This window comes from Brevibacillus laterosporus, from assembly GCA_007833815.1.
Taxonomy (GTDB): domain Bacteria; phylum Bacillota; class Bacilli; order Brevibacillales; family Brevibacillaceae; genus Brevibacillus_B; species Brevibacillus_B laterosporus_D.
The window spans coordinates 838,529-953,871 of sequence record CP033464.1 but is presented as its reverse complement, the minus strand read 5'-3'; the positions used below and the strand labels follow the sequence as shown (position 1 = coordinate 953,871).

General features: G+C 38.6%; 106 protein-coding genes and 9 pseudogenes (1 of these 115 cut by a window edge). 71 read left to right on the top strand and 44 right to left on the bottom strand.

The window, feature by feature from the left end:
* The 4 genes and pseudogenes from EEL30_05725 to fabF form a co-directional block, all read right to left on the bottom strand.
* Nucleotides 1-591 carry the 5' portion of an ABC transporter ATP-binding protein gene (locus tag EEL30_05725; protein QDX91907.1) on the bottom strand. Its footprint begins 177 nt before the window's first position, so the window shows 591 of its 768 coding nt (coding positions 1-591); it begins with the start codon at nucleotides 589-591; its stop codon lies beyond the left edge, outside the window.
* A 23-nt stretch (nucleotides 592-614) separates the two neighbouring features.
* Nucleotides 615-884 (bottom strand): annotated as a pseudogene (locus EEL30_05720) (hypothetical protein).
* Between the two features lie 314 nt (nucleotides 885-1,198).
* On the bottom strand, nucleotides 1,199-2,188 hold the full coding sequence (trpS, locus tag EEL30_05715; GenBank protein QDX91906.1) for a tryptophan--tRNA ligase: 990 nt from the start codon (nucleotides 2,186-2,188) through the stop codon (nucleotides 1,199-1,201).
* A gap of 139 nt (nucleotides 2,189-2,327) precedes the next feature.
* Nucleotides 2,328-3,575, bottom strand: coding sequence for a beta-ketoacyl-[acyl-carrier-protein] synthase II (gene fabF, locus EEL30_05710; GenBank protein QDX91905.1), 1,248 nt, complete (start codon nucleotides 3,573-3,575; stop codon nucleotides 2,328-2,330).
* Between the two features lie 146 nt (nucleotides 3,576-3,721).
* On the opposite strand from fabF, the gene EEL30_05705 reads away from it, so the two are divergent.
* Complete coding sequence (locus tag EEL30_05705) at nucleotides 3,722-4,564, top strand: XRE family transcriptional regulator (GenBank protein ID QDX91904.1); 843 nt, start codon at nucleotides 3,722-3,724, stop codon at nucleotides 4,562-4,564.
* A 124-nt stretch (nucleotides 4,565-4,688) separates the two neighbouring features.
* Here EEL30_05705 and gyrB read toward each other — a convergent pair whose 3' ends face one another.
* The 6 genes from gyrB to dnaA form a co-directional block, all read right to left on the bottom strand.
* Nucleotides 4,689-6,611: a DNA topoisomerase (ATP-hydrolyzing) subunit B gene (gyrB, locus tag EEL30_05700; GenBank protein ID QDX91903.1), complete on the bottom strand. Its 1,923-nt coding sequence runs from the start codon at nucleotides 6,609-6,611 to the stop codon at nucleotides 4,689-4,691.
* Entirely contained in the window at nucleotides 6,611-6,904 is a 294-nt protein-coding gene (locus tag EEL30_05695; GenBank protein QDX91902.1) for a DUF370 domain-containing protein, read from the bottom strand. Before EEL30_05695 ends, gyrB begins: the two co-directional genes overlap by 1 nt.
* Nucleotides 6,905-6,914: 10 nt before the next feature.
* Nucleotides 6,915-8,033, bottom strand: coding sequence for a DNA replication/repair protein RecF (gene recF / locus EEL30_05690; GenBank protein ID QDX91901.1), 1,119 nt, complete (start codon nucleotides 8,031-8,033; stop codon nucleotides 6,915-6,917).
* Between the two features lie 14 nt (nucleotides 8,034-8,047).
* A complete protein-coding gene (gene yaaA / locus EEL30_05685) occupies nucleotides 8,048-8,266 on the bottom strand; it encodes a S4 domain-containing protein YaaA (protein QDX91900.1) in 219 nt (72 codons plus the stop codon).
* Nucleotides 8,267-8,297: 31 nt separating this feature from the next.
* Complete coding sequence (gene dnaN, locus EEL30_05680; GenBank protein QDX91899.1) at nucleotides 8,298-9,437, bottom strand: DNA polymerase III subunit beta; 1,140 nt, start codon at nucleotides 9,435-9,437, stop codon at nucleotides 8,298-8,300.
* Between the two features lie 236 nt (nucleotides 9,438-9,673).
* On the bottom strand, nucleotides 9,674-11,035 hold the full coding sequence (dnaA, locus tag EEL30_05675) for a chromosomal replication initiator protein DnaA (GenBank protein QDX91898.1): 1,362 nt from the start codon (nucleotides 11,033-11,035) through the stop codon (nucleotides 9,674-9,676).
* A 586-nt stretch (nucleotides 11,036-11,621) separates the two neighbouring features.
* On the opposite strand from dnaA, the gene EEL30_05670 reads away from it, so the two are divergent.
* From EEL30_05670 to EEL30_05610, 13 genes are all read left to right on the top strand, one after another.
* On the top strand, nucleotides 11,622-11,756 hold the full coding sequence (locus tag EEL30_05670; GenBank protein ID QDX91897.1) for a 50S ribosomal protein L34: 135 nt from the start codon (nucleotides 11,622-11,624) through the stop codon (nucleotides 11,754-11,756).
* Nucleotides 11,757-11,942: 186 nt separating this feature from the next.
* Nucleotides 11,943-12,311 carry a ribonuclease P protein component gene (gene rnpA / locus EEL30_05665; GenBank protein QDX91896.1) on the top strand — a complete coding sequence of 123 codons (369 nt, stop codon included), beginning with the start codon at nucleotides 11,943-11,945 and terminating at the stop codon, nucleotides 12,309-12,311.
* 6 nt (nucleotides 12,312-12,317) lie between these two features.
* Complete coding sequence (yidD, locus tag EEL30_05660; protein QDX95681.1) at nucleotides 12,318-12,539, top strand: membrane protein insertion efficiency factor YidD; 222 nt, start codon at nucleotides 12,318-12,320, stop codon at nucleotides 12,537-12,539.
* A gap of 34 nt (nucleotides 12,540-12,573) precedes the next feature.
* Complete coding sequence (yidC, locus tag EEL30_05655) at nucleotides 12,574-13,341, top strand: membrane protein insertase YidC (protein ID QDX91895.1); 768 nt, start codon at nucleotides 12,574-12,576, stop codon at nucleotides 13,339-13,341.
* A complete protein-coding gene (locus EEL30_05650) occupies nucleotides 13,338-13,979 on the top strand; it encodes a protein jag (protein ID QDX91894.1) in 642 nt (213 codons plus the stop codon). The genes yidC and EEL30_05650 overlap by 4 nt, the downstream gene beginning before the upstream one ends.
* Before the next feature lie 157 nt (nucleotides 13,980-14,136).
* The gene (mnmE, locus tag EEL30_05645) at nucleotides 14,137-15,507 is read left to right on the top strand and encodes a tRNA uridine-5-carboxymethylaminomethyl(34) synthesis GTPase MnmE (protein QDX91893.1); all 1,371 of its coding nucleotides are present in this window, start codon (nucleotides 14,137-14,139) and stop codon (nucleotides 15,505-15,507) included.
* A gap of 11 nt (nucleotides 15,508-15,518) precedes the next feature.
* Nucleotides 15,519-17,420 carry a tRNA uridine-5-carboxymethylaminomethyl(34) synthesis enzyme MnmG gene (mnmG, locus tag EEL30_05640; protein ID QDX91892.1) on the top strand — a complete coding sequence of 634 codons (1,902 nt, stop codon included), beginning with the start codon at nucleotides 15,519-15,521 and terminating at the stop codon, nucleotides 17,418-17,420.
* 11 nt (nucleotides 17,421-17,431) lie between these two features.
* Nucleotides 17,432-18,148, top strand: a complete 717-nt coding sequence (gene rsmG / locus EEL30_05635) for a 16S rRNA (guanine(527)-N(7))-methyltransferase RsmG (GenBank protein QDX91891.1) — start codon at nucleotides 17,432-17,434, stop codon at nucleotides 18,146-18,148.
* 236 nt (nucleotides 18,149-18,384) lie between these two features.
* On the top strand, nucleotides 18,385-18,954 hold the full coding sequence (locus EEL30_05630; GenBank protein QDX95680.1) for an MgtC/SapB family protein: 570 nt from the start codon (nucleotides 18,385-18,387) through the stop codon (nucleotides 18,952-18,954).
* A gap of 310 nt (nucleotides 18,955-19,264) precedes the next feature.
* On the top strand, nucleotides 19,265-20,119 hold the full coding sequence (gene noc / locus EEL30_05625) for a nucleoid occlusion protein (protein QDX91890.1): 855 nt from the start codon (nucleotides 19,265-19,267) through the stop codon (nucleotides 20,117-20,119).
* Between the two features lie 178 nt (nucleotides 20,120-20,297).
* Nucleotides 20,298-21,056, top strand: a complete 759-nt coding sequence (locus EEL30_05620; GenBank protein ID QDX91889.1) for a ParA family protein — start codon at nucleotides 20,298-20,300, stop codon at nucleotides 21,054-21,056.
* Nucleotides 21,053-21,898 (top strand): ParB/RepB/Spo0J family partition protein, encoded by an 846-nt coding sequence (locus EEL30_05615; protein QDX91888.1) that lies wholly within the window; start codon nucleotides 21,053-21,055, stop codon nucleotides 21,896-21,898. Before EEL30_05620 ends, EEL30_05615 begins: the two co-directional genes overlap by 4 nt.
* Nucleotides 21,899-21,911: 13 nt before the next feature.
* Nucleotides 21,912-23,072, top strand: coding sequence for an aminotransferase class V-fold PLP-dependent enzyme (locus tag EEL30_05610; GenBank protein ID QDX91887.1), 1,161 nt, complete (start codon nucleotides 21,912-21,914; stop codon nucleotides 23,070-23,072).
* A gap of 55 nt (nucleotides 23,073-23,127) precedes the next feature.
* Here EEL30_05610 and yyaC read toward each other — a convergent pair whose 3' ends face one another.
* Entirely contained in the window at nucleotides 23,128-23,754 is a 627-nt protein-coding gene (gene yyaC, locus EEL30_05605) for a spore protease YyaC (protein ID QDX91886.1), read from the bottom strand.
* 210 nt (nucleotides 23,755-23,964) lie between these two features.
* On the opposite strand from yyaC, the gene EEL30_05600 reads away from it, so the two are divergent.
* The 3 genes from EEL30_05600 to EEL30_05590 are packed head-to-tail and all read left to right on the top strand — an operon-like array spanning nucleotide 23,965 to nucleotide 25,368.
* Nucleotides 23,965-24,216, top strand: coding sequence for a DUF3343 domain-containing protein (locus EEL30_05600; GenBank protein ID QDX91885.1), 252 nt, complete (start codon nucleotides 23,965-23,967; stop codon nucleotides 24,214-24,216).
* 20 nt (nucleotides 24,217-24,236) lie between these two features.
* Entirely contained in the window at nucleotides 24,237-25,151 is a 915-nt protein-coding gene (locus tag EEL30_05595) for a mechanosensitive ion channel family protein (protein ID QDX91884.1), read from the top strand.
* A 4-nt stretch (nucleotides 25,152-25,155) separates the two neighbouring features.
* Nucleotides 25,156-25,368, top strand: a complete 213-nt coding sequence (locus EEL30_05590) for a DUF951 domain-containing protein (GenBank protein ID QDX91883.1) — start codon at nucleotides 25,156-25,158, stop codon at nucleotides 25,366-25,368.
* Between the two features lie 168 nt (nucleotides 25,369-25,536).
* Here the strand turns inward: EEL30_05590 and EEL30_05585 are convergent, their stop codons facing one another.
* Nucleotides 25,537-26,988, bottom strand: a complete 1,452-nt coding sequence (locus EEL30_05585) for an IS1182 family transposase (protein ID QDX91882.1) — start codon at nucleotides 26,986-26,988, stop codon at nucleotides 25,537-25,539.
* 427 nt (nucleotides 26,989-27,415) lie between these two features.
* On the opposite strand from EEL30_05585, the gene pepF reads away from it, so the two are divergent.
* The gene (gene pepF, locus EEL30_05580) at nucleotides 27,416-29,347 is read left to right on the top strand and encodes an oligoendopeptidase F (GenBank protein QDX91881.1); all 1,932 of its coding nucleotides are present in this window, start codon (nucleotides 27,416-27,418) and stop codon (nucleotides 29,345-29,347) included.
* 341 nt (nucleotides 29,348-29,688) lie between these two features.
* Here the strand turns inward: pepF and EEL30_05575 are convergent, their stop codons facing one another.
* Nucleotides 29,689-29,823, bottom strand: a complete 135-nt coding sequence (locus EEL30_05575; protein ID QDX91880.1) for a recombinase family protein — start codon at nucleotides 29,821-29,823, stop codon at nucleotides 29,689-29,691.
* 211 nt (nucleotides 29,824-30,034) lie between these two features.
* Entirely contained in the window at nucleotides 30,035-30,253 is a 219-nt protein-coding gene (locus EEL30_05570; GenBank protein QDX91879.1) for a hypothetical protein, read from the bottom strand.
* A gap of 122 nt (nucleotides 30,254-30,375) precedes the next feature.
* On the opposite strand from EEL30_05570, the gene EEL30_05565 reads away from it, so the two are divergent.
* Nucleotides 30,376-31,083, top strand: coding sequence for a hypothetical protein (locus tag EEL30_05565; GenBank protein ID QDX95679.1), 708 nt, complete (start codon nucleotides 30,376-30,378; stop codon nucleotides 31,081-31,083).
* Between the two features lie 31 nt (nucleotides 31,084-31,114).
* Here the strand turns inward: EEL30_05565 and EEL30_05560 are convergent, their stop codons facing one another.
* From EEL30_05560 to EEL30_05545, 4 genes are all read right to left on the bottom strand, one after another.
* Entirely contained in the window at nucleotides 31,115-31,594 is a 480-nt protein-coding gene (locus EEL30_05560) for a hypothetical protein (protein QDX91878.1), read from the bottom strand.
* 344 nt (nucleotides 31,595-31,938) lie between these two features.
* Nucleotides 31,939-33,450: a HAMP domain-containing protein gene (locus EEL30_05555; GenBank protein QDX95678.1), complete on the bottom strand. Its 1,512-nt coding sequence runs from the start codon at nucleotides 33,448-33,450 to the stop codon at nucleotides 31,939-31,941.
* 13 nt (nucleotides 33,451-33,463) lie between these two features.
* A complete protein-coding gene (locus EEL30_05550; protein QDX91877.1) occupies nucleotides 33,464-34,126 on the bottom strand; it encodes a DNA-binding response regulator in 663 nt (220 codons plus the stop codon).
* Nucleotides 34,127-34,612: 486 nt separating this feature from the next.
* A complete protein-coding gene (locus tag EEL30_05545; GenBank protein ID QDX91876.1) occupies nucleotides 34,613-34,780 on the bottom strand; it encodes a transposase in 168 nt (55 codons plus the stop codon).
* Between the two features lie 185 nt (nucleotides 34,781-34,965).
* Between EEL30_05545 and EEL30_05540 the strand changes: the two genes are divergently transcribed.
* The 12 genes and pseudogenes from EEL30_05540 to EEL30_05485 all read left to right on the top strand — a co-directional run bounded on the left by EEL30_05540 (nucleotide 34,966) and on the right by EEL30_05485 (nucleotide 45,563).
* On the top strand, nucleotides 34,966-35,652 hold the full coding sequence (locus EEL30_05540) for a DNA-binding response regulator (protein QDX91875.1): 687 nt from the start codon (nucleotides 34,966-34,968) through the stop codon (nucleotides 35,650-35,652).
* Nucleotides 35,642-35,980, top strand: a pseudogene (locus EEL30_05535) (two-component sensor histidine kinase). The gene EEL30_05540 and the pseudogene EEL30_05535 overlap by 11 nt, the downstream one beginning before the upstream one ends.
* A gap of 458 nt (nucleotides 35,981-36,438) precedes the next feature.
* Nucleotides 36,439-37,539, top strand: a complete 1,101-nt coding sequence (gene ychF / locus EEL30_05530; GenBank protein QDX91874.1) for a redox-regulated ATPase YchF — start codon at nucleotides 36,439-36,441, stop codon at nucleotides 37,537-37,539.
* 140 nt (nucleotides 37,540-37,679) lie between these two features.
* Entirely contained in the window at nucleotides 37,680-37,967 is a 288-nt protein-coding gene (locus EEL30_05525) for a 30S ribosomal protein S6 (protein QDX91873.1), read from the top strand.
* 25 nt (nucleotides 37,968-37,992) lie between these two features.
* Entirely contained in the window at nucleotides 37,993-38,463 is a 471-nt protein-coding gene (gene ssb / locus EEL30_05520) for a single-stranded DNA-binding protein (GenBank protein ID QDX91872.1), read from the top strand.
* 50 nt (nucleotides 38,464-38,513) lie between these two features.
* Complete coding sequence (gene rpsR / locus EEL30_05515; protein QDX91871.1) at nucleotides 38,514-38,744, top strand: 30S ribosomal protein S18; 231 nt, start codon at nucleotides 38,514-38,516, stop codon at nucleotides 38,742-38,744.
* A gap of 76 nt (nucleotides 38,745-38,820) precedes the next feature.
* Nucleotides 38,821-39,801 (top strand): DUF2232 domain-containing protein, encoded by a 981-nt coding sequence (locus EEL30_05510; protein ID QDX91870.1) that lies wholly within the window; start codon nucleotides 38,821-38,823, stop codon nucleotides 39,799-39,801.
* A gap of 15 nt (nucleotides 39,802-39,816) precedes the next feature.
* Nucleotides 39,817-41,754, top strand: coding sequence for a hypothetical protein (locus EEL30_05505; protein ID QDX91869.1), 1,938 nt, complete (start codon nucleotides 39,817-39,819; stop codon nucleotides 41,752-41,754).
* 15 nt (nucleotides 41,755-41,769) lie between these two features.
* On the top strand, nucleotides 41,770-42,213 hold the full coding sequence (locus EEL30_05500; protein ID QDX91868.1) for a 50S ribosomal protein L9: 444 nt from the start codon (nucleotides 41,770-41,772) through the stop codon (nucleotides 42,211-42,213).
* Between the two features lie 28 nt (nucleotides 42,214-42,241).
* A complete protein-coding gene (dnaB, locus tag EEL30_05495; protein ID QDX91867.1) occupies nucleotides 42,242-43,588 on the top strand; it encodes a replicative DNA helicase in 1,347 nt (448 codons plus the stop codon).
* 296 nt (nucleotides 43,589-43,884) lie between these two features.
* On the top strand, nucleotides 43,885-45,171 hold the full coding sequence (locus EEL30_05490; protein ID QDX91866.1) for an adenylosuccinate synthase: 1,287 nt from the start codon (nucleotides 43,885-43,887) through the stop codon (nucleotides 45,169-45,171).
* Between the two features lie 179 nt (nucleotides 45,172-45,350).
* The gene (locus tag EEL30_05485) at nucleotides 45,351-45,563 is read left to right on the top strand and encodes a hypothetical protein (protein ID QDX91865.1); all 213 of its coding nucleotides are present in this window, start codon (nucleotides 45,351-45,353) and stop codon (nucleotides 45,561-45,563) included.
* 203 nt (nucleotides 45,564-45,766) lie between these two features.
* Here EEL30_05485 and EEL30_05480 read toward each other — a convergent pair whose 3' ends face one another.
* Nucleotides 45,767-46,138 carry a hypothetical protein gene (locus EEL30_05480; protein QDX91864.1) on the bottom strand — a complete coding sequence of 124 codons (372 nt, stop codon included), beginning with the start codon at nucleotides 46,136-46,138 and terminating at the stop codon, nucleotides 45,767-45,769.
* 368 nt (nucleotides 46,139-46,506) lie between these two features.
* Here EEL30_05480 and EEL30_05475 point away from each other — a divergent pair, with 368 nt between their 5' ends.
* The 6 genes from EEL30_05475 (at nucleotide 46,507) to EEL30_05450 (ending at nucleotide 53,664) form a co-directional block, all read left to right on the top strand.
* Complete coding sequence (locus EEL30_05475; GenBank protein QDX91863.1) at nucleotides 46,507-48,000, top strand: LysM peptidoglycan-binding domain-containing protein; 1,494 nt, start codon at nucleotides 46,507-46,509, stop codon at nucleotides 47,998-48,000.
* 170 nt (nucleotides 48,001-48,170) lie between these two features.
* The gene (locus EEL30_05470) at nucleotides 48,171-48,881 is read left to right on the top strand and encodes a DNA-binding response regulator (protein QDX91862.1); all 711 of its coding nucleotides are present in this window, start codon (nucleotides 48,171-48,173) and stop codon (nucleotides 48,879-48,881) included.
* Nucleotides 48,874-50,706, top strand: coding sequence for a cell wall metabolism sensor histidine kinase WalK (gene walK / locus EEL30_05465; protein QDX91861.1), 1,833 nt, complete (start codon nucleotides 48,874-48,876; stop codon nucleotides 50,704-50,706). The genes EEL30_05470 and walK overlap by 8 nt, the downstream gene beginning before the upstream one ends.
* Nucleotides 50,703-52,091, top strand: a complete 1,389-nt coding sequence (locus tag EEL30_05460; protein QDX91860.1) for a transcriptional regulator — start codon at nucleotides 50,703-50,705, stop codon at nucleotides 52,089-52,091. Before walK ends, EEL30_05460 begins: the two co-directional genes overlap by 4 nt.
* On the top strand, nucleotides 52,078-52,857 hold the full coding sequence (locus EEL30_05455; GenBank protein QDX91859.1) for a hypothetical protein: 780 nt from the start codon (nucleotides 52,078-52,080) through the stop codon (nucleotides 52,855-52,857). Before EEL30_05460 ends, EEL30_05455 begins: the two co-directional genes overlap by 14 nt.
* 18 nt (nucleotides 52,858-52,875) lie before the next feature.
* Nucleotides 52,876-53,664 carry an MBL fold metallo-hydrolase gene (locus tag EEL30_05450; protein QDX91858.1) on the top strand — a complete coding sequence of 263 codons (789 nt, stop codon included), beginning with the start codon at nucleotides 52,876-52,878 and terminating at the stop codon, nucleotides 53,662-53,664.
* 26 nt (nucleotides 53,665-53,690) lie between these two features.
* Here the strand turns inward: EEL30_05450 and EEL30_05445 are convergent, their stop codons facing one another.
* Entirely contained in the window at nucleotides 53,691-54,005 is a 315-nt protein-coding gene (locus tag EEL30_05445) for a hypothetical protein (GenBank protein ID QDX91857.1), read from the bottom strand.
* Nucleotides 54,006-54,252: 247 nt separating this feature from the next.
* Between EEL30_05445 and EEL30_05440 the strand changes: the two genes are divergently transcribed.
* Nucleotides 54,253-55,527: a PDZ domain-containing protein gene (locus EEL30_05440; GenBank protein QDX91856.1), complete on the top strand. Its 1,275-nt coding sequence runs from the start codon at nucleotides 54,253-54,255 to the stop codon at nucleotides 55,525-55,527.
* A 109-nt stretch (nucleotides 55,528-55,636) separates the two neighbouring features.
* Here EEL30_05440 and EEL30_05435 read toward each other — a convergent pair whose 3' ends face one another.
* The 7 genes and pseudogenes from EEL30_05435 to EEL30_05405 form a co-directional block, all read right to left on the bottom strand.
* Nucleotides 55,637-55,843, bottom strand: a complete 207-nt coding sequence (locus tag EEL30_05435; GenBank protein ID QDX91855.1) for a hypothetical protein — start codon at nucleotides 55,841-55,843, stop codon at nucleotides 55,637-55,639.
* Nucleotides 55,844-55,873: 30 nt separating this feature from the next.
* Nucleotides 55,874-56,026 (bottom strand): hypothetical protein, encoded by a 153-nt coding sequence (locus EEL30_05430; GenBank protein QDX91854.1) that lies wholly within the window; start codon nucleotides 56,024-56,026, stop codon nucleotides 55,874-55,876.
* 215 nt (nucleotides 56,027-56,241) lie between these two features.
* Nucleotides 56,242-57,924 carry a M56 family metallopeptidase gene (locus tag EEL30_05425; GenBank protein ID QDX95677.1) on the bottom strand — a complete coding sequence of 561 codons (1,683 nt, stop codon included), beginning with the start codon at nucleotides 57,922-57,924 and terminating at the stop codon, nucleotides 56,242-56,244.
* Nucleotides 57,925-58,013: 89 nt separating this feature from the next.
* A complete protein-coding gene (locus tag EEL30_05420; GenBank protein ID QDX91853.1) occupies nucleotides 58,014-58,397 on the bottom strand; it encodes a BlaI/MecI/CopY family transcriptional regulator in 384 nt (127 codons plus the stop codon).
* Nucleotides 58,398-59,244: 847 nt separating this feature from the next.
* Nucleotides 59,245-59,478: pseudogene (locus tag EEL30_05415) on the bottom strand (hypothetical protein).
* A gap of 117 nt (nucleotides 59,479-59,595) precedes the next feature.
* Nucleotides 59,596-59,778 (bottom strand): hypothetical protein, encoded by a 183-nt coding sequence (locus EEL30_05410; GenBank protein QDX91852.1) that lies wholly within the window; start codon nucleotides 59,776-59,778, stop codon nucleotides 59,596-59,598.
* Entirely contained in the window at nucleotides 59,775-59,978 is a 204-nt protein-coding gene (locus EEL30_05405; GenBank protein QDX91851.1) for a hypothetical protein, read from the bottom strand. The genes EEL30_05410 and EEL30_05405 overlap by 4 nt, the downstream gene beginning before the upstream one ends.
* 118 nt (nucleotides 59,979-60,096) lie before the next feature.
* Between EEL30_05405 and EEL30_05400 the strand changes: the two genes are divergently transcribed.
* Complete coding sequence (locus EEL30_05400; protein QDX95676.1) at nucleotides 60,097-60,222, top strand: hypothetical protein; 126 nt, start codon at nucleotides 60,097-60,099, stop codon at nucleotides 60,220-60,222.
* Nucleotides 60,223-60,537: 315 nt separating this feature from the next.
* Here the strand turns inward: EEL30_05400 and EEL30_05395 are convergent.
* Nucleotides 60,538-61,362: pseudogene (locus EEL30_05395) on the bottom strand (hypothetical protein).
* A 757-nt stretch (nucleotides 61,363-62,119) separates the two neighbouring features.
* Here EEL30_05395 and EEL30_05390 point away from each other — a divergent pair.
* From EEL30_05390 to rlmH, 4 genes are all read left to right on the top strand, one after another.
* Nucleotides 62,120-62,602, top strand: a complete 483-nt coding sequence (locus tag EEL30_05390) for a hypothetical protein (protein QDX91850.1) — start codon at nucleotides 62,120-62,122, stop codon at nucleotides 62,600-62,602.
* Between the two features lie 90 nt (nucleotides 62,603-62,692).
* Entirely contained in the window at nucleotides 62,693-63,112 is a 420-nt protein-coding gene (locus EEL30_05385; GenBank protein QDX91849.1) for a DUF4288 domain-containing protein, read from the top strand.
* A 349-nt stretch (nucleotides 63,113-63,461) separates the two neighbouring features.
* Complete coding sequence (locus tag EEL30_05380) at nucleotides 63,462-63,695, top strand: CxxH/CxxC protein (GenBank protein ID QDX91848.1); 234 nt, start codon at nucleotides 63,462-63,464, stop codon at nucleotides 63,693-63,695.
* A 5-nt stretch (nucleotides 63,696-63,700) separates the two neighbouring features.
* Nucleotides 63,701-64,180, top strand: a complete 480-nt coding sequence (rlmH, locus tag EEL30_05375) for a 23S rRNA (pseudouridine(1915)-N(3))-methyltransferase RlmH (protein ID QDX91847.1) — start codon at nucleotides 63,701-63,703, stop codon at nucleotides 64,178-64,180.
* On the opposite strand, the gene EEL30_05370 is transcribed toward rlmH, so the two are convergent.
* Complete coding sequence (locus tag EEL30_05370) at nucleotides 64,152-64,511, bottom strand: hypothetical protein (protein QDX91846.1); 360 nt, start codon at nucleotides 64,509-64,511, stop codon at nucleotides 64,152-64,154. The two genes, rlmH and EEL30_05370, sit on opposite strands and share 29 nt — an antisense overlap.
* 504 nt (nucleotides 64,512-65,015) lie before the next feature.
* Between EEL30_05370 and EEL30_05365 the strand changes: the two genes are divergently transcribed.
* The 4 genes from EEL30_05365 (at nucleotide 65,016) to EEL30_05350 (ending at nucleotide 68,114) form a co-directional block, all read left to right on the top strand.
* Nucleotides 65,016-65,465 carry a hypothetical protein gene (locus EEL30_05365; protein QDX91845.1) on the top strand — a complete coding sequence of 150 codons (450 nt, stop codon included), beginning with the start codon at nucleotides 65,016-65,018 and terminating at the stop codon, nucleotides 65,463-65,465.
* 487 nt (nucleotides 65,466-65,952) lie between these two features.
* Complete coding sequence (locus EEL30_05360) at nucleotides 65,953-67,242, top strand: XRE family transcriptional regulator (GenBank protein ID QDX91844.1); 1,290 nt, start codon at nucleotides 65,953-65,955, stop codon at nucleotides 67,240-67,242.
* A 469-nt stretch (nucleotides 67,243-67,711) separates the two neighbouring features.
* A complete protein-coding gene (locus tag EEL30_05355; GenBank protein ID QDX95675.1) occupies nucleotides 67,712-67,843 on the top strand; it encodes an aspartyl-phosphate phosphatase Spo0E family protein in 132 nt (43 codons plus the stop codon).
* Nucleotides 67,815-68,114 (top strand): hypothetical protein, encoded by a 300-nt coding sequence (locus EEL30_05350; GenBank protein ID QDX91843.1) that lies wholly within the window; start codon nucleotides 67,815-67,817, stop codon nucleotides 68,112-68,114. The genes EEL30_05355 and EEL30_05350 overlap by 29 nt, the downstream gene beginning before the upstream one ends.
* Before the next feature lie 60 nt (nucleotides 68,115-68,174).
* Here EEL30_05350 and EEL30_05345 read toward each other — a convergent pair whose 3' ends face one another.
* Nucleotides 68,175-68,360: a hypothetical protein gene (locus EEL30_05345; GenBank protein ID QDX91842.1), complete on the bottom strand. Its 186-nt coding sequence runs from the start codon at nucleotides 68,358-68,360 to the stop codon at nucleotides 68,175-68,177.
* Nucleotides 68,361-68,447: 87 nt separating this feature from the next.
* Between EEL30_05345 and EEL30_05340 the strand changes: the two genes are divergently transcribed.
* From EEL30_05340 to EEL30_05315, 6 genes and pseudogenes are all read left to right on the top strand, one after another.
* The gene (locus tag EEL30_05340) at nucleotides 68,448-69,158 is read left to right on the top strand and encodes a hypothetical protein (protein QDX91841.1); all 711 of its coding nucleotides are present in this window, start codon (nucleotides 68,448-68,450) and stop codon (nucleotides 69,156-69,158) included.
* Between the two features lie 529 nt (nucleotides 69,159-69,687).
* Nucleotides 69,688-71,031, top strand: a complete 1,344-nt coding sequence (locus tag EEL30_05335; protein QDX91840.1) for a transposase — start codon at nucleotides 69,688-69,690, stop codon at nucleotides 71,029-71,031.
* 400 nt (nucleotides 71,032-71,431) lie between these two features.
* Entirely contained in the window at nucleotides 71,432-72,775 is a 1,344-nt protein-coding gene (locus EEL30_05330; protein ID QDX91839.1) for a transposase, read from the top strand.
* 211 nt (nucleotides 72,776-72,986) lie between these two features.
* Nucleotides 72,987-74,492 carry a hypothetical protein gene (locus tag EEL30_05325; protein QDX91838.1) on the top strand — a complete coding sequence of 502 codons (1,506 nt, stop codon included), beginning with the start codon at nucleotides 72,987-72,989 and terminating at the stop codon, nucleotides 74,490-74,492.
* Between the two features lie 151 nt (nucleotides 74,493-74,643).
* Nucleotides 74,644-75,004 (top strand): annotated as a pseudogene (locus tag EEL30_05320) (hypothetical protein).
* Nucleotides 75,005-75,322: 318 nt separating this feature from the next.
* Entirely contained in the window at nucleotides 75,323-76,051 is a 729-nt protein-coding gene (locus tag EEL30_05315) for a hypothetical protein (protein QDX91837.1), read from the top strand.
* A 725-nt stretch (nucleotides 76,052-76,776) separates the two neighbouring features.
* Here EEL30_05315 and EEL30_05310 read toward each other — a convergent pair.
* The 5 genes from EEL30_05310 to EEL30_05290 all read right to left on the bottom strand — a co-directional run bounded on the left by EEL30_05310 (nucleotide 76,777) and on the right by EEL30_05290 (nucleotide 80,451).
* Nucleotides 76,777-77,751 carry a hypothetical protein gene (locus EEL30_05310; protein QDX91836.1) on the bottom strand — a complete coding sequence of 325 codons (975 nt, stop codon included), beginning with the start codon at nucleotides 77,749-77,751 and terminating at the stop codon, nucleotides 76,777-76,779.
* Nucleotides 77,752-77,785: 34 nt separating this feature from the next.
* Nucleotides 77,786-78,364 carry a flavodoxin family protein gene (locus EEL30_05305; GenBank protein QDX91835.1) on the bottom strand — a complete coding sequence of 193 codons (579 nt, stop codon included), beginning with the start codon at nucleotides 78,362-78,364 and terminating at the stop codon, nucleotides 77,786-77,788.
* Nucleotides 78,365-78,476: 112 nt separating this feature from the next.
* Nucleotides 78,477-79,049: a TetR/AcrR family transcriptional regulator gene (locus EEL30_05300; protein ID QDX95674.1), complete on the bottom strand. Its 573-nt coding sequence runs from the start codon at nucleotides 79,047-79,049 to the stop codon at nucleotides 78,477-78,479.
* Nucleotides 79,050-79,239: 190 nt separating this feature from the next.
* Nucleotides 79,240-79,638, bottom strand: a complete 399-nt coding sequence (locus EEL30_05295; GenBank protein ID QDX91834.1) for a hypothetical protein — start codon at nucleotides 79,636-79,638, stop codon at nucleotides 79,240-79,242.
* A 123-nt stretch (nucleotides 79,639-79,761) separates the two neighbouring features.
* A complete protein-coding gene (locus tag EEL30_05290; GenBank protein ID QDX91833.1) occupies nucleotides 79,762-80,451 on the bottom strand; it encodes a hypothetical protein in 690 nt (229 codons plus the stop codon).
* A gap of 101 nt (nucleotides 80,452-80,552) precedes the next feature.
* Between EEL30_05290 and EEL30_05285 the strand changes: the two are divergent.
* Nucleotides 80,553-80,723 (top strand): annotated as a pseudogene (locus EEL30_05285) (AAA family ATPase).
* 87 nt (nucleotides 80,724-80,810) lie between these two features.
* On the opposite strand, the pseudogene EEL30_05280 reads toward EEL30_05285, so the two are convergent.
* A pseudogene (locus EEL30_05280) lies at nucleotides 80,811-81,455 on the bottom strand (DUF229 domain-containing protein).
* Nucleotides 81,456-81,633: 178 nt separating this feature from the next.
* On the opposite strand from EEL30_05280, the gene EEL30_05275 reads away from it, so the two are divergent.
* Nucleotides 81,634-82,848, top strand: a complete 1,215-nt coding sequence (locus tag EEL30_05275; protein ID QDX91832.1) for an NO-inducible flavohemoprotein — start codon at nucleotides 81,634-81,636, stop codon at nucleotides 82,846-82,848.
* A 42-nt stretch (nucleotides 82,849-82,890) separates the two neighbouring features.
* On the opposite strand, the gene EEL30_05270 is transcribed toward EEL30_05275, so the two are convergent.
* Nucleotides 82,891-83,406, bottom strand: coding sequence for a Crp/Fnr family transcriptional regulator (locus EEL30_05270; protein QDX91831.1), 516 nt, complete (start codon nucleotides 83,404-83,406; stop codon nucleotides 82,891-82,893).
* 416 nt (nucleotides 83,407-83,822) lie between these two features.
* Between EEL30_05270 and EEL30_05265 the strand changes: the two genes are divergently transcribed.
* Both EEL30_05265 and EEL30_05260 read left to right on the top strand, forming a co-directional pair.
* Complete coding sequence (locus EEL30_05265; protein QDX91830.1) at nucleotides 83,823-85,115, top strand: XRE family transcriptional regulator; 1,293 nt, start codon at nucleotides 83,823-83,825, stop codon at nucleotides 85,113-85,115.
* Between the two features lie 327 nt (nucleotides 85,116-85,442).
* Nucleotides 85,443-86,267 carry an HAD family phosphatase gene (locus tag EEL30_05260; GenBank protein QDX91829.1) on the top strand — a complete coding sequence of 275 codons (825 nt, stop codon included), beginning with the start codon at nucleotides 85,443-85,445 and terminating at the stop codon, nucleotides 86,265-86,267.
* Nucleotides 86,268-86,385: 118 nt separating this feature from the next.
* Here EEL30_05260 and EEL30_05255 read toward each other — a convergent pair whose 3' ends face one another.
* Nucleotides 86,386-88,368: a penicillin-binding protein gene (locus tag EEL30_05255; protein ID QDX91828.1), complete on the bottom strand. Its 1,983-nt coding sequence runs from the start codon at nucleotides 88,366-88,368 to the stop codon at nucleotides 86,386-86,388.
* 287 nt (nucleotides 88,369-88,655) lie between these two features.
* On the opposite strand from EEL30_05255, the gene EEL30_05250 reads away from it, so the two are divergent.
* Both EEL30_05250 and EEL30_05245 read left to right on the top strand, forming a co-directional pair.
* The gene (locus EEL30_05250; GenBank protein ID QDX91827.1) at nucleotides 88,656-89,225 is read left to right on the top strand and encodes an RNA polymerase sigma factor; all 570 of its coding nucleotides are present in this window, start codon (nucleotides 88,656-88,658) and stop codon (nucleotides 89,223-89,225) included.
* Nucleotides 89,218-90,717 (top strand): DUF4179 domain-containing protein, encoded by a 1,500-nt coding sequence (locus EEL30_05245; protein ID QDX91826.1) that lies wholly within the window; start codon nucleotides 89,218-89,220, stop codon nucleotides 90,715-90,717. The genes EEL30_05250 and EEL30_05245 overlap by 8 nt, the downstream gene beginning before the upstream one ends.
* A gap of 189 nt (nucleotides 90,718-90,906) precedes the next feature.
* Here the strand turns inward: EEL30_05245 and EEL30_05240 are convergent.
* From EEL30_05240 to EEL30_05230, 3 genes and pseudogenes are all read right to left on the bottom strand, one after another.
* Nucleotides 90,907-91,062 (bottom strand): annotated as a pseudogene (locus EEL30_05240) (dehydrogenase).
* Between the two features lie 52 nt (nucleotides 91,063-91,114).
* Nucleotides 91,115-91,204, bottom strand: a pseudogene (locus tag EEL30_05235) (polyketide synthase regulator).
* Between the two features lie 395 nt (nucleotides 91,205-91,599).
* Nucleotides 91,600-92,199: a TetR/AcrR family transcriptional regulator gene (locus EEL30_05230; protein QDX91825.1), complete on the bottom strand. Its 600-nt coding sequence runs from the start codon at nucleotides 92,197-92,199 to the stop codon at nucleotides 91,600-91,602.
* A gap of 116 nt (nucleotides 92,200-92,315) precedes the next feature.
* Between EEL30_05230 and EEL30_05225 the strand changes: the two genes are divergently transcribed.
* From EEL30_05225 to EEL30_05210, 4 genes are all read left to right on the top strand, one after another.
* Nucleotides 92,316-93,035, top strand: coding sequence for a distant relative of cell wall-associated hydrolase-like protein (locus EEL30_05225; protein QDX91824.1), 720 nt, complete (start codon nucleotides 92,316-92,318; stop codon nucleotides 93,033-93,035).
* 130 nt (nucleotides 93,036-93,165) lie between these two features.
* A complete protein-coding gene (locus EEL30_05220; GenBank protein ID QDX91823.1) occupies nucleotides 93,166-94,179 on the top strand; it encodes a hypothetical protein in 1,014 nt (337 codons plus the stop codon).
* 98 nt (nucleotides 94,180-94,277) lie between these two features.
* The gene (locus tag EEL30_05215; GenBank protein ID QDX91822.1) at nucleotides 94,278-94,586 is read left to right on the top strand and encodes a hypothetical protein; all 309 of its coding nucleotides are present in this window, start codon (nucleotides 94,278-94,280) and stop codon (nucleotides 94,584-94,586) included.
* 416 nt (nucleotides 94,587-95,002) lie between these two features.
* The gene (locus tag EEL30_05210) at nucleotides 95,003-96,724 is read left to right on the top strand and encodes a methyl-accepting chemotaxis protein (protein ID QDX91821.1); all 1,722 of its coding nucleotides are present in this window, start codon (nucleotides 95,003-95,005) and stop codon (nucleotides 96,722-96,724) included.
* 82 nt (nucleotides 96,725-96,806) lie between these two features.
* On the opposite strand, the gene EEL30_05205 is transcribed toward EEL30_05210, so the two are convergent.
* Both EEL30_05205 and EEL30_05200 read right to left on the bottom strand, forming a co-directional pair.
* Nucleotides 96,807-98,633: an SH3 domain-containing protein gene (locus tag EEL30_05205; protein ID QDX91820.1), complete on the bottom strand. Its 1,827-nt coding sequence runs from the start codon at nucleotides 98,631-98,633 to the stop codon at nucleotides 96,807-96,809.
* Nucleotides 98,630-99,571 (bottom strand): hypothetical protein, encoded by a 942-nt coding sequence (locus EEL30_05200; protein ID QDX91819.1) that lies wholly within the window; start codon nucleotides 99,569-99,571, stop codon nucleotides 98,630-98,632. The genes EEL30_05205 and EEL30_05200 overlap by 4 nt, the downstream gene beginning before the upstream one ends.
* Before the next feature lie 348 nt (nucleotides 99,572-99,919).
* Here EEL30_05200 and EEL30_05195 point away from each other — a divergent pair, with 348 nt between their 5' ends.
* The 8 genes from EEL30_05195 to EEL30_05160 all read left to right on the top strand — a co-directional run bounded on the left by EEL30_05195 (nucleotide 99,920) and on the right by EEL30_05160 (nucleotide 114,750).
* The gene (locus EEL30_05195; protein QDX91818.1) at nucleotides 99,920-101,701 is read left to right on the top strand and encodes a VWA domain-containing protein; all 1,782 of its coding nucleotides are present in this window, start codon (nucleotides 99,920-99,922) and stop codon (nucleotides 101,699-101,701) included.
* A 15-nt stretch (nucleotides 101,702-101,716) separates the two neighbouring features.
* A complete protein-coding gene (locus EEL30_05190; protein ID QDX91817.1) occupies nucleotides 101,717-105,106 on the top strand; it encodes a hypothetical protein in 3,390 nt (1,129 codons plus the stop codon).
* Nucleotides 105,107-105,126: 20 nt separating this feature from the next.
* Nucleotides 105,127-107,475, top strand: a complete 2,349-nt coding sequence (locus tag EEL30_05185) for a hypothetical protein (protein QDX91816.1) — start codon at nucleotides 105,127-105,129, stop codon at nucleotides 107,473-107,475.
* Nucleotides 107,472-108,758, top strand: coding sequence for a VWA domain-containing protein (locus tag EEL30_05180; protein QDX91815.1), 1,287 nt, complete (start codon nucleotides 107,472-107,474; stop codon nucleotides 108,756-108,758). Before EEL30_05185 ends, EEL30_05180 begins: the two co-directional genes overlap by 4 nt.
* Before the next feature lie 19 nt (nucleotides 108,759-108,777).
* Nucleotides 108,778-109,413 carry a beta-mannanase gene (locus tag EEL30_05175; GenBank protein QDX91814.1) on the top strand — a complete coding sequence of 212 codons (636 nt, stop codon included), beginning with the start codon at nucleotides 108,778-108,780 and terminating at the stop codon, nucleotides 109,411-109,413.
* 12 nt (nucleotides 109,414-109,425) lie between these two features.
* Nucleotides 109,426-110,691, top strand: coding sequence for a hypothetical protein (locus EEL30_05170; GenBank protein ID QDX91813.1), 1,266 nt, complete (start codon nucleotides 109,426-109,428; stop codon nucleotides 110,689-110,691).
* Entirely contained in the window at nucleotides 110,691-113,189 is a 2,499-nt protein-coding gene (locus EEL30_05165) for a hypothetical protein (GenBank protein QDX91812.1), read from the top strand. The genes EEL30_05170 and EEL30_05165 overlap by 1 nt, the downstream gene beginning before the upstream one ends.
* Before the next feature lie 520 nt (nucleotides 113,190-113,709).
* Entirely contained in the window at nucleotides 113,710-114,750 is a 1,041-nt protein-coding gene (locus EEL30_05160; protein QDX91811.1) for a fatty acid desaturase, read from the top strand.
* Between the two features lie 99 nt (nucleotides 114,751-114,849).
* On the opposite strand, the gene EEL30_05155 is transcribed toward EEL30_05160, so the two are convergent.
* Nucleotides 114,850-115,317: a zinc chelation protein SecC gene (locus EEL30_05155; GenBank protein ID QDX91810.1), complete on the bottom strand. Its 468-nt coding sequence runs from the start codon at nucleotides 115,315-115,317 to the stop codon at nucleotides 114,850-114,852.
* Between the last annotated feature and the right edge of the window lie 26 nt (nucleotides 115,318-115,343).

Below are 115,343 nucleotides of genomic sequence, written 5' to 3'. Positions count from 1 at the left end.
AGTTGCTTGTTCCTCCTGATTCAATGCTTGCAGGCATTGTAACAAGTCCGCTGATGATTTAGAGTCAAGTGCTCCAGTAGGTTCGTCACCGAAAATCAGGCTTGGATTAGTGACAATCGCGCGAGATGCCGCACAACGTTGTTTCTGACCCCCTGAAATTTGGTATGGATACTGCTCTAAAATTTGCTCGATACCAAATCTTTTGGCAATATCAGTTACACGTTTATCAATTTCTTTTGCCTTTACTTTTGTCAGAGCTAAAGGTAGTGCAATATTCTCACGTACTGTTAACGAATCCAGCAAGTTGTAGTCTTGAAAAATAAAGCCAAGCTTCGTCCGTCGGAACATCGCTAACTTGTCTTCCTTCATTTTGACAACGTCACTTCCATCAATCAAAACCTCGCCTGATGTTGGAGAGTCAATAGTAGAAATGATATTAAGTAACGTAGTCTTACCTGCACCTGATGGTCCCATAATCCCAACAAATTCGCCTTGTTGCACATCGAAACTAACATGATCTAATGCCGTATAGGTATTCGTCTTTCCTCCGTATACTTTCGAAGCATTCTTTACTTGCAATACTGTTTGCATGCCATATCGTCCCTTTCTGATGTTTATTTGAATTGTCGTTGGTATTGGTCATATTTCTTCTGAATAGCTTCATATGCTGTTTGAAATGTTTTATCTTGTTTGAACTGGACATCTTTATTCCGTAATAAAAAAGCACGAATAATCTCTTTCTGTGTTTTACCTGACTTATCCCAATGGCTTATCATAAAAGCGCCCATGTGAATGGCATGGTCTGGATTAGCCAGCATACTGGGAGTAAACTCTTTCCAGTCCATGATTTCAGCAAATACTTGTGCTGTCGTATCTTTTAAAATGCGAAATCTTTCTTCGCGATCATATGCTTATTTTATAAATCACTTGCTTTTATTCCCATCGGTTTAGCTTTCATCAAGCTTACATTTTTGTAAGGGACCATATTAAATAAGTAGAATCGAAAAGTTAATTAGTATATGTCGTCGAAAGCTGGTATAAATTGCGTTTTATGTTGATTTTGTTTAGATTTATTAAATTGTTTCACGTGAAACTTACTTTATGGCGCTGGATATCTATCTATTTACCATACTTCGACAAATATGAAAAGAGCCACTCCCCGTTATGAGGAATGGCTCTACTACATACGTTTTTATATTTAAATTCGTAATAATCCCATAGCATCTTTTACACGATTGCAGGTTTGTTCTGCAATCGCACTTGCCTTTTCAGCACTTTCCCGCAGAATTTTGTCCAACTCTGCTACATCGTTATATTCATTAAAACGTTGCTGAATCGTGCCAAGCTGTTCGGTTACGACTTCTACCAGGTCTTTTTTCAACGTACCATATCCTTGACCTTGATAACGTTCTACTAGTGACTCAATAGATTCATCAGCAAACATACTATAGATCGTCAACAAATTAGAGATACCAGGCTTATTTGTTTCGTCATAGGAAATGGAGTTCTCCGTATCGGTTACTGCTCGCATAATTTTTTTCTTAAATACCTCTGGAGTTTCCAAAATTCCAATGCGACTAGCTTCACTCTCAGCTGACTTTGACATTTTTTTCGTTGGTTCATCTAGTGCCATGATACGTGCCCCAAATTCTTGAATGCTTGGCTCTGGAATTACAAAGGTCTCACCATATTTATTGTTAAACCGTTCAGCAATATCGCGAGTCAACTCAATATGTTGCTTTTGATCATTCCCTACAGGTACATGTGTCGCATCATACAACAAGATGTCAGCAGCCATTAGAACTGGATACGTAAACAAACCAACATTTACGTTTGCCTTGCCTTCTGCCTTATCTTTAAATTGCGTCATACGATTTAGTTCACCCATGTAAGTAGCACATTGTAACAACCAGCCAAGTTCAGCATGTTCCTTTACATGTGATTGAATAAATACAGTGGCTTTCTTTGGATCAACGCCGCATGCCAGATAGATTTGAGCGATTTCACGTGTACGTCTGCGTAGTTCTTCTGGATCTTGAGCAACTGTAATTGCATGCATATCTACTACACAATAAAAAGCCTCTGCATTTGGCTCATGTTGTAATTCCACAAACTGCTTAATTGCACCAAGATAGTTACCTATAGTCAGGTTACCTGATGGTTGTACCCCTGAAAAAAAACGTTTCAATGTATCCACCCCTCTACTTTTAACAGAAATAAATCTTATCCTGATTTTATTTTCGTTTTTTCTTGTATAAATTATAGCATGAGAGAGGGTTTTCTTCCGATAGTTACCTTTTAGTTTATCAGAATTAGCATAATTTCAATCAAAAAAGCTTCGAATCCCAAGATTGAAGGACAATCACTGCATTATGACCACCAAACCCAAAGGAATTAGACATCCCTATTTTAACGTCGGCCTTACGAGCTTGATTGGGAACATAGTCTAAGTCACAAACAGGGTCTTGTTTCTCTTGGTTGATAGTAGGTGGAATAATTCCTTCTTGTAGACTTTTTACTAAAGCGATAGCTTCCACTGCACTTGCTGCCCCTAGCATATGCCCGGTCATTGATTTATTTGCTGTCACAGGAATTTGATAAGCCTTTTCTCCAAAAAGACGCTTAATTGCCGCTGTTTCCGAGCGATCGCCAACCTCCGTACTGGTAGCATGAGCGCTAATCACATCCACTTGCTCCGGTTGAATTTCAGCTTCTTTTAAGGCTAGCTTCATGGCTTGGTAGGCACCCTTTCCATCTGGATGAGTAGCTACAATATGATACGCATCAGAACTAGCTCCATAACCCAAAACCTCAGCATAAATACGAGCATTTCTTTTTTTCGCATGTGATAAGGATTCTAGAATCAAGATACCCGCGCCCTCAGCCATGACAAACCCGTCGCGATCAGCATCAAATGGCCTACTTGCTTGTTCTGGCTGTTCATTACGAGTAGACAATGCAGTGGCATTCCCAAAACTAGCAACAGCTAATTCCGTAATAGCTGATTCCGTACCTCCTGCAAAAACCACGTCAGCTCCCCCAAATTTGATCAGACGCAGTGCTTCCCCAATGGCTGTATTTCCGATAGAACAGGCTGTTACAGGAGACATACTTGGACCCATCGCCCCATATTTGATGCTAATCATCGAAGCTGCCATATTGGCGATCATCATTGGAACTAGCAACGGACTCACACGATCTGGTCCTCTTTCCTTTAACACGTGATCTTGATCCAGCATGATTTGAATGCCCCCAATGCCTGAACCAACATAAACGCCCAAACGCTCTCGGTCAATTTGGTCAAGTACAAGACCCGAGTCTTCCAAGGCTTGCCCAGCAGCTACCAAAGCTAACTGACTGAATCGATCAATACGTCGTGCCTCTTTACGACCAAATATGGTTTCTGCATCAAAATCTTTAACCAACCCAGCAAACTTTGTTTTATGCTTGCTAGTATCAAACGTATCTATATATGAAATTCCGGATGTACCTTGAACTAAATTGCTCCAAAAGCTCTCTACGTCATTTCCAATCGGTGTTACAACACCCATTCCAGTAATCACTACTCTTTCCATAGGCACACTCCTTTAATTAACATTTAGAAATACTTCAACTTCTTTCTACTATCTATCTTGGCAAAGCCTTTATCCTATTACAAGTTACTGTTTATCATAGTATAATTAGTACCAGTATAAGAATACAGATAAGGATGGAGGAAGAAATGAACCAAAATGCAAGACTTCAAGCACTATCTACCTTTTTAAAAGGTCAAAGAGCGAAGATTTCTCCTGAATCTGTTGGTCTAGTTGCAGGTGTACGTAGAAGAACGCCAGGGTTACGTAGAGAAGAAGTGGCACAGTTAGCAGGTGTCAGCACCACCTGGTACACCTGGCTGGAACAGGGACGTGACATCACCGTATCAAAATCGGTAGTAGATGCCATTGCTACTGCCTTACAACTAACAGTAGATGAGCAGAAATATCTACATTCGTTAGCACTTGGAGCTGGGCCAGTTATAACAAAAAGGAACGAAGAAATAACAGAAATCACTCCTCCCTTACAAAAAATTTTGAAAGAACTTCGCTTTTGCCCCACAATCATCTCGGATAGTCGGAGCCATATTGTTGGCTGGAATGAAGCAGCCTCACATGTATTTCTAGATTTTAATGAGATTCCTTATGAAGAACGTAATTTAGTAGGCCTGGTGTTTACTAGAAAAGAATTGCAGCGGTTAGCCGTTAATTGGGAGCATTTCGTGAGTGGTTTTCTCGCTATCTTTCGGGCCTCTTATGGGCAATATGTAGAGGATGATTGGTATAATCAATTCGTGGGTAAAATGAAAGCCGCGCATCCTGATTTTCAGCGATTATGGGAACAGAGCGAGGTTAGCTCAGCTCCAGAGGTTTACATTGAATTTCGACATGCTAAGGCAGGAAAGATGTTGTTTCATCTCACCTCTTTGCAGGTACATGGTAGTGCCGATTTACGTTGTAGTATTTATACTCCTGTGCCACAATCTACGACAGAAGCTAAGTTGAAGAAGTTAATGGGGAACGTTTTATAAAACATGTATAGTGAAAATGTCTATTACACAACAAAAAGCTTGCCCAATAAAGGACAAGCTTTTCCAATTTACTATGAACAAATTCGAATCCTTGTGACCACCCAATTAGTGGGTATGGGTTACATTAAATATCCAAATTACGTACGTTACGAGAGTAGCTTTCAATAAAGTCACGGCGCGGCTCTACTTCATCGCCCATCAAAGTTTGGAAGACCATATCAGAATCAATGGCATCCTCTAAACTTACTTGTAGCAACGTACGAACAGTAGGGTCCATCGTTGTTTCCCACAATTGCTCCGCGTTCATTTCACCTAATCCCTTGTAACGTTGGATGTTTGGTTTAGGAATCTCTTTTAGTTGGCTCAGGATTTGGTCGCGCTGGCGATCATTAAAGGCATAGTGCATGGTTTTCCCTTGCTTAATACTAAAGAGTGGTGGTTGCGCAATATACACATAACCAGCTTCAATTAACTGACGCATATAGCGATAGAAGAAGGTTAACAATAGTGTACGAATGTGAGCACCATCGACATCGGCATCGGTCATGATTACAATTTTATGATAACGCGCTTTACTGATATCAAAATCTTCACCAATACCCGTTCCTAGTGCCGTGATGATCATTCGAATCTCATTGTTACCTAGAATTTTATCTAGACGTGATTTCTCTACGTTCAATACTTTACCACGCAATGGCAGGATCGCCTGGAAATGACGATCGCGTCCCATTTTGGCAGAGCCACCCGCAGAGTCACCCTCTACAATAAATAATTCGCTCTCCGCTGCATCTTTGGAAGAACAGTCAGCCAGCTTACCCGGAAGAGCACTTACTTCCAAGGCATTTTTACGGCGAGTCAGTTCACGTGCCTTTCGAGCAGCTTCACGCGCTCTAGCAGCCATCAGGGACTTCTCTACAACCTTTTTGGCTACAGCAGGGTTCTGCTCCATAAATTCTTGGAATCGCTCTACAAAGACCGATTCTGTGATGCTACGAGCCTCTGAGTTACCTAGCTTGGTTTTTGTCTGTCCTTCAAACTGTGGTTCAGAAATTTTAACAGAGATAATTGCTGTAATTCCCTCACGAACATCATCGCCAGACAGATTTGTATCTTTTTCTTTTAAAAAGTTAAATTTACGGCTGTAATCATTAATTACGCGGGTTAAGCCTGCTTTAAAACCAGCCTCATGTGTTCCACCTTCGTGCGTATTAATGTTATTTGCAAAGGAATAGATGTTGCTTACATAGCTATCGTTGTATTGAATCGCTACCTCTACCTGCAATCCTTCCTTTTCGCCTTCACAGTAGATCACTTCTTCATGCAGGCTCTCACGGTTTTTATTCAAGTACTCTACGTAAGACTTAATTCCGCCCTCATAGTAGAACTCTTCACGACGTTCTTGGCCTTCTCGCTGATCCTCCAGCGTAATGCATAAGCCTTTATTTAAGAAGGCTAATTCGCGAATACGCTTTTGTAACAGCTCATATTCAAATTCAGTCGTTTCCGTAAAGATAGTTGGATCTGGCTTAAATGTAATCGTTGTCCCTGTTATTTCTGTTTCGCCGGTTATTTTAAGGTCTTCTTCCGGTGCACCAACATTAAAGCGCATAGAATAAATGTTTCCATTTTGTTTAACAGTAACATTCATCCATTCAGAAAGAGCATTAACAACAGAGCTACCTACCCCGTGCAATCCACCTGAAACCTTATATCCGCCACCGCCAAATTTACCACCAGCATGTAGGACTGTTAGAACGGTTTCTACTGTTGATTTACCTGTTTTATCATGAATACCTGTAGGAATACCACGCCCATTATCAATAACGGTGATAGTATTATCTTTATGAATAAATACGTTAATTTCCGTACAGTAACCCGCAAGTGATTCGTCGATAGAGTTGTCTACAATCTCCCATACTAAGTGATGCAGACCTCGACTGCTAGTAGAACCAATATACATCCCTGGACGTTTACGTACTGCTTCTAAACCTTCCAGTACCTGTATCTGACTAGCATCATAGTTTTGATCTTTAGTTGTTACATCCACTACTCTGTCAACTCCTTACTATCAGTTTGTACAGGGGGAAACAGCTCACTGTGCTGTAAAAACTGCGCACGTTTTTTCAAGGTAAGCGAAGAAATGGGTGAACAGTAAATGGCACGATCCGTAATAACGTAGGATTTAATATCTTCCGACTGCTGATCAATCAGGCGTTTCTCTTTCTTCTGATCTCCCATAAAAGTTAGGGATATCTTTGAGCTTTTGACCGTTTGATGATCGATGATTGAGATAACCTCTTTCATACTAACAACCGTGTCTCCTCCCACGTGCAGAAACATACACTTCACCTTACCCTTCTTTGGAAATGGTCCCCTCTTGCACATTAAAGCGAGTTGCTTGCTGTAAGACCTGATGCTTTAATCCTTCCACACCTGTAGTCGTTACAAACGTTTGAATTTTATCTTGTATCGTTTCAAGTAATAATGTTTGTCTATGTTCATCCAGTTCAGACAAGACATCGTCAAGCAAAAGAATCGGATATTCCCCTACTTCTTGCTTAATCAGCTCAATTTCCGCTAATTTCAAAGATAGAGCTGTTGTTCGTTGCTGTCCTTGTGATCCAAATGATTGTACATCCATCTCGTTTACCAAAAGGGAGAAATCATCACGATGAGGTCCAATTAGCGTACTACCTCTCATTTTTTCCCGTTCAAAAATCTCTTCATAAGCAGCTAGTAACGTTTGCAGAGCTTCTTCCTCTTTCATCCCCTTGGTAACTGGCGAGCTATTTACATAGTGCAAGCTCAGCTTCTCTTTACCATTCGTGATTCCAGCATGAATTTCTTGGGCCCACTGCTCCAATTTGGTGATAAACTCAAAACGCTTCTTTAGTAATTTTACCGTTAAATCAGCCAATTGTGTATTCCAAATTGCCATAAGATCGACCTGGCTACTTTTTTTCATGGCTAGATCTTTTAATAGCTGGTTTCTCTGCGCTAACACTTTATTATAATTGCTTAAGTGATAGATATAAGTTGGAGAAACCTGACCAATTTCCATGTCTAAAAAACGCCGTCGTTGAGCTGGAGCTCCCTTTACAATTGCTAAATCTTCTGGCGCAAATAGAACAACATTTAAAGAACCGATATAGTTGCTCAATTTTTTCTGCTCTAAACCATTAATTTTAGCCTTTTTACCTTTATTGGTCAACTGCATCTCTAAACGAACAGATCCGTAGCGTCGATTGACTTCACTACGGATGGTCGCATAATCTGCATTCCAATTAATTAATTCTTTATCTTTGGAAGTTCGATGGGATTTGGCTAGAGCAAGTACATAGATGGATTCTAATGCATTGGTCTTGCCCTGTGCATTATTCCCAACAAACAAATTAATCGGTCCTGTAAAATCCAGTGAAAGCTCTCTGTAATTTCGATAGTGAGCCAAAAACAGATTACGTAAGAACAAAGGGCTTACTCCTCTCAGCGTACAGCCACTTGATAAGAACCGTACCCTTCAATAACAACTACATCCTCTGGATATAGCTTACGACCTCGGCGGTTTTCTTTCTCTCCGTTTACTGTAATCGGTACTTCAGCCAGAAACGGCTTGGCCATTCCACCTGTATCAATCACTGAACTTAGTTTTAAAAACTGTCCAAGCGTAATATATTCTGTAGAAATATGAACTTTATCTACCATGTTGGAAAACTCCTTTAGGGGTGGCTACCTCTTAGTACGTACGAACTGGCAAGATTAGATGTAAACTCCAATCATGATCAGTTGGGCGAATAATAAATGGGCTCATCGCTCCAGTAAAGTTAGTTACGATCTCAGAACTGTCAATAGAACGAAGCGCGTCAATCATAAATTTTGCATTAAAAGAGATTTTTAGTTCCTCTCCGTTGCACTGTTTTGGCTGAATGGTTTCTGTTACCTTACCAATTTCTGGTGCATTTGATGAAATCTCTACATTTCCATCCGGTAGTGTTATCAATTTTACCACATTGGTTTTACCTTCGCGGCTTAATAGAGAAGCACGTTCAATGGATTGCAAAAATTCTTTTGTAGATAAAACAATCTCCGTCTTACAGCCTTGTGGAATGATGCGATTGGTATCTGGATACGTTCCCTCTAAAAGACGGGAGTAGAACAAGATATGGTTTGATTTTACTAAAATCTGATTATCGGCCACAACGATATCAACCAAATTTTGATCATCATCTATAATCTTTACCAATTCATTGCAACTTTTACCTGGTACAACAATATTATAGAATCGCAGGGATTCAGAGCATTCTACTTTCGCATTACGAGAAGCAAAACGATGGCTATCTGTTGCTACAAATTTAAGTAATCCCTCTTCTAACGTCCACATAATCCCTGTTAAAATAGGACGCATTTCAGAAGTAGCAACTGCAAAAGATGTTTGACGAATCATTGTTTTTAATAAATCACTTGGGATACTGAAAACCTTATCCTCTTCTAGCTGAGGTAATTGCGGATATTCATTGGCATTCAAACCATTAATCGTAAACTCGGCTTGGCCTGAACGAATTAACGTAAGTAATCGATCATCTACGCTAATTTCAATTTCATTAGCAGGTAATTTTCGTACAATCTCACTAAAAATACGTGATGGTAGCACTATACTACCTGATTCATGTACAGTAACTCCCCAATTTTCTCCCTCTTCCAATGGAACATGTACCTCAATGGAAATATCTGAATCGCTACCGGTTAATGTTAAACCTTCATGATCTGCTTTTAACTTAATACCTGTCAAAATTGGAATGGTCGTTCTGGTTGATACAGCTTTAGCAACATGTGAAACAGCAGTTGATAGTTTCTCGCGTTGAACTGTGATTTTCATGATACCCTACCCCCGTATACAAGGATTTTTTATAGAAATGATCATGCATAATTCCGCATGCTTTATGCATATACTAGTAAGTATTATTTTATATTAAAAAATAGTAATAGTAGTAATAGGCGCTGTGGATTTGTGGATATCCTCGAAATGTGCTGATAAGTAAAGCCTATACACATGTGGATAAGTTGTGTATAGGCTTTTTAGGTTATTCACAAATGTACACAGAAAAAAATAGTTTAATGACCAGCCTTCAATTTTTCAATAAGAGTTTGAACGGTAACCTGCAATTGAGGGTCAGCTGCTAATGATTTTGAAATTTTTTCATGGGCATGGATAACCGTTGTATGATCGCGACCCCCAAATTCGTCTCCAATCTTAGGGAGGGAGGCATCGGTCAGCTCACGAGATAGATACATGGCTATTTGCCTTGGGAAAGCAACGGATTTTGTTCGTTTTTTGGCCTTAAAATCTTCTAATTTTAAAGTATAAGCTTCACCAACTGCACGTTGAATATCAATAATCGTAATGATTTTTGGTTTGGAGGAAGGAATGATATCCTTTAGTGCCTCAGCTGCCAATTGCGTATCAATATCGCGATTAATCAGAGAAGAATAAGCAACAACGCGAATTAAAGCACCTTCTAACTCACGAATGTTGCTATCAATCTGGTTAGCAATATAGATCATAACCTCATTGGGAATATCTAAATTCTCCGCTTTAGCCTTTTTGCGCAGGATTGCAATTCGAGTTTCTAGATCAGGTGGTGAAATATCCGTTATCAAGCCCCATTCAAAACGGGAACGAAGTCGATCCTCCAAAGTAGGAATTTCTTTTGGGGGTCGATCGGATGAAATGATTATTTGTTTGCTTTCTTCATGCAACGCGTTAAAGGTATGGAAAAATTCTTCTTGCGTTGATTCTTTTCCAGCCAAGAACTGAATATCATCTATAAGCAGAACATCTACGCTACGATATTTATTGCGGAATTCAACAGCTTTATTATCACGAATGGAGTTAATAAACTCATTCGTAAATTTTTCAGATGATAAATAGACCACTTTCGCAGATGGATTATGCTGAATCACATAATGACCAATCGCATGCATTAAATGTGTTTTACCAAGACCTACGCCCCCGTAAATAAATAGCGGATTGTAAGCTTTAGCGGGTGCTTCTGCTACAGCGAGTGAAGCTGCATGAGCAAAACGATTCCCCGAACCAATTACAAATGTGTCAAATGTATATTTCGGATTTAAGATGCTAGGCGGTTGATCGTCGCCAGCTAGAGGTTGAGATACTAATTTTGCTTTCGCCATAGGTAACTCATCAGTAAGACCGAAATCGGGATTTTGGGGAACGACAAACCTCACTTTCATATGGATGCCTGTCGTTTCATATAGCGTTTCTATGATAAGTGGTGAGTAGCGAGATTCTAGCCAATCACGAGCAAATTCATTAGGAGCGACTACAATCAAAGAATCTTCTTCTAACGCAGTTGCCTTTGTTGCCTTCAACCAGGTGTCGAAGCTAGGCTTGCTTAATGTTTTCTCGATTTTAGCTAAAACTTTTCGCCATAATTCAATAATCGTTGCGTCCACCTAGTAAATCCCTCCTTTCGCACTACACAGGCATTGTGGATAAATAAAAACGCTAAATCATATGTCATCACGGACTCCCGTACCTTTTGAGAAAAAAATAAGACAATTATCCGCATAGATGTGAGTATCTTATTCACAATGCAGAATATCTGTCCACAACTTTATCCACATGCTGTGGAAAAGTAAAAATCCCATTTCATTTATCAACGGATCAAAACAAAAACATGATATCAAATAAAAGCCATGATATCAATGGTTTTTTAATAGTTATCCACAAACACAACAAATAGTATCCCTAATCTATCAACACCCCTATATTTTGTGTGCAAGCTGTAGATAAATTTGTCGAAAACTTTTCTGTGGATAAAAAAGATATACACAGGCACGGGAAATAATCTTTTGTGGATAGTTATTTATAGTAGAAAATAGACGAAAAAAAGAAAAATAGTAGAAACACGATAACGAAGGAGAAGGTTATAGAGGGATTAATTTGGCAAATGGGAACACATCACCAGTAACTTGACTTTTTGATTATTTCTTTATATAATTCCAAAGAATGCTTGGAGGACGGAGGTGTAACTTCAATATGAGACCTACATTTAATCCTAACAACCGTAAACGCAAGAAAGATCACGGGTTCCGCAAACGTATGAGCACGAAAAATGGCCGTAAGGTTTTAGCTGCCCGTCGTCGTAAAGGTAGAAAGGTGCTTTCCGCTTAGGCCACATTTTAAAGTGGCCTTTTTCTATAGATGTAAAAGATCATTTTCTTCTATAGAAAAAGGTGAGAGAATATATGTGAGGAGCCAGCCCCTGGCTGGCTTCTTCCTTTGTTTCTTGGTAATACTAGAAGCAGTGGAATGCGCCCTTTTTTTCCACTATAATGTTGATGGTAGGGGTGTCCACCAATGCATCGCTCGCATCGATTGCGAAAAAACGAAGAGTTTCAGACGGTGTTTCAAAAAGGAAAATCAGCAGCTAACAAACAGTTTGTTATTTATACATTAGAAAATCAGGGACAAGCCACTTTTCGAATCGGGATCTCTGCCAGTAAAAAAATTGGCAACGCTGTCACACGTAATAAGGTAAAGCGTCTTTTAAAAGAAGCGATTGCTGCGATTGAGGATCGAATTAGCCCTCATTTGGATATTATTGTAATTGTGAGACCAGGAGTAGAAGAGATGCCGCTTGCCTCCATGCAAGGCTCTTTAATGCATGCCCTAAAAAGAGCAAAAGCAGTAAAGGCGGTTGACATACATAACGAAAAAAGAGGTTAGATGACAATGAAGAAATTTTTGATTGGGTTTATCCGCTTTTATCAGAAATTTATTTCACCATTAAAACCTCCAACCTGTCGATTTGCGCCTACGTGTTCCTTTTATGCGATTGAATCCATACGCCGTTTTGGTGTATGGAAGGGTGGGTGGCTTGCCGTTGTGCGAATTGCCAAATGTCATCCCTTTCATCCAGGAGGAATTGACCCAGTACCAGAGAAACATAAATAATATAACTTTCCTTAACTAAAGGAGGAACATGTCTTTGAGTAGTCGTATTCGTTATGTCCTTCTGCTTGGGTTACTAATGGTAATTCTGGCAGGATGTGGGACTGATATTGCACATCCTCCGCCAATTGGTCCTGAATCAACTGGAATCTGGGATAAATTCTTTGTTTATCCACTATCTTGGCTGATCAAGGAATCTGCTCTACTACTTGGCGGCAGCTTCGGACTTGGAATTTTGGTTGCAACGATCTTAATTCGTACTTTGACATTGCCACTTAACGTGAAGCAAATTAAATCTTCTAAAGCAATGCAAGTTATTCAACCGGAACTTCAAAAAATCCGAGATAAGTACAAGAATGATCCACAAAAAGTACAGCAAGAAACTATGTTATTGTTCCAGAAAAATAACATTAATCCGCTGGCAGGCTGTCTACCATTATTGGTTCAAATGCCTATTCTTATTGCCTTTTATAATGCGATTATTCGTACGACCGAAATCCGTGAACAATCGTTTCTATGGATGCAGCTAGGGGAAAAGGATCCGTTCTTTATCTTGCCTGTTTTAGCTGCTCTGACAACATTCTTGCAACAAAAAATGATGGGTTCTGCTATGCAAAACAACCCTCAAATGCAAATGATGTTGTATATGATGCCTATAATGATTTTGGTAATTTCTATGACGTTACCTTCTGCCCTTGCTTTGTATTGGGTATACGGTAACATCTATATGATTATCCAAACGTATTTCTTATACAAAGATAACCGTGCTACTCAGAAAAGTCCCAAGGGGGGAGCTTCCAAGTGAAAAAAGCGCTAGCTTCAGCCAAAACGATTGATGAAGCTGTTGAAAAGGCACTGCGAGAACTTGGAGTAACAAGAGACAGAGTAAATGTTCGCGTACTGGAAGAGCCGAGTAAAGGATTTCTTGGTTTAATTGGCACCAGAGATGCAAAAGTAGAAGTGGAAGTACAGTATGAGCCGATTGAAGAGGGACGCACTTTTTTAGCTGATGTGTTAAAGCAAATGAACCTTCAGGTAAAAATAGATTCTCAAAAACAATCAGAGGGTACGGTTTTCCACATGATTGGTGAAGATTTAGGCATGGTGATCGGACGACGTGGCCAGACATTGGATTCCTTGCAATATCTGGTTAACGTTGTAGCCAATAAACATTCGGAAAAACACGTTCGAATTATTTTAGATGCAGAAAATTATCGGGCAAAGCGCAAAGAGGCCTTAGAGAAATTGGCTTATCGTCTTGCTCAAAAAGCGATTCATACTAGACGAAACGTACGTTTGGAACCGATGACAGCAGCAGAACGCAAAGTAATTCATGCCTTTTTGCAAACACGCTCCGATGTAATTACGTTTAGTGAAGGTGAAGAACCGCATCGTTATATTGTGGTTGCACCGAAACCGAAGGAAAAAGAAGCCTCACGCTAGGCTTCTTTTTTTTGTGCGTTTTTCCTGTTCTGATTTTGCCAATACTGTGGATAAGTATCATCAGCAGGCGCTCTATTCTTTGGGGGAAAAATGTGATATGCTAAGGCGTTAGAAATAGAATGCCTACTTCATAGTTTTGAGGTGAAATATAGTGAATATGGATACGATTGCAGGTGTCGCTACGCCCATGGGTGAAGGTGGAATTGCAGTAATTCGTGTGAGTGGCGATGATGCACTTACGATTGTGGATAAAATTTATCGCGGTAAAAATCAGTTATCCACTGTGGATAGTCATACGATACATTACGGTGCACTGATTGATCCAAGCGTCAATGAGCAAGTAGAAGAGGTCCTTGTTTCTGTCATGAGAGCACCACGTACTTTTACACGAGAGGACGTAGTAGAAATCAATTGCCATGGAGGTCTGATTTCTGTAGAAAAGGTACTAGATTTGGTGCTTGAGCATGGAGCAAGGTTGGCAGAGCCAGGAGAATTTACGAAAAGAGCCTTTTTAAACGGTCGTATTGATTTATCGCAAGCAGAAGCAGTGATTGATTTAATTCGGGCTAAAACGGATAAAGCCTTAAAAGTGGCTTTATCGCAAGTAGAAGGAAAGCTGTCTAAGCTCATTAAGGGCTTACGCCAGGAGTTAATAGAAGCAATGGCTCATATCGAGGTGACTCTTGATTATCCAGAGCATGATGTAGAAGAGTTTACACAGAATTTCCTGTTAGGTAAGTGCGAGGATGTAAAACAACAAGTTGCTCGTTTGCTACAAACGGCTAAACAAGGGAAAATCCTGCGTGAAGGATTATCTACAGCGATCATCGGAAAGCCTAACGTGGGTAAATCCTCATTGCTAAATAGTTTTGTGCAGGAGGATAAAGCGATCGTAACAGAAATTGCTGGGACGACACGTGATGTTATCGAGGAATATGTAAATGTAAGAGGAGTTCCACTTCGCCTGATTGATACAGCAGGTATTCGTGAGACAGATGACATTGTTGAAAAGATCGGTGTAGAAAAGTCCCGCCAACTTCTTCAACAAGTCGATTTGGTTCTGCTTATGGTAAACTATAATGAGTTTTTGCATGATGATGATCTAGCTATTTTTGAAGCAGCAAAAGGCTTACAAGTCATCATTATTATTAATAAAACCGATTTACCACAAAAGCTAGAATTAGATAAGGTAAAAGAAGCTTTTCCTGATGCACCCCTGATTCTAACTTCCGTAAAGGAAGAGAAGGGGATTGATCAGTTAGAGCAAGCCATTGCCCATCTATTCTTTACAGGTCGTGTACAACAGGAAGATATGACGTATGTGAGTAACGCACGTCATATTAATTTGCTACGTCAAGCGGAACAGGCGATGGAGGATGCTATAGATGGCATTCATCAGCAAATGCCGGTTGATATGGTGCAGATTGATATAAAAAAGGCGTGGGAGTTATTAGGAGAAGTAATCGGGGAGAGTGTTGGTGAGGACTTAATTGATCAGATTTTCTCCCAATTCTGTCTCGGTAAATAGGAGGTAGAAACATGAGCACAACATACAATGGCGGAGAGTTTGACGTAATTGTTATCGGGGCAGGTCATGCAGGTTGTGAGTCTGCACTGGCAGCTGCTCGTATGGGGTGTCAAACCCTGCTTGTCACCATAAATCTAGATGCCGTAGCATATATGCCTTGTAATCCATCGGTAGGTGGTCCTGCGAAAGGACACGTAGTTCGTGAAATCGATGCACTAGGCGGCGAAATGGGCAAAAATACAGACAAAACATATATCCAAATGCGTATGCTTAATACAGGGAAAGGTCCAGCTGTTCATGCGTTACGTGCACAGGCGGATAAGTTTGCCTATCAGCATGAAATGAAGAAAACCATCGAAAATACGCCAAATCTAATTTTGCGTCAAGCAATGGTAGAGGAACTAATAGTAAATAATGGCGTGTGTGAAGGTATTATTACGAACACAGGGGCACGGTATAAAGCGAAGGCAGTCATCGTTACAACAGGTACGTATCTACGTGGGAAGATCATTATTGGTGATCTTCAGTATGAAAGCGGACCAAATAACATGCGTCCATCAGTGCGATTGGCTGAGCATTTAAAAGAATTGGGCTTTGATCTTGTTCGTTTTAAAACGGGGACACCGCCACGTGTGCATAAAAGTAGCGTTGACTTCTCTCAAATGGAAATTCAACCAGGTGATGAGGAGCCACGTGCGTTTTCATATGAAACAACGGCTTCAATTCCAAATCAATTACCATGTTGGTTAACATATACGAATCTCGAAACTCATGAAGTAATTCAGGATAATCTACACCGTGCTCCGATGTATTCTGGTGCGATTGAAGGAACTGGACCACGCTATTGCCCGTCTATTGAAGATAAGGTAGTACGTTTCAACGACAAACCACGTCACCAAATCTTCTTGGAACCAGAAGGTCGTCATACAGAAGAAATGTATGTACAAGGTCTGTCAACCAGTCTGCCTGAAGATGTTCAGTTGAGCATGCTTCGTTCTATGGCTGGTATGGAAGAGGTTAAGATGATGCGTCCTGGTTATGCCATTGAGTATGATTCTATCGTACCTACACAATTGTGGCCGTCCTTGGAAACAAAATTGGTAGATGGTCTGTTTACGGCAGGCCAGATTAATGGTACGTCAGGCTATGAAGAAGCTGCAGGACAAGGTCTAATGGCAGGTATTAATGCAGCACGTAAGGTGCAGGGGAAACCGCCTGTTATCTTAGGACGTGAGGAAGCTTATATGGGCGTTCTCATTGATGATCTAGTTACGAAAGGTACCAATGAACCTTATCGTTTGTTAACTTCTCGTGCAGAATACCGTCTATTGCTTCGTCATGATAATGCAGATATGCGGTTAACTGACATTGGATACGATATTGGCTTAATCAGTGAAGAACGCTATCGTCATTTTCAACAAAAACGCGAGCTAGTGGCAAAGGAAAAGGAACGATTGCATCAGACGCGTATCCGTCCGGAAAATGAATTGGCACAGGAAGTAATTCGTGAGACAGGTACACCTGAGCTTACAGAGGTCATTGATCTAGCCCAATTATTACGTCGTCCAGAAGTAACGTATGAGCAGATCCACCGCATTTCTCCTGCTCCAGAAGAGTTAAGCGTGGATGTGCGTGAGCAAGTAGAAATTCAAGTCAAATATGACGGATATATTCGTAAATCATTAGCTCAAGTAGAAAAGATGAAAAAAGTGGAAGAGAAGCTTATTCCGCAAAGCATCGACTACACAGTTATTTCCGGTATGTCGAAAGAATCACGTGAAAAGCTACAAAAAATTCGTCCACTAAACATTGGTCAAGCATCACGTATTTCCGGTGTAACACCAGCCGATATCTCTGTTTTAATGATTTATATGGAGCAATTTCATCGCATGCTAAACCAAGTAGCTGAATAGAGGAGACTGGAATGAGCAAAAAGGATTTTTCTGCACGCCTACAAGAAAAAGGGATTGTGCTTACTTCCGAACAATTGGACCAGTTCGATCAATATTATCGTTTATTGGTCGAATGGAACGAGAAGATGAATTTAACAGGCATTACAGAAGAAGATGAAGTATACAATAAGCACTTTTATGACTCCATTTCTTTAGCGTTCTATGTTCCGTTACATGATATCAAAAGGATGGCAGATGTAGGAGGAGGAGCTGGATTTCCAAGCATTCCGCTTAAAATTTGCTTTCCACATCTACAGATGACCATCATTGATTCGTTGCAAAAACGTATGAATTTTCTAAGTCATGTTGGTGAAGAACTAGGCTTAACTGATTTGTATCCCGTACATGGAAGAGCGGAAGAAATTGGCCAGGATAAACAGTATCGTGAGAAGTTTGATATCGTGTCAGCGAGAGCGGTGGCACGATTGAACTTGTTAGCAGAGTTTTGTCTGCCTTTGGTTAAGCAAAATGGTTTGTTTGCTTCAATGAAGGGGCAAGATGTTACGCTTGAGCTGAATGAGGCTAAGCGTGCTATCAAGCTACTTGGTGGTAAAACACGTAAGGTGGAGAGTTTTGAGCTGCCTGACGAAGCGGGGGAAAGAAATATTATTCTTATCAACAAAATAGAGACAACACCAAAAACGTATCCTCGTCGTCCAGGCGTTCCTGCGAAAAAACCATTACTGTAGTTACTAAATGTTTGTATATAGGAGAGGAGTTAGTTCCTAATTGGAACTAACTTCTTTTTTTGAATTTATGAACATATGAAGGACAGAAAATTTATTCTTCTTACATAAAAATAGAAGAAAACATGAAAAGTTTAGCTCAATTAACCGTTATACAAAGAGAGATATCATACATCCAGATTTTGTTACTTCATGAACATGAATCAGTTCTTGTATCTGCAGGAGAGGGCGGAGAAGTAATGGGTGATTTTATTCAAGAAGTGTTCCCACCAGAGCTACCAATTATATTATTGCGATTAATTTTGGCATTTTGTGCGGGAGCTATCATGGGAATTGAGCGTGAACGATATGCCAAAAAATCGCAACGGCAAAAGGTAGCTGGTTTTCGTACCTATAGCTTGGTTTGCTTTGGATCATGTTTGTTTGGTCTGGCTTCTATTTATGGATTTCAATCTGGAGGAGCTAATGAAGATCCTGGTCGGGTGGCAGCGCAGGTTGTGACAGGCATGGGCTTTTTAGGAGCAGGTGCGATCATGAAATTTAATGGTCGTGTAGAAGGGCTAACAACGGCTGCCGGAATGTGGGTAGCTTCTGCTATTGGGTTATTATTTAGCGCAGGTATGTATGTTACGGCTATTGTTGCTTCTTTTTTTGCCTATCTCGCTTTAGATTTTCATCGATTGTTTCCAGGGTTGTTTCAATACTTCAGAAGTGAACAATATGAAGACGATGAAGTAGAAAAAGAAGAAAAAATATTTGTATCAAAAGTGAAACGGATAAAAAGAAAAAGGCGTATGGAAGAGGAATAGTATATCTTGCTGTTTCACGTGAAACATAAAGATTATCTATTTAGTCGGCAGGATTTAGGCTTATTATGAAGAATACTTTCATGCATAGAGGTGCGGGTTCTAACCGTCATCGTCCTGTGCGAAATGTATAGTAACAGAGCCTTAAGTCAGAGAAGAGATATTTACGTTCTTCTCTCTTTGCTTGTAAAGCGATAAATCCTGGATAAGTAAGTGTACGTAAGGTTCTATCATCGCTAAATTTTGGCCATCACCAAAGACTTGGCCACCATGAGTTTTTCTAACTGTGTGTAAAGAAGTGGGGGATTTCAGAATGACAGTAAAAAATCAATTTTCACGTTTGTTTGGTCTCTCGGATAAAGCGGAAAACGAGGAGATTAAGCAAATTCCAGTTGATGAGATTGTCCCCAATCCTTATCAGCCTAGAACTGTATTTGACGAAGAAAAAATTGAAGAACTATGCCAAACAATCAAGACACATGGTATTATTCAACCAATCGTAGTTCGTGTTCGTAACAACCAGTTTGAGATCATTGCGGGAGAGCGAAGATGGCGTGCATCGAAAAGGATCGGTATGGAGCGGATACCCGCTATTGTAAAAGATTTTAATGATACACAAACAGCCTCTATCGCTTTAATTGAGAATTTACAACGTGAAGGTCTGACTTCTATTGAAGAGGCATATGCCTATCAAAAACTCATTGACCTTCATAATCTAACGCAGGAGAGTTTAGCTCAACGTCTGGGTAAAGGACAATCAACTATCGCCAATAAATTACGTCTTTTACATCTTCCACAACTGATTCAAGAAGCATTGATGGCTAGACGGATTACGGAGCGACATGCTCGTGCTTTGATACCGCTTAAGGATGCAGAGCTACAAATTAAGGTGTTAGAAGAAATTTCTTTGCGAGAGCTTAACGTTAAGCAAACGGAAATTAGAGTGAAACAACTGCTTGAAATCATTGAAAATCCTAAACCTGAAAAGGAAAAGCGGGGGCGTTTTAAGGCCTTTTCACGTGATTCGCGCATTGCTATTAATACGGTGCGTCAATCAATTGATATGGTTATTCAAACAGGTTTACCTGTGGAAACAAATGAAGAGGATTACGATGAATATTATCAATTTACGATTCGTATCCCTAAAAATCAAAAACCTCAGTCATAAAGCGGCATGAGCCGCCTTTCTTTTTCTGTATTATTATGTATATATTGAATACGGGCAACATCTAAATTGTGTACTTTATCAACAAAATCGTTCTTAAAAACAGCTAATTTTGCGCGAACAGCGTCAGGAATACGACAAGCTGCTCTCACAAGTAACATGTACAAATGAGGTGGAGATTTTGGGGAAAGTAATTGCAGTAGCCAATCAGAAAGGCGGCGTTGGTAAGACGACAACTGCTGTGAATCTAAGCGCTTGCCTGGCTAGTATAGGCAAAAAGGTTTTGTTAGTGGATATTGACCCACAAGGAAATGCTACGAGTGGTGTTGGCATTAATAAAGCTGATGTGCGCTATTGCGTATACGATGTATTAATTAATGATATCAGTCCGATTGAAACAACTCTGCCCACTGAGATTGAAGGGCTATCCATTATCCCTGCTACGATACAATTAGCAGGAGCAGAAATAGAGCTAGTACCAACCATTTCACGAGAAATCCGCTTAAAGAAGGCACTGGAAGTCGTTAAAGATAACTATGATTTTGTTATTATTGATTGCCCTCCATCTCTGGGGATTCTTACAGTCAATTCGCTAACTGCCTCTGACTCAGTGCTTATTCCTATTCAATGTGAATATTATGCGCTAGAAGGGCTTAGTCAGCTATTAAATACGATTCGATTGGTTCAAAAGCACTTAAATGCAAATCTAGCTATCGAGGGTGTATTGTTAACTATGCTAGATGCGCGAACGAATTTAGGTATTCAGGTAATTGATGAGGTAAAGAAATATTTCCAAGATAAAGTGTATCAAACAATTATTCCACGCAATGTGCGACTAAGCGAAGCACCATCGCATGGACAAGCAATTATCAGCTATGATCCACGTTCGAGAGGGGCCGAAGTTTATACTGAATTGGCTAAGGAAGTGGTCGGTATATGAGTAAACGTTTGGGAAAAGGGTTAGGCGCCTTAATTACCTCTAATTTGATTGAAGAGAGCGAGCAAGTTACAGACGTCGATGTCAGTGAGATCCGTCCCAATCCGTACCAGCCTCGTAAAGAGTTTGAACCAACAGCTCTACAAGAACTAGGGGAATCCATCAAGATTCATGGTATTATTCAGCCTTTAATTGTACGGAAAAGTATTAAAGGATATGAGCTAGTGGCGGGGGAACGTCGTCTGCGTGCTGCTAAATTGGCAGATTTGCAAAAGGTACCTGTTGTTGTCAAAAGTTATACTGATCAACAGATTATGGAGCTTGCTCTCATCGAAAATCTTCAACGGGAAAATTTAAACCCGATGGAAGAAGCAGAAGCTTATTTTAAATTAATGGAGCATTGCTCTTATACCCAAGAGGAATTAGCACAAAAAGTAGGGAAAAGTCGTCCACACGTAACAAACATTATGAGGTTGTTACAGTTGCCCGATAAAATAAAAAAACTAGTAGCAACATCTTCCTTATCAATGGGACATGCTAGAGCATTAATTCCCGTAGAGAATACTGAGTTACAATGGAAACTGGCCTGCGAAGTTATTAAGTATGAATGGACAGTACGCCAATTGGAAGAAACGGTGAAACAGCTTCATGTTTCACGTGAAACCAAAAAGAAAAAGCCTGTTACTAAGGAAAAAGTATATGTACAATGGGAACAACGCTTACAGAATCGCTTTGGAACAGGTGTCCAAATCAATAAAAGTAATAAAAAGGGAAAGATAGAAATAGAATTTTACTCCGATGACGATCTGCAACGTATTCTTGATATTTTGCAAATAGAAGAGTAAAGGGGATTTTCCTATGTCAGTGACTTATCTGGATAATGCCGCATCTTCTTGGCCAAAGCCACCTCAGGTAAAAGAAGTCATGATAGAAGTAATTGACGAGTACGCAGCCAATCCTGGTCGAGGAGGACATACTCTGGCTATGAAGGCCAGTAAGGCATTGTTTCGGACGCGTGTACAACTTGCTAGGTTGTTTGGGATTGAGAACCCGAATGACCTCTTTTTTTATCAAAATGCGACGCAGGCCCTTAATCAAGCCATAAAAGGTTTCTTACAGCCAGGGGATCATGTGGTAACATCATCGATTGAGCATAATTCTGTACGCAGACCACTTGAATATTTACGCGCAAAGCTTGGAATTGAAATTACCTATGTCACGCCACGTGAAGATCAGTTGTTTTATGCTGAGGATTTTGCACAAGCGTTTCGAACGGAGACAAAACTGCTTGTGGTCAGCCATGCATCCAATCTAACAGGTGTTATTTTACCAATTCAGGAGCTGGGCGAGCTGAGTGGACGTCATAAGCTTACTTTCTTGGTGGATGCTTCTCAAACAGCAGGAATTTTACCTATAGATGTTAACAAGATGAAGATTGATATGTTGGCGTTTCCTGGACATAAGGGTTTATATGGCCCACAAGGAACAGGTTGCTTATTTGTGAGGGATGAGATAAATCTGGAACCATTGATTCATGGTGGGACCGGAAGTCAATCTGAGGCTATTGAACAGCCAACGACCAGACCAGATCGTTACGAAAGTGGAACAGCTAATACAGTGGGTATTGCGGGGCTTGGTGCTGGTGTATCGTTTGTATTAGAAACAGGGATTGAGCAGATTCATCATCAAGAATGGTCGTTAACAAAAATGACCATCGAAGAATTGATAAAGATAGATGGAGTGGAGGTATACGGACCTGACTTGTCTATTGAACGGGTTGGGCTCGTTGCCTTTAATGTACAAGGCGCAGATGCCTCTGAGATTGCATTTATTTTAGATCAACAATATCAAATCGCTGTTAGAGCTGGTTATCATTGTACGCCGCTTGGACATGAGACGGCAGGTACTGAAAAAAGAGGCGCTGTGAGGGCCAGCTTTGGGGTATATAACGACGAAACCGACGTGAGGCGACTGATTTCGGCAATTAATGAAATTTCCGAGGCTTTTTATGTCGGATAAAAGAGGATGAAAATGAAAAGGAGACCTTACCGTGAGTGAGGTCTCCTTTTTAGTATCAACTACCGTCTCGTACATACGGCATATCCTGCCATGTGTAATCAAGCTGAGGAGAGAATAATTGAGTTGTTGCTTTGGAAATAGCTGAGGCAATAATATCTGCCATGCTGACTACAATATGTAATCGCGTGTTTTGTAAGACGAAGTACTCCATAAACCCACCGACATTCACAATTCCGGTTATATGAAAGTGTCCGACTGCGGGTAATTCTTTCTTGACTCCAGCTCCAGGTTTCACTGGACCATCAGCGACGTTAATACATCCTACGTGTTGATATTGTCCCAAGCAAGCGTCAATAGCTACGATGAGAGCATTAGGGTGTCTTTCTGTAATCATAGTGATTTGATCTTCGAGGTTAACAGCATGAACAGGAGATTCAAGTGTCCCGTATACCGAGATGTGGTCAAGATAATACGTTTGTAATCGAGAGCCAACCAAAGGACCTAAGGCATCACCTGTAGAGCGATCTGTTCCAATGCAAAGGATTACCAGATCTTGATCAACTGACTTTTGAAGGAAACGTTCATATAGATGAGCAGACAATTTTCTCGTGGCTGACTCATGTGTGTGATCAACTTTAAAAGGAGGATAAGAAACATCCGGATTCTCTTCAAATCGTTTCATAGATACCCCCAAGAAAATAAAAGTATTCCTAGTATATGGAGATTCATGGTGTTTTATACCTGAACAAGGAGTTTTGAGATTAGAAATTGATGAAAAACTGTAAGAGAAAGTAGAAGAGAGTCTCATCTCCGGGTAAAATAGATAAAGCTTTACTAATAAGTAGATAAGTAAGTGTGATAGAGGTTAGAAGGAAAAGGAGAGGGCACAAAGATGGAAGGTACCGTCTTGATCGCTTTTGATTCAACACAGCAAGCGTTACGGGCAGAAATGTTATTGGAATATGACGATATTGAAATTGATACCCGACCGACGCCTAAAGAAATTACGGCTGGATGTGCACTATCTATTGAATTTCCACGAGAGTCATTTGAACAGGCTCTGGCTATCATTACTTCGCAACACGTAGTTATACGTGGATTTTTTCGCTATGAAAATGGAACCTACGTGGAGATATCTATGTAAAAAAGAAAGGGATGAGAGACTTGGAGGAAATACAACAAGACTTGACTGCCAACTTAACAGCATTTCAAAAGATGTGGACTCAGGTGTATGGAATAATATCAAACCCCGATTTTTGGGTGGATAAAGGTTTTGGATTGATGGGGATTGTCCTCATTATTGTGATGGCGCGTATTTTAGTAACCATTATTGGAAAATCGGTAGATCGCATTTTTATTAATCGTGAAAAAAGCATGATTCAATTTGATAGACGTCGTGTAGATACTATGCGCATACTGGTTAAAAATGTGTCTAGATATACGATCTATTTCATTACACTATTGGTTGTACTAAGGCAAATAGGACTAGATTTGCAACCAGTATTAGTTAGTGCTGGGGTACTGAGTCTAGCAGTGGGATTCGGAGCGCAAAGCTTAGTAAAAGACGTTATTACAGGATTTTTTATTATTTTTGAAGATCAATTTGCTGTGGGAGACATGGTGACGATCAATGGAATTACGGGAACCGTTTTGGTTATTGGTTTACGTATCACAAAAATTAAAAGCTGGACGGGAGAAGTAAATATCTTTCCAAATGGTACGATTAATCAAGTGACTAATTTCTCGGTTCAGAATTCCGTCGCCTTTGTCGATGTTTCTATCGCTTATGAGGAGGATTTGACGCATGTAGAACAGATATTAAAGGAAATCGTAGATAAAATGGATAAAGAAGAAGAGGATATTGTAACTCCGCCGCAGGTGTTGGGCGTACAAGCGTTAGGACCATCTGAAGTCATTATTCGTGTGACAGCAGAGTGTAAGCCTAATACGCATTTTGGAATTATGCGTAAGATGAGAGCGCGAATTAAACAAGAATTTATTCATAGAGGTATTGAAATTCCATACCCTAAAACTGTTATGATGAGTAAAGATAAAAAAGTGATAAATCCGGGTGGGTGAATTCATGGAAAGAAAGCATTTTGATCTGGGAGATATCGTCCAGATGAAAAAACAGCATCCGTGCGGCACGAATGCATGGAAGATTATTCGTATGGGGATGGATATTCGAATTAAATGCACGGGATGTGATCACAGTGTGATGATTCCGCGATTAGAATTTGAAAAGAAGATGAAAAAGGTATTGGTGTCAGCGCCAAAAGAGTCCTCAGAGGAATAACCATAATATGCTAGATAAGAAAAGATGCCTCCTTATAAGGAGGGCACTGAAAATCTTACGATTTTCCGAAGGAATTATATAGCTTCATCAAAAAAAAGACGGCTCAAATTCATTTCTTGAATGCAAGAGTCGTCTTTTTACCATTTTCATCGGTTTATTATTTTGTTTTTAATCCATTAATTTCAATATTCTTTTTAAGTTTACAGTGAATATAGCCATTGCCCCTTGTAACTCCATGCCAATAAGACCCGAAGATGATGCCACATCATACCCGTGTCTGTGTTTTAGCTCACTGTTTTTCGCTTCAATTTTATATCTTTCCTTTGATTTTTCTTTAAAGTACTCACTCTCTTGGAATTTTGCCTGTTCAGTATGTTCACTGGATTTAATACTCACTGAGTAACTTTTGCTTTTTGCTCCGTCTTTATAACAATCCTCTTTCAATGGACATTGCTTGCATTTCTCAATATCAAAGTAATACGTATCCGTTTGATTTTTCCCTACACCTTTTTTCCCTTGTCGAGCTTTACGGACTGCCATATGTCCTGCTTTACACACATACATCCCGGCATCCTTATTAAATTCAAATTCATCTTCCTTTTTACGATTCCCTTGCGTAACGAGAGGGTTTAATTTAGAAACTAGTTTGATTTCATTCTTTTTACTGTAAATAATATTATCTTTTTCCGAATAAGCTGTATCACCGATAACTGTTTCAATCTCCATGCCAGCTTCTATACTTTTCTCAATCAACGTTTGTAATTGCTTTCCATCACTTTTTTCTCCAGAAGTAATTGTTGCGGCTGTGATTATCCTTTCTTCACTCATTGCCAAGTGTGTTTTGTAGCCAAAAAACGAGGAATCTGCACTTTTATGACCAAGTTTTGCATCAGGATCTTCTGAGATTTGCAACTGTTCGAGGTCATCAGTGACAGTTTCTTTCAGTAGATTTAACTGTTCTTTTACTTTTGGATACTCGGAGATATTGCCTTCTTTTTCGATTACGTCAATGAGCTTTTGACAGTAGTCTATTTCATCCTCTAATACATTGGATGTTGTTTTAGCAGGGAACTTCTGCTTCATATTTTCATCTATTGTGTAGACGGCTCTTCTTAATTTCTTTGATCGATCCGTGAGGATCTCCTTCGGAGATTTTTGATTATAGCGAGCTTTCGTATGAGTAGCATCAACAATAATAGCTTTACTTTTGATAATCCCCTTTTCAATAGCGATTTGAACTGTTTTATTAATAAGCATATCTAGAAGGTTAATGTCTTTTAAACGTAGCTTTCGAAATTTGGTTAAAGAACTCGCTTCTATCACTTTCTCCTCTGGTACCATATGGAGAAAATACTTAAATGACATGTCATATTTCGAACGTTCAACCAAATCTACATCAGACAAATCATAAATAGACTTCAACAATAAATATTTAAACATACGAATAGGATCAATAGCTTTACGACCATTATCTAGGCAGTATTTATCCTTAAGCTCGTCATACACAAAAGAGAAGTCCATAAGTTCGTTGATTTTTCGTAACAAATTATCCTTCGGAACGACTACATCATATATAGCTATAAATGGACTGAAGATCATTGATTGTTGTTTTTGAATCATCGTACCCACCCACATAAATTGATACTTTTATTATACAGAAAAAAGGTACAATCACCTCGAAAAATGAGGGATTATACCTTTTTTTTGTTAAGTGGACTTTTTCAGTGCCCTCCTTATAAGGGGGCATTTTTTTGTATGGAAAAAAAACTACCCACAAAATCATACAAAAAAATGTGGATAACCCAAAAAGTGAAAACCTATACGTAGCAAGGCTTTCACTTGTGTATAACTTTTTTTAAGAAAACTATCCACAGAGATATCCACAGGTTTATTCAAAAATGAACTGAATAATTTTCTCACAATTTCTCACAATAATAGAGGTGACTGTTACCAGGAATATTTCTGAATAAAATTCATGCCGAACTAGAGTATGTATATCATAAATAAAATTTAGAAGTGTTACTGTATTAGAAAGGAGTCAGCTACTATGCTTTCTACAAAAAGAAAGAGCATTGTATGCGCTTTTGCGGCATGCACGTTTTTTATCCACAGTAGTTTTATGTCTGTTTCCTTTGCCTATCCACAAGGGGATAAAAAAGAGACACAACGAATATCATATCAAAATCGCAAAGAAATTCCAACCATTTTTACATGGAATCTAGCAAATACTTATCCAAATCTTACTTCGTGGGAAAAAGATAAGCAGGAAGTAAAGCGCCTAGCCGATGATTTTGCGAAGCACCAAGGGAAATGGGGCCAATCAGCAAAGGCACTTGTTCAAGGAATGGAAGCGTATAGTCAGTTGATGCGTCTACTCGATAAAGTGAACGTGTATGCTACGCTGAATTTTGATATACAGACGGCAGATCCAAGTGCTCAGGCGATTTTGAACCAGGCGGAAAAGATACGTGTGTATGTTAAGGAAAAAACAGCTTGGGTAGGGCCAGAGCTTATTTTGATACCCGATCAAAAGATGAAAAAGTTTTTGCAGGCAAAAGAACTAGCCCCTTATAAACCGTTTATTGAAGAAAAGCTTCGTACGAAACAGCACATGCTTCCGAAAGAACAGGAACAATTGTTAGCTTCATTTACTTCGTTGGGAGAAAACCCAGAAAACACTTATAAGATGCTCTCCAAAGACATCCCGTTACCCCTTATAAAAGTTGAATCCGGTAAAATGGTGCCATTAACCCGAACGAATTATGCTACTTATTTGGAAAGCAAGGATCAGAGGGTAAGAAAAGCAGCATACCAGGCTATGTATCAGACACTAGAGAAATATCAGGATACGCTGGCCCAGACTATTGCAGGGCAAATCAAAGCAAATAACCTATATGCATCAAATAGAAAGTACAAGAATGCTTTGGAAGCTAGCCTTACACCAAATCATGTACCTGTAGAGGTATATGATCAATTGATTTCCACCGTAAACAAGAATTTACCGTTATTAGAGCGTTATCTAAAGCTACGTAAAGAGATTCTTTCATTACCAGAGCTTCATATGTATGACTTATATGTACCTTTATTTGATCGCAAAACGGAATATATCCCATATGAGCAAGCAAGAGAGATGGTTGTAAAAGGGATTATGCCTCTTGGTGAGGAGTATGTATCTCACATTAAAAGGGCATTTGATAACAGATGGATAGATGTATATTCCACACCCGATAAAAGAACAGGTGCTTACCAATGGGGTGCTTATGATACACACCCATATGTATTGCTAAATTATCAAGGCTTAAAGGGAGATGTCTCAACTATTGCCCATGAATTGGGACATGCTATGCAATCTTACTACACAAACAAGGCACAACCCTATATAACATCAGGTTATCCGATTTTCACTGCTGAGGTTGCCTCCACCATGAATGAAAATCTCTTGTTTACTAGTCAATATAAAAGTGCTCAGACAAACAAAGAGAAAATGGCTTTGCTCGTGCAAAACTTAGAGAATTTCCGTACAACGTTATTCCGTCAGACTCAATTTGCTGAATTTGAGAAGGCGATGCATGAAGCTGAACAACGCGGTGAAGCATTGCAGGCCGACTCCCTTAAGAAAATGTATTTGGATATTAACAAAAAATATTATGGTAAACAGGTAGTTATGGATCAAGAGATTGCTATGGAGTGGGCTCGCGTTCCGCATTTTTATTACAACTATTATGTCTATCAGTATGCTACTAGCTTTGCGGCATCCGTGGCTCTGGCCAAACAAGTAGAAGCGGGTGGAAAACCAGAATCAGAGCGCTATATTCAGACTTTACTTTCGTTAGGGAGCTCTAAACCGCCTCTTATCGTTTTGAAGGAAGCAGGAGTAGATATGACGACAGCTAAGCCGATAGAGGACGCGATGCAGGTATTTAAGGAAAGGCTTGATGAATTGGAAAGATTGATGAAGGAAACAAATGGTGCGTTTTAAAATCGCTGCTATACGACGGCAGATTCCACTGAATTGACAACATACTCTTTATCATAATGTCAAAACCATAGCATGAACGTGCTATGGTTTTACCTTTGCGCTGATCCATAAACTTAGCCATATGAATCATATTATCTTTAACACGTTCCGCATTGCGTTCGCGTTCGAATTCCGCGAAAACGCCTAGTATTACAAAATCATTCCGCCAACTGGTGTAGTAGTATCAAATGACTCGTCAGACGGTCTATTTTCGTCGTCACAACGATTTCTATCTTTTTAGACTATAATCCCTCATCATCTTTTGGAACTCAGGACGGGCCGTTGTTTTAGCGCTATAGCAATCATCTATGTAGGGTATATTCTTTCCAGCCGTTAGCTTTGCAATAAGCTACAAGGCGTTCCTGTTGTTCTTCAAGTGAGACGCTTTCCTTGGCCTGTTCATCTGTTGAAAAACAAATGTATATCGCTACTTTCATGACTGCTTAGCACCTCCTGACGTATTCGTTAAATAGTTTACAAGATATAGACTATTATTCCAATTTGATATATTACGTTGCTATTGTTGGTCCTTTTCTAAAAAAGAAGACCGCCAACGATATTTTGGCGATCTTACTTAGAAACACATGCGTAGAACTTGTAGTTCTAGGGTGTTTTTCCCCTTTTAGCAATATACATGTGTGGATATTTTTACTTTGGTTCCTTCTTAATAAAGAAGGAGAGTAAAATTATTGCGGCGCTTATGGCCAATTCCCAATAGAAAAGAGAATAGAAAGAACTATTTAGGTCATAAGCTGATTTCGATCCAATGATTTTAAACATTTCTAGCGACATGTATTCTGCATAAACCAAAGTTAGAAACAAATGGGTGAAAGCTCCAAAAAGAAACGCAATACCTATTTTAAACATGAATTTAGAACCTCCTAAATACGGAATATATTAAAAATACTACAAACAGAATGGAATATCCAATAATTGTATGTTATTATTCGGTTTGTATGTATTTTACATAAAAGGGAGTAATGACCATGATTAAGAAATTAGTTGGAATGTCATTGGTTGCAGCATTGTCTATTGGAGTCACAATTCCTTGGACAATTACCAATGTTCAAGCAAATGATTTACCTGCTTCATTGAGCGACAGTAGCATTACACCAGATAAGATTGAATACATCATAAGTGAAAAAGGACAGACTGTACCCGTTATTTATATCGACGATCCTGAAAAGGCTCAAGAATTCATGGAACAGAATGGATTTATAAAAGAATCTGTTGTCAAGGAACAAAATACTAACAATGACGAAAAAGGTAAAGGTATACAACCAACGGCTTGGCTGGACTATCAACTTATGGATTATGTTGGTACGACAAAATACGATTATAGAGTCGACTATACAGAAAACAGAACGAAAGAAAATTTCAAATGGGTGCGTGAGGTTTCAAGAGAGGCAACATCTGAAACATCAATCACAGTAGATGGGGGATTTCAAGATGCCTTCAAAGCTGAAGTAGGACAAAAATGGAAGGAAGTTGAAACCTTTAAAGATACATTTACTGTGAATATTCCAGCAGGAAAACAAGGAGAAATTTGGACTTGGAATAATGCGAAGGTGTACAAATTTAAAAAAGCAGGTTTTGTGTTCGATGATATTTTTACCGCCACTTTAGCAACTAAAGATTTCGGTAATAGCATTGTCGTTACAAAATTTAGAAATCCACATGGTGAGATTCCTAGATAGTTATTGAGACGCATCCAAAAGGGTGCGTTTTTTAATTTTGCAGTAGGCTTTCTTTGTGAGACTCTTTAGAATTAAACAAGATTTCTATAAGAGAAAACCAGCCTTTAACAAATACGAATCCTATCACAACACCTATCACATTAAGTATGATATCATCGATTTCAAAGAAACCAGCCTGAGCTACTATTTTAACTGAATTCATTAAAAAGCTAAGGGTTAGGGTAAACACAAAAGTTATTAACATGTTGTTTATTGAGCTAAATAACAGAGGTATAAGAATCCCAATAGGAATGTAAAGTAGGATCCTCCCTAGTAATTCATAGCGATTAAACGTTTCAAAATGGGTAAAGAAATCTATGATTTTTTCAAACGGAATCAATCTTATTTTAAAGTAATGTCTATGAAAACGCTCTGTATTTAGGAAAATATACAGTAAATAAAGGGGCAGAAGAAAGAAAATCATGTTATACAAGATGGCATTCTTTTTAATCTTCGTAATAGAACGCCTCATTAACGTAGTTAATAAAAAAACAATTCTTACATATCAGGCAAAGTATACCAAAAAATAAGCGAAAATTCCAATTAGAGGAAATAGTTATATTAAGCAGTATATCATTTCTCTTAGAAGCTTTAATTTTGCATCAAAATACTGTAAGGAATAAGGTGAAAAAAGGCGTTTTGTAGTTTTTTGGTTTCAATACTACTTGTTCGTAGTACGCTTACATCAAACATACAAGCAAAAAACATAAAAATGGGACATATTTCCAATCCCTCTTGAGGATCGCAACATGCCCTAGGATTGTCGAATCTGGGTGTCTATGAGGGCGGTTATCAAGACTCAATAAGACAGCAATACTAATTAATTTGAGCACTAAATAGAACACCCTCTTTTGTATTTCTCATCGAATAATCAATAGATAAGGCTTCACACACTGTTTTAACAATATATAATCCTAAACCACTGCCTCCCGTATTCCTATTTCTAGATTTTTCCACTCGATAGAATGGTTCAAATATTTGTTTGATATGTTCTTCCTGTATATATGCTCCAGTATTTAAAACTTCAAATTTCAACGTTCCATTACCATTATCTTTTAAGTGAATGTGAACCTGTTCGAAATGATTGGAATATACAATGGCATTGTGAATAACATTCCCTATTACTTTTTCTAATAGTTGTTTATCTGTGTTGATAAAAAGTTCTTCCTGTACTTCGTTAATCACTTGAATATTTTTTTCAGTAGCGAAAAAACCAAGATTATTTATCGTAGTACAAACCAAAGTAGATATATTGACCCTTTCATATTTGGAAGTAAAACCAAGTTGTTCAAGTTTTGATATTTGAAGAATTTGACGAACGAGTGATTCCATCGTTTCCATGATTTGATAAGACCGTTTTAAGTACTTTTCCCGTTCTTTGTATACACCTATATTATGAAGCATCCCTTCTAATTGCCCTTTTACAGCTGTAATAGGTGATTTCAACTCATGTGAAATTGTTGCAAATAACTCTCTGCGTTTTGCTTCTGCTTCCTGTTTTTTCTCCATGTCACTTTTCAATGCTTCATTGGCTGTTTGTAGCTCTTGCATCGTTCTTTGTAAGTTTGCTGACATTTCATTTAAACTTCTGGACAGCTGACCTATCTCATCTGTTGAATCAAGATTTATTTTAGCTGTAAAGTCCAAATTAGCCATTTTCTTAGCTACATGATTAATAGTAATTAATGGTTTAGAAAAAATCTTAGAATAAATATAGGCTCCACTAATCGAAATAATAAAAATCACTACTCCAATATAAGGAATAAGCAATAATAATACTTGAGAAGCCTCGTCAATTGGCTGCAACGTTGCATGTATGTTTAGAGTTAATGTTTCATCTTTAAACACAATTGGTACAGAAATCTTATAGGTCTTTGGCAAGTTATTCATAGTAATAATTCCAGCTTGAGAAGTTGAAGCAACTCCAACTTGAGCAGTTAAAGCAACTCCAACTTGAGCAGTTGATTCTTCTATAGTTAAAATTTCAGGTTCATTATCTAAATCTAAATTTTCATCTAACCTTTGAGCTTTTGATAAAATGCGATAATTGATTAAAGGAAAAACGATTTTGCCTGTATTGTCAGTTAGTGATGGATAAGCATTGAAATTTTGTTCAAATTTATCGAAAAGTATTGTAGCATCATCCAAATAAAGATTTTTTGCTTTCTCTACTAATCTATTACTCTCTACTTCTAAGCTGTTTGTTTTGTATTTTTCATAAAAAATAGGGAGATAGAAGTAGAGGGTTAGATAAATAGTACTGGCGGAAACTAATAGAAGAATCAGGGTTACAAGAAAAATTTTAAAAGATATACTTTTTCTGTTTATGATCTGAAGAAGTTTATGTGCCAATTTTATAACCAATCCCCTTTACTGTTTTAAGATAGGGTAGATTAAGCTTTTTTCTTATGTTTTTCATATGAGTATCTAATATTCTAGAATCTCCGTAGTAGTCATATCCCCAAAGTTTATCCAACATGGCTTCTCTCGAAATGACTTTGCCTTTAGCTTCTAATAATGTTTGAATAATTTCAAATTCTTTAGTAGTTAGGATTACTTCCTCTTCATTTACAAAGGCTCTATACGTATCACAATCAATTTTTAACTCTTGAAATGTATAAATATGATTATGCTCTTTGTTTCTGCTTCTTCTTAGTATCGCTTCTACTCTTTTAATTAAAATATCAAATGAAAATGGCTTCGTAATATAATCATCAATTCCTGATTCAAAGCCTTTAACTTGGTCTAGTTCTTCTTCTAAAGCAGTTAACATAATAATAGGTACGTTCGATGTACTTCTTATTATTTTAGAAGTTTGATAGCCATCTAAATTTGGCATCATAATATCTAATACAACGAGATCAAACTCTTGTTTGTTAAAGAGTGCCACTCCTTCTAACCCATCTGAAGCAGTTTCAACCAAAAAACCATGTGCTAATAAAAATTCTTTTATTACTTCCTGAATATCTATGTCATCTTCAATGACCAGGATTCGATAAGACATTTTTCATCACCTAAAAGAATTATATCAGAACAATCTGGAGTTTATCTGTATAGAAAAAATTGGGATTTGGATGAGTTAGCTAAACAATGAGGTATCAGATAGTAAAGAAATGGTCGTTTCAATCAATTAAGGAGAAAACTAGGAAATATTTATTCACTTTTATTTATATCGTTATGGGGAAAATCCTGAATACCGCCAGCATTTTGGAAAAAACCACGTTAAGCAGATTTCGACAAAAAAGAGCCGAGGTTTACCCCGTTAAGAGTAAACCGGCTCTTTTGTATTAAAACTTAGTTGTGTACAATATAATAATAAAATGTTTCTTTAACTCCTTTTCTTCAGAAGTGATTTTTAGCACTCATCTTTTAGATGTTTAGTTAAGACTAATTCCCATTTAACAATCTGGAATTATAAGTTTTTCAAACAAAGCCAGTAGTAAATCCTGATCAAGATACACCTCACGTCGTCCACGTTGATTCAAGCAAGCTAAATTCCCCCCGCTTTTCTCATCCAAACTTTAACACGATCTTTATCGTTAATTCCCAAGTGTTCAGCTATCTGTTTGTGAGTCCACTTTTCATTTAGATGCAATCGTACTGCTTCCAATTTAAGTGATTCTGGATAACTTCTAAACTTCTGTCCTTTGATTGCCATAAAAATACACCCCCTAAAGTTCATCGGATAACCTCGAGGGTTTTTCCAATGTCTACTTTAAGGGGTGCTGGGGGAACAATTGAAAAATGGTACATTAACTCAGGAACAATTCGAAATGCGGATGGAAGAGAAAGGCATTTACACTAATCCTTCAAACGTTATACAGTTGGAAGGGAGCATATGATATGCAAACAATAGTAATCGTAGAAGACGAAGGGTCGATTTCTCGGGTTTTACAAGTCTATTTGGAAAAAGCGGGATATCAGGTGGAGCTTGCCTTTGACGGTGAAGAAGCCATTACTATATTCGATCGTGTGACACCTTCTCTGGTCTTATTGGACGTCATGCTACCAGGGCAGAGCGGTTGGAAGGTACTAGAGTATATACGTAGCAAAAGTAGTTGTCCCGTCATCATGTTAACAGCGTTAGGACAACTGGACCAGAAGATAACTGGGTTAAATCAGGGTGCTGATGATTACATTACCAAGCCTTTCATTGGTGAGGAAGTTGTGGCACGTGTCAATGCTGTCATGCGACGCACTTTGCTGGTCATGGGTGACTATCAGGCACGGATTTTTGGTAGTTTAAAAGTAGATTACCAGGCTCATTCTGTTATGTTACACGGCATTGAACTTACTTTCACACCACGTATTCTGTCCCTTTTTTTATTTCTCGCACAGCATCCCAATCAGACCTTTACAAGGGAGCAGTTAATCGAACACGTTTGGGGTATGGATTATGAGGGCAGTGATCGTGCTGTTGATCTAGCGGTGAAACGGATCAGGAGAACCTTACAAAACTGGCCAACCGATGAAGGAGAGATTCGTACACTACGGGGATTGGGGTATCAGTTCTGTGTCAATGAAAAATAAAGAGCGGAAGACGCTATTAACCTATTGGACAACTCGTTATGTACTCACTATATGTGTTGGTCTTGTCGTTATTGGTCTTTTCTCTATCATGTGGATACGCTACAATGAAACGCAAAAACGGCTCGACGTCATGAAATACATGGCAATGACAATTTCTGAGCAAATTATTACAACGGATGGGATGGTTGTGATATTCCCTTTCTTACCACGTATATTAGATAATCACCAACGCTCCATAGAAGGATTTAAGCCCATGGTGCAAATTTATGATAAACAAAAGCGTCTCATCCTTCATACATCCTTAAATCGTTTTATTGACGATACACTTATTCAGTCGTTCAAAGATATGGCGGATCGGCTACGTCAGGACAATCATGGTATAGGCACAGGTTCTTTAGGGCCAGAAGAAGGAAATTAATAACTGCTAAGTTTGTAAGGCTCCCTGTAAGGGGAGCTTTTTTCGTCAAAACCTCCATTTCCTCGTCAAAGGATTCGACATTCATAGAAAAGAAGTGTTGTTATGAGGTGAAGTTAGTGGCGATCAAATGTAAAATTGGTCAGATGATCGAAGAGCGGTACCATTACTTGATGTACAATTTTTGAAGGAACTCGATTTAAAAAAGACGACTTTTTATAAGATATTAAAGGAATACGAAGAAGCAATTTGAGGTCCTTATTGTGGGAACTCTTTCTATTAAAAGTTGGAAACTACGTGATTGTATTATAATCATTAACTCTTTATACTAGAGAGCATGTTCTATTTCGGAAATTAAGGAGTGTATATATATGGGAATGTCTTGTGGGATTGTAGGTCTTCCGAATGTTGGTAAATCTACCTTGTTTAATGCGATTACACAAGCGGGAGCAGAATCCGCTAACTATCCTTTCTGTACGATTGATCCTAACGTTGGTATCGTTGAAGTACCCGATCCACGTCTAAACAAATTAACAGAGATCGTTGTTCCAAATAAAGTCGTACCTACTGCTTTTGAGTTCGTAGACATTGCTGGTTTGGTTAAAGGAGCGAGCAAAGGGGAAGGATTGGGAAACCAATTTTTAGCCCACATTCGTGAAGTAGATGCGATTGCACAGGTGGTACGTTGTTTTGAAGATGAGAACATCGTACACGTAGCAGGTAAAGTAGATCCAGTGAGCGATATCGAAACCATTAACTTGGAATTGGTATTTGCTGATTTAGATTCCGTTACTCGTCGCATTGATCGTATGGGACGTAAAGCAAAATCAGGTGATAAAGAGGCAAAAGTAGAGCTTGATGTATTGGAAAAATTAAAAGCCGCTTTTGAAGAAGGTCAAGCAGCACGTGGTGTTGAGCTAACGGAAGATGAGCTAAAAATTATTCGTGACCTGCACCTTTTGACAATTAAACCGATGCTTTATGTTTGTAATGTAGCTGAAAATGGTATTCATACTGCTGATGAAAATCCACATGTACAAGCAGTTCGCAAGCATGCGGAAACGGAAGGCGCTGAAGTAGTTATTATCAGTGCGAAAGTAGAATCTGAGATTGCTGAATTGGAAGGCGAAGATAAGGAAATGTTCCTAGAAGAACTAGGTTTGCAAGAATCAGGTCTTGACCGTTTGATTCGTGCTGCGTATTCCTTGCTTGGTCTGATTACGTATTTTACAGCTGGGGTTCAAGAGGTACGTGCATGGACGATTCGTCAAGAAACCAAGGCTCCTCAAGCTGCTGGCGTTATTCATACAGATTTTGAGCGTGGATTTATTCGTGCTGAAGTAGTAGCTTATAATGATCTAGTCGAAGCAGGAAGCGTGAATGCTTCTCGTGAAAAAGGACAGTACCGTTTGGAAGGTAAAGAATACGTGGTAAAAGATGGCGACGTTATTCACTTCCGTTTTAACGTGTAATCTCTTGATTTGTCTCTAATGGTTTGTTATAATGCAAAAATGCGAGTATGGAAAATGGGTGCCTCTAGCAGGTTTCATTAGCACTCGCTCCTTGTCCTTTTTTTAAAAGGGCCGCTAGTCCAAAAGGAGGTGAAAAAGGTATGCGTCAATATGAAGTAATGTATGTATTGCGTCCAGACCTTGAAGAAGAGAAAGTGAAAGCGAACGTAGCTCGTTATAGCGAAGTCGTGACTAACAATGGTGGAGAAGTCACCAAACTTCAAGAAATGGGTAAGCGTCGTCTTGCTTATGAAATCCAAAAGTTCAAGGATGGTTTCTACGTTTTGATGAACTTTAAAGCTAACGCTGAAGTTGTTACTGAAACTGAGCGTTTGATGAAAATTAACGACGACGTTATTCGTTTCCTTTTCGTAAGAGAAGACCAGTAATAGTTGTCGCGGGGAGGGGAGTCTTATGCTAAATCGTGTTATTCTAATTGGAAACTTAACAAAGGACCCTGAGTTGCGTTATACGCCCAATGGTGTTGCGGTAACGACTTTTACCTTGGCGATAAATCGTCCTTATTCTGGAGCCGGTGGCGAAAAGGAAACGGACTTTATCAATATTGTGGCATGGCGTCAATTGGCTGATCTGTGTGCCAACTATCTTCGCAAAGGTAGAAAAGCAGCAGTAGAAGGTCGTTTGCAGACCAGAAGCTATGATAATAAAGAAGGTAAAAGAGTTTACGTGACAGAAGTTGTTGCAGATAACGTGCAATTCCTGAGCTCACGTGAAGCGGGTGAAGGAAACACCGGCTATGACCCTGGTCCAAGCTATGGTGGTGGTACGCGTCCGGCTTCCAAAGGTAATAACGATTCATTTAATGACCCCTTCGCCGATTCTGGAAAGCCGATTAACATCTCAGATGATGATCTGCCTTTCTAGTAAGTTCTAGATCGTATTAAACTATCATAACTTGAAAAGGAGGGACTCTCATGGCACGTAAAGGACGTCCTAATAAACGCCGTAAAGTTTGCTACTTTACTGTTAACAAGATTAAAAAGATCGATTATAAAGACATTGATCTTCTGAAGAAGTTCATCAGCGAGCGTGGTAAAATTTTACCTCGTCGTGTAACTGGTACTTCTGCTAAATACCAACGTAGATTGACAATCGCTATTAAGCGCTCTCGTCAAGTAGCGTTGCTGCCATATTCGGCTGAATAGAATTAATAAAGTCAAAGGGGGGCACAGAGACGTGGCCCCTCTTTTTCCATATTTATAAGAGGGGAGTCGCTCCTTTTTGCCTAATCGAACCAAACAACTAGCAGAAAGTGCTTTGTTACTAGGAATTGCAGGTGTATTTCTCTTTTTAAGCCTGGCAACTTTTCTATCCGGCGTATTCTCTATCTTGTTACCTATTCCGTTCATTATTTTAGCAATGAGACGAACAGGTAAACAAATGGTTATGATATCAGTAGCATTTGCTGTGCTTGGACTGATCATTAGCTCGATTGTAGGTATTATTTTTGCACTATCTTCCGTAATGTTGGGCTGGGCGATGGGCTATACCTACAGGAAGACAGATCGGGCATTTCCAGGTATTTTTGCAGGTTCCATTGTTAAAGCGCTATCTTATGTGTTTTTGGTTTATGTATCATCAAAGCTTTTGGGTATTGATATTGTTCAACAGTTTAATCAAGGTAAAGAATTAGTATTAAATAGTCAGCAACTTTTAGATGTAAGACCTCCAGAACTTACCGTAGAAGAATGGAAAAAAATGATACAGGATATGTTTCAGATGGTGACCGTCCTGTTGCCGTTTCTCATTATGTTTGGTAGCTTTGTATCTACCACGATTATTCATTGGATTGCACGACTGATCTGTAAAAGATTGTCCATCAAAATTCCAGCTATGCCACCTATACGAGAATGGCAATTACCGAGATCACTTCTGTTTTTTTATGTGGTAACGTTGCTGTTCATGCTTTTCAATAGAAATACAATGGGTCAAACAACGAGTGGTTCTTTGTTATTTAACTTATTTTATGCTCTACAATTCCTCTTTTTTATTCAGGGAGTAGGGTTTGTAGCATTCGTTGTTGATAAATATAAGAGCAAATGGCGTTTTCCATATGTCTTTGCTGGAGTATTTATTTTTCTCCTCCTAGCTACTATACTTACTATAGGCGGGGTAGTATTATTGTTGGCTACCGTATTAGGATTCGTGGGATTGCTTGATTTGGGCATACGATTACGTACTAGACTTGAGAGTAGAAAGTGAAGAGGAGCTGAGTAAATGCCCAAGTTCCTGTTTAAACGTTGGTATGGCTTACATATGGTTTTAGCTTTAAGTTTTAGCTTAGTGCTTGTCGCCATCTTGACGTTATATCACTGGATATATGGCGCAATAGGGATAGTTTCTATTATCGGTCTCATATTAGCCACGCTTCAGATTGAAAAGAAATTTCAGCAAGACTTAAAAATGTATATTGCCACTATTAATCATCGAGTTAAGAAGGCAAGTGAGGGCGTATTACAGGAAATGCCCATTGGGATATTGTTGTTTAATGAGGATCGGGAAGTTGAGTGGACAAATCCTTATATGCAACAAATGACCAATATGGATAATTTGATCGGAAAAGAGTTAGCTGAAGTATTTCCTGCACTTGAATGGAAAGCAGAACAGAAGAAACTTGATTTTATCTTTGGTGAGCGAATTTATGAGGTATTAATCCGTCCCGAAGAACGTTTGCTGTATTTTACCGATGTAACTGAATACAAAGAACTAGCTATTCGGTACCAGCAAGAAAAAACCATTGTGGGTATCATTCATTTAGATAATCTTGATGAGCTAAGCCAGGTAATGGATGACCAAAGCCGTACGTTACTTACGACTAGTGTCTCTGGCGTGATACTCGAATGGGCACAAAAGCATGGAATTTTACTTCGTCGCATGAGTTCTGATAAGTTTTTAGCGGTTATGGATCGCGCTACCTTAGATCGGTTAGAAGAAACACGTTTTGATATCTTGGATGTCGTGCGCGAAATGACAGCTGACAACAAGATTCCGATTACGTTGTCCATTGGGGTAGGTGCAGCAATGCCAAGCCTAGTGGAAGTGGGCAAGAATGCTCAATCCAGTCTAGATATTGCTCTTGGACGCGGTGGTGACCAGGCAGCAGTGAAAGTCGGAAATAAATTAACCTTCTATGGTGGTAAGTCCAATGCCGTTGAAAAACGGACACGTGTTCGTGCAAGGGTTATTGCCCATGCGCTACGTGATTTAATCCACGAAGCTGAGCAAGTTATTGTCATGGGACATAAAAATGCCGATATGGATTCTATCGGGGCTTGTCTTGGTGTGATAAAAACCGTACAAATACACAATAAACCAGGTTTTATCGTATTGGACGAGGTTAATCCAGCGATTGAGCGACTCATGAAGGAAGTGAATCAATCTCCACTAGCGGAAGCATTCATTTCACCTGATCAAGCTCTACAGATTGTCTCTTCACGGACCTTATTGGTAATTGTAGATACACATCGTCCGTCACTGGTGATTGAATCCCGTCTATTGCAAGAAACCAGTCGAATTGTGGTTATTGATCACCATCGACGTTCGGAAGAGTTTATTAATGATCCCGTCCTGTTGTATTTGGAGCCATATGCCTCTTCAACAGCTGAGCTAGTGACTGAGCTTCTACAGTACCAGAATGATCGTGTTAGTCTTGATAGCGTGACCGCTACAGGGTTGTTAGCAGGGATTGTAGTTGATACCAAAAGCTTTGCGTTCCGTACAGGCTCACGTACCTTTGAGGCAGCCTCCTTCTTGCGGAGGAATGGCGCCGATACAGCTATGGTACAGCGTTTCTTAAAAGAGGATATCCAACAGTTTGTCAAGCGTGCACGTGTAGTTATGAATACAGAGGTGTATCGTGACAAGATGGCGATTGCTGTGGGAGACCCTCAGGAAACCTACTCTCAGGTGCAGGTAGCACAAGCCGCTGAGGCTCTATTAACACTTGAGGGAATTCAGGCCTCGTTTGTCATTGCCATGCGTGCTGATGAAGCAGTTTTAATTAGTGCGCGTTCATTAGGTGATATAAATGTACAGTCAATTATGGAGAAAATGGGTGGAGGCGGTCATTTAAATGGAGCTGCTACCCAGATGAAAGATATTGCCATTCCTGACGCTGTACGATTGTTAAAAGATGTAATAGATACAGAATTGTAAAGGAGGACGTTTCAAATGAAAGTAATCTTTTTGAAAGACGTAAAAGGACAAGGTAAAAAAGGTGAAATCAAGGAATTGTCTGAGGGCTATGTTCGCAATTTCTTACTTCCGAGAGGCTTAGCAAAAGAAGCAACAGATGGAAATGTTAAGAATTTAGAGGCACAAAAAAAGAGCGAAGATAAAAGAAAAGAGCAAGAAAAGCTTGAAGCCCAACAATTGGCTGAGAAAATGAACGAAATGACCGTTAAAATAAAAGGGAAAGCCGGTGAGGGCGGACGTCTTTTTGGTGCGATTTCCAGCAAGCAAGTTGTAGAAGCGTTGGAAGAGCAATTTAACGTAAAAGTGGACAAACGTAAATTAGATATGGAGCCTATTCGTTCTTTAGGCGTTACACAAGTAAAAACAAAGTTATACCACGACATTGTGGCTACTTTAAAAGTGCATGTAGTAGAAGAGTAAAATATGAACAGAAGTTGAGGGGTGTGAAGTGAGCGATTTATATTTGGACCGTGTGCCGCCGCAAAATATAGAGGCGGAAGAATCGGTGTTGGGTGCGATTTTCTTATCCAAAGAAGCGCTTATTACTGCGATGGAACTCCTTCGCCCAGAAGACTTCTACAAAACTTCTCACCAGCGTATCTTCAATACCATGCTCGTCCTTTATGAAAGAGGAGAGCCTGTTGACCTTGTAACCGTAACAGCAGATTTACAGGATCAAAAGGTCTTGGAAGAAACGGGTGGTGTGGTCTATTTAACATCTCTTGCTAGCTCTGTTCCTACAGCAGCTAATATTGAGTATTATGCCAAGATCGTGGAAGAGAAATCATTACTTCGTCGATTAATTCGAACGGCTACTAAAATTGCTAATGATGGCTACTCACGTGAAGATGAAGTAGGCGAAATCATTGCAGATGCGGAAAAATACATCCTAGAGATTGCGCAAAATCGCAATAGCGGAGGTTTTATTCCTATTCGCGATGCTTTGATGGAAACCTATGAACGTATTGAGTTTTTGAGCCAAAGAAAAGGCGATGTAACAGGTATTCCATCTGGGTATCCTGATTTAGATAAAATGACTGCTGGTTTCCAACGTTCTGACCTGATTATTCTAGCAGCCCGTCCTTCTGTAGGGAAGACAGCATTTGCTTTGAATGTGGCCCAGAACGTAGCTGCAAGAGCTAACGAAACAGTAGCTATCTTTTCTCTAGAGATGTCCGCATCACAGCTCGTTCAACGTATGATTTGTGCGGAGGGTAATTTAGATGCCTCCCGTATGCGTTCTGGTGGGTTGGAAGAAGATGATTGGCAAAAGCTAACGATGGCTATTGGGACTTTAGCTAAGGCACCTGTCTACATTGATGATACGCCAGGTATAACCGTACAAGATATTCGTGCTAAATGCAGACGTCTTCAAACTGAAAAGGGACTTGGGCTCATTCTGATTGACTATTTGCAGTTAATTCAGGGGCGAGGAAAGGGTGACAACCGTCAGCAGGAGGTATCAGAGATCTCTCGTACATTAAAAGGGATTGCTCGTGAACTTAATGTACCTATCATTGCTCTGTCACAGTTAAGTCGTTCTGTTGAGCAACGGCAAGACAAGCGCCCAATGATGTCCGATATTCGTGAATCGGGATCTATCGAGCAGGATGCTGATATTGTTGCTTTCCTGTATCGTGATGACTACTACGATAAGGAAACGGAAGCTAAAAATATTATTGAAATTATCATAGCCAAACAACGTAATGGTCCTACGGGAACCGTTGAGCTTGTTTTCTTAAAAGAATTTAATAAATTCGTTAGCCTAGATCAACGATATCGAGATGTAGGTTAATGAAAAGCAGAGCCATCTTCCTTGTAGAGAAGATGGCTTTTTGGTGCCGGATGAAAAATAATAATTTTTCTAGGTACAACAAAGGCTCGAATTCGCCGCTTTTTCTTTTTTTGGCATATACTAAGAAAAATAGGTATAAGGACAGGGAAACTTGCGCCTTTTTAGCATAGAATGATGATGTATTTACGAACATATAATAATAATGATTATATAATGTTCGTGATTTAGTTGACATCTGGTCTTTGGTTTAGTAAAATTAATTTGTTTTTCTGATTATTAATCAGGAGGTGTGTTCATTGTCAACGGTCGTGGTTGTAGGAACCCAATGGGGCGATGAAGGAAAAGGAAAGATTACAGATTATTTGGCAGAAACGGCAGAGGTAGTAGCACGTTACCAAGGAGGTAACAACGCCGGCCATACGATTATTTTTGGTGGGAATAAATACAAGCTGCATTTGATTCCATCCGGGATCTTTTATAAGGATAAAATCTGCGTAATTGGAAACGGAATGGTTATTGATCCAAAGGCATTGGTAGCAGAGCTAGATTATCTGCATGGCCATGGGTTCACCACTAACAATTTAAAAATTAGTGATCGTGCTCATGTTATTCTACCGTACCATATTAAACTGGATGGGGTAGAAGAAGAGAGCAGAGGCCAAAATAAAATTGGTACAACTCGCAAGGGTATCGGACCTGCTTACATGGATAAAGCAGCACGTATTGGTATTCGTATCGCTGATTTGATGGACAAAGAAGAATTTAAAGAGAAATTAGCACGTAACTTGGAAGAGAAGAATCGTATTCTTGAAAAGCTATATAACGAAGAAGGTTTTGTACTAGAAGATATCTATGAAGAATATCTGAAGTATGCTGAAATCATTCGTCCATACGTATCTGATACATCGGTTGTGCTAAATGATGTGATTGATAATGGAAACCGTGTTCTATTTGAGGGAGCTCAAGGGGTTTTACTTGATATTGACCAAGGTACTTATCCATATGTAACATCATCTAACCCGATTGCTGGTGGAGTTACCATCGGTTCTGGCGTAGGACCATCCAAGATTCACCAAGTAATTGGTGTAGCTAAAGCATATACAACACGTGTAGGGGACGGTCCATTCCCAACAGAATTGCATGATGCAATTGGAGATCACATCCGTGAAGTAGGTTTTGAATTTGGTACAACGACAGGAAGACCTCGCCGTATCGGGTGGTTTGACACTGTGGTTGTTCGTCATGCCCGTCGCGTGAGTGGTATTACTGGCTTAGCAATTACGAAGCTTGATACACTGTCTGGCTTAGACACCCTGCGCATTTGTACAGCTTATAAGTACAAAGGTGAGATTCTGAACGAATTCCCGGCAAGTTTAAAAGTACTGGCTGAATGTGAACCAGTATATGAAGAGCTTGAAGGTTGGAGTGAAGATATTACGGGCATTCGTGATTTAAACGATCTGCCTGCTACTGCTCGTCACTATATTGAACGTATCACACAGCTAACAGGAGTACCGATGTCCATCTTCTCCGTTGGTCCTGACCGTGAACAAACCAATGTAGTAAGAGGCATATACGTATAGTTACTTCGAAAATAAAAAAAGCGGTTCTTATGCTGGTAAATAGCATAGGAGCTGCTTTTTTTCATGAACCGAGACGATGAATTTCTATTCTTAGAAAAAACATTTATTTGGGACAGTCACCAGTACCCACCATCTGGGCATATCGTATCGTATACCAAATGAAAACGGGGTGCTTGATAATGGGATTCGATCAAAAAGCAATGACATTAGTGGGTAAGGACGTAGAAGTTAAAATGTTTAATGGGGTAATCATCAGTGGTACGATGACTCACGTGAGCAAGGGATATGTCTGCTTCATACTTGGTAAGAGAGAAGATGATGTACCAACCAAAAAGAAAGAAATTCGTAGACTATCCATACGTGACATTACTTCCATGGTTGCTATTAAGTAAGAGTATGCCGGATCCATGTACATTAGAATAGCAGGGGATATCGATTGAAAAAGAAAAGTAGTGAAATGAATTGTACTATTGGTTTGGTTTTGTACCAAAGGAGCAGTAGAGTAGGAAAAGGGCTGTCCTCTTCGTCTAGGTGAATGTGCGTAGACGTTGGGAACAGCCCCTTTTCCTTTTTTCTAATGGTGGGAGATAACCGTTTAAACCAAACCACCATAGGATTGAATAATTTGAGTTGCTTTGCTACTGATGGCATCATCAACTAGGCAGGTTAGCACCAGACCTGGCATACTTGCTTCAGCACCTCGATCAGCCATACCGCTAGCTGAAGGGTCAGCGGCAGCTAAAACACTAGCATCAGGCCCAGTAGGGAAGTCTCCACTTAACGTCAAACTTCCTAAATTGGGTATTTCCCCGGTAATGGCATTCATTATTTTGTCTACCCCTTTTCCGGGATAACTGCTTACTTCATCAATTTGGACTGTAGAGCATCCCAGTTGACGTAATTCATCTGCTGCTTGTTGAGCATTCTGAAGGGATGAAAAACCTGCTAAAACACTAATTTCTTTCATAGAAATTACCTCCAATTGATGAGAAGCATGGCAAGAATCGACACTATATTTTTACCAGAGCCGATCGTTATTTCTTTACTTGTCATGGGGATTATTTCCTATGGAAATAATCATTATTATCTAGGAAAATAGTACCTTGTTATTCTTTTACAGTCTTGTGACTTTATTATTACTCGACACATAACTATTTATTCGACCCGATTTTACACTTGATGTCGATTGCTGTGATGTGATACAGTTTAATAAGTTGGCTTATATAGGAAATTTGACAGGTATAATTTAACTCCAGACACTTTGTGCTGGAACATTTTGTTTTTTCAACTTTTCGCGAGTAATGTTGATGTTGGAAAGGCTTATAGGAGGTATTAATGATGCGACCGGCCGAATGGAAAGACTGGTTGGTTCAACGTGTCAAGCCATTGCTTGATACATGTAATCAAAGTTCCAGACGAATTGCAGACCGTGCTTGGGCATATATCCTTAGCCATAAGAAACAATCTGTTACTGTAGCTGTGACACTTATAATGGGTGCTTCTAGTGTAACCTATGCGAATTACTACTACACTTCTAATATGACTCCCCTTTATCATGTCGTGTTAAATGGCAAAGAGATAGGTGTGGTGGACAACCCTGAAGTGGTGAGGCAATGGACGGAAGAACGCTTAAAGGAACAGGAACAGAAACATCATGCCCCGCTTACGCTAAGTGATAATATCACGTTTGCAGAAGAAAAGGTTTTTAAAGGGCAAGTAAACAATGACGAAACACTTCAAAAGCTTGAAAAGGAAGCAAATCTTCAGGTTGAAGCTGTAAAGGTAATGGTGGAAGGCAAACTTGTAGGTTATGCAGCTAATCAAGAACAAGCAGATCAAATTTTAACAGACATCAAGGAACGGTTCAGTGGCGTTCCCATGAAGAAAACAAATAAACAAGAAGTTATGGCGGCTTCTCTTCCGACTGACAAACAGGTTAAGTCAGTGAAATTTAAGGAAAAAATTTCCCTCGATGCAGAAATTGTACCAGCTGACAAGATTATTCCAGCTGAAAAACTAGAAGAAGTATTGATTAAGGGTACGGCACAAGACGTGACACATTCTGTGAAGTCTGGTGATACAGTTAGCGGAATTGCTAAACAATATGGAATTACCCAAAAACAGATATTTAAAAATAATCCTGGTGTTACCGAGAATACGTTGCTTCAATTGGATCAAAAATTAAATGTTACCGAGATTCGCCCTTATGTGACGGTTCAAGTGGTGGAGAATGCAACTAAGGACGAAAATATTTTTTATCCCATTGAAACAAAATCGAATGCAAAAATGCCTAAAGGCGAAACAAAAGTAGTGCAAGAAGGTAAGAACGGTTTAAAACGTGTTCAATATGAATATATAAAAGAAAATGGTCAGCTTGTAGCAACAAAGATGATCGATGAAGATATGATTCAACAACCGGTCTCAAAAGTTATTGAAAAGGGTACGAAGGTCATTGCAGACCGTGGTACCGGTCGCATCACTTGGCCAGCAAAAGGCTATATCAGCAGTGGATTCGGCACTCGCTGGGGACGTATGCATAAGGGAATTGATATTGCGGGATCAGGTACAGTGAAAGCAGCAGATAACGGTCGCGTTGTCCAAGTTGGCTGGAATGGTGACTACGGTATTTCAGTTACTATTAATCACGGAAATGGTATGCAAACTCTCTATGGACATTTACGCAGTGCAAAAGTAAAAGTTGGACAAGTTGTCAGCCAAGGTGCCGCCATCGGTGTTATGGGCTCTACAGGTGACTCTACAGGTGTCCATCTTCATTTTGAAGTGCACAAAAACGGGCGTTTGGTGAACCCGCTTTCTGTGTTACGCTAACAATAGACAATTCAACAGACCAATTCTGGCAGAGAAATGCCAGGATGGTCTGTTTTCTTTTTCTCTACTAGTTACGTGAAGCTCTGTAGATTGCTTGAAAGGAAATTATTCGTTAAAGTGGAATGGACAGAGTACGCGAATAGATCGAGTAGTCGAAAGGAGTGAATCCATTGGCGAAACTCCTCGTAGTGGATGATGAAAAACCAATTGCTGATATATTGAAATTTTCTTTAGAAAAAGAGGGTTATCAAGTGGTGTGCGCTTATGATGGCGAAGAAGCTCTTCGGTTGGTGCATCAAGAAAAACCTGATTTAATTTTATTAGATATTATGTTGCCTGGTCGAGATGGTATGGACGTGTGTCGGATTGTACGTCAGGAATATGAAATGCCGATCATTATGCTAACGGCTAAGGATTCGGAGTTAGATAAAGTACTGGGCTTAGAATTAGGTGCAGATGATTATGTGACCAAACCATTTGGTACACGTGAGTTATTAGCTCGTGTAAAAGCTCATCTACGCAGGCAAAAACCAAAGCAAGGAGTACAGAATAAGCACCTTTTCCGCATTGGTGATCTTGAGATTGACTTGTACTCTTATACGGTAAAGAAAGTAGATGAAACACTGGAATTAACCCATCGTGAATTTGAATTGCTTGTCTATTTGGCAAAGCATCAAGGACAGGTCATGGTACGAGAGCATTTGTTGCAAGCGGTATGGGGCTATGATTATTTTGGTGATGTGCGTACCGTCGATGTCACAATTAGACGTCTTAGAGAAAAAATTGAGGATGATCCAAGTCAGCCTACTTATATCATCACGAGACGTGGTCTTGGTTATACCATGAAACAACCTTCCACGGGAGGATCGACTCATGGCTAAACTGAAGCTGTTCAAAACAGTTCAGTGGAAAGTAGTCGTCATTTATATGCTATTACTATTAATGGCGATGCAAGTCATTGGGGCATATTTTACTCGTGAAGTAGAAAAGTACTATACGAACAACTTTTCAGAAGGCTTAAATGGACAGGCTACCTTATTGTCTACTCTACTAGAGAAATATTTTAGCCAGCCACGTAGTCCTGATGATCATAACGGACAAGATGTAAAAACCGATATAGATAATCTGATCCGTAACATGTCCTTTAAAGAGGCGCATGTACAGGTAGTCGATGCGAATGGGACGGTCATTAGCACTTCAGAAGATAATCCAGCGATCATTGGACAACGTACTGCCCAGAAGGAGATTACTATCGCTCTGCTTGGGACACGCAATGAGTCTATGCGTATCGATCCTGTTACAGAAGGGCGGGTAAAGGTATTAGCTGTTCCTATAAAAAAGGGGAACGTGGTTTACGGGGCTGTGTACATGGTTGCTTCTATTGAAAGCTTGTATACGACCATTCGCAAGACCACTAATATTTTTGCTACAGGAACTTTTATCGCATTATTCGTCACGGCAGTGCTGGGGTATTTATTAGCGCAAACCATCACGAAGCCAGTAAAAGAAATGACACGTCAGGCTAAGGCTGTAGCTAACGGGGATTTTAACCGTTCGGTACACATTTATAGCGATGATGAGATTGGGCAGCTCGGCACTACCTTTAACTATATGACAGCACGCTTAAAAGAGGCGGTCTTATTAGAGGAAGAGGAACGAGAAAAGCTGTCGCAAATTTTAGCGAACATGAGCGATGGCGTCATGGCGACTGACCGAGATGGCACGATTATCTTAATGAATCGATCAGCAGAAGAGATGCTTGAGGTACAGGAAGCAGCTGTTTTAGAACAAAAGCGTAGTATATATGATGTGCTCCGCTTGCCACCTGAAGAAGAAATGCCTTTATTTCAAGAAGTGGAGCCTCTCCTTTTAGAGATGATGGTATCTAATCGAGAAGTGATTATGTTGCGAGTATTAATTACGCCACTCCAACAGGATAGTGGGAAAAAGGGTGGTATTATTGCTGTGTTGCAAGATGTTACGGAGCAGGAACGCACGGAACAACAGCGACGTAATTTTGTAGCCAATGTATCACACGAGCTACGTACCCCGCTTACTACAATTAAAAGCTACACAGAAGCACTCATGGATGGAGCTGTGGAAGTACCAGAGCTATCGAACCAATTCTTACGTGTCACCATGAATGAGACAGACCGCATGATTCGTTTGGTGAATGATTTGTTGCAACTCACAAGATTTGACGCGCAAGGTATTCAATTGAATCAAAAACAGGTAAGTATGAATGAACTTTTGGTGTACGCAACCCAGCGCTTTGCGATGCAGTGTGAACAAAATGGGATCAAGCTGACTTTTTCCCATACGGAAGGTTTAGACGATGTATATATAGATGATGATGCGATTACTCAAGTAGTGGATAATCTGTTGTCTAATGCACTCAAATATACGCCAGAGGGCGGGGAAGTAACGGTAGAGGCACGCGCTGATAGAGAACAACAACGTGCCTATATTTCTGTAAAAGATACAGGTATCGGGATTCCCAAGCGGGATTTGCGGTTCATTTTTGAACGTTTTTATCGAGTGGATAAAGCAAGGTCACGTAGTCAAGGAGGCACAGGCTTGGGATTAGCTATTGCTCGGGAACTGGTAGAAGCGCATGGTGGAGACATACAAATTGCAAGTGAGTGGAATGAAGGGACCATTGTAACATTTTGGATTCCTTTAGGTAAAGGAGGAGAGGAAGCTTGAGCAGAGAGCGGATGGAAAATATAAAGTCTGTCGTGCTTGTGATATTGGTCCTGCTCAGTCTGATGTTAACTACCCTTCTTCTAAACAATCAGCCACAGCTAGAATTTATATCACCTGCCACGTTTGTCCCTGCCGACAAGCAGGGTGCATCCAAGCAAGCGAAAGATTTTGTGGTACCAGATGCTGTTCTTTTTCATTATGGCGAAGACCGTCATACAAAGGCGGTCTCTAGTGATGATGTGTATCGAATCCTGATGGGGCAAGTGCAGAACTGGTACTTTAATGAATTTAGCTATTACCCCATGACGGAAGAAAAGTGGAATGGCATAGCACGAAAAAAACTGGGATTAGAGCTACAATATAACGCTCAAATACCAATTTCCATTATGGAACAGGTACTGACGCTGCGTGGGGATATTGATCGGGAGTTAACAGGAGTAGATCGAGTCTGGCTGTATTATGAAGAGGCAGATGATACGGTGTACGCTCTATTTTTATCAACAAAGGATCACCAGAGCTTTCGAGCGAAGACAGCCGTGAGTCCAAAAGATTTACGTAATTCCTATCTATTGTTTGGTAAGAATTTGCCTGAGCAGATATTGAAAATGTATAAAGACCCACAGGGATCACCGTATATTATGCAAGATAAATTAACCTTCTGGAACATTTATTATCTACCGAAAAAGCAAAGTGTCATGAGTATGTACAATTACAACTATCTACCTATTTCACGCAAACAGTTAATGGATAGCTATTTTCTCGATCCAGGCTTGGTTAGACAGATAGTGGAACGGGATGGTACCAACATTTATACAGATGGTACCAGATCTGTTCAGGTGCGTAATGGGCAACACTTAATGACTCTAACTACACCGGTATGGCAAGCTGGTGATACACAAATGACCGCCTACGAACAGCTACAAGAGAGCGTTTCTTTTATAAACCAGCATATGGGTTGGATTGATGAATTCCGCTTACGTTCAATGGAAGAGCGTACGGAAAGTAGCTCCCAAATCATTTTCCGTCAATATCTCGGAGCCTACCCGTTAATCAGCCAGGATGCTAAATTAATCGATAACATTCAACTTAATATGGATAAAGGCCAGGTTCAATCAATGAGAAGATCGTTGATTGATTTAGATACGTTCTTTGGCTATAAGGAAGTGAGTGTGGCTTCTGGTACTGATCTGGTTGCCTATTTACAAGAGAACAAAATAGACACAGAAAAAGTGAGCAATGTATATCTGGCGTATCAATTAGTAGAGCAAAAAGGCTACATGCAAGTAATTCCAACCTGGGTGGTGCAGTTGGAAGGCATGTATAATAAAATAATTGATGTTCGCAGTGCGGTGCCAAAAGGAGGGATAGTGAGTGGACTGGAGTAAGACGAAAACCATTCTGATTCTTGCCTTCCTGACGCTTAATCTTTTTCTTGGCTATCAGGTTTACCTATCAAAATTGCAACATGGTGTAGAGTCGGAAACACAAAATATGCAGTGGGAGATTGAAAACTATCTATCGAAGCAAAACATCACTCTCAAGATGGATATCCCACAGGAAACTCCTTTATTAAACTATCTATATGTAGAGTATGTGACATCGGCTTCCTTTGAGCAGGAGACGATGGTGGATCAGCAGGTAGTTGTAGATAATACAGTGCTAGAATCTCGCCTTGAAAAACCGATCGCTATCAGAGATTTTAAAAGTCCAAAGGATGTCTTAAACCAACTACAAAACACAATTAAATTCACTGATCAGTATAAAGGGGATGTAAACTGGACTTTGTCTACTCCGGTATATTGGCAGATGCATGATGGGTTGCCGATGTTCGTCGCACCGCTGGAGCTACACATCGCTGACGGATTTATTAGGGGCTATAAGCAGACCTATTTGCTGGTGAAAAACCAAGGAACTGGTCGCAAAATCATTACTGCTTATACAGCTCTACGTTCACTGATAGAAAAAGAAGTGATTAGGAGCGGAGAAAGTATTGATAGCATCTCACTAGGATATTACGGATATAAATACGATGCTGAGATACAGGTGTTAGCACCCGTGTGGCGTTTTCAGCATGGCAATAAAGTCGAATATATGAATGGATTTACGGGGACGATGGAGCGACCACTAGACAAAAGAGGAATGGTCGAATAGAGGAAAGAGGGATATCTGTTGCAATTTAGTGTGTTAGCCAGTGGAAGTACGGGGAATTCCATCTATGTAGGAACAGAACGTACTTCCTTATTGATTGACGTCGGTCTTACGGGGAAACAAGCAGAGGCGTGTTTAGAAGAAGTAGGTGTAAAGCCGGGTGATTTGCAGGCGATTCTAGTGACACACGAGCACTCCGATCATATAAAAGGGGTGGGTGTCATGGCGAGACGCTATGGCATCCCGATCTATACCACGCAAAAAACGTGGGGCGAATTGGACAAACTAATAGGAACGATCCCAGAAGGCCAGAAGCAACTCTTTGAAGTGGGCCAAACGATGGAATTCGGCGATATCACGGTCGAATCCTTTGGAATCTCGCACGATGCTACCGAGCCAATGGGCTTTTGTATGCATGCGGATAATAAAAAACTAAGTATCGCAACCGATCTAGGTTATGTAAGTGACCGTATAAAGGAAGTTATTCGCGGAGCAGATGCTTATATCTTTGAATCAAATCACGACGTAGATATGTTGCGCATGTCGCAATATCCGTGGAGTATTAAACGCCGAATTTTAAGCGATGTAGGTCACCTTTCCAATGAAATGGCAGGCGAAGCTTTGACAGATATTCTGGGTGGACGAGCAGAGCGCGTATTCTTGGCGCATTTAAGCAAAGAAAACAATATGATGGATCTGGCAAAGCTGACGGTTAAAAATATATTGGAAGAAAAAGGTTTGAGTGTCGGAAATGATGTGTACTTGCGAGAAACCTACCCGCATCGCCCTACAAAGCTGGAAGTGTTGTAGGAAGCTATGTTCATGCTTTTATAAAATTACTGTGGCTTGCTAGGCACATAATTCTCTTCATTTGTTCTTTGGGTAGCTTGAAAATCGACAGGAGCATTGCTTTTGGTCTTTTGAAAAGCATCAAATCCTTTTGAAAAAGGCTTTTCTACTGCCTGCTTGTTCATGTGGTCGTCCAATTGCTGAGCTTTGGCAGTTACTTCTTCATGACTAAGAATTCCTTTTTCGGTCAATAACTCAATAATGGCATGAAGCACCAACGTATTATGGTAATCAACATGGCGCAGATCGCTAAGCTTGGCTAAAATGTCTAGCTGATCTAGGGGGGAAAAGGGCTGTTTCATATGAAGCACGTCCTTTCTTTTTATGATTTGAGTATATTCTAGAAGTCTTGTTCGTGTATTCATAGAACCATTCTTGACGCTTACTACTCATCTTATGCGGGTGGACAAGTTTCATTCCACAACCTTTCCATATTTCTAACGTTAATTTGCCTCAAAGCCTGCGTATACTGTTACTACAGCAAGAATATGAAAGTTCCTTATTACAAAATTATCTTTTATTCCTGCTAGAGCGAAAGGAGTAATTGTTATGGGTTATTACGATAAAGATTTCTATGAAATGGAACCAAAGAAAAGGGCTAGCCGTTCTGGCATGGGCAAATATATCGTGACCTCTGTCACATCTGCCGTCATTGGTGGTCTGGTCGTGCTTATGCTCACGCCAGCAATCTCGAGAACAGGTTATATGAATCTACCTTTAAATTCGGGAGCAGATGCCAATCAAGCAGCCGTGGCAGCATCTACGATATCTAGTAAAACAAATCAGTCAGTAAGTGTTAATGTGGAAACAGCGGTCACTAGCGCGGTGGAAAAAGCAGAGGATGCTGTTGTAGGAATTACCAATATCAAACGGGTAGCTAATCCCTGGACCAGACAAACAGGTAACGTAGAATCGGGTGTAGGTTCTGGTGTTATTTTTGATAAGAAAGATGGGAAAGCGCATATCATCACGAACAATCACGTTGTACAGGGTGCGCAAAGCATAGAAGTAAGTTTAGCAAGCGGGGACAAAGTAAATGCCAAAGTCCTTGGAGCTGACCAATACAACGATTTGGCTGTATTAGAAATCGATGCGGCGAAAGTAACAAAGGTCGCTGAGCTAGGTGACTCTAGCACCTTAAAAGTAGGGGAACCAACCATTGCAATTGGTAACCCACTAGGTCTAGACTTCTCCCGTACCGTTACACAAGGAATTATTAGTTCCACAAGTCGCTCCATGCCAATAGACATAAATGGTGATGGCATTGTGGATTGGGAGCTGGACGTTATTCAGACAGATGCAGCGATTAACCCAGGAAACAGCGGTGGAGCCTTGGTAAACATCTATGGTCAAGTGATCGGGATTAATACGCTGAAAATTTCTCGTGAGGGCGTTGAGGGTTTAGGATTTGCTATCCCAATTAACGACGTAAAAAATATCGTTCCACGCCTAATGCAGGATGGCTATCTAAAACGCGCCTATCTCGGTGTAACCCCACGCGATCTAACTGACGTACCTAAATATGCGTGGAAAGAAGTATTAAATCTGCCAAGTGAAGTGCAAACAGGTGTAGTTGCTATGGACGTAGGTAGCTTCTCTCCAGCATCTAAAGGCGGCTTGAAGCAGTACGATGTCATCACGCAGTTAGATGATACACCGATTAATAGTAGTGCACAGTTGTTGAAATATTTCACTCTGAATAAAAAACCGGGTGAATCTGTATCGATTACGCTGTACCGAGAAGGATTTAAGAAAGTGGTCAAAGTAACGCTCGGAGATAAGCCGGAGCAAGGGCAAGAACAGCAACAACCGCAATTTCCGTAAACATCATTTTAACTAGGGGTACCGCCACATCGCCATCAAGCTAAGCATTTGGATGCAATAAAAAACTCGATTTCCTGTACGCTAAGGAACATCGAGTTTTTACGTTACATTACAATTTGCCATTCTGATTCTTTTGTAATTGAAGTAATAATGTTTGGGCCAAATGCAAACCACTTGTCTGTCCAACTACATGCGCATGTTCAGGATATTTCGAGTCTACTTTGATTTTCTGTAAGTACATCTTCCGTTCCTGAATCTTATCTTCCAAGATTTCCACAACGTCGTCAATTGTTTGAATATCTTTAGATGCATTCATAGGGTATTTGTCTCCTTTCCTTACACACAATCAGGCGTGAAATGCTTTTTCAATCGCGCGTTCTAACTCTATAGCGGTGGGTTTAGCGTACCTCCTGGTCATATTAATATCTGCATGGCCATCCAGTTCTACCACCGTAGCAATATCTACACCGCCTCCAACTAACTCTCGACACAACGCGATTAGTGTCTGGAATACAGTTTATTTGAGCATACAGGAAAGTAAAGAACATTCTTCGAGAGGATCTGTTGAGTCATATTTCGCCACTTGGATGGGAGCTTACATTTCGGGCGCTTGTTGCTGTTAAACAAAAATGCACCCCTTGAATCGGATTTCCAAGGGGTTTTTCCTGTTCTACTATAAGGGGTGCACTTCATTTTAAGTGGAGAGTTTTTTAATCAGTATCCAATAAGCTCTCCCGTTTTCCCATCTATTGAAAAAACGATACTATCTTCGGAATCTTTATCACTTAACGTAATGTGATAGCTGACAGAAAAATTGTTTTCCGTAACACTGGCTTCTGTAATCTCATAGGATTTTGTTTCTGGTTTCAAGGCATGCATTTTATCTACCCCGGATTTTACATTCTCGTTTGAAAGAACTTCAGAAGCCTTCAATGATTGTACCGTATTGCTAACTTGCCCTGTTTTCGAATCTACTGCAACAGTGAAATAATTTTTGAAATCTTTATCACTTAACGTAATGTTATACCAGCTAGAATCACCTCTGTCTAGAAAACTAGCTTCAATCGCATAGGATTTTGTTTCTGGAAACTGAGCATAGACTCTATCGAGTGCTGCTTTCACATACTTGTCCGCAAGAGCCTCGGAAGCTGCCAATGATCGTATGCTATCGATAACTTTCCCTGTTTTCAAATCTACTGAAAATTGAAAAGCACCTTCATTAAGTCTAATAGTATACTGCTCGCTTGAATCCACATCTTGATAAACACTAATCTCATAGGATTTTGTTTCTGGAAACTGAGCATAGACTCTATCGAGTGCTGCTTTCACATTCTTGTCCGCAAGAGCCTCGGAAGCTGGGATTTTTTTGAAACCTCCTGCATACAATTTCTCAGAATCTTGTTTTTGAGCTACAGTATTTTGAAAAGGGGCTTTTGCATTTACTAATGAAGCGCCAGATATAACAATGGCAGCAACCAATCCTAGGGTTGACAAACGATACGATCCTTTGTGGAAGTTTTTAATCATGAGAATTCTTCTTTTTAGTTGGTTTTTACTCCCTACTAAATTTGCCAAACTAGGAAGATGCTGATTTCTTGAATAATGCTCCAGTAAACGGATGATCGTATGACCGTACTCGATTTTTTGTTCGGAATCAATGTATGTGAGCGCACGTGCATCGCATGCAATTTCCTGATCCTCTCGCATGCGGTAATACGCATACCACAGAAGTGGATTGAACCAATGCAAGAGGAGCAAAGCATTCATCAGCAAATTGATCCCCACATCATTTCGTTTAATGTGAGCTAATTCATGATAGAAAATAAACTGTAGCTGCTTATCTCCAAGCGTTTGTAAGAGCGTATCAGACAGGAGAATGCGGGGGCGCATAAATCCAAAAACCGTAGGGCTTGAAATTCCATTTGATACGACTAAAGGAATGGAGCGTTTGACTGACATCTTCTTTTTACAGCGTTCAAAGAGCTGAATCACTCGTGGATCGGTAATGATGGATTGTTTTTTGATATGCAAATATACTCGTCTATTTACAACAATGGCTACCATACCAAAGCAAAAGACACCCACTATCCAAATAAATAACCCCAGCGTATAGAGGGAAAGGCTAGCTGATTCCACTTTTTTTCCTTCATGGTGCATAGATGAGCTAGGGACAACTGACTCCTCTGAGGGAAGCGAAGATATTATGTGGAACGTTGGTGATGTTTCGTGACTATAGGGTAGCATGTTATAGATGCTGAACGAACTCTCAGGTGCCCATAAGAGGAGCAACCGCAGAATAACCAGCATCCATAACAGATAATGCCATCTTGGGGACAGTCTGTTTCCAAGCACAGCCTTAATCAATAAGATGAGACCTACCATCACGCTAGCCATCATAGAAGTCTGTAACACCCAACTAAAGAAGGGTAAAAGATAGATATTGACGAATTCCACGCTTATCTTTCCTTTCTTCGTTCCGTCCTTAGCTAGGATTCTTTCTTATTATCAAGGATGTTTTTTAGTTCACTGATCTCCTCTTTGGACAATTTCTCGTCTTTCAAGAAGTTCACAAGCAATGGTTGTAATGCCCCGCCATAAAGGCGTTGAAGGAAAGACTTGGTTTCTACTTGCAAATAGTCATCCTGAGAAACCACGGGATAGTAGAAATAGCCCCTGCCTTTATCTTGGTGATAGGATATCGCGTTTTTCTGAACCAATCGATTGATTAGCGTTCGTATTGTTTTTGGCATCCAATCCTTGTGTCCCTCAAGAGCTTTGATAATATCGTTAGCTGTTTGAGGTGATTTTTTTGACCACAGGATTTTCATTACTTCCCATTCTGAATCAGAAATTTTCGGACGTTCTGTCATACACTCTCACCCTCTTTTTTATAATTACAAATGTAATCATTTTGTTTATACTATACCCGTAATCTACAGGTGTCAACCGGGGTCATACCAACAAAAAGCGCAAAACATACGATCTGTTGAGTCATATTTCGCCACTTGGATGGGAGCTTACATTTCGGGCGCTTGTTGCTGTTAAACAAAAATGCACCCCTTGAATCGGATTTCCAAGGAGTTTTTCCTATTCTACTATAAGGGGTGCACTTCATTTTAAGTGGAGAGTTTTTTATCAGTATCCAATAAGCTCTCCCGTTTTCCCATCTATTGAAAAAACGATACTATCTTCGGAATCTTTATCACTTAACGTAATGTGATAGCTGACATAAAAATTGTTTTCCGTAACACTGGCTTCTGTAATCTCATAGGATTTTGTTTCTGGTTTCAAGGCATGCATTTTATCTACCCCGGATTTTACATTCTCGTTTGAAAGAACTTCAGAAGCCTTCAATGATTGTACCGTATAGCTAACTTGCCCTGTTTTCGAATCTACTGCAACAGTGAAATAATTTTTGAAATCTTTATCACTTAACGTAATGTTATACCAGCTAGAATCACCTCTGTCTAGAAAACTGGCTTCAATCGCATAGGATTTTGTTTCTGGAAACTGAGCATAGACTCTATCGAGTGCTGCTTTCACATACTTGTCCGCAAGAGCCTCGGAAGCTGCCAATGATCGTATGCTATCGATAACTTTCCCTGTTTTCAAATCTACTGAAAATTGAAAAGCACCTTCATTAAGTCTAATAGTATACTGCTCGCTTGAATCCACATCTTGATAAACACTAATCTCATAGGATTTTGTTTCTGGAAACTGAGCATAGACTCCATCGAGTGCTGCTTTCACATTCTTGTCCGCAAGAGCCTCGGAAACTGGGATTTTTTTGAAACCTCCTGCATACAATTTCTCAGAATCTTGTTTTTGAGCTACAGTATTTTGAGTTGGATTTTCATGTGCACTTACTAGTAAACCACCAGATAGGGCGATCGCAGTGACCAATCCTAAAGCTGTCAAACGTACGGATGTTTTTTTAAGGTTTTTTTTCATACCAATTCTCCTTTTAGTTCATGTATTTTCGGATTACATAAGTAATCCTTATGTGTATATTACATTCGTAATCCTAAAATGTCAACCCATTCTTTTTCACAGGTTATCTTCTTTTTTCTAGGGCATAATCTCTCCCGTTTTCGCATCTATTCTAAAAGTGATTGAGTCTTTGGAAGCTTTATCCCTAAACACAATGATATACCAGCTAGAATCGCCTCTGTCTAGAAAACTGGCACCTGTAATCGCATAGGATTTTGTTTCTGGAAACTGAGCATAGACTCCATCGAGTGCTGCTTTCACATTCTTGTCCGCAAGAGCCTCGGAAGCTGGGATTTTTTTTTGAAACCTCCTGCATACAATTTCTCAGAATCTTGTTTTTGAGCTACAGTATTTTGAGAAGGGGCTTTTGCATTTACTAATGAAGCGCCAGATATAACAATGACAGCAACCAATCCTAGGGTTGACAAACGATACGATGCTTTGTGGAAGTTTTTAATCATGAGAATTCTTTTTTTAGTTGGTTTTTACTCCCTACTAAATTTGCCAAACTAGCTCCTTAACGTACGATTTTTTCCGTTTCGTGAGGTGACCCCTAGTTGAACGTGCTCTCCAAGATCAATTGCATTAAGCATTCTCATAAATGGCATCATTATATGGAACACCGTATATTTAAGTAAAGCTGTAGAAAAGTTAAAAAGTACGTATGGATTTAATGAAGAACTATTAAAACTAAGAATGCGATAAAATCATCATTTGGAAATAAAAGTAAGATTATGACTCATTTTGCATGTATCTCGGCTGTACCCGTATTAGGTCTATTTTTCATTTTATATGGAACCCATTATATTGAAAAATAAAAGGAGCGCGGGCCCCTTCTCTACGTGAAACAAAGAGAGAAGCCCGCGCCTTTTGTTGCATGGTTGACCTTTGGACAATCCCAAACTGTCCCTCGGTCAGATTTATTACGATGGAAAACAAGGTTCGTTATTTTTTCGAATCATTAAGTACATGTTCTACCTTTTTATTTAGATCATTCTTAAGATTGGAATTTGTTGTGAATCCATTTTTTTGATTAAATTCTATTTGAGATTTCGTTTCGGCTTCAATGATGACGTCAAGCACCTGTTGCCTCGAAACATTTTTAGTGGCCGCAATGTCGAAAATGGATTTACCTGTATCCAATTCCTTTTTCAATGTGGAAGCATCCATTCCCAGTAATTTAAACAATTCTTCATTATTCAGGTAGTTTGCAGCAGGTCCATTAAAATCCGAATTCGCCGGTGCTGTAGGTCCACCTCCGATCATAGAAACACTGATTGTATTGCCCTGAACAAATACCTGGTAGAACGGTGTTTTTGATCCCTTTTCGGTGTAATTCAACATAAACGTTTTTTGATCCGGGTTCTCCATTTGCTCAATAGCAACCTCGTACTCTTCGATGTTGCCATACATTTTATCAATGAGATCATTTACCTTCGCTTTGATTTCCTGATCGGTTAAAGTAATGAGTGACTTCTCCTTAGGCTCCCAATTCTCTTGAATCACGTGTTCAATCTCACCCGTACTACCGTTTGTATGGAGGGTAATCTTTTTGCCGGTTCCTCCTTTTTCCTGTAGGACGATGCTTGTTTGGTTCACTTTGATTAAATCCCCTTTGGATACATCACCTTGAACGTTGCTTGCATCGACAATCTCAAACGATTTTGTTTCGGGAAATGCGAGATACAGCTTCTCCAGTGTTGCTTTACCAACCTCATCCACCTTGACTTGTTCTGAAGTCATTGGTACTCGAGTAAGCATTTCAATCACGGCAGGGGCCGCAAATGCCGCGGTTGGAATCAAAATCGCAGCAGCAACCATTCCACCAATTAATCGTTTTTTCATAGTGAATTCGCTCCTTTTTGTTGCAAATAGTGAGAATAGGATTGTTCTATTCGTTTGGAAATGGCCGGCGGACACTCCATCGTTTCTGCCTCTTCGTGCAGATGTTCACGGATTTTGCGTTCAATAGTCATTGATCTCTTCCATCCTTTCCAGTGGGAGATTCCCAAAGTTTTTGCGATGAAAGGTGGCATCGTACATCGTATGAAACGCCTGTTCTTCACCCTCTTTCATTTTTATTAGTAATTGGTATATTCTTCATTTTCCATTCAGAGGGCCCCTCCTGAATAAGCAGCTTACACACTATATTGTCTTTTTATCGAAAAAAAGTTCGGTTCACATCTTATTTTTTTTTTGCAAAATGAAATGCCCCGTATGGCAAAGCACGAAAAAAGGCTACATCCGCTTATCAAGGATTTTAAAATTAGGGGTGTCTTTCAGTCAAAAAATTGACTTTTGAGACAGCCCCTTTTTTGTTTTGAGGAGGTAGCATTTTCCTTAGCTTGATGGGCATGTGGCGGTACCCCGTAATGCTTATTATCGAGATGTGGAAGTAAGTATAGGCTCATTAAATAAACCTTCGTCATTCTCTACGCCACTAATCCTAACTGTTAAATTAAAATACCCTCTTTTCCAAATCGAACTGATTAGAGGTTTTTTGCTACCTAATCGTTTTATTTTATGGATAATATTGTAAATTTATAGTTAGTATAGTAATATATCCGTATATTTGAAATATATGAAAAAGAGGAAATGATTTATGATAAACAAAAAAATAATTAAAGGTATTGCAATTTTAACTACTGTTGGGTTTCTAGGGGGTGCTATAGCTCCAGCAAGTAGCGCATTTGCCCAAGAAAAAATGTCTTCTCATTCTAAAAAGACAGTTACAAGAGTACCTGTAAGTAAACCAGCTTCTAAACCACAAGGGGTACCAGCAGTAGTAGCAGTTTATGCTATCCCTGGTGTCGGAGAAGTTGCCCTTTTAGCTACAGGAGCTATTGCAATTGGTGGTGCCATTTATTATGCAGGATCATGGCTTTATGATGTATTCCAATCGTGGTTCAAAGCAGATACAGCTGATGATATAATTTCATCTAAGAAAAAAGGATCCATTAGAAGAGAATTCCCTACTGAATGGCTAGATAAAACGTTAGATGAAATTGAATCAGCAGCTCAACGTGGGGATAAAAATGCGAAAAAGGCTAAAAAACTATTGACAGATAAACGATTCGATAAGTAATAATGGTGTTGCTTATACCCACTCTAGAATTTAGGGTGGGTTTTACTTTAATATACCTAAAAGTTGTTAGTTACGAGAGGAGAGATTTGTATGGAAAATGTTTTGTCGAATGAATGCCGAATGAAATGGTATTCAGTAAAAGTTCTTTTTGAATCTATTCACTCAGGGGGTCCACTTCCTGATAAAATAAATGCAGACTATTATGTAAGTAAAGAGAATAAACTTTTTGAAGAAAGCATCATAGTAGTTAAAGCTACAGACATAGAACAAGCCTGTAAATTGGCAGAAGAATATGCAAAAAAGGCCGAACATGAATATCTAAATTACTATGGTGAACAAGTTAGGGATCAATTAGTATGTACATTGCATGCTTTTGAACTTAACGATTTGGAATTAACAACTGGGGTAGAAGTTTACTCAAGATTTATACATGCAACAAACAAAGAAACCACTAATGAAATTATTAAAAGGTACTACCCTGAGGCTTTATATGGAGAAGAAGAACAATAGTAGAATTATCATGGATATATAAAGACGATGAGGATTTTGAGCTATAAAGAAAGCCGGTTACACCCCTAACATGGTGAAAACCGGCTATTTTTGTGTCTTGATGTCTTTAACGTTGGAAATCCGCGTTTTGCTGGCGATATCTTGACTGGATAAGAAGAGCCAACCTCTTTGTTTTTGGGACAGCTTATCAAAGAGCTTCCTTTTTTATGTTCAACCACCTTTGATTCAGTACTCATCTGGGGTAGACTAGGAGAGTGAGAAATACAAGCAATTTGTATATGAATCTAAAGTCGATCTTTTAACCGAGTAAGTAAGAGACGATTTACTATAAAGCGAGGGTAAATACATTATGGCAAAAACAATCGTTATTCAGGGAAAAGAAACACCACTTCACGAAGAGCATCCAATACGTGTGAGCTGTATGGAGCATATAGAAGTCGAGCTAGATGATTACGTAAATTATCACGACGTTGCGCCAGATACGTTTTCAGTGGACGAAGTAGAACTAGGGGAAATCTCATCTACCTGCATGGAATGTAATCAACCAGGCAAAATTGTGTTATTGCATGTGAAGGGAATGTAGGAGAAGTGCAAATTACGATTATTACGGTCGGGAAGCTAAAAGAGAAGTATTTAAAAGAAGGCATCGCCGAGTATACGAAGCGTCTGACGGCTTATTGCAAGATGAATGTCGTCGAAGTAAGCGATGAGAAAGCTCCAGAAGAACTAAGTGCAACGGAAATGGAGCAGGTGAAACGCAAAGAAGGCGAGCGGATATTAGCGCATATTAAGCAGGATCATTATGTGATTGCGCTGGCTATTGAAGGGCAGATGTGGTCATCTGAAAAGCTATCTAGTGAAATGGACAGGCTGGCGCTGCACGGACGTAGTCAGGTGGCGTTTGTGATTGGCGGTTCGCTGGGGCTGGCAGATGAGGTGTTGAAGCGGGCGGATGCGCAGTTGTCATTTTCTAAGATGACGTTTCCTCATCAATTGATGCGGTTGGTGCTGGTGGAGCAGGTTTATCGGGCGTTTCGGATTAGTCGGGGGGAACCATACCATAAATAGGCACAAGGTTTATGGGGAGAGATGTATCGAAGAACAACTCAATGTTCTCGATACAACGCTCTTTAATATTGTTAGAAAATTTTATTGTAATACGATTGATAATCGAGTGCAGTAAATCTTTTTGTCTCTCAGGTGATACGTTAAAAAGTACCTGTGAGAAATTAGTAAGAATGTTTTGTATCTGATCTACCGAAACCTCTCTTATCGTAGGTTTGGATAATTCATATGTGACGGTTTCCTTTGTTTTTTTGAGGGTTGCAAGTTCCCTTTCATACAGCGCAAGCTTCTCTTTAACGATATAAGAAGAAACCTTGTCTCTCTCAAAGAGCATGAAATATTTTTGAATGTTAGCCTCTACTTTACTTATCTGTTGGTCTGTATAAGAAAGTTGTGGACTAGTGGTTCTTTATGTGTTGAAATTTTATAGTTAACCTTTTGTATAATACCATTAAGAATTTGTTTATAAAGTAAGCTATCCTACATGGATGGCTTTTTTTGTTTCATGATGACTGAAATAGCTTCTTGGAAGGGGGATAGTTTACATCCATTCAGCATGTGCTTGTTCCAATATGGGGCTGAACACTTCCATAGCGCCACCCTAGATGAAAAATTCACGATACGACTAATAGATGCCATCATAACGTCTTCATCCCTCTTCTCATTGAATAGCTCTTTGCTTCGTTTTTATTTCTAACTATTAAGTTCATCTAGACTCCATTTTAACTACAGATAAACTCCAGAATGAACTGATACATTATAAACAACGAAGGATATGAACATATGAAATTCACTTCATACTCTTTAAAAACACCAAACACTTAGGAGGAATTTCTCAATGAAAAAGAAACTAATGGCAACTACAATGGTTCTTGCTGTATGCGCTATGGCAAGCTCTGCTTTTGCATCTCAAGGTGTAACTGGTCAAATCAAAACAAATGTAGGTACTCCCTCAAATGTAAGTATCTCAAATGGAGTTAACTCAAATGTAGCTAACTTTGGTGCAACTGTAACTGTGTCTAAAACATCTACTGCTGAGACAGCTAAACAAATAGGAGTTACCGAGAAAGAATTACTGGCATATTATGCAAAAGATGCTAAACTTAATGTAAATACACCTAATAAAATTAAAACACTAGCAGAAAGACAAGCAGAAATAAACAGTTTTCCTGCTAGTTCACATAGTGAAAAATTAATTAAACAATGGGAACAAAAGAAACTGATGGAGTTAATTAAACAATCGCAACAATGGGAACAGCAAATGATCCAAGTGATTAATAAAAAGTAGAGAATTTAGAATTGTTATGAGATAAGCTATCCTGAATGGATGGCTTTTTTTGTTTTAGTTGAACCCATTGACTAAAGGAGGGGGGATATTCTACATTCACACCCTACCCTCAAATATTCATACGGGACTGAACACTTCCATAGCTCCATCCTAGATGAATAATTTACGTACGATAATAGATGTTATCATAACGTCCATCCCCCTCTTCCCTGATATCTTTTGATAAAACATACATTTTATCAGATGCTTCTTCTAAGATATCTAGGGGGGATTTATGACCGTTTAAAGCTATGGTTTGAATGTTTATGACCTAGCACATTGTCTCCCCAACTTTCAAAATTTTCCTTCAAAAATGCTCTGATAATAAAAAATAAATCAATCTATTATTTTTTATTGTTATTTACAAAAATATACAATAAAGTTAGAATTGGGTTAAGATTAATAAAGGATGTAATGATACTACTGATAAATTGGGAAGGGGATTAACATGATTGTAAGCCTAACTTTCACAACATTGGGGGAGCTGATAAAAGGGAAAAGAACAGAGATGGGTATTAGTCTGTCGGAACTGGGGAGAGTGTCAGGAGTTAGTAAGGGGGTCTTATCGAAGATTGAATCTGGGGAAACGAAACGTCCAGAGCTTCGGACATTAAAACCGATTGCAGATGTTTTAGAAATCCCTTATGAAGAAATCATTGAACGCTATATCGATGTTGAACACCGAATTGATATCCTAGATCATTTGCTTTTAGAATCGGTTGAAATTTCTAACATATCACTAACCACTAAAGTGGCACAACAGATCATGAAATCCCCTAGCATGGATACATATTTAATATTAGAACATCTGCATAATATTGCTGGTTCAATCGTAAACAATGAAGCAAGGCAAGTAATATATAATGTTATTATTAAATACGCCAGATTACATGGAGTGCCAAAGTATATAGCTAAAGGGCTATTGCAGAAATACTTGATTGAGAGAACGGATTTAAAGCATCTTGAAGATTCCTTTAAAATTGGAGAAGAGATCCTGCATTACATAGACTTCTTAGATCAAGAAGAGAAGATCACGCTTTACTATAAAATGTCGTTTGATGCACATGATATTAATAAGTATGAAAAGTGTATTGAATTCGGCAAGATGGGACATGCCGAAGATAAAACAGACAATGAGGTAAAAGAAAGGGTTGCTTTAGCGATTTGTAATTCCTACTTCCGAATGAATAACTTTTTAAGTGTAGAAGAACATCTAGAGATGTATGAGAGGCTAGACTATCGCTTTATAATTGAGCGAACAAAAACTTTTCGTTCAGTTATACTGTCGAAAAAGGGGGAATATCAGGAAGCTATCCCTTTATTAAAAGAGTGTGTAGAAGAAGCAACAAAAAATAACCGAATTCATAGAGTCAATGAGCTATTAGAGGCATTACTCAACATAAATGATGTAGATTCAGTCCAGGAGATTATAGAAAAAGAGGAAAAGAACTTTCCATTTGATTTTAACAACGTTTATAATTTTTCTGGATTAGGAAAGTACTTTAAATATAAAGGTACGTTTCTTGTAGACTGTGGCTTGTTTGATGAGGGAATGGAGGCTTATCTCCAAAGTATGCACTTCTATAGCAAAATTAATGATCGGAAAAATATTATGGAGTGTCAAGAAGATATATACAAGTATCACTGTGAGAAAGCAAAACAATTGGAATTACCCCTTCTGAAAAAGCTAACGGGAGTATATAATATGGTAAATAAAGGAGAGGAAAGGGAGGAATAAGTAATGAAGAAATATTTAACCATTATCACAACTGGTTCACTAGTATTATTTACGCTATTCACTGTAGCTAATTATAATAACTCAGAAAATCATGTAGTCTACAGTAGTGTAAAAGCATATGTTGATAATCCACAAGGCTGATGTAACATCGTGTATTACCCCCTTTAGAACGCTATAAATTTAGCGTTCTTTTATTTGTGATATTTTGTCGAAATTTGTAGATCGTATTACATTTTTTTGAATGAAGGAAATTTATAGTACATATGGTAAAATAATACACACAAGGAAGGAGGTGTCTGTTATTAGCCTATGCTTTTTAACAATAGAGAAGGGCGTTCCCGTTAGTTTGACGACCATCGGAACACCCCCACCTTGAGCAACAAAAAAAGTTACTCAAGGATATTCTACCACTGATTTACAGGATAAGAAAACAGAAAATTTTCAATTAGAAAACAATTTACAGAAGCTTATAGAAGTCCTCCGTAAAGAGTTAGAGCATCGGTATTTCAAAAAAGGTTCCTTTTTACATCCAGAAGTATTGCATATTAGTCAACAACTAGATGAGTACATTGTTGTCTTTCAAAAGCTTACAAAACGCTAAACTGGTTGTCGATGAGAATACGCTGTACGGGAACCTTACGAACCCCTTTGGGGCATATAAACAGCCGTTTTTCAGCTATTCCTTTAAGACGCTAGAGGGGGTTTCATTATGTTGGTATGGGGTGACTCCTATCAAGAAATTGAAATTGATAGAGCCAGCTAGAATATTACGAAAACAAGAATTAAAACTAGAATGGTCTGAACGCCGACTTGAGTTAAAAAAAGAAGCTAAGGACATCTTGCTTGAAACAAAACAAAAAGGAACGAGATGATTAACAGAAGATAGATCGTTTTATCTTCTCCAATTATAAGCATTCCTTTTTGCTCCAAATTCATTTTTTTCTAAATAAACTAAGTATAAATTCACTAATAAATCCAACAAGTATACTGCTAAAAATAACAGCTACTACTGCCCAGAAATATGAATTTACACCTTTTGTTGGGATGTTGATGATTAAAATCAAAAAAGTTATAACCATAACAATTATTGATATTTTACTTAGTTTAACTGTTTTCATAAGTAGAACCCCTTTCATCAAACATTGATAATTAACAAACATATTACCATTTTTATTATTAAATGCCAATTTAAGGAGGAAATAACAATGAAAAAAATGGCTTCAGCGCTAGCTCTATCACTTGTCTTGGGGACTACCTCGTTGGTGGGTGCTAATTCGGCACTGGCAACTGAGAAAAAACCAATTGATCTAGGAGAAATCCGTGTTGGTGAGAGAGATAATTTGAATCAGGAAAAGCTAGATAATTTAACTGACGAAGAAAAAACGCAAATTGTTGAGGAACATATCCTCAAAAATGGACAACTGATTCAGGCTCTTGACTCTAAAGAAATAGAAAAAGCTATGAATACAATTCAAAGCGAAGGTAACGAGAGATTTGTATTTGAGGATGGAAGCTCCATTTCTATTAACACAGGGGCAGAAACTACAAGTAGTCAAACGTTAGTACCAAATAAGTCCGATAGCACCAGTAGTAAAACCGCTAAAGTAGACTATTTAATCGAGAGTTGGACAGGCTTAGATTTAGCTGAGTATACCTTATATCAAGATTTTAAATATGACGGTAAAAAGGTAAAATCATGGTCTACTCCTTACTCTAAATATTGGGCTTTGCCTGTAATTAGTCAGTGGCAACTGGTAAGTGAAAACTACAACACTGACACCGATGCTGTAACGACAGGTGGTTCAAAATTTAGATTTGGTCTCTGGGAAATAGCTACATTCCAAACAATTAGCGTCAAAGGAACTCTTGAACTGTACAAAGATGGGACTTACAAGGGCTGGTTCAAAACATTATAGTCATTCTCTCAACTATGACCAATCCGGCAAGTCTCTCATAAAAGACGAGTACCGATTATAAACGTTATACAAACAAAACGTCCGAATCCTAAAATTCGGACGTTTTTACTTTGTTAAATAAGCCCTGTGTGTTAGTTGTAAGATTAATCAACAAAGTGTAGCCTTTTCATTAATAGAGGACTAGTAACTAATAAAAATACCCATGATTCTTGAAATATAGAGGATTCATGGGTATTCTATTAGTATTAATGTTTCAAACAGTAATAACTACCTTCTGCTCATAACAAACTATGTTCTTAGATACGGTACGGTGAGCCTTATCATAAGTAAATGAGGTTTAGGGATTATTCGATGAAACCTTATTAAGTGATTTAGTTGGGCTGTTTTTGTTATAATTAACTATATGAATCAATTTCATAAATCAGAGCCCTACGGGCCCAAGAGTTTTTGAGCATAGAAAAAGGAGTACCTCCCCAAATCTCTAATAAGTTAAGTGCGACCCAAACTTAAGAGGTGGTGGTGACTCCCAATGTCTATTATAAAACAAGGAAGCCTATTTGATATACAAGAATTATTCGACTTAGAACCTCCCAAACGTTTTGAGGCTATTTTCTCCACTCTTGACATTGAACCGCTTCTTTTCTCTATTTCCAAAAAGTCGATATATGGTGCTCCTACCGAGTTGAATTATGCTGCCATGCTATATTCTCTGGTCGCTCGAATCGTAGAACGAATTCCCACTGTGAAAGATTTACGAAAACGACTAAAACATGACTTTATCTTTCGAATGGAATGCGGTTTTCTGTTTTCTGACAATCTTCCTTCCGAGGCATCGTACTCTCGTCTCGTTCAGAAGCTTTCTGAAACAGCACACCTCGATAAAGTCCAAGACAAGTTACTGTTGCAAGCGATACAGGAAGGGTTCATAGGCGATGAAGCAATTGCCATCGATGCAACCCATTTTGAATCCCGTGATCGAGGTGTGGCAAAAGAAAAAAAGACGAAACCAGAATTGAAAAAACGCGGACGTAAATCAAAAGCAGAAAAAGATATCTACGACAAGCAAAAGCAAGAAAAGGAAGCCCAGAAGTCCTTATATGAAAAAAACATTGTAGCTCAATTGGATGTGACGTTGGAGGACCTACGGTCCCAAGTTCCTATCAAACCTGCTTGGGGAATAAAGAAAAATAGTGATGGAAAGAACATGTTTTGGTTTGGATACAAAGCTCATCTTGCAGTCAGTACGAAAAGTCAATATATTCTTTGCTCCCTCATGTCCTCTGGAAGTATGAACGATGGGAAAGCAGCGATTCCTTTGTTGAAAGGAATTCAAACTGTACTGCCCAATCACATGCGATATGCAATCATGGATGCGGGATATGACTATGTCCCGATCTATCAACAAGTCGGACGAATGAACGCACAAGCGATTATTGCTTACAACAAGCGGAATGAAGGAGAAATGGTTGGATTCGATTCACATTTTGCGCCAACTTGTGTCCGAGAATGCTCTTATCGTTACGACAGTTATGATAAGAAGTACAAAACGTTGAAATTTGTACGGCCAAAAGAATGTAAAGACTGTCCATTGAATCAGGATTCTCTCTGTCAAAAAGTCTATAAAATTAAGGCTGAAACCGATCTTCGAAAGTACGCCGCGCCAGCCAGAGGAACAAAAACGTGGGAAGAACTATATGACCAGAGAACAGCCGTAGAGCGAGTACATGCTTATTTGAAGGAGTTCTTTCAGCTAAACAATGTCCGATATCGCACAGGAAAGAGGGCAAAAGTCCATTTTGACTTGGTTACTCTTGTTTATAATGCTTCCAAGTTAGCAGTGGATCGAATTCGTAGGAACTGGCAAGTAGGATGAAAGTAGCAGCTTAATTTTTTCAAAAAAACAGCATTAATCCCGTAGGGATAGTCTAATTATTTTTGGAAAAAGCCTTTATGAAATTGATTCATATATATGAGTATTTGGGTGGTGTTGATAGTTTTGTCAAAGAAAATGGATAATTCTCAGTTGATTGCAAAACAACTAATAAAAAAAAGCTTTGAAGAGAGTTTATTAGAAAATGGAATAACGAGTATTAGTAATGATGCCCAATTTAATAGTATGTTACATAATTATTTTGAATTCTTTTCAGCTGAATCAATTTCATAAATCAGAGCCCTACGGGCCCAAGAGTTTTTGAGCATAGAAAAAGGAGTACCTCCCCAAATCTCTAATAAGTTAAGTGCGACCCAAACTTAAGAGGTGGTGGTGACTCCCAATGTCTATTATAAAACAAGGAAGCCTATTTGATATACAAGAATTATTCGACTTAGAACCTCCCAAACGTTTTGAGGCTATTTTCTCCACTCTTGACATTGAACCGCTTCTTTTCTCTATTTCCAAAAAGTCGATATATGGTGCTCCTACCGAGTTGAATTATGCTGCCATGCTATATTCTCTGGTCGCTCGAATCGTAGAACGAATTCCCACTGTGAAAGATTTACGAAAACGACTAAAACATGACTTTATCTTTCGAATGGAATGCGGTTTTCTGTTTTCTGACAATCTTCCTTCCGAGGCATCGTACTCTCGTCTCGTTCAGAAGCTTTCTGAAACAGCACACCTCGATAAAGTCCAAGACAAGTTACTGTTGCAAGCGATACAGGAAGGGTTCATAGGCGATGAAGCAATTGCCATCGATGCAACCCATTTTGAATCCCGTGATCGAGGTGTGGCAAAAGAAAAAAAGACGAAACCAGAATTGAAAAAACGCGGACGTAAATCAAAAGCAGAAAAAGATATCTACGACAAGCAAAAGCAAGAAAAGGAAGCCCAGAAGTCCTTATATGAAAAAAACATTGTAGCTCAATTGGATGTGACGTTGGAGGACCTACGGTCCCAAGTTCCTATCAAACCTGCTTGGGGAATAAAGAAAAATAGTGATGGAAAGAACATGTTTTGGTTTGGATACAAAGCTCATCTTGCAGTCAGTACGAAAAGTCAATATATTCTTTGCTCCCTCATGTCCTCTGGAAGTATGAACGATGGGAAAGCAGCGATTCCTTTGTTGAAAGGAATTCAAACTGTACTGCCCAATCACATGCGATATGCAATCATGGATGCGGGATATGACTATGTCCCGATCTATCAACAAGTCGGACGAATGAACGCACAAGCGATTATTGCTTACAACAAGCGGAATGAAGGAGAAATGGTTGGATTCGATTCACATTTTGCGCCAACTTGTGTCCGAGAATGCTCTTATCGTTACGACAGTTATGATAAGAAGTACAAAACGTTGAAATTTGTACGGCCAAAAGAATGTAAAGACTGTCCATTGAATCAGGATTCTCTCTGTCAAAAAGTCTATAAAATTAAGGCTGAAACCGATCTTCGAAAGTACGCCGCGCCAGCCAGAGGAACAAAAACGTGGGAAGAACTATATGACCAGAGAACAGCCGTAGAGCGAGTACATGCTTATTTGAAGGAGTTCTTTCAGCTAAACAATGTCCGATATCGCACAGGAAAGAGGGCAAAAGTCCATTTTGACTTGGTTACTCTTGTTTATAATGCTTCCAAGTTAGCAGTGGATCGAATTCGTAGGAACTGGCAAGTAGGATGAAAGTAGCAGCTTAATTTTTTCAAAAAAACAGCATTAATCCCGTAGGGATAGTCTAATTATTTTTGGAAAAAGCCTTTATGAAATTGATTCAGCTAGCTTAATTTTAAAGTCATTTGATCTAAGTGACGAAGAATTAGAAAAAGGGATAGTAGGCAGTGGGAATGATGGAGGATGTGATGGACTGTTTTTGTTTGTAAATGAGGAGTTAATTATGGACGATACCCCTTTAGGAAATATAAAAAAGAATCCTACACTCGATGTATATATTATTCAATCAAAATTTGAAACATCTTTTAGAGAAAGTGCATTTAGCAGTTGGAAAAGTATTGTTGATAATCTTTTTTCTTTAGAATCATTTCAGCATAATGATTTTTCAAAAAGGTATAACAGTGATGTATTAGAATTTTTCGAAAGATTCCATAACACTTTTTTAAACTTAATTACTAAATCACCAAAAGTAAATTTTAAGTTTTTTTATACAAGTATTGGTAATGAAGTGCATATTAATGTGCAACAACAAGCTGATGAGATGATGGATAAATTAAAAGTATTATACCCTAGTCCAAATACTACTATCAGTGTAGATTATATTGATGCTCAGAAAATCCTCGCATTATATGATGCACCTTCGAAAACGGAATTTGTTTTGCACATCTCTGAAACTCCTATAATTGTACAAGAGGAAAAAGAATATATAGTTTTAGCTAATTTAAAACAGTACTTTGATTTTATAACTAATGAGAATAACAAATTAATAAAACATATTTTCGAGGCTAATGTACGAGATTATCAAGGGAATACAACCGTCAACAAAGAAATTGCAGAAACTCTAAGTCAAAGTAATTCGGTAGAAGATTTTTGGTGGCTAAATAATGGGATAACGATGTTAGCAAGTAAAATAGATCAGAAATCTACAAAGGTGTTTGAGATAAAGAATCCTGAAATCGTTAATGGATTACAAACATCTACAGAGATATTCAACTACTTTATTTCCAAAGAAAAAGAGGACTTAGAAGAAAATAGAAAAGTTTTAGTAAGGATAATAGTTCCTAATAATGAAGCTTCTAGGGATAATATTATCTTAGCTACTAATAGCCAAACAGCTATTCCTAAAGCTATTTTGAGAGGAACAGATAGCATTCACAGAGAGATTGAAAGCTACTTGAAAACTAAAGATTTATTTTATGATAGAAGAAAAAACTTCTATAAAAATGAAGGAAAACCCAAAGATAAAATTATTAGTATCCAGTTTCTTGCGCAGTGCCTAATATCAATTTTATTAAAGAAACCAAACTATGCTAGAGCGAGACCCTCTACACTATTAAATGACGAAGATACATATAATCATTTGTATCTTAATAATAAAATTCTAGATAGTTATTATAATGCTGCTGTAATAGGAAAAAAAGTTAAAAACTCAATCAGTAATTTGGGTTTATATTCTGTGAGTGAGCAATCCGATATTTCATTTTATGTAATGTATGTTTGTGCAGCCAAAATTGTAGGTTCTTTAGATATTACACCTGAACAGTTGAGTAGAATACAATTAGAACAGTTTACTGAAGAAAACATTAAAGTGTGTACCGAATATGTTTACAAAAAATATATAAAACTAGGTGGAAATAATAAAGTAGCAAAAGGAACTAACTTGATTGAAGAGATTTTACAGGATGAATTTATAAAACCTCATACAACTGATAATCTAGTAGGAATTTAGGTAAAGTATAACCTCGTTTAAATACACCACGGAGAACCGTATCACAAATAGGTAAAATATGGTATTATAATGGTAGTAGCCTTGTTCTCAAGGCTACTTGTTTTATAAAAGAATGAGTATATCTGAAATGTGAGAAAGGAATATCGTCTATATGAATTTAATGGAACAAAGGATATCCCAAGGGTTTGCTATTTGCTATAACAATTATTGTGATGTTTATCCCGAATTAGAACAAGATGGCAATATTTTTAAGGAAATTGGAACCATTCTACAGAGGATATACTCCAAATTATCAAGATGGAAATTAGTCATGGAGAATGGATAATACCTAATGACAATATACTGATAATCGATTTAGGATGGATTCACATTTAAGCGGGTAATATAGATTGGTAGTTGCCAATAAAAAATGGGATATTTAAAAAGAAAAATGTTCAAAGAACAGATATGAAATTAAATCTACATTAGAAGAATGGATGGAATCATTACATTCAAAACCTAATTGGCAATAAAGTAGAAGTTTCTTTAAATTAAGTGAAATGAAATATAAAGGAAATATATACCGGTATGATTTTGGTACTAATAATCTAGTGACAAGGTATAATATCCTTCGATTTTCATTCATATCAATACATGAAAAATAAATATACTAACCGATGCCAGATTGGAGATGGAGGAATAGCCATCTCTTCCCGATGAGGGGAGCGGGAAGTAAAGATTAATTTTCTCTTCAAATGGAACAAATGTTTCCAATCCTTGGTTTACCTTCATAGTATTTAGCATTATTATTTAAAGAAGGCTTCTCAATAAATGAGTTCGATATAGGGGGCATGGGAGAGGAAATGAAAGATAGTTTCCTAAATGGTATAAAATATAAATACGATAGAAGTGTATCGCTGGATTTCTACAGATTTCCTAATACAAATACACTTCTATTGTCATTAAAAAATATACAGGATTTACTTATTCATCCTTTATTATCTTCTATAAAGATTGAAAGTGATTTTGGAACAATTAGACTTAACAACTTTGATACATTAGAACAAATAATTGATGAATCAAATGCTATTTTTTCTATTGAAGTACATTTTGATAGTTTATCTGAAAACCAGGCTATTTTAATAGATTTTAAAGAGTTTGAATCCATAAAACATCCTTCAAAAATTAAAATCTATTCTAATGAGAAAGATTGGATTATAAACACAGAAACTAAGCTAAAAAACATTTTAGAGCCATATAAAACTTGGAAAAAGGCCCTAAGGAGTCCATTGATTTCAACAGTAAGTACAATTCTAATTTCACTATTTATTATTAAGGAGTTTATTTTATTAAAAGAGCCTAGTAGCTATCAGACAATTGACAAATTCATGTTTTTTGTTATAGGTTTTATCACTTTAATTTTTGTCTACTTTATACAAACTTTATTTATACCAAGAATTAAATTAAAAAGTAGTAGTAATCTTAGGGAAAAAGCTAGTTCAGTTTTGAAAAAGCAAAAAGAAAATATTCTTATTAGTCTTGGGGTTAGTACTCTCTTTTTTTATTGGGGTATTTGGTAAAATAATTTCCCTACTTCAAATTACGTCTGCAATGATTTTAAATATCTTTTTTAGATAAGTCGCTTATCTAAGAAATACAATAGAGATAAAAAAATTTTGGTGCTTTTTATTGTATTAGTGATTTTCATTATTATAGATGTAATATTCTTCATAAAAGTCAAATGGTGATTGTCATATGTATAAAAAATGAGCCACTTTAAGTTGCCAAAGGAATATCCATTCTCAGTCAAATGAAGCCAAATGCTCTCTGCCTATTGTTTTCATAAGCTTTTTTTATAGTAGATATGCGCTTGTTCTTGATCGCCAAATTTCTCCTCCCACAAGCTCAGTCGATTACTTTGCGCTCCTTCAGATCAAAGAGCCTCAGGCGCTTGATCTGTTCATCGGAGCCTCGATCCATACATAAGCATCTGGCTTCCAACAGTAATTCCCCTCGTAATCCGTACGACCTACTATGTAATTACGAGACAGCTATATCACAGCATTATTTTACGAAAAGAGGCATGATCACCCAATCCCCACAATGTTGGGGATTTTTTATTACCCCCACCAAAAGATAAAGAAAAAATATAAGCATATTATAATGTTGACACAAAAAATGATAATTATTATCATCCTATCTTTCGTTAAAAGTGTGAAGGGTTATGTTTGGGTTGCAATTGTAATCGAAATACGGACTATTAAATCATCCATAAGTTGCTAAGCGAACAAAGGTAGCATTCGATCTACTCTAATTGAAAAATAATCTTTCCCACTGCCTTACGCGATAATAGCCTAGCTATCGCATGCTCGGCATCCTCGATTGGAAAACGAGAGTCGATGAGAGGGCGTAATTGTCCAGCTTCCGCCATAGGTAATAAGCTCTGGTAGGCATCAACAATCGTATTTTGAGGGAGGGTAAGAATATTGAGTCCCACGATCTGAATCTGTTTCACGATAATATCCATCAGGTTTATCGTTGTAGTCAGCCCTGCAGCATCACCAATACTGACGAATCTTGCGTTAGGTGCTGCCGCTGCTATCAGCTGTTCCACTAATTCTCCACCAACTGGATCGATAATCAGGTCAGTTCCGAAACCATTGGTGATTCGCGCTATACCGTCCTGTACATTTTCTTGAGATAAGTCGATGACACCATAGGGGCGTGCACTCTGAACCTGTTCGGCCTTTAGTGAGGTCGACACAATTGCGATCGGATTGGCACAAAGGGCTTGCGCAACCTGAATCGTAGCATAGCCTACAGATCCACTGGCCCCTGTGATAGCTACGTAATCACCCGGCTTCACCTGAGCATACTGGGTAAGTGCCACATAGGCTGTCACATAGGCAACCGAATACGCGGCTCCTTCGTCGAAATTATACGATTCAGGTAATGGGAGTACGTACGATTCTGGTACGGAAACATAATTTTGGATCACTCCATCCTCAAGAATTCCCAGCGTAGGAGCTGACACAATCACTCTTGTGCCCGGTGCGTATACAGATGATGTAACGACAACGCCTGACGCTTCAGTTCCCAGGATTAGAGGCGGTTGTTTCACATGTGGAAAAGCACCTGTCATAATCGCCAGATCCAGTGGGTTCAGAGCAGCTCTATGAATACGGACTACCGCTTCTCCTGTTTTCGGTGTTACATCCTGACGCTCCTCTATTTCTAAAATAGGCTGTGTATCAAATTGTTTTACGACTAATGCTCTCATCAAAATCCCTCCTTTTATGTTATGGCACGCACAACTACCCTAGCTTTTTGCCTAATTGGTTCACAGCCTCCAGCCACTGCTTTCTCTTTTCATCACCTGCCTTACCAACCTGACTGAAGGTTGTGATTTTTACAGGATTGATACCGCAAAATTGCAAGATAGACTTTTTCATCATCCGATGGCCCGGCTTCCCCTGAAAAAGACTGAAGTACCAGTACGGTGAATCCATCGTGACGATCAGTCTTGCTGATTTTCCTTTCAATAATTGCTGAGGGAGGGATGAGTCCTTTTTATAGGAAAAAGCATAGCCCGGCATGAGGACGCGATCGAGAAATCCCTTTAGCAATGCAGGTGGAGCACCCCACCAGATCGGATAGACGAACACGAGATGATCGGCCCAGCTAATTAATTGCTGAGCTAGCACCAAATCATCCTCCAACTGGGGTTTATTTTTATAGCCGCCAGCTAAGTTAGGATTAAAATCAAGATCAGCCAAACGTAAGCTTTTCACCACAGCACCTGCTGACACTGCACCCTTTTGATAAGCAGCCGCTAGTGCTTCTCCATAGCTCCCCTTCACGGGATTTCCCTGAATAAGTAGGATCTTTTTCATATATAAGCCTCTTGCAAAATTTAGTTAGTTAGCATTTACTAACTTTATTGTGAAAAAGAAAAGGTCAATGCTGACCTATCATGTTTTAAAACCATGGACACATATATCATCTCTACTGTAATAAAGCCAATAGCCTCTCCTTAATCATAGAAGCCAATGATTCTAGTTGGCTAGGGAGCTCACCCTGAAAACTAGAGACTGCCAAGCCCGTAAAAGCCCCAATAATCAGAACAGCCGAGAGTCTTGCATCCTGTTCAGGCAATTCACCGCTTTTGATTCCTTGAAGAATCAATTCATTCAAAGCATCTAACGGCTGTCTCATGTTTTTCTGAGCAATTTGCTGATAAACATCGTGATGCTGAGACAGCAGTAGCAATCCCCAGTGATCCTCGTCGTGCATCTCTACTAGCTGTTCGATTAAACGGTCAAATCTGCTAAGAAACGTTCCAGGTTGACTTACATAAAAATCGACCATTTTTGTGTAGCTATTGCAATACTGGGAAAACACCTCTGATGCTACCTCATTCTTATTCTTAAAATGCTTGTAAATAGCGGCATCCGTAACACCTGCTAAGTGGCCAATCTCTTTAACCGAGATGCCATCAATCCCTTTTGTCGCAAATAGGCGCATAGCGGCTTGTAAAATATCTTTCTTTTTACTGTCAACATGTGGTTTTTTCTTCATGATGATATAGTAAGTGAATCCTAACTTAATTGCAAGGATAAAAATCGGAATGACTTGTTGCAACTGTATGACTCTTTACGGAAACTGAATTTTTTCAAAAAAACAAGATAGGTACCGAATGGACTGTCTATTCACTTTTGGAATAAGCCTCTATGAAATTGATTCAAGTATATAATAAAATCCAAGATGATTAGTTATCATCTTGGATTTTAGGATCCATTTCTTTCTCATATTGCATTTTTTCATCGAAGTTAACTCTTACAAGAATTTTCTCATTTTCACTTATGAAAGTATCTAGAGCTTTTTCTGTTAGATGATCACCAGCGACAACCAAATCAGCAGAATATATATTCTGCGATTTATCAAGAGTAGTACCACTATTAAGTATTATATTCTCGTATTGTAGTACCGATTTTTGTTTCTCACTAAAATGTAATACTATTTGATATTTGCTTAAATCAGCTTTTCTTAATTGTTTCTTTGCTTTGAATGGAACTCTAAAATCAAGAGCATTTAGCTTTTTACCAGCAATTACATTAGCTTTGCGTATGGATATTTCTAGTAGCTCAATTTGATCGTAATTACCCATTGTAATCTTCCCATCCGTTAGAGGTTGAGGGCTAGGAGGCTCCTTAATCATTTCTTTATCACACGAAGCTAATAACAATGACATCATTGAAATGATACAGAGGATTTTTTTAATCATATATCATTAAAAATCTTTAGAGTAAGAAATTTTTTTAGGTCTATCAACGCTTGAAACTGTAATATCCCCTGCACTATATGTCTCATCTCTCATATAAGCGTTACCATTATAAACTTTGTATACATCGTATTTCTTGAGTTTAACTGTATACTTATCATAGCCAATAGCCCCATAGAAGTCCCGATGTAGCTTGCTTGAAGATTCTGAAGGACCAGTAAAGGTAGTAGAAGATGAAAATGAATCAGAGTAAGATCCATTTGCTTTCAAATCAAAGCCTAGACTAATTACTTTTTTAATTTCGGTGCTTACAGAGGTATTGAACTCAATAGAACCTGAAACAGTAACTGTTTTACCAAGTGTTACTGTTTGTCCTCTAGCAACACTAATTAAAAAGGTGTCTGCAGTTCGTTTATCTAAATTGTAGTCAGTGATTTTGGCTGATCCAAAATTGTAATAAGAATGAGAGTATTCTTCACGAATTACTCCTTGCGTACTAACCCCTCCCTGAGTTGTAGGTTTCGCTGTGCCAGCTAATTGTGGATCAGTAAATTGAACAGTAGCATCATAGTTAATAGGGCTTTGTTCGTAATTTGTAATTTGAATGCTTGTTGATTCTTCTGCGAACGTTGTAGGAACAACTGATGTAAGTAAAAATGTTACAATAACACCTGATTTTAAAAAAGATTTTAAATTCAAATAAAACTCCCCTTTTTACAATTTATTACAAATATAATAAAATATTTTGAAATATAAGTCAATTAATGAATTTTTTGTATTATATAATGCTTTTTATTTTGTTGATTGCTACTCATTCACCCATTTTACTGGGGTATCCCAATGCAACCCTGTTAAGCTTCGATGGTGAAACGATTACCGAAGTTGAATATGAGAATATAGAACACTATCAAATAACAAAGTATTTTCTTACTAATAAAGACAAGTTTATCAAGGAAATATTAAGCAAGTAAAAAGAGACTATCTCTTTACATCGGTAATGTCGTGGAATGATAAGCTTAGAGGTTGGGATTATAGGGCATATACCAGGAGTAAGACTCTCAATAGGATTGCTGTTTTAGTTTAAACAACGGTTTATCAATGCTTAGTTCATTGCATGCTTGGTTCCAAGCGTGTATAACAAAAGGATAGGTTCTGCCCAAAGGGTTGATCTGGTGCTGACCTCGCGTAACATCGTCGTCCATCATGAAATAGATTGGTTCTTCGACTGGATTGGAATTATTTTGCCCCAAGATAAAGGGGGAAAGGTCATGGCCTGCTAAGGAATGAACTTCGCTGAATTTTTTTCGTAAGCGGCTTTGGATGTCTCTTACATCGGCATTGGCCAATCCTAACATGGTGGGCAGCAGATCAACATGACTTGTAAGTGTATTGTAATGCTTACGCTGGGGAAAGAGTTTTTGGTTATGAATGATAAAGGGGACATGCAGCATTTCTTCATAAGCACAATACCATTTTTGATGAAGATTGCCATGAGCCCCAAGTAGTTCACCGTGATCGGATGTAAAAATAACAATTGTCTTGTCATAGAAGGAAGAGCGGGTAAGCGCTTCAAAAACCTTAAGCATTTACTGGTCCACATTTTTTTGCAGCTGATAGTAAAGCCTACGGTATTTCCACTGGTTGATTATGGGCAAACACTTACTAAAGTTCTTGATTTTATGTGTGACTGGGGAGGAAGTCATATTGAAAAGAGAGTAAAAGAAGGGGAATCGATTATTATTACCTGTTGTATGAAAATATACAAGTATGAATTATCTTCGCAAATCTGTGCCTTTTAAAGTGATCTTAATCACATAGGGTGACATTCCTCACTCTATATACTTGGTTCATACCACGCAAAACGAAAGTGAGGTAATGATTATGCTAAGTGAAAAAACAATTCAAATCATTAAATCTACAGTACCCGTATTGGAAAAACACGGATTAGATATTACAAAACGATTTTATCAATTATTGTTTACTCATCACCCAGAGCTTTTGAATATTTTTAATCATGCCAATCAGAAGCAAGGAAAACAACAGACCGCTCTAGCAAACGCTGTGTATGCCGCGGCACAATATATAGACAAATTGGAAACGATCATCCCTGTTGTGAAACAGATCGGTCATAAACATCGTAGTCTTGGAATCAGAGCAGAGCATTACCCGATTGTTGGAGAGAATCTGCTTGCTGCGATTAAGGATGTACTCGGCAGTCAGGCTACAGATGAAATCTTGCAGGCATGGGCGGAAGCTTATGGTGTAATAGCAGATGCTTTTATCGGTGTCGAGGCTGAGCTCTATGAACAAGCTGAACAGCAAGAGGGCGGTTGGGAAGGATTTAGGGCATTTAGAGTGGACAGAAAGGTGAAGGAGAGTGACGTTATTACTTCATTTTATCTCGTTCCACAGGATGAAGAAGCCATTGCGGTATTTGAACCGGGTCAGTATATTAGTGTGAAAATGGAAATTCCCGGCGAGTCCAATACCCATATTCGTCAATATAGCTTGTCTGACGCTCCGGGAAAACCTTATTATCGGATCTCTGTTAAAAGAGAGGACGGCCAGCAGGACCAGCCTGCTGGGAAGGTATCGGTCTATTTACATGAACAGGTTGAACAGGGAGATGTCGTATTGCTTTCGGCACCAGCAGGGGACTTCGTTCTGGATCAAAAAGATGATCGTCCTGTAGTTCTCATTAGCGGTGGGGTCGGATTAACGCCTTTAGTTAGTATGCTCCACACACTGGTAGAAACTAATCCGAACCGACAAATCACCTTCATCCATGCAGCTCAGAACGGGGATGTTCACGCTATGAGAGAACAAGTGGAAGAGCTTGCTAGTCAGCACTCACAGGTATCGGTCTACTGGTGTTATGACAAACCGACGGATCACGACAGAGCCACAAATGTTTTTCATAAAGAAGGCTATGTAGATATGGCTACATTGCAAGAAATGGTTCCATCTAAAGATGTCAGCTTCTATTTCTGTGGTCCGATGCCTTTTATGAAGGCATTGTACAGCAACCTGAAGGAATATAAAATTGCTGAAGCAGATATTCATTTTGAGTTTTTTGGTCCGGCAGGTAGTCTGTAAGATCTTGGGTAAAGCGGGAGAGCCCTCTCTAACCAGCGGCAACTATGAGTCGGATTTAGCGGCAGACTGAGCTCGTAACAATCTATTTACAGTCTCACGACGAAGTCCGATAAATTGCCCGATTTCATCCTGTGTTAGCACATCCGTCAAAGTAGTGGGAGAAATATAGAATTCAAACCAAGCTTGGAGTTTCCGCAATTTATCTGCGGCAGACACTTCGGTTAATTGGTCAATTCGATGCTGCATCATTCGTAGCTTTTCCTGAAGCTGCAAGGCAATGGTCCGGCACTTGTCTGGGTTTTTCTGTAGCTCCTGATACCATTCCCGTTCATAGAGGATGTCGATCTCACAAGTTACGAGTGCGACGGCGGTCCCAAAATAGGGATTGGAGCTGATAAGAGAATGGTGTGGGATGATTTCATTAGGTACAATAATATTAACTAAGGTTGTTGTTCCATCTTCATGAATTCTAACAATTTTCAATAAGCCGCTTTTTAGGTGATACAGCGGGCCAGTTTCTCCTTGGCGAAATAATATTTCACCCCTATGCAATCTCATAGCAACCTCCATAAGTGAAAAAGCGAAAGTCGGAACGTTCTGACTTTCGCTTTGATTTGCTTATAGTGATTATAACAGGATAAGACCCTTAATGAGAAATGTGGTGTTATGGAAAATGTGCTAAATCTAAATAGGAGGAAATGAGCTAACCATTTATCCAAACGCTTACAGGAAGTGGAGGAGCTACTCGAATACATGGCGTATGGAAGTTTGTTCGAAAAAGGCAATTATCTAAAAAAGGATAATTTTACTTTTATTTTCATTAATAAATCACTTAATTAACAATAATTTCACTACTAAACTTTATTTATATTTACAATAATATACAACTAATCTAGAATTATAGAGGAGTAATGAATGGAATGGTATACCATTCTCTCATTTTGTCCTGAGAAATTATGTCCTAAGGTGGGAATATGATGGAAGGAAATCAAGCGGTACTTTACTCCTCTCTAGGTGAATTAATAAAAAATAAAAGACAACAAGCAAACCTAAGTTTATCAGAATTGGGAAGGTTATCAGGTGTTAGCAAGGGAGTACTCTCAAAAATAGAATCATGTGAAACGAAGCGACCAGAGCTTCGAACAATTAAAGCAATTACAACGGTATTAGTATTACCATACGAAGAGATTATAGAGAATTATATAGAGATACAACAACGAGTAGAAATTTTATACGAGCTACTACTAGAAATGATTGAACTATCTAATACAACGTTAATAGGTAAGGTTGCTCAAAAAATCCTTGAAAATCCTCAAGAAGATACATATACAGCATTAGAGCGTCTTTATGATCTATGTAATAGCATCACAGGTAATGAGATTAGACTCACTCTTTATAGTGCTATCATCAAGTATGCGAGAGTACATGGAATACCAAATTATATAGCCAAACCGTCCCTACAAAAATATCTAATTGAAAGACAGGATTTCAAAAATCTGGAGGAGTCATTTAAAATTGGTGAAGAAATCATTCACTATGTAGATTTTTTGTCCGAGGACGAGAAAAATACCTTCTATTTTAGAATGGGGCTTCATGCATTTGCTATAAAAAAATATCAGCAATGCATTGAATTAACAAAGACAGGTCTTGTAGAAGACAATACAATAAACGAGTTAAAAGTTAGAGCTTATTTAGCTATGATTAATGCACTGTTATTATTAGAGAAATATGATGAGGTAGAAAAATATCTATCTATTTATAAAACTTTTGATTTTCAATTTGTCCATGAATCAGCTACATTGACTCGTGCAATAGTAAAGGCAAAGAAAAAAGATTATGAAGTAGCTATTCCATTACTACTAGATTGCTTACAAAATACTAGTGAGGACTCACGAATTCATGCAGTTAATGAGTTGTTTGAGCTATATTTACAAATGGAAAAGTTTGAAGCCATTGCAGATTTAATTAGTCAAGAAGACAATTTTTTGAGAGTTGAATCGAAAACACCTTATAAGTATTATTCAATGGGATTATATTATCAAAATAAAGGAACCTATCAAATATTAGTTGAAGCATTTGAAGAAGGATTAAATAGTTATCTTACCAGTATGTCAATATATGGAAAAATAAATGCTTATCATGAAATTAATGAATGTATGAAGAGTATTCTCTCCTATTATTTCTGCGAAAAAAAATCTGTAGATTTACAAATGGTGCAGAAGCTTCAAGACGTATATAATAGAATTATACAAAATAAAATTAATTAGTTAGCTTAGGAGGGATTGAGATGAAAAAGGCAATTATAATGATTTTTATGACGTTAGCAATGGTTATTTCTGTGGGTTCTATTGATTCCTTCTCTCATGTCGCAGAAGCTAGTAAACCCAATGTAATACAGTACGTGTATGATCCAGGCTTTTAATTCCATTCATTTCTCCTTAGAACGCTCCTATGAGCGTTCTTTTTTATGAAAAAACTAGTTTTTTTTTCATTAACCAAAGTCATCCATCTAACCTTTTTTACACATTAATTGCAACTTCAATGTTATGATTATAGTTGATTTCTACAACTAGATGAGATTGGATGGTTTTGTGATGCAAAATTATAAAATGATTGTCCTCGATTTAGATGATACTCTGCTTCAAGATGACCACACCATTTCAGCACGTACAAAAAAAGCATTAATGAAGGCACAAGAAGCTGGAGTAAAAGTGGTTCTCGCATCTGGTCGTCCCACCTTCGCAATGATACATATTGCAGAAGAGCTAGAGCTAGAAAAATACGGGAGCTTCATTTTATCCTTTAATGGTGCAAAAATTATAAACTACAAAACTAAAGAAGAATTATTTAGTAGCACACTACCAGTAGAAACGGTGCATGGCCTATACGACATTAGTAAAAAAGAAGATGTTTCGATTCTTACCTATGATGGAGATGATATCGTAGCAGAAACAATTACTGCGTATACCAAAAAAGAATCTGAAATTACAGGAATGCACATTAAAGAAGTAGATAGCTTTAAACAAGCTATTACACGACCAGTAGTAAAAGTACTAATGGTAGACGAGCCTACAAAACTAGCTATCGTGGAAAAGAAACTGCAAAAACAGCTAGAGGGTAAATTGAGTGTGATGCGATCTAAGCCATTTTTCTTGGAGTTCACAGAGGCTGGTGTAGACAAAGGAACTAGCTTGCACCAGCTCATTAAGCAGGTAGGAATTGAACAAGAAGAAGTTATTGCTATAGGCGATAGCTACAATGATCTTGCTATGATTACCTTTGCAGGGCTTGGTGTCGCAATGGGCAATGCACCTGATGATATTAAAGAAGTAGCTAACTATGTGACAGATACTAATATGAACCATGGTGTGGCAAAGGTAGTTGAAACCTTTATTCTAAATAAAATGTTACAAGCATAGAAAATGGTATGAATCATTTTCATGCTTATAAAAAAGAAGCGCCAAAGAACAACCTCGTTCCTTTGACGCTTCTTTTTGTTGGTAACGTTTCTAACAAAGGTTATTTTTTGAGTAGTGTTTATAGTGAAGAGTAGTAGCCAAAAGCTTTATCAAGTAAGGCACTAGCTTCTTGACGAAGCAAAGGCTGTTTGGAACGGAAATCTACAGAACCATCTTGATTAACCTTGGTGTCTGGATCAACAATTCCTGTTGAAATCAATGCACGGATTGCATCAACTGCCCAAGTATCTGTTTGACCAGTTAACGTAATTTTCCTTGTAGGTTTCACTTGTTTTAAATTTTGGATCATAACAGCTGCCGTTTGTCGTGTGATTGGAGCATTCGCATCAAAATTAGGTATGCCTTCTATCATCTTCTGTTTATTTTCATCTATGACGGAGGCAACTCCATACCATCCGTGAGCACGAAAAAGTGTATTCGCAAATTCCGCTTGGGTCATGGTACCTTGTGGATCAAAACGGTTTCCAGATTTTGCTCCCATGATTCCAAATGCGTGTAGATTATCAATATATGATTTATATTTACTGTTAGCAGGGACATCTGAAAAAGGTTGCTTCATGTGTATTTTTTGTGCATCTGAAACAAAATCCAAACTTTTTGGATTTGAATAATAAAAATACTCGATATTTCCTTTATGATCCTTCTTAAAAGCCAATTTATTTCCGGCTTCATCTTCAAATAACAAAGGATTGATCATTTTCAGAGTGTGCTTACCATTAGTACCTGTTTCCATAACCAAATTGCCGTTTGCATACGAAAACTTAGATTTTAAGAAAAATAGGCGCGTATTTTGGTATATTCCGAGATACTTTTTAGCGTCCTTTTCATTTAGAGGCACGTAGGTAGATTTCGGAGTTTTTTTCTGAGGGTAATAGTGATCCATGAACGCCTCGTACACTTCCAAGCTCATCATTGTATCATTATTGTAGGACATGAAGAGACCAACATTCTTCTCAGGCAATAATACCATCAAGGATTGATGTCCAGGCATACTTCCTCCCTTTAAAACCACATGCTGACCATTCATAAGATTATTAAAGTACCCTTCAAATCCCCCAACAGTTGTCATTGGAATTGATTTTTCGGCAAAGACTTGGTAAGTGTGCATTTGATCCATGCCTTTTTTACTAATTATTTCTTTGTTTTCAAAGTTCCCCTTTTGTAGCTGCATAATCATATACTTGGACATGTCATCTCCTGTAGATATAATGCTACCTTGGGGTCCATCGGTTGGGGCATGTCCATTTGTCTCATGTGCCTCACCGGTAGGTTTATAGTGGGTGGCCATTCTTGCGAGAAGCTCAGGTGTAAACCGAGCACTAGTTGAGTTCATACCTAACGGCTTAAATATCTTCTTATCCATATATTGTGCAAAGGGTATACCACTCACATTTTCTACAGCATATCCTGCCAATAAATATCCAAAGTTGTCATAGGTATAAGCTTCTCCAGGTGTCCTTACCACAGTTGGCATATGGTCAACCAAAAACTCTTTCATTGGAATGTCTTTATCAATAAATTCAGGCGATACGTATGTTGTTATATCAGGAAGATCAACACCACTTGTATAAGTGAGCAGATGATTCAAGGTTAGTGGTTTTCCTGTTTGATTCGGTACCTTTAATCCGCCAAGATACTCTTGTATGTCATGATCGAGATTCATTTTTCCTTGTTCTACGAGCTGCATCGCGGCTAGTGCTGTAAACGTTTTTGAAACAGAAGCGATTTGAAAGACAGTGTTTTTATCAACAGGGGTTTTCTTTTCCTTGTCTGCATATCCGTAGCCTTTGTTTACTACTACTTTTCCGTCCTTGACGACAACAAAATTAGAGCCATTAACATTGAACTTCTTCATTTTATCTGCAAGTATTTGATCAGCAAATGCTTCTACTTCTTTAGAGTCTTGTGGACCATGTAAGCTAGAAGTAGCTGGTGCGGATGATTCCAATGCAGATACGCTAATAGGTGGTGTGGAAGTTGTGAAAACGAGCGTAGATAATAGTAGAACGGCGAGATTCGTGCTTCGAGTCATTTTCTTCATGATTTCCTATCCCTCATTTTTTTACTATTTTTAAAAATGTGTTGTGTATGTAGAACTAGATGTGGGATATCTATAATGTTTAATCATTATAATATTTAATATTTAAATAAGAATCAGTCTTAGGAAGTAGACAGCTGTCAAACTAAAGGTGGGTGTAATCCATAGGTAGTAAAATATAAACATAGTTGGACTGTACACATGTAAAAAGATATTTTCCTCTTTTTTTGAACCAAAACATGAGAGATGGTGAATAAGGAGTGACAGGGAAAACGAGGAGGGTTTTTTACGTGAAGGAAAATCAGCATTTTCCAGAAGCTAGAGAAGGAGGGTCAGTTAGTTTTGAAATGCTTGTTCAACCTCACTTAACTACGGCATTTCGAGTCGCTTTTTTGATCGTCCACGATTACCATCTAGCTCAGGATGCCGTTCAAGAAGCACTGTGGGAGGCATATCAATCACTTTATCGGTATGATGAACGAAAAGGGACATCATTTCGAGCGTGGTTTATGAAAATTGTGACGCATCGGGCGCTTAATATGGTGCGTAGAAAGAAAAAAACGGAAGAATACGCAGACTACATTGATCCTGGCCAAAGTCCGTTGGAGAATATTCTCCAAAAGGAGACAGAGCAACAGATTTGGCGAGCGATCCAGACGATGAAGCCGAAGCATCGTTCTGCAATTGTTCTTTACTATTACGAAGAGTTTAGTATAGCTGAAATCGCAAAAATCCTTGGTGTGTTTGAGGGAACGGTAAAGTCAAGGCTACATAAGGCAAGAAGGTTAATCGCTGAAAAAATACAAGTAGAAAAAGAAACACAGGTAATTACCGAGATGGGAGTGATCATGCATGACTAATCTTGACCAACAGATTGCACAAGCTCTAAAAAAAGTAGCTGGGGAATTAGATCAGCCTACTTTTGTGATGCCTGACCAAGCGGTAGCCTATAAAAGAAAAAGGTCGCGTCTACTAGGTACTTTGGTATTTCCAGTCTCAATAAGCTGCGCTCTGCTTTTAACGGTATCGGTGGGTTCATATGTATCACCTACCTTTGCTGCCTATGTTAAATCGTTATTTGAAGGCAGTTCTGATAAAGAACTGCAATATGCAGCACAGGAGGGCTTTTCACAGAAGGTAAATGCCTCTGTTACGGATCAGGGCTATACTGTTGAAATAAAGGAGATATTGGCTGACCCAATGAGAATTGTGGCCGTATATTCGATCAAGGATCAGCAGAATAACTTTATTCATCCGGATAAGCTTGATATAAGTAAAGTAGAGGTAACAGATTTGAAAGGGAATGTAATTAAAGAAACCAGAATGTATGGGATGGATCGTAACGATGAGAAATATGGATATCTCACTCTAAAAAACCCAGGGGAAACAAAAGAACAGAAGCTTTTATTACAGTTCGAGGGAGATCAGATCGACTCTGTTAAGGGGAATTGGTCCTTAAAGATTCCTTTTGATTTAGAAAAATCAATTACGGCTTCAAAGGTGCTACCAATGAATGAGACGTATACCACGCCACAGGGACTGCAAATCAATCTAAACAGTATTATGTATTCACCGACTGCTGCGCGTGTCGAATATGAAACAAAATGGACGGAAGAGGCAAAGAAAAGATTAGTCCAGGAAAGCAAACAAGTGAAAGGAAAAATAGCTTCAGCTGCCCCTTATGTTCGCTATGATGATTATAAATTGAATTATCATGTTGAAAATGAAAAGGGAGAGGAAGTAAAGGATCTAACTAGGGAGATTGCTACTCCAAGCAAGACAATAGATCAATATGGTCATTCTATACGGAAGTACGGATTTGCTCCTCTGTCTCCTGATCATCAATATACACTAGTATTGGATTCCTTAGTAAAAACAGAACCATATAAGCTGGACATATCATTTGAGCCGAAGCAGCTTGCTGATAAACCTGCAAGAGTAGATAAGGATGGCAAAACAATTGAGATTAAGTCAGTAACCTTTGACGAACCTTTAAATGAAGCATCTCCAAAGGATGAGAAGCATGCTACTATTACACTAGATGTTTATGTAAAGGGTGTATCATATATTAATATAGGAGATACGATTATAGTGGATGATGATACAGATAAAATTATTAATCGCTTTGGTTGGACGATAAAAGATGAGAAGGGCAAAATATATGAGGATACAGGTGGAAATTTTAAAATGATAGGAAAGGATGAGCAAGGCAGAAATCATATCCGAATGAAATTGCAGAGTTATGAAATGAAAGAATTCCCGCAAAAGCTCAGCCTTACTTCAGAGTTGGCTGAAAAGCGTTATGACCTGAATTGGAGAGTACCATTGCCTATGCCAACAGAAGACAAATGAGAAATGATTGTTGCGAGGAAAATAATTGTAGCAAGAAAAATAATAATGAAATACGTATAGTAAGAAAATGGACAGGAAAAATTCCCTGTCCATTTTTTTGTACGATCCTTTTGTATTGGATCATTGTATAAGAGAGAAAGGAAATTATCTGCCTCGTTCAGCGCTCTTTTCAACGAATTTCACTAATGTTTAACGTAAAATGTAGCCCCCATCTGGGAAAAGCGTGCTACCTGTTGTGTAAGAATTGGTCATTAAATAGATAACCGAATGAGCTACTTCATCGGCTTGACCAACTCGCTCAAGCAGAAACATATCATTATACGCATCGTATGCTTGCAGGCGTTTCCAGCGGAATATCAAAAAGTGGGATTTTGTACAAATTACTTTTTTCGATCTCCTCTGGAGGCACTTCTTGTAAAAAGCGCTTTGTTTTTATGCCGACAGCGGAACCGCCGACCCGATGCATTTCATCGAGAAGTCGGCAGAGAGAATGGCTCAAATCGAAAGAGAATAAACTGATTACCAAGTAACTTACTGTGGTTTTAACTATAACAAAGCTGGTGCTGGTGTGTTCTTTGTATAGGACACGGTCTAAAAAAAGCATGCCGATTTTGGGCGGGTGGATAAATCATTACCGTGGAGGCGGATATTATGAGGAACCAGGTGATTTTGAATTATATAAAAATAGCCGGTTCGCCATTAGTATGATGGAAAACCGGCTATTTTTTGCACTCCCTATAGCTTGATTGAGATGTAATGGAACAGCTCTTATCTTTCATTTGAAAAAGTCTCCTACTCAAAAAAGTGTGAGTAGCGTAGGTGGAAGGTAATTATCAGCAACTTAATTTAATGTTTCTTGGAATGAAAATAATTTAGGTCTTTTCATGCTGGTAGGCCGATTACTCGTTTTATAATTTGCTCCATTTTATTCTGGTCGATGTTATTATGAACAAAATTTCTTTGTAAATTTCGTCCATCAAGTAACCCAATAATTACAGCAGCCATTTCGTTAACATTTAAATCTTTAGGTAGTTGATTAGTCATTACTCCTTTTTGCAGAACGGAAGCAATTAAATTAACCCATCCTTTATAGTACGTAGACATTCCTTCCTTTAATTTTTCGTTTCTAATCGCATTAGCACAGAATTCGAAAAAAATAGGTATCCAATTGTCTTCTGAGCTTACCTTGTAAAAAATATCTATTCCTTGTTTAATTAAATTCTCCATTGAATCATTTGAATTTAGTAAAGGTTCATATTGCTGCTTATATTTCTCTAACCTGGTTTCCATTAGTCTCAAAAAAAACTCCTCTTTGCTGGTAAAGTGTAAATAAAATGTTCCTTTTGTATATCCTGCCTCTTTTGCTATTAAGTCAATTGAAGTTTTATCAAAACCATGTTGAGCGAAAACTTTAAAAGATGCCTCTATAATTTTCTTATAAGATTCTTGGCTTTTTAATTTATGCTTGTTTTCTGTATTCATTAACTATAATTACCTCCTATAGAAAAAAATGGTTGATTTTAAACATAACTTATACTATAAATATAATATAAATACTGACTAGTTAGTATTTATATTTTAAAAAAAGGAGTGTTTTTTTGAAAATTAAAAAGATTATTTTGTTCCTTGCAATAGCCGCATTAACTGTTTCTGCAGTTCCAACGCTTACTCAGGCTTCTCAAGAATTAGAAGAAGGCTATCTGGACATGTCCTCACCTGAAATTCAAGCTGAGTTGGAGAGAAAAATTGAAGAGACTGAAGTAGCTAGAACAAAAGCACTGCAAGGCAAACTCCATAGTATGGTAGCAGAAGAAACGAGCCTGAATGATCTGAAAAAAAATGCACCGGAAAAGTATAAGCAAATTCAAGAAGAACAACAGAAGGTACAAGCATTGGCCTCTAGCGGAAGAATGGGTACTGTGGGGGATATATTAATTACATATGATAATAAAACTTCTATGTGGAGACATGGACATGCTGCAATCGTGAGAAAAAATAATGACTACATTGTAGAAGCTTGGCCAGAAGAAGGTGTACGTAACTATAAAAACAACTGGGGAAATCGATTTGATTCAGCACTTAAGTTATACGTCAAAGGTGCTGATGATACAGATTATATCAATGCTCAAAAATTTGCATATGGGGAGAAAGGGAAACCATACAAATTGGATGTAGCCAAACATTTTACATCTTCTTACTATTGTTCTAAATTAGTCTGGAAGGCATGGGATGAACAAGGTTTCGATGTTGATGCAGATGGAGGTTTTACTGTAACTCCAGCAGATATTGAAAATTCAAAAAATACTGTAGAATATTAATGAGGAAAAGAGTGTGTCCTGCACACTCTTTTCCTCATTAACGAAAGTGTATTGGCTTTATCATTTCTAAGAATAAGCAGTTCTTTACAGTCTTTTTATGAAAATTGATTTATGGAAAAAGGTGACTTGCATGATTGGAACAAAGAAGAAATTACTTTGGGGTACAGTATTACTAATTATTGCTTCTGTGGGTGTAGCCCTATACGTCAAAAATATTACTACAGATTACAAAGTAAGCGATTACCAATACTTGTTTTTATATTCAAACCCATTTAAGGATAAAAGTCATATTGTGGCGACAAATGATGGGAAATCATACGATAAAGTAACACTAAAAATTAGTGATACTCCTATTATGGGGAAAAATTCTGATAATAATCTGATGTTACCAGCTGAACATGTCTCAAAATATTACATTGTTAATAATAATTTCGAAGTAACTGAACAAAAACTCAATGCTCCCTATACTTTTTTTATAAAAGAAAAGGATATTGAAGTGGAGAGTTTTAACACAAATATTTCGGATAATGTTTTTAAAGTAACTGATCGAATTTATAAAAAGGAATACAGTATTACATTACCCTCGTTTATAAATAATGCAATCTACGATAACCAGAATATATTTGTTCTTATTTACAATGTGGAAACAGAGCATAACGAGGTTCATGTTATTAACAGACATAAGGGGAACATTGATCAAGTCTACCAAGTTAATGATGGAGCAAGCGAGATGTTAAGAGTAAAGGATTTTTTATTACTTAATACGAAAGAAAGTTTAACTATACTAAATATAAATTCAGGAAACATCATGTATAATAAATATCCCTCTGAAGTAGCAGTAGCCGATAAAATGTTTTTTTATCAAACGGATACAATCTACCTAACATATGCGGATTATAATGGAAACTTTGGTTTGTTGGTTCTTGATGATCACTTTTCTGTAAAAAATAACCTGAGTTTTGATATACCTTTAATGAAATCACAGTTAATTAAAGACAAAATTTTTGTTTTATCACAAATAAAGAACGATTCTGAGATAGGAGGAAAATTTAGTATCATTGATGCAAACACATTAAGGATTGAACAATTATTTAATTTGCCCAAGGAGGACATCAAGGTTCAAGATTTTATGATTACCAGTTAGACGATCTTATCGAGAAAACCATCAAGAGTGTAACATAGATTATTTACCAGAATAGTTAAAATACATACTATTTAGATACTGGAAGGGAGCAAATTTTTATGGGGACAATGCCACTCTGGTTTTGGATTTTTTACTACCTATTCATTTTAGTAACTATCATACTTACAATTGTTTGCATGATTAAGAAAAAGCATATCCTTTTTTCTGTCATTACGCTTGTTTTTACCATACTAGCTCCAGTTGTTTTCTTTTTGAATTCATTGGCAAGGGGATATGGCAATGAACTTGAATTTTTCTATAGAGAGCTTTGCTCAGGGAAAATTTGGCCTATATTTGGTATTACTGCATTAGCTGAGATTGGTTTTTGGTATTTTTTACTAATAAAAGGTTACAAGGGTAAACGGTAAGCATAATTGACATATGTGATCATTTAGGCCTAGTAGCAAAAAAGCTATTAGGCTTCAAATGTATATGCACATTTGTAAACATCAACGTTAATTTATTGTTGTGTAGAATACAATTCTATTATAAAACGTCATTCTTCCTGTATATTTCTAAAAAAGAATAGTGTTTTTTGATTATAAGGATACAAATTTCTTAGCTTGATAGCGATGTTGTACTATCTTGAGTAGATACAGATAAATTCTGTCTCGATTTCATATTAATAACACGACTGACCATGTTCTTTCATTTGTTAATTTTTATTAATATCGCCATTATTTTAGTGCTTTCGACAAAATTCATCAAATATTTTAAATTAAGTATCGTTTTATCTCGGCACGTTATATAATAAATTAGAAAAATTTCCTATAAGGAGGACTCGATGCGGTTATTTAAGAACGTAAAAATAAGAACAAAATTATTACTTATCATCTTAACTTCCATATTATCTTTTGTTGCCTTATCCACACTAGGTTATAACGGGCTTAAAAAGGGAGATGAAGCAGCTTTAGGAATGTATGAAGATTGCTTACTGCCAATACAGTGGTTAGGAGATTTAGAATCTAATTTCTTCAGGGTTCATATGGATGTATTGGAATATATGATTACCACTGATGAAAAAAGAAACAATCAACTTGATGCAATCATTAAGGAATTACGAAAAGAGAATGATGATTTAATCAAAAAAATAGAAAGCACCAAACTTCCAGTGGAAGAAAAAGAATTGTACGATAGTTTTAGCAAAAATTTCGACCAGCTACATGATCTTACAAGCAAATCCATTTTACTAGCTAGTCAAAATAAAAATGCAGAAGCTTATACCTACTATTTGTCTGAACTTCAGCCTGCCAGACAAGAAGCGATTACCTCTCTCCATAAATTACTTACAAATCTGCAAGAAAGAGCAGATAAGCTCCAAAAAGATAATTACGTGGAAGCCAATTATACTATTCTCTTGTTTGCTTTTGTTGCCTTACTAGTTGTTATCTTTATTAGTATTATAGGGTATATCATTAGTAAATCCATTAGGCATCCTATTGATTTACTAGAAACAGATATGAAACAAGTAGCTCAAGGAGATTTAACAATTCGCACCTCTTACGATTCAAACGATGAGATGGGAAGTATTGTTACTTCATTCAATGGTATGTTAGAGAATCTTCAGGAATTGATGGGGAAAGTACAAGCAACAACACAAACGGTAATGACTTCAACAGACAATATGCTACATGAAACACAAAACGTTTCTACTATTTCTAGTAATGCTGTGGAAACAATTGATGAAGTTAACCAGCAAGTACAAAGACAAATGTTTAGTATACAAGAAAGTGCTAAGGCTATGGACGAGATGTCAACTGGGGTACAGAGAGTTGCCGAGTCTGCGTCTACTGTTGCAGAATTAGCAATAACTACAGTGGAGCAGGCAAGAGAGGGTAGCCAAGTAGTGGAACAATTTATTACTCAAATGGATACTATTCATGATGCTGTAGAGGAAACATCGGCTGTTATAAGTCGCTTGCTTACAAATACACAGCAGATTGATAAAGCCTTGTTGTCAATCACAGACATTGCCGAACAGACAAACTTGTTAGCGTTAAATGCTGCGATTGAAGCAGCACGTGCTGGCGAATATGGAAGAGGCTTCTCTGTAGTTGCAGATGAGGTAAGAAAACTGGCGGAGGAATCAAAACAGTCAGCAAGTGATATTAATAATTTGGTTACCTTTATCCAACGAGATACAAAAGACGCGGTACATGTAATGGAGAAAGGTCAACAAGAAGCAAAACAAGGAATAGTAACTGCTAATGAAGCAGGAAAAACGTTCTCTGCAATTGTTCAAGAAATAAATGAAATCACTTATCAGATTCAAGAAGTGTCTGCAACAACAGAAGAAATGTCAGCGGGAACAGAAGAAATAAACGCTTCTTTATCCGAAATATCTTCTACTTCAACACAAGTATCTGGGTCTACAGATGTAACTGTACAATCTGTTCGAATTCAATCGGCTTCAACGAATGAGATGGCGAATCATTCTATTAAAATGAATGAAACAGTAAAAGAATTAGAAAAGCTATTAGCTCAGTTTAAAATTCATAACACATAGCTCTTTTTCTTGTACAAGTTGGCGGAAATCATGATTCCGCCAACTTGTTTAATTTGTAGGACTCATTTTTTACAGGATTCCTTTACGGTAATTGATCAAGACGTATCCAGCCAGAATTACCGTTAAATGAGATTTGATACCAACCGTTTTGATCAGCCACACCCTCGATCGAATTGCTCTTTTTGACTTGACCAATAATACCGTACTCTTCTCCAGGACCAGCGTAAACATTGATGGATTCTGTAGTAGACCCACCTGCTCCTACGTCTGTTTTTGGATTTGATGTTGCATCATTATGTAAAGAGGATGGTTTTTCTGATCCAGACTCCGCTTCCGACCATGGTTTTGTTTCCAATTCTGCTTCAGGATCAACTTCGGGATTTGCTGTTAGATAGTCTACTTTTTTCTCTTCATATTCAAGGCCTTTATCTTCTAGCTTAAAAGTAGCAATTTCATATTCTCCCCTACCCTCTGCATTCTCAAGAACCACAGAACCTGGACCTTCCACTGAAAATCCATCTGCCGCAACTTCAAACCTCTTCACCCATATTTTTTTTGATAGATCAGGAACAAATCCATAATAAGTAGAGCGGCGTTCCTTACCTTCTGCTTCTACAATAATGATGGGAGCCTCTTTGTCGGTTAATATATCCGAAATGCTCAGGCTTTTTGGTTTTATGTCCGATTCAAATGATTCTTCTAAAAAGAGGGGAGTATAATCATCCGGCATTTTTGCTGCCAAATGAAGATGTCGATCTGCCTCTGAAAATCCTGCGACATAAATCCTGGAGCCCCATCGTTTTTCGCCAGTCACGACCAAATCAAACGATTTATCTGGATATTTCTCTTTCAGTAAGCGAGTTGGATCATGTTTCGTCCAGTGCTCTTCTAATTCTGCCACGAGCTGGGATGTATCCTGAAGAGCGCTCAGCTTTTGATACAGGTCTCGTGCCTTATTATACTGATTTCCTTGTGTGTATCGTTCTGCTTGTTTTATCTGAGAGGCGAGGTGGCGGTCAATGATGCCAATAGTTTCAGAGCTAGTAGTTAGCACGTCATTAATCTGACGATAGGCCTTTGCCTGCGTAATAAATGTGTCTAGGTCATCTTTTCGGATGGTCCGCTTGATCTCAGAGCTTGCGTACCTTTCGAGTAGAGCGATTAACCAATCGCCTTGTATATCCACTTGCTTGTAGGCACGTAGACTTTTGGCCGCTGCTTCAATTACTTGTTCAAAGGTGCTTCTGTTTGTTATGTCTTTAAATTTCTTCTGATCATAGGAACGAAATAAGGTAATGAGCTCCTGCTTTTTCTGTTTATTCCCACCAAAAAATTCATCGGGAATAGCGACAAGGGAATGAATAAAACCTTCATCACTATATTTTTTTTTTGTAAGGTTTGCTTGCACAGACTTGGTATATGCTTCCTTGATAGAAAGGAAGTATGTTTTTAAAGTAGCTTCAATTGTATGACCTTCAGAAATCTGCGTGAAAAAATTTGCTAATACCTGCTCTTCTTGCAGGGATTGCTGCTTAAACGTGTGATAGCTCGTATATAAATCGAGCATCTCCTCTACATCATTATCACGCATAGCAAAATGAACCTGCTGGGAGATGGATTCTAGTTTTTGGCGGATTGAGGTTAGTGCTGACAATGACGTGCTCCATACTTCATCGCCGTAAGCAATGGTAGTAATGGCTTCTGCCTTAGCAAAACTCTCTTCCGCCGCTAGTAAGTTTTTTTCTGTGTAATACGCTTTTGCTTGTTCATATAAATCGATTTTTTTCAGGCTATATCTAATTTTTACACCTACTGCTACTAAAGCTAGTAGGAACAAGACTAGTAGGATATTACGTATCCAAATTGACCGTTGATAGACAGGGACCAGCTTGCTAATAAATTCCTTCATAGCAATCCTTTCAATTCTGGATCGAACGAATAATGTTGATCCACTTGTTTCTTGGTAGCTTCATATAATTTTTCCCAATGACTGTCTCGATGAGCGCTTACCATTTTAGCTAAACGAACCAAACGTTCCTTAGGCAAATACGCTATGAACTCAATGATAAAATCCTGATACTGATCTACATGAGCTCTCACTCGAAGGGAGGCACCGGCTACTTGACCAAGTATTTGCACGCCATTATTACTTTGAAGAATATATGTCTTATGTTGAATTACATAATCTAGCACTGTTTGTTTTACTAGCCAAGGTTGGACTTTAAGTACCTCATGAAGATATTCAATAAAATTCTGATTGTAATCAGAAGGGATCAATGTGTCTAACTCCAGCTCCATGTCCTTGCGCAGAACAAAACGATTGAGATATTTAACTTTGAGAATTTTTACCAAATCGGAGTCGATAAAGTAGCCAACTTCCCGGATTTTTTCATAGGCATCCTTGTATCTTTTTGCCTTCACATCTGAGTCAATATCTTCAAGATGTCTATACAGAGCATTTTTAATATTCTCATGCTCTGTTAGGATCAATTGCTGAAAGTGAACGTTTTTTTCATAGGAGCCGTAGCGCTTCTGCATAAGCCAAAAGAGTGAAAAGAGGACAACTCCTCCTCCACAGGCGAGTGCAAGGTTCATCGGCGTATTGGCAAAGATAGCGGAGAGGCAGACAAATAGACCAATCCAAAGAAAGCGAATTTGAACGTTACGTCTTGTAGTGGCAGAAGAGACAGCACGGATAGGTAGGAGTTTTACTGTTTTTTCACAAAATGGACATTCGGTATCCCATAAGACAGAATATGAATGGCATTTTGGACAATATTTCAAACGTTCAAAGGCGTATGTTGTTTTGGCTGTCTTTCTAAATTGAACACCAATTTTTGTCTTCATTTTTGTTCACCTTCATTGTTTAACAGGGCATGAAGATACTGATCCATCTCCGCTTCTGTCTTACTTTTTCGTTTAGATAGCCACAGTTGAGTGAAACGATAGCCCAGTAGTACCAAAGCAACAGCGAAAAAGATATAAGTTATCATCTATCATTCTCCAAATATTCAATGTCGAAATATGTAACATATTAGTACATGTTTCCGTATAACGTTATATGGATCTTACATTCCTTTACTCTTTTTTATTGTAAAATATAGTGGTAATCTTGTCATATAGTCACATTCTTTGCAATAGTTGATCAAAAAATGGGTAATTCTCACAAAAAATAAATAGCGGAGGTTCACTAACATGCTTCAATGTAAGAGAGTGCTTCAGTGTATATTGTGCGTGGGACTTCTGTTGGCTTCTCTAACCACAGGTGCCACGTTTGGGTTTGCACAAACTGGTGGAGACAAAATGGACGCTGTGTTGGTGGTGGACGTCAGCAATTCCATGACTCAAAGTGATAAAAATAAAGTAAGCAATGAAGCGATGAAAATGTTTGTAGATATGACTTCTGTACAGGGGAATAAGATCGGGGTCATCGCTTACACGGATAAAATTGAGCGAGAAAAAGCACTGATTGAAGTTAAAACAGATCAGGACAAGCAACAGATCAAATCTTTTATTGATAGTTTACAAAAAGGTCCTTATACAGATATCTCCGTGGGGGTCGAAGAAGCAGTCAAAATTCTTGATGCAGGACATGACCCTGCGCATTCACCCATAGTCGTGTTGCTAGCAGATGGAAATAATTTTTTAAATAAAGATTCCAACCGTACGCAACAGATGTCTGATCAAAAATTGCAGGATGCTGTGAAAGTGGCAAAAAGTAAAGGATACCCGATATACACTATTGGATTGAATGCAGACGGGCAGTTGAACAGAACGACTCTGCAACAGATTGCGACAGAGACGAATGGTAAATTTTTTGAAACAAGTACAGCTGACAAGCTACCACAAATTTTAAGTGAGATCTTTGCTAATCATTTGAAGCTAAAGGTTGTTCCTGTCAAAAATCTTACTGCTAATGGAGCTTTTCAGGATGTAACGATCTCGATCCCTAATACCAATGTGCTGGAAGCAAATATATCCATTATGTCAACGAATTCGGTTCAGGTAAAGCTGTTTGATCCATCTGGAAAAACCGTAACGATCCCGTCTAATCAGGTGCATTTTTCCAAATCTAGTGCGTATTCTATGATTAAAATGCTGAAGCCCCAACAAGGGGATTGGAAATTGCAGGTAAAAGGGGTAGCTAAGGACAAGATCGATATTAATATGATCTTTAATTATGATTTGCAGCTCTCGATGGAGCCGATACCAAATAAAACATTTAAAGTCGGCGATGATATCCAAATCAAAGCAGAACTGGTCAGTAACGGGCAAAAAATGACCAGCACCGATCTTTATAAAAGCATGAAAGCAAAACTACTTGTTAACGACCTAACAGACAAAAAAACAAGCGAAATCGTACTAACCAATACGGGTAGCGGATTCACTGGGAACTTCGCTGTCCCATCCTCCCATCAATACGAGATTAAGGTAAAAGCGGAGGATAGCAGTTTCTATCGAGAAACACAGCCTGTTACTGTTGATGCAACAAATACAGGGGCAACGGGTACTCAACAGCCGACAACAGCTCCGACAGGGGAAGAAAAGCCTTTTCCGTGGTTAATAGTAATTGCAGGGACTCTTGGTCTTATTTTAGTTCTAGCTGTCATTTTTTACGTACTGTCCATTTGGAAGAAGGCTAACAAAGGATTTATGGGACAGATGGCTATCGAAATTTACAATGAGGATACAGGCGAGAAATCAAGCCCGCAGTATAAAAAACTGAATACTTTTAAAGGAAAGGTCAAATTGCATCAACTGTTGCAGCTGGCCCCAGAGTTTCAGGAGACTGACAAGATCATTTTTGTACCAGGTAAAAATGACACGCTGATCATTTTGAACAAATCTGAATGTCAGATTGAAAAGGCTGGAAGAGTGCTAGATGCAAGTAAAGGAAGGGAATTAAAAAAGAACGATCGGATCAAAGTATCCCTTTCAGGTGTAAACAAATCAGTCTTTATAGACTATATCGTCTAGGAGAGGATCGATTATATGAAAGCAGTAGTAAGAGAACATATTCAACAGTTGGATGTATCATTAGGCGGGGGAATCGTTAGTGATAAGATTCGGGTAGATACCATCGATAACCCTATGCTTGTTATAGGTTTAGGTGGAACAGGGATTGATGCTTTGCTCCGTTTAAAATATCAGGTAAACAGACGCTTTAAATTACCAGTAGATGCTCTATCGAAAAAGCGGAAAGAAAAACCGGATAATATTGAATTTGTAGCCTTTGAAACCAATGAGCATGACCGTAACAAGCGTTATAAGGGTATTGGACTTGATCCAATCTCTGAGTTTGTATTGCTTTCCAATCCGGAGATCGGTGGAGTATTGCAGAACAGAAGCATTTTGGAACCGTATATTACGGATTGGCTGTCACCTGAGCTGACGATTACAGATGGAATTAGTGGAGCATCAGGGGTGAGACAGGCAGGTCGTTTACTTCTATTCACAAAGATTACTCAGGTTGTTCAAACCATCGAGAAAAAGATTAAAATGCTTACGGAAGGCACTAACAAGAAGCTGATCGTATTTATTTTAACGGGTATTTCGGGTGGAACCGGTAGTGGTTGCTTCATGGATATTGCCTATATTGTTCGTGGTATTTTGGAAAGAGAATTCGGCAGTGCGGGAGTAGATAAAGTTAATTCGCTTGGCTATCTATTTACGCCAGACGTTAACTTGGCTAATAAAAGTCTCAGCTCGCATACACGCGATTACATTATGAAAAACGGGTATGCAGCGTTAAAAGAGCTAGATTATTGGATGAATGCAGATGAACGTATGGAGCGCTTCAAACAACAATATGGCAACGTATTAAACGTGTCCTCTCCGATGCCTCCCTTCAATCTGTGCCATCTTATTTCTGCAACCAATCTGGAAGGCAAATCATTAGAAAATGCCTATGATTACTGCATGAATGTTACGGCAGAGAATATCACCAACTTCATGGCTAGTGAAGAAAAACGGTCGGGCGAAGAGTTTGCGATTCACGATTATATTAGTAACATTCGCACCAACATTAATCAGATGCCAAAAGCTTATGCGGCCAACTATCAATACAACGTAATTGGAGCTTCTTCTGCGGTATTACCGATTGAAGAGATGACTACTTATTTGGCGTATCGTTTGTTTAAAAAAATGGAGAATATGTTCACCGTTGCTCCTACACAGGAGGATGCAGAAAAATTTGCTCGCAAATTAAGCATCGATATCGATTCAATCTCCAAAAAGTTTGAAGAGCGCGTTCCTGAACCTATTCCAGGTTACGAAAATAGTGAACGTCTTAGCTATAGCAATGTGATCACCCAACAACTTGTTAGTATCGATCATGAGCTGGAGCAGGGCTATCTCGCTAAAGCGAGAGAGGAATACATCAAGTGTAAGAAGCAGCTACCTGGAGAGCTGACCACTACATTTGGCGAAATGATTACAAGGGTATTTTTGCACGCACAACAAGGGCCATTTTTCGCATCGCGTTTGATCCATTCGGATAAGGGGTTTTCCTTGCTTAAAATGATCCTGTCTTATATTGAAAGCTTGAAATTGAATATAGAGGGTTTCCCAAGAGAGATTGAGGGAGCACGTGAAACAGCTAATGAGAAGCTAGGTGATGCTCGTAGTGCGTTCATTTCAAAAGAAAGAAAGAAAAATAGCTATTTAGAAGCAAAAATCAACGAATATCAGCTACTTGCCGATCATGAAAAGCTAGAGCAAATGATCGAGTTTTACGAGGAGCTTTATCGTCGATTAAATGAGGAAAATAATCGGATTTACAGTGTGTTTACGGAGATTTTAAATACACTCAAACAAATTTTTGAAAAGAATGGTGACATCCTGATTAACGGCGGGGAAGAGATGGATAGAACTGGTAATAAAACCTATTACTGGAATATTGTTGGTGTCCCTGATATTGCGAAGGTTATAGGCGAAACCCTTGATCAGAAGGATACAGATGATTTGATTCGTGATTTCACTGCTGAATTGTTGAAGCGCTCTGATAATTGGATCAAGGAAACAGAAGTAGACATTGTCAGTTCCATTTCTGACTTTTTATCTGATAAGTTCAGCGAGTTAATTACAAAGTCTATGGAAGAGTTTTTGCTAATTAAATACGGGCAAGACGAAACCCTAGATCGTATCGTAGAACGGAAAATTGCTAGTAAATTGGATGAAGAAGCCATTCCAGTCTTTCATCTTAGTAATAATCTAGGTAATATGGATTTCCCTTCGTGGGGTTTTGTTTCCGTACCATTGCAAGCTCCGTCTATTTTAAAAGGAATCAAGAACTATCAAAACACGTCTATTAGTGGCTCTCGCTTTACTGTTAAGGAGAGTGGAGTTAAAAACCGTATTTTCTGGTTGAATACGAAAAATGGTGTTCCTCTGTTTGCTTATACACCGCTAAAAGTGTACGAGGAAAGCTATGAGCGAACCATTCTAGAAAAAGAGGGGATCGGTCGTCATCTCGTACAATCAGAAAAAAATAACTGGGCGTACCTGCCTTCCCCTATTCCAGAGAAATCATGGGGAGAAACGTATCTCAATGATCGTGTAAAAGAGTACAATGCGAGAGTTCGCAGCCTATTTGACAGAGCCGTTCGTTACGGATGCATTATCGAAAAAGACAGCGAAAATAAAACTAGTAACCGTTACGATTGCATCATTACGAAGCCATTTGAAATTACTTCCTTTTTGTCCAAATACCAGCTAGACAAGGATCCATCTAAAGGTAGCCCAGGAGAGATCAAGAGATGTCTGACTGAACTGAAGGGCTTCATGGAGCAAGGATTGGAGCAGGATTATACAAAGGATCTGTTTGGTAGCATTAACGAAGAGATGGCAAAAGAAAACTTAATTCGCTCTCCAGAACTTATTCGTTTGTTGCAACAAGAAGTGCGGAAGTATGAAGACATTGAGAGCAAAATGCTTGAGCTAGAACAGATCATCCAGTCCATTCAAGGTGAGGAAGAGCTGATAAACCGTTTCATTGAAGCTTTATACACGAGTACCATTTGCAAAAAAGGTGCGCTATATGTGTATGACAAAGACGAAGAAGAAGAGGCTTGGGAACCATTCGTCAATCTATTGAAGGTGAACAAGCATGTTGAGTACGCCATCTATAATCAATACCGAAACCTGGATGGTAAACAAATGACTACTCTTCAACGTAAAGCGAGCAAACGTAGCGATCAGATGACATCTGCGCTTGATACCCAGGAATTGATGACAAAGCTAGATGAAATCACTACCGCTTTTCAGGAAGCGAAGAATGAGCTTGAATACGATCGGGATGACTTTGTAAATGGAGAAGACATGTATCGCTTTTATAAAAAAGTGTGGTCTAAAGTGAACGATATGCGCAAAACATTACAATAATGAATTAGGAGGGGAAAAGCATGAGGGATTTGATAGAGCAGTTCGCAACTCACTATGTCTCTGATTTAGAAAAACAACTGGATAGTGAGAACGGACAGCGTAGCATTCAGAACCCTGTGCTTTTTCTCTTTTTAGGTGATAAGAGCTTAGACGCACTCCAAGCGATTTATGCGAGTAATGAACAGAAGTGGCAAAATAGCGAAGGGGTACTCTATGTTCACGCTTATGCGGAAGAAACCTTAGATCGCCCCAATGTGTATAGCTGCCGATTGCCTCAACCGTCTGCGGATAAAAAAGCGATGCGGGCTTCTTTACATGAAATGTTTTATCAAGACGAGTCCTTACTGATTGAATTAAATAAAATGATGAAGATGATAAGTGATCGCGTAGCCGATATGGGCAAGCTGTTCACTTATCATCAACAAATCAATATTGCGGTTGTCACAAGAGCTGATGATATAGCTAATGTGCTTGTACCAGAATTTACGTTGCTTGTAAAAAGCTATCTTGCTGAATTGTTTAAAAATGTTTCGTTGGATTTGTATGTTCTAATCCAGGAAAAGAACAATGGTCATGAATTTGGATTTTCTACGTCGATAGGAGTTAGCTTCCTTGACGAGGTAAACGAATACCAGCAGATTGATTACCAATTCTGTGCGGATCTTCAAATGACAGAGGATCGTGTTACATTAGGTGTGGAGCACAAGCATTCTCCGCTCTATTCGCTTGTTTATATCCTAAGCGATAAAAATGAGCAGGGAATGTTTATTGATAACGGTAGGGAAGATAATTATGAATTGATTAGTGACATAGTCCTGCTCAACAACAAACGGGTTGAACCAGAAATATATGAGGGTAACGAGAACTATAATCGAACACAATTTATGCATAATATCACTGGAGCTACTGGAAGACCTACATATGCTTCCGCTGGACTTTCTAAAGTGAAACGACCCACTCACGCTATTGCACTAACGGTACTTGCAAAAGTATATGATCATTTTCTAGAGCGTTTGAAGGGAAAAGGGAATTATGATGTAACAGAGGCACTAGAGAGGCTTGAAATCACAGATTCGTATATTCTACGAAAAGTGAAGTCTGTTTTGCCTGATGAAAGTAAGCTGGAAGAAATGACAGGTCTGATGACTTCGGGCGTTAGCTACAAAGAACTTACGAGTATGACTCTTAAGGAGGCAGAGGTAGCACTGTTCGAAGATAGCAGTCAGACCTTTTTTGCAACAAATTTTTTACTTGATGCTCGTTCCAAACGAAATTCCTTTCAGGGAAAAGATAAGTTCTCTCAGCTTATTAGAGAGAGAATCATTGAAAATCCAAAATACGGATTATATGCTGCCTATCAATTAACTTCGGGAAATGACGCGGAGAAGAGCCTTGTTGGCGTACTCCGTTCCAGAATAAGAGAAACAGTTCGACAGCTAGAGTACAGCAAAGACCAGCTAGAGGAACTCTATCGTCAGAGGGTTGATCGACAAGAGATAAAAACGGGTGGTCTATTTACCCGAGATAAAGAGCGTGTGAGGAGTTTTGTGCGCTATCTTTTCCCGATGATTTATGAGAAGAAGTATGAGATTTTGGGATTGGAAATGGAAGTAGAGCTTCTTAAATACTATGAAAAGCAATTGGAAGAGATTCATCAGAAAATAGAGAAACAGGTCATGCAGCTAGAAGAAATAAAAGTACAAGTAAGTGAGATGTCACGACGGAGCATACGAGAGGCCGTTGACTATTTAGATAAAAACATAGAAGAATACTATGGAGCTGTGGTACAGGAATCGATTGATATAGTAGAAGCTAAAAGAGGTTCCGGTTTTTACTTTGAAGATAAATACATGGGGAGCATCTCCTTTCTATTAGAAAAAGGAGTTACTGAGATGATCCAGCGGCTATGTGACATGTGTCGAACAGAGATTCTGACCAGTGCGCCGTTTTCTCTTTCCTTTGAAGAAGAGCTTCTTGCAAGAGCGAATGTGACGGTTGCCTATGACAACAGGGCCGTTTTGACGAGAGAGCAGCTATATAGAGATTTGGCCTTAGAATTGGAAAATCGGTCATCTGTCCATATAGAAGTGTTTCAGTTTATGCAAAAGTATAGATATGAGGAAAAATACTTTTTTGCCGATTTCACCAATGATTTTGTTCAATATGTATTTCGCACAGAGCAAGGGAGTAAAGATTACAAGCAGGGTTGCATTCATGAAAAGAATAAAAGCGGGATTGAGAAAGTCAAACTCATGGGCGGGTTCGGTATTGAAGATCTCATGTATTACCGTAACAATAGGAAATATTATGAATCCTATGTGGAAAGTGGCTTTTTATTTCACCGGCAAGGAGAGGGGCAATCGTCATGAGTCAAAAAAAAATAAGTCTACTCATGGTTTTCTGTAGCTTGATTGGTGGAGTAATCGGCTTTGTAGTGGGCGAGATGATCTTAAACCTACTATCTAATGAACTTCCACAGTGGGTAGTCATGGGACTTTATTTTGGACAGTACGCTTTATTTGTGGGACTTATGTGTTTAATAGCTGAATTAATTTCACCGCAATTAAATGGTCAAGGCTGGAGACAGCGCTACGTCGGTTTCTCATGGAAGATGCTCGTACCAAGTACATTCATCATGTTAGGTGTAGTCGCTATGCTTTTACAATTTGTTTACGGGGCGAATTTTCAAAGAGCGTCCGGTACCAACAATATTGTCATGCTGCTAGATATTTCGGCTAGTATGCAGGAGTCGGATAAGGATGGTCAGCTTTTTAAAGCGGCAGCCGACGTGGTTCGTAGAATGGATAGCGATACAAGGGTGGCGGTGATTACCTTTAATCATCAAGCAAGCGTGCTACAGCCTTTAGTGCAATTGAGCAATCAAAAGGTCAGAGATAACGTTATCCAAAAACTGACTAGCCACGAGGGCCCCTCTGGCGGTACTGATATAGAAGAGGCATTGCAAACGGCTTTAAACCATATAAAAGATGAGACAAATCAATCCGGTAATAATACGGTTGTACTCATGTCAGATGGGTACAGTGATGTGAATCTAGAGAAGTCTCTACAACCATTCAAACAGTCTCATATCATTGTTCATACAGTCGGTATGAGTACGGTTAGTGCAGATGGAACCGAGCTATTAAAGCGCATTGCAGAAGAAACCAGTGGAAATTATTATGATGTTCAACATACAGATCAGATAACAGGTGTGTTCGGACAAATTTATGATATGAGTCGTCAAGATCGTGAACTTGTAAAAGAGAGAACAGGTTCAACTGAAGATAGCCTTATGTACGCTGTACTGCGTATCGTGAGCTTACTTGTGATTGGGGCATTATTAGGATTGGCATTAGGACTATTCTTTGACAACAAATATATAGCTAAAAGTTTCACATTGGGTGGAATTGTGTCGGGTCTTCTCGCTGGATTGGTGCTTGAGAAGGGATTTGCATCAGGTATGTATCCAGACATGGTTGTTCGCTTAGTTGCTGACTTGTTGCTAGCTGTTGTTATGACCTTGTTTACGATATTTTTCCCTATGCCTAACCAAGGTCTATCTTCTGAGAAAAGTCGCTTTACAGGTGGCAGATATTTATCAGCAAAAAATAAGGATGCTAAACAAATAAGCAATAATCAGTTTGATAGGTAGAGTAGGAGCATGATGTGTAATGAGTAAAACGGAAGAAGTATCCAACACATTGATTAGGGATGTCACCTCCCACATGCAGGGTAACGAATGCGTTATAAATTGGCACTGGGCAGAATCGGTTCCTTGCGTCTATGTATACAAATCTCGATTTGATACCCCTTTTGATCCTGACCAAATCGATGAGAAGCTTATGAAGCTATTTACTCGTGAAGAGTACAAGGCGCATAGGGGATACCGGGAATATATAGATGGTTATGGGAGATATACGTATCGAATTTTCCCGTGTCAGCTTCAAAATGGTAGACCTGTTCTGTTAATGCCAGATGGTGAGAATCACATCATTCATGTCAGTTCTGGTAAAGCCAAAATCTACTATTCTTTTAAAAGAGGGAAAAAGTGGTTTAGTCAGTATCAAACTCTACAGATTCGCATTTTTTCGGAGATTCTCATTCCAAAAGATGTTTTATGTTATGTGAAAAAGGAAGGTTCCCCTCCAGCAAATAAGGATGATGGCACTCAGTATGCCTTTATCCGTGATCTTGAGCCGGGAGATAATGTAATGCCTGAAATAGAGATTAAGAAAAAAGATTATATTCGCCTCTTTTTTACAGACGGAAAAAAATATGGGCAGAGCTATGAACTGATTCCTGAATAGGAGGGAACCAACATGTTTACATTTTTGAAAAATATGTTTGATAAAAAACAGACAACCAAGGAACGACTTCCTTTTTACGATATTGTATGTCCTTATTGCTTTGCGAAGTATTCTCCTGAACAGGTAGTATTTAGAGCCACACATCATCGTGATGATGATGAAAATTACGCGTTGCAAGAGGATGAGATATTAAATCAGTATCGAGATAAATTCGGATTGGATTCGATTGAGGAATTGGAAGCGGTGATTGATCCAGCTACGATACCGCATGAGAACCAACTTTATGTCGATCAGGTTTTGGTAGGGCTGACAGATCGATACGGCATGGTTACCAAGCGAAGGCTTTGCCCGAAATGCCATAATGAACTCCCAATCACAGCTGGAAAGGCGCCAAGTAATATTATTTCAATCGTTGGTGCTTCCCAGGTAGGTAAGTCTGTCTATATGACATCCTTAATTCATACACTACAAAATACGACTGCCAATCATTTCAACGCGGCTTGCATGCCACTAAACGCACAGATTAGTCGAAAGTTCCGAGAAAATTACGAGGCGCCATTGTTTGAGAGAGGTCAACTGCTTGATTCTACTCAAAAGGAAAAGCGGCAGGAACCATTCATTTTTCAATTTATTTTTAAAGATAGTGAACAGGCCCCGCTTATTCTTGTGTTTTTTGACGTTGCTGGTGAGGGAATGGTGGATCGTGAATACTTGGAACTATATGCGTCCCATGTAAAAAACTCCTCAGGCATCCTATTCCTTGTTGATCCTCTACAAATCAGGACGATACGTGACAAGATTATGTTTAATGTAGGAGATGAACCAGGGGAGTTTACAGCTAGATATGACGAACCACGTGAGGTTCTCATTACTCTGTTTGAAAACTTCATTGGATATGAGGAACACAGCAAGACTAATATTCCGACAGCTGTTGTACTTACGAAAAGCGACATGCTCCACATGCTAAAAGAAGATGATAGTGAATATATCAAATCAAACAGCAATGTGTTTAGAAATTACGTCCATGAAGACCACCTCAACACGACGGAATTTGAAAACATAAATGGAGAAATACGTCGTTTCATTGAAAAAGTAGATCGGCCTTTTAAGGATGCGCTCGAAGTTTATTTTACCAATACAGCTTATTTTGCTGTATCTGCGCTGGGAAGTAACCCGGTCAACCAAAAAGTGACTGGCGTGGTGACGCCTGTTCGTGTAGATGAACCATTTGTTTGGCTATTACATCAATTAGATTATATTGATGGGAGGGAGCAATAGTGGGACGGCAGCATATTCAACAGCAATACTATACGCGAGGGCGACAAGGCATTTTCCGCTCAAACGAAGGATACGACACCGTCTCTAAATCTGCTGCTCTGGACAATTCATTTATCAAGAAGACGCTTCACCCATTTTGTGTCTACGATACTCCTAAAGAGCTACAGGAAAAAGGAGAAACACAGGTAGATAAGTATCCAGAAGCCCTTTTCTGTTTTCGCGCGGAATCTGGCGAAATGGTTATCGGAAAAAGCGTTTATGTAGGGGCAGACTTTACCGGGCAACGAAATACGTTTTTTACCCACAACTATGTGATCCCGAGCGTACAAAGAGATGAATTTTGCAAAACACCAGCAAAGGTTTTTGGCATAGATTCATTTACTAGTCATCACCAAGAAACAGATGGGAAAGAGCTTCCTGAATTAGAGGATTTGCCATATCACAATAACCTATCTGGAGATAAGAAGCAGATATTAGCTCGGTTAGGGATTGACGAGCAATCGTTTAAACAACTGTTATATGCAACGATGAGTTCTCTATCAGCAAAGAAAAAAGTATTTATTAGTTTAGATGTTGATATCAGTGACACCTCTAGAGCTGCCACTCAATTGTTAGAGATTCTATATGGTTGCTTGCCTTATGAGATGCGTAGACAATTTGGTTTTCTTACCTATACAAATGAACCAGAGAGTAAAAAGTATCTCCATGTTATTTTTGTTGAAAAGGGCAGCATAAGGTCTGGAAACGGACATATGAATAAAGATTTTCTGTTTGATTTTGCAAACAAATCCATTCTTCATGTTGATATTCAAGGTGACCACGAGTATCTTACCTTTGCGTGGAATAATTTAAATGAGACTAGTGTACTCACGTCGTTTTACGAGTTTGCAGACGAAATACTTTCGGGTGACGATCGTGCCAAGGGCTTGAGCACTACCACGTATTACGAATTATGCACTCTGTTTATGATAGAAACAGGTAAGATGAACTTTTATGAACGTAATAAAACGGCGATTTGGCAGGTACTCTTAGATTATTTACGTAATGATCACTTGAGTAATAAAAAGAGACTGTATGGGTTGTTTGGGCTTGTATTTGGCGCTGAGAAGGCTGCTGTTGCGTCTAAGGAGCTCCCGACCGTCGAGCTTATTACATTGATCAGCGAGGCTTACAGCGTTGTGGTGAATCAAGGCTCACGTAAAGAGATCATTATGTACCTGATGGATATTTTGCTCAAGGGAAAACATTCTCAACAAAAAGATTACGTTGCAAATGTATACAAGCAGCTTTCAAGTAATCATAATTTGTTTACGTTTATGATGAGTACTATTTTTAGCTACGAAAAGGTCGTGAAGCCTCTATTCGAGGAATATGTGGCTGAACGCTTAGCTGTTTGCTACAAGCTAGATGATGTAGGGCAGGAAATTAATTTCTGGGCTGTACATGCTTCTCAAGCTTTGCAAAACCACTTTTTCATAACCGGTACAGAGCAAAAACTACTGAGCTTATTTAGAGAAGAAAAACAAAAAGTAGAAGCAGCACTGTCAATTCATCAAATTTTGGGTAAGTGGCGTGTAGGTCACAACTACACAAATAGGATTTTAGAAGAGATAGACAAATGCTTACTAAAACATATTTCTTTGGACACGCTGTCCAAGGAGGATGTTAGGAAGATTGTCTCTTTGTTTGAACATAAACCGCAAAGCTTTTTCTCAGAGCTAGATTCACAGAGCGAATATAAGCTAGAGCTGCTCATGAACATCTTCTCTCTAGCAAAAGAACCAGGGACTCCTTTGCCCGAAGAGTTTTATCGGAATTGGAACGAGGATGACATCAAAATCCAGCAGAAACTGATTCGAAAGATGTTGGGCAGTCCATTAGACGAAGGTAGTTTCCCAAAGGTAGCGCTTGTTTTTTATCGTGGTGATTTCCAGAATTCACAAACGGCCTTTGATTTTGATGGCATGCTTACTTATGTGCAGCAACAGGGGGGAGACGAGACTACCTATCTGTTTATTCAGTGGTTATTGAAACAAAGGATGTTCTTGGTGGGCAGAAAACTTGTTCCTTCCTATCGTCTAGTATTGAAACAGTATCTTTTACATGATAATGCTAAAAGGGTACGGGATAAAGAGTGGCGAAAACGTTGGTACGCAATTCGCAACCCTGAGTTTAGAGAAATTTTACATGAGGTAGAAAATGAGTCGTCTAATGCTTTGACGAGGTTCTTTCGTCAGAACAAAGGCTTGGCTGTGGTCGGTTTGCTAGCAATGCTTACCGTAGGAACAGTCGGAGGTGTAATGCTTTATTCCAAAAGTCAGGTTCCTATTCCAGCGACGCTTCCTGCCACAGAAACGATGCCTGTTACTGGTGAGGAGCAGGATACCACACCGATATTTGTGGAAAAAGGACAAGCTGATTCGGTTGAAAATACACCTATTTACATGCTACTACAGCCAAATGTTAAGCCGATTAAACCGTCTGTTCCAGCGAAATAGACATTTAGCACAAAAGACATTGGTCGTAGTTTAAGATAAAGCTCCATAGACCTACATGCTAAAAAGGAGACTGGTCATTTGGACTGGGCTCCTTTTTTTTAATGGGAAGCTCAAATCCTTTTCCAGAGGCGATGAAAAAACACTCATCAAGTTTGTTCGTCACGCATAGGTTTTAGGTACTTTTTGGTAATGAATTGGGTTAATTTGGTACCGAAATTATAGTACAGAATAGTTTTCTGAAAAATAGTGGATTTCAACAAAAAATTACTAGACAGTTGAGAACAATTTTCGAATATAATGAATAAGTACAGATAAAAGGCAGGTAAGCAGAAAAGACACAATTCGTATTAGTTACGGGTTGGACGTAACGTTATATGTCGCTTGCAAAGAGGGGTTGAAAAATTATCGAAACCTTTCAAATGTTAAAGTGTACTATAGATGGGCATGAATCATCCCTCCCCTTTGATTCGGAATCCATGCGTTACTGTAAGATTAAAGATTCTGAGAGAGGAAGATTACTATTAGCAAGAATCAAGAGGAACAAGTCAACTGGAGAAATCAAATTGCCCCGTATGAAAAATCCCACATCAAGTATAGTGTACGACAGCTTATTAATACGTTGATACCATTTTGCATGCTTTGGTACGGCGCTTATCTATGTCTATCCGTTTCCTACTGGTTGAGCCTAGTATTGATTGTCCCTGCCGGTGGGTTTTTAATTCGGATATTTATTATTTTTCATGATTGCTGCCACTACTCTTTCTTTAAAAACAGAAAAGCAAATGAGGTTGTTGGTTTAATCACGGGGATTTTAACGTGTTGCCCCTATGAGCAATGGAAGAAATCCCATTCTATTCATCACGCAACAAGCAGTAATTTGAATAAACGAGGCACGGGGGATGTATGGACACTTACGGTAGATGAGTATGTAGCATTGTCTCCTAGTAAGCGATTGTTCTATCGATTGTATCGAAATCCATTCATCATGTTTGGTCTTGGCCCTATCTACGTGTTTCTGATTGATTATCGATTTAACCGCAAAGGCGTAGGGAAAAAGGAACGTATTAATACGTATATCACCAATCTGGGCATCATTGCCTTATCAGGTGTGCTTTGCTGGGCCCTCGGTTGGCAGGCGTTTCTGTTGATTCAAGGACCGATCTTCCTTATTTCAGGTGCGGCTGGTATTTGGTTGTTTTATGTACAGCATCAGTTTGAGGATACGTATTTCGAACAAGAAGAGAATTGGGATTATGTAAAAGCGGCCTTACAGGGAAGTTCCTTTTATAAGCTGCCAAAAGTCCTGCATTGGATTACAGGCAATATTGGTTTTCATCATATTCACCATTTGAGTCCGCGTGTGCCTAACTATCACTTGGCTTCAGCTCATAGTCATAATGCTTTTTTACAGGAAGTGAATAGCATTACATTGTTATCAAGTCTGCGGTCGCTACGATTCCGTCTTTGGAATGAGGAAAGTAAGAAGTTTGTGGGTTTCAAAGATGTTCATCAAAGGATAATGAAGAATAGCGTCAGAGAATTAAAGAAGAAAACTAGTTAATCTGTAAGGGTATAATCAATCAAAAATCATTACATGAAAACCTAGCACAAAGTAAAGGTACAGGAAAAGTACCTGCTTTTGTGCTAGGTTTTGTTGAATTTATGGACGTTCTTGATCTAAAAACCAATCGTTATCAAGAATTTCCTGTACTCGCTTGGAAATCGTTCCCGCAGAAACATTATATTTAGTTGCTAATGTTGCCTGTGTGATAGGGAGTTCCATGATCATCGCAATCGAGTATTCAATCGAAGCTTCCATTATCCCAGCTTTTCTAATTACTGGTTGAGTAGCGTTAGAATACTTATTCCATAGGTTGACTGCTGCAGCAACAGTCTCAGCCTCGTATTCTGTATGCATACTCTTCACAATATTGTGAGCTGTAGATATATAATCATCGCTTTCCCATTTCAATTCTAGGTCAATGTATTTATGCAGTAATTGATTGGTTTCCTTTGACGTTGAATGTAGAAAATCGCGTTGCTCATCTTTATGTAGACAACATTTCTTATATTTTTTACCGCTTCCACATGGACAGAGTGAGTTTCTTCCAATATCCAAAATAACCACTTCCCTTATATTTCCTAATTGTTAAT

Excerpts from the sequence above, each read along its gene's own strand:
- walK (QDX91861.1), top strand. The coding sequence starts at position 48,874 with ATGGCTAAACTGAAGCTGTTCAAAACAGTTCAGTGGAAAGTAGTCGTC.
- fabF (QDX91905.1), bottom strand. The coding sequence starts at position 3,575 with ATGGAAAGAGTAGTGATTACTGGAATGGGTGTTGTAACACCGATTGGA.
- EEL30_05205 (QDX91820.1), bottom strand. The coding sequence starts at position 98,633 with ATGAAGGAATTTATTAGCAAGCTGGTCCCTGTCTATCAACGGTCAATT.
- EEL30_05180 (QDX91815.1), top strand. The coding sequence starts at position 107,472 with ATGAGTCAAAAAAAAATAAGTCTACTCATGGTTTTCTGTAGCTTGATT.
- mnmE (QDX91893.1), top strand. The coding sequence starts at position 14,137 with ATGGATACGATTGCAGGTGTCGCTACGCCCATGGGTGAAGGTGGAATT.
- EEL30_05295 (QDX91834.1), bottom strand. The coding sequence starts at position 79,638 with ATGGGTAATTACGATCAAATTGAGCTACTAGAAATATCCATACGCAAA.
- EEL30_05575 (QDX91880.1), bottom strand. The coding sequence starts at position 29,823 with ATGAAAGTAGCGATATACATTTGTTTTTCAACAGATGAACAGGCCAAG.
- EEL30_05200 (QDX91819.1), bottom strand. The coding sequence starts at position 99,571 with ATGAAGACAAAAATTGGTGTTCAATTTAGAAAGACAGCCAAAACAACA.
- EEL30_05380 (QDX91848.1), top strand. The coding sequence starts at position 63,462 with ATGGCAAAAACAATCGTTATTCAGGGAAAAGAAACACCACTTCACGAA.
- EEL30_05365 (QDX91845.1), top strand. The coding sequence starts at position 65,016 with ATGAAAAAGAAACTAATGGCAACTACAATGGTTCTTGCTGTATGCGCT.
- EEL30_05550 (QDX91877.1), bottom strand. The coding sequence starts at position 34,126 with ATGTCTTATCGAATCCTGGTCATTGAAGATGACATAGATATTCAGGAA.
- mnmG (QDX91892.1), top strand. The coding sequence starts at position 15,519 with ATGAGCACAACATACAATGGCGGAGAGTTTGACGTAATTGTTATCGGG.
- EEL30_05630 (QDX95680.1), top strand. The coding sequence starts at position 18,385 with ATGGGTGATTTTATTCAAGAAGTGTTCCCACCAGAGCTACCAATTATA.
- EEL30_05525 (QDX91873.1), top strand. The coding sequence starts at position 37,680 with ATGCGTCAATATGAAGTAATGTATGTATTGCGTCCAGACCTTGAAGAA.
- EEL30_05695 (QDX91902.1), bottom strand. The coding sequence starts at position 6,904 with ATGTTTCTGCACGTGGGAGGAGACACGGTTGTTAGTATGAAAGAGGTT.
- EEL30_05585 (QDX91882.1), bottom strand. The coding sequence starts at position 26,988 with ATGATTCAAAAACAACAATCAATGATCTTCAGTCCATTTATAGCTATA.
- EEL30_05230 (QDX91825.1), bottom strand. The coding sequence starts at position 92,199 with ATGAATACAGAAAACAAGCATAAATTAAAAAGCCAAGAATCTTATAAG.
- EEL30_05705 (QDX91904.1), top strand. The coding sequence starts at position 3,722 with ATGAACCAAAATGCAAGACTTCAAGCACTATCTACCTTTTTAAAAGGT.
- EEL30_05485 (QDX91865.1), top strand. The coding sequence starts at position 45,351 with ATGGGATTCGATCAAAAAGCAATGACATTAGTGGGTAAGGACGTAGAA.
- EEL30_05345 (QDX91842.1), bottom strand. The coding sequence starts at position 68,360 with ATGAAAACAGTTAAACTAAGTAAAATATCAATAATTGTTATGGTTATA.
- EEL30_05500 (QDX91868.1), top strand. The coding sequence starts at position 41,770 with ATGAAAGTAATCTTTTTGAAAGACGTAAAAGGACAAGGTAAAAAAGGT.
- EEL30_05300 (QDX95674.1), bottom strand. The coding sequence starts at position 79,049 with ATGAAGAAAAAACCACATGTTGACAGTAAAAAGAAAGATATTTTACAA.
- EEL30_05475 (QDX91863.1), top strand. The coding sequence starts at position 46,507 with ATGATGCGACCGGCCGAATGGAAAGACTGGTTGGTTCAACGTGTCAAG.
- EEL30_05435 (QDX91855.1), bottom strand. The coding sequence starts at position 55,843 with ATGAATGCATCTAAAGATATTCAAACAATTGACGACGTTGTGGAAATC.
- EEL30_05260 (QDX91829.1), top strand. The coding sequence starts at position 85,443 with ATGCAAAATTATAAAATGATTGTCCTCGATTTAGATGATACTCTGCTT.
- ssb (QDX91872.1), top strand. The coding sequence starts at position 37,993 with ATGCTAAATCGTGTTATTCTAATTGGAAACTTAACAAAGGACCCTGAG.
- dnaN (QDX91899.1), bottom strand. The coding sequence starts at position 9,437 with ATGAAAATCACAGTTCAACGCGAGAAACTATCAACTGCTGTTTCACAT.
- EEL30_05505 (QDX91869.1), top strand. The coding sequence starts at position 39,817 with ATGCCCAAGTTCCTGTTTAAACGTTGGTATGGCTTACATATGGTTTTA.
- EEL30_05335 (QDX91840.1), top strand. The coding sequence starts at position 69,688 with ATGTCTATTATAAAACAAGGAAGCCTATTTGATATACAAGAATTATTC.
- EEL30_05210 (QDX91821.1), top strand. The coding sequence starts at position 95,003 with ATGCGGTTATTTAAGAACGTAAAAATAAGAACAAAATTATTACTTATC.
- EEL30_05195 (QDX91818.1), top strand. The coding sequence starts at position 99,920 with ATGCTTCAATGTAAGAGAGTGCTTCAGTGTATATTGTGCGTGGGACTT.
- EEL30_05255 (QDX91828.1), bottom strand. The coding sequence starts at position 88,368 with ATGAAGAAAATGACTCGAAGCACGAATCTCGCCGTTCTACTATTATCT.
- EEL30_05390 (QDX91850.1), top strand. The coding sequence starts at position 62,120 with ATGATAAACAAAAAAATAATTAAAGGTATTGCAATTTTAACTACTGTT.
- EEL30_05265 (QDX91830.1), top strand. The coding sequence starts at position 83,823 with ATGATGGAAGGAAATCAAGCGGTACTTTACTCCTCTCTAGGTGAATTA.
- EEL30_05370 (QDX91846.1), bottom strand. The coding sequence starts at position 64,511 with ATGCTCTTTGAGAGAGACAAGGTTTCTTCTTATATCGTTAAAGAGAAG.
- EEL30_05315 (QDX91837.1), top strand. The coding sequence starts at position 75,323 with ATGGGAGAGGAAATGAAAGATAGTTTCCTAAATGGTATAAAATATAAA.
- EEL30_05245 (QDX91826.1), top strand. The coding sequence starts at position 89,218 with ATGACTAATCTTGACCAACAGATTGCACAAGCTCTAAAAAAAGTAGCT.
- noc (QDX91890.1), top strand. The coding sequence starts at position 19,265 with ATGACAGTAAAAAATCAATTTTCACGTTTGTTTGGTCTCTCGGATAAA.
- EEL30_05340 (QDX91841.1), top strand. The coding sequence starts at position 68,448 with ATGAAAAAAATGGCTTCAGCGCTAGCTCTATCACTTGTCTTGGGGACT.
- yyaC (QDX91886.1), bottom strand. The coding sequence starts at position 23,754 with ATGAAACGATTTGAAGAGAATCCGGATGTTTCTTATCCTCCTTTTAAA.
- EEL30_05175 (QDX91814.1), top strand. The coding sequence starts at position 108,778 with ATGAGTAAAACGGAAGAAGTATCCAACACATTGATTAGGGATGTCACC.
- EEL30_05610 (QDX91887.1), top strand. The coding sequence starts at position 21,912 with ATGTCAGTGACTTATCTGGATAATGCCGCATCTTCTTGGCCAAAGCCA.
- EEL30_05425 (QDX95677.1), bottom strand. The coding sequence starts at position 57,924 with ATGATGGCTAGCGTGATGGTAGGTCTCATCTTATTGATTAAGGCTGTG.
- EEL30_05405 (QDX91851.1), bottom strand. The coding sequence starts at position 59,978 with ATGATTAAAAACTTCCACAAAGCATCGTATCGTTTGTCAACCCTAGGA.
- EEL30_05420 (QDX91853.1), bottom strand. The coding sequence starts at position 58,397 with ATGACAGAACGTCCGAAAATTTCTGATTCAGAATGGGAAGTAATGAAA.
- EEL30_05270 (QDX91831.1), bottom strand. The coding sequence starts at position 83,406 with ATGAGATTGCATAGGGGTGAAATATTATTTCGCCAAGGAGAAACTGGC.
- yaaA (QDX91900.1), bottom strand. The coding sequence starts at position 8,266 with ATGGTAGATAAAGTTCATATTTCTACAGAATATATTACGCTTGGACAG.
- EEL30_05590 (QDX91883.1), top strand. The coding sequence starts at position 25,156 with ATGGAAAGAAAGCATTTTGATCTGGGAGATATCGTCCAGATGAAAAAA.
- EEL30_05310 (QDX91836.1), bottom strand. The coding sequence starts at position 77,751 with ATGAGAGCATTAGTCGTAAAACAATTTGATACACAGCCTATTTTAGAA.
- EEL30_05185 (QDX91816.1), top strand. The coding sequence starts at position 105,127 with ATGAGGGATTTGATAGAGCAGTTCGCAACTCACTATGTCTCTGATTTA.
- EEL30_05615 (QDX91888.1), top strand. The coding sequence starts at position 21,053 with ATGAGTAAACGTTTGGGAAAAGGGTTAGGCGCCTTAATTACCTCTAAT.
- EEL30_05215 (QDX91822.1), top strand. The coding sequence starts at position 94,278 with ATGGGGACAATGCCACTCTGGTTTTGGATTTTTTACTACCTATTCATT.
- EEL30_05600 (QDX91885.1), top strand. The coding sequence starts at position 23,965 with ATGGAAGGTACCGTCTTGATCGCTTTTGATTCAACACAGCAAGCGTTA.
- EEL30_05540 (QDX91875.1), top strand. The coding sequence starts at position 34,966 with ATGCAAACAATAGTAATCGTAGAAGACGAAGGGTCGATTTCTCGGGTT.
- EEL30_05560 (QDX91878.1), bottom strand. The coding sequence starts at position 31,594 with ATGAGGCGTTCTATTACGAAGATTAAAAAGAATGCCATCTTGTATAAC.
- EEL30_05275 (QDX91832.1), top strand. The coding sequence starts at position 81,634 with ATGCTAAGTGAAAAAACAATTCAAATCATTAAATCTACAGTACCCGTA.
- EEL30_05545 (QDX91876.1), bottom strand. The coding sequence starts at position 34,780 with ATGGCAATCAAAGGACAGAAGTTTAGAAGTTATCCAGAATCACTTAAA.
- EEL30_05670 (QDX91897.1), top strand. The coding sequence starts at position 11,622 with ATGAGACCTACATTTAATCCTAACAACCGTAAACGCAAGAAAGATCAC.
- EEL30_05480 (QDX91864.1), bottom strand. The coding sequence starts at position 46,138 with ATGAAAGAAATTAGTGTTTTAGCAGGTTTTTCATCCCTTCAGAATGCT.
- yidD (QDX95681.1), top strand. The coding sequence starts at position 12,318 with ATGAAGAAATTTTTGATTGGGTTTATCCGCTTTTATCAGAAATTTATT.
- EEL30_05445 (QDX91857.1), bottom strand. The coding sequence starts at position 54,005 with ATGAAACAGCCCTTTTCCCCCCTAGATCAGCTAGACATTTTAGCCAAG.
- EEL30_05570 (QDX91879.1), bottom strand. The coding sequence starts at position 30,253 with ATGTTTAAAATAGGTATTGCGTTTCTTTTTGGAGCTTTCACCCATTTG.
- rnpA (QDX91896.1), top strand. The coding sequence starts at position 11,943 with ATGCATCGCTCGCATCGATTGCGAAAAAACGAAGAGTTTCAGACGGTG.
- EEL30_05360 (QDX91844.1), top strand. The coding sequence starts at position 65,953 with ATGATTGTAAGCCTAACTTTCACAACATTGGGGGAGCTGATAAAAGGG.
- EEL30_05190 (QDX91817.1), top strand. The coding sequence starts at position 101,717 with ATGAAAGCAGTAGTAAGAGAACATATTCAACAGTTGGATGTATCATTA.
- EEL30_05440 (QDX91856.1), top strand. The coding sequence starts at position 54,253 with ATGGGTTATTACGATAAAGATTTCTATGAAATGGAACCAAAGAAAAGG.
- EEL30_05330 (QDX91839.1), top strand. The coding sequence starts at position 71,432 with ATGTCTATTATAAAACAAGGAAGCCTATTTGATATACAAGAATTATTC.
- EEL30_05220 (QDX91823.1), top strand. The coding sequence starts at position 93,166 with ATGATTGGAACAAAGAAGAAATTACTTTGGGGTACAGTATTACTAATT.
- EEL30_05385 (QDX91849.1), top strand. The coding sequence starts at position 62,693 with ATGGAAAATGTTTTGTCGAATGAATGCCGAATGAAATGGTATTCAGTA.
- rpsR (QDX91871.1), top strand. The coding sequence starts at position 38,514 with ATGGCACGTAAAGGACGTCCTAATAAACGCCGTAAAGTTTGCTACTTT.
- pepF (QDX91881.1), top strand. The coding sequence starts at position 27,416 with ATGCTTTCTACAAAAAGAAAGAGCATTGTATGCGCTTTTGCGGCATGC.
- rsmG (QDX91891.1), top strand. The coding sequence starts at position 17,432 with ATGAGCAAAAAGGATTTTTCTGCACGCCTACAAGAAAAAGGGATTGTG.
- ychF (QDX91874.1), top strand. The coding sequence starts at position 36,439 with ATGGGAATGTCTTGTGGGATTGTAGGTCTTCCGAATGTTGGTAAATCT.
- EEL30_05305 (QDX91835.1), bottom strand. The coding sequence starts at position 78,364 with ATGAAAAAGATCCTACTTATTCAGGGAAATCCCGTGAAGGGGAGCTAT.
- EEL30_05325 (QDX91838.1), top strand. The coding sequence starts at position 72,987 with ATGGACGATACCCCTTTAGGAAATATAAAAAAGAATCCTACACTCGAT.
- EEL30_05170 (QDX91813.1), top strand. The coding sequence starts at position 109,426 with ATGTTTACATTTTTGAAAAATATGTTTGATAAAAAACAGACAACCAAG.